This window comes from Caballeronia concitans, assembly GCF_001544615.1.
Classification (GTDB): Bacteria; Pseudomonadota; Gammaproteobacteria; order Burkholderiales; family Burkholderiaceae; genus Caballeronia; species Caballeronia concitans.
This window is the reverse complement of sequence record NZ_FCNV02000002.1, coordinates 172661-287371: the sequence shown is the minus strand read 5'-3', so window position 1 is coordinate 287371 and position 114711 is coordinate 172661. Positions and strand designations below refer to the sequence as shown.

100 protein-coding genes and 3 pseudogenes (2 of these 103 only partly in view) are annotated in these 114711 nt (G+C 62.6%); 58 read left to right on the top strand and 45 right to left on the bottom strand.

Translation table 11 applies throughout. From position 1 onward, the window contains the following. On the bottom strand, nt 1-536 hold the start of the coding sequence (locus AWB72_RS07370) for an extracellular catalytic domain type 2 short-chain-length polyhydroxyalkanoate depolymerase (protein ID WP_244285546.1). 655 nt of this gene lie to the left of the window's left edge; only the first 536 of its 1191 coding nucleotides appear in the window; its start codon is at nt 534-536; its stop codon lies beyond the left edge, outside the window. A 286-nt stretch (nt 537-822) separates the two neighbouring features. On the opposite strand from AWB72_RS07370, the gene AWB72_RS07365 reads away from it, so the two are divergent. From AWB72_RS07365 to AWB72_RS07325, 9 genes are all read left to right on the top strand, one after another. Beyond that, on the top strand, nt 823-2175 hold the full coding sequence (locus AWB72_RS07365) for an MFS transporter (protein ID WP_040049835.1): 1353 nt from the start codon (nt 823-825) through the stop codon (nt 2173-2175). A gap of 153 nt (nt 2176-2328) precedes the next feature. Beyond that, complete coding sequence (locus AWB72_RS07360) at nt 2329-3138, top strand: DeoR/GlpR family DNA-binding transcription regulator (protein ID WP_040049836.1); 810 nt, start codon at nt 2329-2331, stop codon at nt 3136-3138. A 95-nt stretch (nt 3139-3233) separates the two neighbouring features. Beyond that, nucleotides 3234-4220 carry a tagatose kinase gene (locus AWB72_RS07355; protein WP_052449797.1) on the top strand — a complete coding sequence of 329 codons (987 nt, stop codon included), beginning with the start codon at nt 3234-3236 and terminating at the stop codon, nt 4218-4220. Then, entirely contained in the window at nt 4213-5496 is a 1284-nt protein-coding gene (locus tag AWB72_RS07350; protein WP_040049838.1) for a D-tagatose-bisphosphate aldolase, class II, non-catalytic subunit, read from the top strand. Before AWB72_RS07355 ends, AWB72_RS07350 begins: the two co-directional genes overlap by 8 nt. A 191-nt stretch (nt 5497-5687) precedes the next feature. After that, nucleotides 5688-6692: an ABC transporter permease gene (locus tag AWB72_RS07345; RefSeq protein WP_040049839.1), complete on the top strand. Its 1005-nt coding sequence runs from the start codon at nt 5688-5690 to the stop codon at nt 6690-6692. A gap of 33 nt (nt 6693-6725) precedes the next feature. After that, a complete protein-coding gene (locus AWB72_RS07340; RefSeq protein WP_087127982.1) occupies nt 6726-7673 on the top strand; it encodes a sugar-binding protein in 948 nt (315 codons plus the stop codon). A 60-nt stretch (nt 7674-7733) separates the two neighbouring features. Further along, nucleotides 7734-9275: a sugar ABC transporter ATP-binding protein gene (locus tag AWB72_RS07335; RefSeq protein WP_052449800.1), complete on the top strand. Its 1542-nt coding sequence runs from the start codon at nt 7734-7736 to the stop codon at nt 9273-9275. A gap of 138 nt (nt 9276-9413) precedes the next feature. Beyond that, a complete protein-coding gene (locus tag AWB72_RS07330; RefSeq protein WP_040049840.1) occupies nt 9414-10286 on the top strand; it encodes a D-psicose 3-epimerase in 873 nt (290 codons plus the stop codon). A gap of 27 nt (nt 10287-10313) precedes the next feature. After that, nucleotides 10314-10922, top strand: coding sequence for an NUDIX hydrolase (locus AWB72_RS07325; RefSeq protein ID WP_040049841.1), 609 nt, complete (start codon nt 10314-10316; stop codon nt 10920-10922). Nucleotides 10923-11385: 463 nt separating this feature from the next. On the opposite strand, the gene AWB72_RS29325 is transcribed toward AWB72_RS07325, so the two are convergent. After that, nucleotides 11386-11709, bottom strand: a complete 324-nt coding sequence (locus AWB72_RS29325; protein ID WP_244285545.1) for a hypothetical protein — start codon at nt 11707-11709, stop codon at nt 11386-11388. A gap of 84 nt (nt 11710-11793) precedes the next feature. On the opposite strand from AWB72_RS29325, the gene AWB72_RS07320 reads away from it, so the two are divergent. The 4 genes from AWB72_RS07320 to AWB72_RS07305 all read left to right on the top strand — a co-directional run bounded on the left by AWB72_RS07320 (nt 11794) and on the right by AWB72_RS07305 (nt 21023). Then, entirely contained in the window at nt 11794-17367 is a 5574-nt protein-coding gene (locus tag AWB72_RS07320) for a HAMP domain-containing protein (protein WP_244285544.1), read from the top strand. Nucleotides 17368-17375: 8 nt separating this feature from the next. Beyond that, nucleotides 17376-19535: a response regulator gene (locus tag AWB72_RS07315; RefSeq protein WP_040049842.1), complete on the top strand. Its 2160-nt coding sequence runs from the start codon at nt 17376-17378 to the stop codon at nt 19533-19535. Nucleotides 19536-19633: 98 nt separating this feature from the next. Then, nucleotides 19634-20329, top strand: coding sequence for a phosphatase PAP2 family protein (locus AWB72_RS07310; RefSeq protein WP_040049843.1), 696 nt, complete (start codon nt 19634-19636; stop codon nt 20327-20329). 64 nt (nt 20330-20393) lie between these two features. Continuing rightward, entirely contained in the window at nt 20394-21023 is a 630-nt protein-coding gene (locus tag AWB72_RS07305; protein WP_040049844.1) for a hypothetical protein, read from the top strand. A 6-nt stretch (nt 21024-21029) separates the two neighbouring features. On the opposite strand, the gene AWB72_RS07300 is transcribed toward AWB72_RS07305, so the two are convergent. Both AWB72_RS07300 and AWB72_RS07295 read right to left on the bottom strand, forming a co-directional pair. Continuing rightward, nucleotides 21030-21590, bottom strand: coding sequence for a DUF4337 domain-containing protein (locus AWB72_RS07300; protein WP_040049845.1), 561 nt, complete (start codon nt 21588-21590; stop codon nt 21030-21032). A 110-nt stretch (nt 21591-21700) separates the two neighbouring features. Next, nucleotides 21701-22600 (bottom strand): choline sulfate utilization transcriptional regulator, encoded by a 900-nt coding sequence (locus AWB72_RS07295; RefSeq protein ID WP_040049846.1) that lies wholly within the window; start codon nt 22598-22600, stop codon nt 21701-21703. 129 nt (nt 22601-22729) lie between these two features. On the opposite strand from AWB72_RS07295, the gene betC reads away from it, so the two are divergent. The 5 genes from betC to AWB72_RS07270 all read left to right on the top strand — a co-directional run bounded on the left by betC (nt 22730) and on the right by AWB72_RS07270 (nt 28469). Continuing rightward, entirely contained in the window at nt 22730-24274 is a 1545-nt protein-coding gene (gene betC / locus AWB72_RS07290; RefSeq protein ID WP_040049847.1) for a choline-sulfatase, read from the top strand. A gap of 32 nt (nt 24275-24306) precedes the next feature. Then, the gene (locus tag AWB72_RS07285) at nt 24307-25257 is read left to right on the top strand and encodes a choline ABC transporter substrate-binding protein (protein WP_040049848.1); all 951 of its coding nucleotides are present in this window, start codon (nt 24307-24309) and stop codon (nt 25255-25257) included. A 140-nt stretch (nt 25258-25397) separates the two neighbouring features. Further along, complete coding sequence (locus AWB72_RS07280) at nt 25398-26102, top strand: GntR family transcriptional regulator (RefSeq protein ID WP_040049849.1); 705 nt, start codon at nt 25398-25400, stop codon at nt 26100-26102. A gap of 55 nt (nt 26103-26157) precedes the next feature. Continuing rightward, complete coding sequence (locus tag AWB72_RS07275) at nt 26158-27570, top strand: MFS transporter (RefSeq protein WP_040049850.1); 1413 nt, start codon at nt 26158-26160, stop codon at nt 27568-27570. A gap of 20 nt (nt 27571-27590) precedes the next feature. Continuing rightward, nucleotides 27591-28469, top strand: coding sequence for an isocitrate lyase/PEP mutase family protein (locus AWB72_RS07270; protein WP_040049909.1), 879 nt, complete (start codon nt 27591-27593; stop codon nt 28467-28469). Between the two features lie 28 nt (nt 28470-28497). Here the strand turns inward: AWB72_RS07270 and AWB72_RS07265 are convergent, their stop codons facing one another. Both AWB72_RS07265 and AWB72_RS07260 read right to left on the bottom strand, forming a co-directional pair. Further along, the gene (locus tag AWB72_RS07265) at nt 28498-29193 is read right to left on the bottom strand and encodes a GntR family transcriptional regulator (RefSeq protein WP_052449812.1); all 696 of its coding nucleotides are present in this window, start codon (nt 29191-29193) and stop codon (nt 28498-28500) included. Between the two features lie 124 nt (nt 29194-29317). Then, the gene (locus AWB72_RS07260; RefSeq protein WP_040049851.1) at nt 29318-30100 is read right to left on the bottom strand and encodes a glutaredoxin domain-containing protein; all 783 of its coding nucleotides are present in this window, start codon (nt 30098-30100) and stop codon (nt 29318-29320) included. A 151-nt stretch (nt 30101-30251) separates the two neighbouring features. On the opposite strand from AWB72_RS07260, the gene AWB72_RS07255 reads away from it, so the two are divergent. The 9 genes from AWB72_RS07255 (at nt 30252) to AWB72_RS07215 (ending at nt 38482) form a co-directional block, all read left to right on the top strand. Beyond that, nucleotides 30252-31127, top strand: coding sequence for a LysR family transcriptional regulator (locus tag AWB72_RS07255; protein WP_040049852.1), 876 nt, complete (start codon nt 30252-30254; stop codon nt 31125-31127). 49 nt (nt 31128-31176) lie between these two features. Then, on the top strand, nt 31177-31929 hold the full coding sequence (locus tag AWB72_RS07250; RefSeq protein WP_084592794.1) for a GntR family transcriptional regulator: 753 nt from the start codon (nt 31177-31179) through the stop codon (nt 31927-31929). 279 nt (nt 31930-32208) lie between these two features. Beyond that, the gene (locus AWB72_RS07245; RefSeq protein WP_244285543.1) at nt 32209-33159 is read left to right on the top strand and encodes an ABC transporter substrate-binding protein; all 951 of its coding nucleotides are present in this window, start codon (nt 32209-32211) and stop codon (nt 33157-33159) included. 43 nt (nt 33160-33202) lie between these two features. Continuing rightward, nucleotides 33203-34027, top strand: a complete 825-nt coding sequence (locus AWB72_RS07240; protein ID WP_244285542.1) for an ABC transporter ATP-binding protein — start codon at nt 33203-33205, stop codon at nt 34025-34027. Then, on the top strand, nt 34024-34782 hold the full coding sequence (locus tag AWB72_RS07235; protein ID WP_040049854.1) for an ABC transporter permease: 759 nt from the start codon (nt 34024-34026) through the stop codon (nt 34780-34782). Before AWB72_RS07240 ends, AWB72_RS07235 begins: the two co-directional genes overlap by 4 nt. Then, nucleotides 34779-35555, top strand: a complete 777-nt coding sequence (locus tag AWB72_RS07230) for an ABC transporter permease (RefSeq protein WP_040049855.1) — start codon at nt 34779-34781, stop codon at nt 35553-35555. The genes AWB72_RS07235 and AWB72_RS07230 overlap by 4 nt, the downstream gene beginning before the upstream one ends. A gap of 2 nt (nt 35556-35557) precedes the next feature. Next, on the top strand, nt 35558-36964 hold the full coding sequence (gene leuC, locus AWB72_RS07225; RefSeq protein WP_040049856.1) for a 3-isopropylmalate dehydratase large subunit: 1407 nt from the start codon (nt 35558-35560) through the stop codon (nt 36962-36964). Next, on the top strand, nt 36961-37578 hold the full coding sequence (gene leuD, locus AWB72_RS07220; protein ID WP_040049857.1) for a 3-isopropylmalate dehydratase small subunit: 618 nt from the start codon (nt 36961-36963) through the stop codon (nt 37576-37578). Before leuC ends, leuD begins: the two co-directional genes overlap by 4 nt. A gap of 16 nt (nt 37579-37594) precedes the next feature. Then, nucleotides 37595-38482: an isocitrate lyase/PEP mutase family protein gene (locus AWB72_RS07215; RefSeq protein WP_040049912.1), complete on the top strand. Its 888-nt coding sequence runs from the start codon at nt 37595-37597 to the stop codon at nt 38480-38482. Nucleotides 38483-38512: 30 nt separating this feature from the next. On the opposite strand, the gene AWB72_RS07210 is transcribed toward AWB72_RS07215, so the two are convergent. After that, on the bottom strand, nt 38513-39670 hold the full coding sequence (locus tag AWB72_RS07210; protein WP_040049858.1) for a branched-chain amino acid ABC transporter substrate-binding protein: 1158 nt from the start codon (nt 39668-39670) through the stop codon (nt 38513-38515). Nucleotides 39671-40018: 348 nt separating this feature from the next. Here AWB72_RS07210 and AWB72_RS07205 point away from each other — a divergent pair, with 348 nt between their 5' ends. The 6 genes from AWB72_RS07205 to AWB72_RS07180 all read left to right on the top strand — a co-directional run bounded on the left by AWB72_RS07205 (nt 40019) and on the right by AWB72_RS07180 (nt 45606). Further along, complete coding sequence (locus AWB72_RS07205; protein WP_040049913.1) at nt 40019-40978, top strand: 4-hydroxyproline epimerase; 960 nt, start codon at nt 40019-40021, stop codon at nt 40976-40978. Further along, on the top strand, nt 40975-42192 hold the full coding sequence (locus AWB72_RS07200; RefSeq protein ID WP_052449813.1) for an NAD(P)/FAD-dependent oxidoreductase: 1218 nt from the start codon (nt 40975-40977) through the stop codon (nt 42190-42192). Before AWB72_RS07205 ends, AWB72_RS07200 begins: the two co-directional genes overlap by 4 nt. After that, entirely contained in the window at nt 42185-42454 is a 270-nt protein-coding gene (locus AWB72_RS07195) for a 2Fe-2S iron-sulfur cluster-binding protein (protein WP_040049860.1), read from the top strand. Before AWB72_RS07200 ends, AWB72_RS07195 begins: the two co-directional genes overlap by 8 nt. Beyond that, a complete protein-coding gene (locus AWB72_RS07190) occupies nt 42451-43737 on the top strand; it encodes an FAD-dependent oxidoreductase (RefSeq protein WP_040049861.1) in 1287 nt (428 codons plus the stop codon). The genes AWB72_RS07195 and AWB72_RS07190 overlap by 4 nt, the downstream gene beginning before the upstream one ends. Further along, nucleotides 43734-44501 (top strand): AraC family transcriptional regulator, encoded by a 768-nt coding sequence (locus tag AWB72_RS07185; RefSeq protein ID WP_052449802.1) that lies wholly within the window; start codon nt 43734-43736, stop codon nt 44499-44501. Before AWB72_RS07190 ends, AWB72_RS07185 begins: the two co-directional genes overlap by 4 nt. A gap of 160 nt (nt 44502-44661) precedes the next feature. After that, nucleotides 44662-45606, top strand: coding sequence for a dihydrodipicolinate synthase family protein (locus tag AWB72_RS07180; RefSeq protein WP_040049862.1), 945 nt, complete (start codon nt 44662-44664; stop codon nt 45604-45606). A 147-nt stretch (nt 45607-45753) separates the two neighbouring features. Here AWB72_RS07180 and AWB72_RS07175 read toward each other — a convergent pair whose 3' ends face one another. The 5 genes from AWB72_RS07175 to AWB72_RS07155 form a co-directional block, all read right to left on the bottom strand. Continuing rightward, entirely contained in the window at nt 45754-46884 is a 1131-nt protein-coding gene (locus AWB72_RS07175) for an SMP-30/gluconolactonase/LRE family protein (RefSeq protein ID WP_087128027.1), read from the bottom strand. 43 nt (nt 46885-46927) lie between these two features. Continuing rightward, nucleotides 46928-48100 (bottom strand): zinc-dependent alcohol dehydrogenase, encoded by a 1173-nt coding sequence (locus AWB72_RS07170; RefSeq protein WP_040049863.1) that lies wholly within the window; start codon nt 48098-48100, stop codon nt 46928-46930. Nucleotides 48101-48111: 11 nt separating this feature from the next. Beyond that, entirely contained in the window at nt 48112-48873 is a 762-nt protein-coding gene (locus tag AWB72_RS07165) for an SRPBCC family protein (RefSeq protein WP_052449803.1), read from the bottom strand. Nucleotides 48874-49084: 211 nt separating this feature from the next. Next, complete coding sequence (locus tag AWB72_RS07160; protein WP_040049864.1) at nt 49085-50233, bottom strand: glutathione-independent formaldehyde dehydrogenase; 1149 nt, start codon at nt 50231-50233, stop codon at nt 49085-49087. 828 nt (nt 50234-51061) lie between these two features. Continuing rightward, a complete protein-coding gene (locus AWB72_RS07155) occupies nt 51062-51418 on the bottom strand; it encodes a hypothetical protein (RefSeq protein WP_040049865.1) in 357 nt (118 codons plus the stop codon). Nucleotides 51419-51977: 559 nt separating this feature from the next. On the opposite strand from AWB72_RS07155, the gene AWB72_RS07150 reads away from it, so the two are divergent. After that, nucleotides 51978-53213, top strand: a complete 1236-nt coding sequence (locus tag AWB72_RS07150) for an MFS transporter (protein WP_040049866.1) — start codon at nt 51978-51980, stop codon at nt 53211-53213. Nucleotides 53214-53232: 19 nt separating this feature from the next. On the opposite strand, the gene AWB72_RS07145 is transcribed toward AWB72_RS07150, so the two are convergent. Further along, nucleotides 53233-53967, bottom strand: a complete 735-nt coding sequence (locus AWB72_RS07145; RefSeq protein ID WP_052449804.1) for an IclR family transcriptional regulator — start codon at nt 53965-53967, stop codon at nt 53233-53235. A gap of 192 nt (nt 53968-54159) precedes the next feature. Between AWB72_RS07145 and AWB72_RS07140 the strand changes: the two genes are divergently transcribed. Genes AWB72_RS07140 through AWB72_RS07120 form a run of 5 tightly spaced genes read left to right on the top strand, consistent with a single transcriptional unit; the run spans nt 54160 to nt 59171 of the window. After that, nucleotides 54160-55416, top strand: coding sequence for a CaiB/BaiF CoA transferase family protein (locus AWB72_RS07140; RefSeq protein WP_040049867.1), 1257 nt, complete (start codon nt 54160-54162; stop codon nt 55414-55416). A gap of 24 nt (nt 55417-55440) precedes the next feature. Then, on the top strand, nt 55441-56526 hold the full coding sequence (locus AWB72_RS07135; RefSeq protein WP_052449805.1) for a TauD/TfdA family dioxygenase: 1086 nt from the start codon (nt 55441-55443) through the stop codon (nt 56524-56526). 8 nt (nt 56527-56534) lie between these two features. Next, nucleotides 56535-57815 (top strand): 3-isopropylmalate dehydratase large subunit, encoded by a 1281-nt coding sequence (locus AWB72_RS07130; protein ID WP_040049868.1) that lies wholly within the window; start codon nt 56535-56537, stop codon nt 57813-57815. Continuing rightward, nucleotides 57812-58333 (top strand): LeuD/DmdB family oxidoreductase small subunit, encoded by a 522-nt coding sequence (locus AWB72_RS07125; RefSeq protein ID WP_040049869.1) that lies wholly within the window; start codon nt 57812-57814, stop codon nt 58331-58333. Before AWB72_RS07130 ends, AWB72_RS07125 begins: the two co-directional genes overlap by 4 nt. Then, on the top strand, nt 58320-59171 hold the full coding sequence (locus AWB72_RS07120) for an isocitrate lyase/PEP mutase family protein (protein WP_040049870.1): 852 nt from the start codon (nt 58320-58322) through the stop codon (nt 59169-59171). Before AWB72_RS07125 ends, AWB72_RS07120 begins: the two co-directional genes overlap by 14 nt. Nucleotides 59172-59205: 34 nt before the next feature. Here the strand turns inward: AWB72_RS07120 and AWB72_RS07115 are convergent, their stop codons facing one another. Genes AWB72_RS07115 through AWB72_RS07100 form a run of 4 tightly spaced genes read right to left on the bottom strand, consistent with a single transcriptional unit; the run spans nt 59206 to nt 63890 of the window. After that, complete coding sequence (locus AWB72_RS07115) at nt 59206-60192, bottom strand: ABC transporter permease (RefSeq protein ID WP_040049871.1); 987 nt, start codon at nt 60190-60192, stop codon at nt 59206-59208. Further along, nucleotides 60189-61169, bottom strand: a complete 981-nt coding sequence (locus AWB72_RS07110; protein ID WP_040049872.1) for an ABC transporter permease — start codon at nt 61167-61169, stop codon at nt 60189-60191. Before AWB72_RS07110 ends, AWB72_RS07115 begins: the two co-directional genes overlap by 4 nt. Further along, nucleotides 61166-62728 (bottom strand): sugar ABC transporter ATP-binding protein, encoded by a 1563-nt coding sequence (locus AWB72_RS07105; protein ID WP_040049873.1) that lies wholly within the window; start codon nt 62726-62728, stop codon nt 61166-61168. The genes AWB72_RS07110 and AWB72_RS07105 overlap by 4 nt, the downstream gene beginning before the upstream one ends. A gap of 34 nt (nt 62729-62762) precedes the next feature. Next, nucleotides 62763-63890: a sugar ABC transporter substrate-binding protein gene (locus tag AWB72_RS07100; RefSeq protein WP_087127979.1), complete on the bottom strand. Its 1128-nt coding sequence runs from the start codon at nt 63888-63890 to the stop codon at nt 62763-62765. A gap of 267 nt (nt 63891-64157) precedes the next feature. Here AWB72_RS07100 and AWB72_RS07095 point away from each other — a divergent pair, with 267 nt between their 5' ends. Then, complete coding sequence (locus tag AWB72_RS07095; protein WP_040049875.1) at nt 64158-64424, top strand: hypothetical protein; 267 nt, start codon at nt 64158-64160, stop codon at nt 64422-64424. A gap of 17 nt (nt 64425-64441) precedes the next feature. On the opposite strand, the gene AWB72_RS07090 is transcribed toward AWB72_RS07095, so the two are convergent. The 6 genes from AWB72_RS07090 to AWB72_RS07065 form a co-directional block, all read right to left on the bottom strand. Then, nucleotides 64442-64885, bottom strand: coding sequence for a DUF3564 family protein (locus AWB72_RS07090; RefSeq protein ID WP_052449806.1), 444 nt, complete (start codon nt 64883-64885; stop codon nt 64442-64444). Between the two features lie 21 nt (nt 64886-64906). After that, nucleotides 64907-65251, bottom strand: a complete 345-nt coding sequence (locus AWB72_RS07085) for a c-type cytochrome (protein WP_342065421.1) — start codon at nt 65249-65251, stop codon at nt 64907-64909. A gap of 97 nt (nt 65252-65348) precedes the next feature. Further along, complete coding sequence (gene fnr, locus AWB72_RS07080; RefSeq protein WP_040049877.1) at nt 65349-66137, bottom strand: fumarate/nitrate reduction transcriptional regulator Fnr; 789 nt, start codon at nt 66135-66137, stop codon at nt 65349-65351. A gap of 169 nt (nt 66138-66306) precedes the next feature. After that, nucleotides 66307-66960, bottom strand: a complete 654-nt coding sequence (locus AWB72_RS07075) for a response regulator (protein ID WP_040049878.1) — start codon at nt 66958-66960, stop codon at nt 66307-66309. Continuing rightward, the gene (locus AWB72_RS07070; RefSeq protein WP_244285541.1) at nt 66957-68210 is read right to left on the bottom strand and encodes a PAS domain-containing sensor histidine kinase; all 1254 of its coding nucleotides are present in this window, start codon (nt 68208-68210) and stop codon (nt 66957-66959) included. Before AWB72_RS07070 ends, AWB72_RS07075 begins: the two co-directional genes overlap by 4 nt. A 150-nt stretch (nt 68211-68360) precedes the next feature. Next, nucleotides 68361-68858 carry a universal stress protein gene (locus tag AWB72_RS07065; protein WP_040049880.1) on the bottom strand — a complete coding sequence of 166 codons (498 nt, stop codon included), beginning with the start codon at nt 68856-68858 and terminating at the stop codon, nt 68361-68363. A gap of 229 nt (nt 68859-69087) precedes the next feature. Between AWB72_RS07065 and AWB72_RS07060 the strand changes: the two genes are divergently transcribed. Beyond that, entirely contained in the window at nt 69088-69327 is a 240-nt protein-coding gene (locus AWB72_RS07060; RefSeq protein WP_040049881.1) for a hypothetical protein, read from the top strand. A gap of 14 nt (nt 69328-69341) precedes the next feature. On the opposite strand, the gene AWB72_RS07055 is transcribed toward AWB72_RS07060, so the two are convergent. Next, nucleotides 69342-69713, bottom strand: coding sequence for a hypothetical protein (locus AWB72_RS07055; RefSeq protein ID WP_143754590.1), 372 nt, complete (start codon nt 69711-69713; stop codon nt 69342-69344). 102 nt (nt 69714-69815) lie between these two features. Here AWB72_RS07055 and AWB72_RS07050 point away from each other — a divergent pair. After that, nucleotides 69816-69989, top strand: a pseudogene (locus AWB72_RS07050) (Hsp20/alpha crystallin family protein); the annotation flags it as partial. 90 nt (nt 69990-70079) lie between these two features. On the opposite strand, the gene AWB72_RS07045 reads toward AWB72_RS07050, so the two are convergent. The 5 genes from AWB72_RS07045 to AWB72_RS07025 all read right to left on the bottom strand — a co-directional run bounded on the left by AWB72_RS07045 (nt 70080) and on the right by AWB72_RS07025 (nt 75703). Next, nucleotides 70080-70733, bottom strand: coding sequence for a nitroreductase family protein (locus AWB72_RS07045; RefSeq protein WP_084592802.1), 654 nt, complete (start codon nt 70731-70733; stop codon nt 70080-70082). A 183-nt stretch (nt 70734-70916) separates the two neighbouring features. Further along, a complete protein-coding gene (gene adhP / locus AWB72_RS07040) occupies nt 70917-71942 on the bottom strand; it encodes an alcohol dehydrogenase AdhP (RefSeq protein ID WP_040049882.1) in 1026 nt (341 codons plus the stop codon). Nucleotides 71943-72102: 160 nt separating this feature from the next. Next, nucleotides 72103-73065 (bottom strand): aldo/keto reductase, encoded by a 963-nt coding sequence (locus AWB72_RS07035; RefSeq protein ID WP_244285572.1) that lies wholly within the window; start codon nt 73063-73065, stop codon nt 72103-72105. A gap of 89 nt (nt 73066-73154) precedes the next feature. Further along, complete coding sequence (locus tag AWB72_RS07030; RefSeq protein ID WP_052449808.1) at nt 73155-74402, bottom strand: ABC transporter substrate-binding protein; 1248 nt, start codon at nt 74400-74402, stop codon at nt 73155-73157. Between the two features lie 56 nt (nt 74403-74458). Then, nucleotides 74459-75703, bottom strand: coding sequence for a DUF1479 domain-containing protein (locus AWB72_RS07025; RefSeq protein WP_040049924.1), 1245 nt, complete (start codon nt 75701-75703; stop codon nt 74459-74461). A 93-nt stretch (nt 75704-75796) separates the two neighbouring features. Here AWB72_RS07025 and AWB72_RS07020 point away from each other — a divergent pair, with 93 nt between their 5' ends. After that, the gene (locus AWB72_RS07020) at nt 75797-76789 is read left to right on the top strand and encodes a helix-turn-helix domain-containing protein (protein WP_040049884.1); all 993 of its coding nucleotides are present in this window, start codon (nt 75797-75799) and stop codon (nt 76787-76789) included. Nucleotides 76790-76843: 54 nt separating this feature from the next. On the opposite strand, the gene prpF is transcribed toward AWB72_RS07020, so the two are convergent. The 4 genes from prpF to prpB all read right to left on the bottom strand — a co-directional run bounded on the left by prpF (nt 76844) and on the right by prpB (nt 82951). Continuing rightward, nucleotides 76844-78037, bottom strand: a complete 1194-nt coding sequence (gene prpF / locus AWB72_RS07015) for a 2-methylaconitate cis-trans isomerase PrpF (RefSeq protein ID WP_040049885.1) — start codon at nt 78035-78037, stop codon at nt 76844-76846. Between the two features lie 66 nt (nt 78038-78103). Continuing rightward, nucleotides 78104-80701, bottom strand: coding sequence for a Fe/S-dependent 2-methylisocitrate dehydratase AcnD (gene acnD / locus AWB72_RS07010; protein WP_040049886.1), 2598 nt, complete (start codon nt 80699-80701; stop codon nt 78104-78106). Between the two features lie 165 nt (nt 80702-80866). Then, the gene (gene prpC / locus AWB72_RS07005) at nt 80867-82033 is read right to left on the bottom strand and encodes a bifunctional 2-methylcitrate synthase/citrate synthase (protein ID WP_087127978.1); all 1167 of its coding nucleotides are present in this window, start codon (nt 82031-82033) and stop codon (nt 80867-80869) included. A gap of 21 nt (nt 82034-82054) precedes the next feature. Beyond that, nucleotides 82055-82951 carry a methylisocitrate lyase gene (gene prpB, locus AWB72_RS07000; protein WP_040053290.1) on the bottom strand — a complete coding sequence of 299 codons (897 nt, stop codon included), beginning with the start codon at nt 82949-82951 and terminating at the stop codon, nt 82055-82057. Nucleotides 82952-83144: 193 nt separating this feature from the next. Between prpB and prpR the strand changes: the two genes are divergently transcribed. Then, the gene (prpR, locus tag AWB72_RS06995) at nt 83145-85091 is read left to right on the top strand and encodes a propionate catabolism operon regulatory protein PrpR (protein WP_040053291.1); all 1947 of its coding nucleotides are present in this window, start codon (nt 83145-83147) and stop codon (nt 85089-85091) included. Nucleotides 85092-85199: 108 nt separating this feature from the next. On the opposite strand, the gene AWB72_RS06990 is transcribed toward prpR, so the two are convergent. Then, nucleotides 85200-86384, bottom strand: a complete 1185-nt coding sequence (locus AWB72_RS06990; protein WP_040053372.1) for a TIGR03118 family protein — start codon at nt 86382-86384, stop codon at nt 85200-85202. 292 nt (nt 86385-86676) lie between these two features. Here AWB72_RS06990 and AWB72_RS06985 point away from each other — a divergent pair, with 292 nt between their 5' ends. Next, nucleotides 86677-87126: a hypothetical protein gene (locus AWB72_RS06985; RefSeq protein WP_244285540.1), complete on the top strand. Its 450-nt coding sequence runs from the start codon at nt 86677-86679 to the stop codon at nt 87124-87126. 10 nt (nt 87127-87136) lie between these two features. After that, nucleotides 87137-87241 (top strand): annotated as a pseudogene (locus AWB72_RS29320) (integrase); the annotation flags it as partial. Between the two features lie 195 nt (nt 87242-87436). On the opposite strand, the gene AWB72_RS06980 reads toward AWB72_RS29320, so the two are convergent. Next, nucleotides 87437-89134 (bottom strand): hypothetical protein, encoded by a 1698-nt coding sequence (locus tag AWB72_RS06980; RefSeq protein ID WP_040053293.1) that lies wholly within the window; start codon nt 89132-89134, stop codon nt 87437-87439. A gap of 432 nt (nt 89135-89566) precedes the next feature. Between AWB72_RS06980 and AWB72_RS06975 the strand changes: the two genes are divergently transcribed. Then, on the top strand, nt 89567-91105 hold the full coding sequence (locus tag AWB72_RS06975; protein WP_040053294.1) for a methyl-accepting chemotaxis protein: 1539 nt from the start codon (nt 89567-89569) through the stop codon (nt 91103-91105). 162 nt (nt 91106-91267) lie between these two features. On the opposite strand, the gene AWB72_RS06970 is transcribed toward AWB72_RS06975, so the two are convergent. Further along, nucleotides 91268-92614: a glycosyltransferase family 87 protein gene (locus tag AWB72_RS06970; RefSeq protein WP_159459344.1), complete on the bottom strand. Its 1347-nt coding sequence runs from the start codon at nt 92612-92614 to the stop codon at nt 91268-91270. A gap of 622 nt (nt 92615-93236) precedes the next feature. Between AWB72_RS06970 and AWB72_RS06965 the strand changes: the two genes are divergently transcribed. After that, the gene (locus tag AWB72_RS06965; RefSeq protein ID WP_143754589.1) at nt 93237-94319 is read left to right on the top strand and encodes an EpsG family protein; all 1083 of its coding nucleotides are present in this window, start codon (nt 93237-93239) and stop codon (nt 94317-94319) included. Between the two features lie 218 nt (nt 94320-94537). Here the strand turns inward: AWB72_RS06965 and AWB72_RS06960 are convergent, their stop codons facing one another. The 6 genes from AWB72_RS06960 to AWB72_RS06935 are packed head-to-tail and all read right to left on the bottom strand — an operon-like array spanning nt 94538 to nt 100773. Beyond that, nucleotides 94538-96400: a TRAP transporter large permease gene (locus AWB72_RS06960; RefSeq protein WP_052450131.1), complete on the bottom strand. Its 1863-nt coding sequence runs from the start codon at nt 96398-96400 to the stop codon at nt 94538-94540. After that, nucleotides 96400-97407 (bottom strand): TRAP transporter substrate-binding protein, encoded by a 1008-nt coding sequence (locus AWB72_RS06955; protein ID WP_040053297.1) that lies wholly within the window; start codon nt 97405-97407, stop codon nt 96400-96402. The genes AWB72_RS06960 and AWB72_RS06955 overlap by 1 nt, the downstream gene beginning before the upstream one ends. A gap of 35 nt (nt 97408-97442) precedes the next feature. Beyond that, nucleotides 97443-98627, bottom strand: coding sequence for a CaiB/BaiF CoA transferase family protein (locus AWB72_RS06950; protein ID WP_087127976.1), 1185 nt, complete (start codon nt 98625-98627; stop codon nt 97443-97445). 1 nt (nt 98628) lies between these two features. Beyond that, nucleotides 98629-99501: an HpcH/HpaI aldolase/citrate lyase family protein gene (locus AWB72_RS06945; RefSeq protein WP_040053376.1), complete on the bottom strand. Its 873-nt coding sequence runs from the start codon at nt 99499-99501 to the stop codon at nt 98629-98631. A 25-nt stretch (nt 99502-99526) separates the two neighbouring features. Then, nucleotides 99527-100387, bottom strand: a complete 861-nt coding sequence (locus tag AWB72_RS06940; RefSeq protein WP_052450134.1) for an HpcH/HpaI aldolase/citrate lyase family protein — start codon at nt 100385-100387, stop codon at nt 99527-99529. Then, complete coding sequence (locus AWB72_RS06935) at nt 100384-100773, bottom strand: CoA transferase (RefSeq protein ID WP_143754588.1); 390 nt, start codon at nt 100771-100773, stop codon at nt 100384-100386. Before AWB72_RS06935 ends, AWB72_RS06940 begins: the two co-directional genes overlap by 4 nt. A gap of 409 nt (nt 100774-101182) precedes the next feature. Between AWB72_RS06935 and AWB72_RS06930 the strand changes: the two genes are divergently transcribed. The 7 genes from AWB72_RS06930 to rpiB all read left to right on the top strand — a co-directional run bounded on the left by AWB72_RS06930 (nt 101183) and on the right by rpiB (nt 106630). Further along, on the top strand, nt 101183-102097 hold the full coding sequence (locus AWB72_RS06930) for a FadR/GntR family transcriptional regulator (RefSeq protein WP_208863122.1): 915 nt from the start codon (nt 101183-101185) through the stop codon (nt 102095-102097). A gap of 54 nt (nt 102098-102151) precedes the next feature. Beyond that, on the top strand, nt 102152-103054 hold the full coding sequence (locus AWB72_RS06925) for an NAD(P)-dependent oxidoreductase (protein WP_040053300.1): 903 nt from the start codon (nt 102152-102154) through the stop codon (nt 103052-103054). A gap of 34 nt (nt 103055-103088) precedes the next feature. Beyond that, nucleotides 103089-103766 carry an amino acid ABC transporter permease gene (locus tag AWB72_RS06920; protein ID WP_040053301.1) on the top strand — a complete coding sequence of 226 codons (678 nt, stop codon included), beginning with the start codon at nt 103089-103091 and terminating at the stop codon, nt 103764-103766. A gap of 23 nt (nt 103767-103789) precedes the next feature. After that, nucleotides 103790-104470: an amino acid ABC transporter permease gene (locus tag AWB72_RS06915; RefSeq protein ID WP_040053302.1), complete on the top strand. Its 681-nt coding sequence runs from the start codon at nt 103790-103792 to the stop codon at nt 104468-104470. 49 nt (nt 104471-104519) lie between these two features. Then, nucleotides 104520-105257, top strand: coding sequence for an amino acid ABC transporter ATP-binding protein (locus tag AWB72_RS06910; RefSeq protein ID WP_040053378.1), 738 nt, complete (start codon nt 104520-104522; stop codon nt 105255-105257). A 77-nt stretch (nt 105258-105334) separates the two neighbouring features. Continuing rightward, a complete protein-coding gene (locus tag AWB72_RS06905) occupies nt 105335-106105 on the top strand; it encodes a transporter substrate-binding domain-containing protein (protein ID WP_244285539.1) in 771 nt (256 codons plus the stop codon). A 72-nt stretch (nt 106106-106177) separates the two neighbouring features. After that, nucleotides 106178-106630 (top strand): ribose 5-phosphate isomerase B, encoded by a 453-nt coding sequence (gene rpiB / locus AWB72_RS06900; protein ID WP_040053379.1) that lies wholly within the window; start codon nt 106178-106180, stop codon nt 106628-106630. Nucleotides 106631-106988: 358 nt separating this feature from the next. On the opposite strand, the gene AWB72_RS06895 is transcribed toward rpiB, so the two are convergent. Further along, complete coding sequence (locus AWB72_RS06895; RefSeq protein ID WP_087127975.1) at nt 106989-107876, bottom strand: LysR family transcriptional regulator; 888 nt, start codon at nt 107874-107876, stop codon at nt 106989-106991. Between the two features lie 145 nt (nt 107877-108021). Between AWB72_RS06895 and AWB72_RS06890 the strand changes: the two genes are divergently transcribed. Continuing rightward, nucleotides 108022-109401 (top strand): NAD(P)H-dependent oxidoreductase, encoded by a 1380-nt coding sequence (locus tag AWB72_RS06890; RefSeq protein WP_040053305.1) that lies wholly within the window; start codon nt 108022-108024, stop codon nt 109399-109401. A 94-nt stretch (nt 109402-109495) separates the two neighbouring features. Next, nucleotides 109496-110800 carry an MFS transporter gene (locus AWB72_RS06885; protein WP_040053306.1) on the top strand — a complete coding sequence of 435 codons (1305 nt, stop codon included), beginning with the start codon at nt 109496-109498 and terminating at the stop codon, nt 110798-110800. A 1228-nt stretch (nt 110801-112028) separates the two neighbouring features. On the opposite strand, the gene AWB72_RS06875 is transcribed toward AWB72_RS06885, so the two are convergent. Both AWB72_RS06875 and AWB72_RS29310 read right to left on the bottom strand, forming a co-directional pair. Next, entirely contained in the window at nt 112029-113156 is a 1128-nt protein-coding gene (locus AWB72_RS06875; RefSeq protein WP_040053307.1) for a YncE family protein, read from the bottom strand. 493 nt (nt 113157-113649) lie between these two features. Continuing rightward, nucleotides 113650-113933, bottom strand: a pseudogene (locus AWB72_RS29310) (hypothetical protein); the annotation flags it as partial. A 69-nt stretch (nt 113934-114002) separates the two neighbouring features. On the opposite strand from AWB72_RS29310, the gene AWB72_RS06865 reads away from it, so the two are divergent. Further along, nucleotides 114003-114711, top strand: partial view of an MFS transporter gene (locus AWB72_RS06865; RefSeq protein WP_052450139.1) — the 5' portion only. 563 nt of this gene lie beyond the right edge of the window; 709 of the gene's 1272 nt are visible here — the first part of the coding sequence; its start codon is at nt 114003-114005; the stop codon falls past the right edge of the window.

Genomic DNA, 114711 nt, shown 5'->3' with positions numbered 1-114711 from the left:
GACCAGAGATATACAGGCTGCCCACGCAGATTGGCCACCGGGTCGATGGTGCGGAGGGACGATTGCGTATCCAGGTACGCCTCGGATTCCATCAGCATGCTGTTATACGACGCCTGGTTCGTCGAAAGCGTCAAGCCCCCGCAGTTGGCCAGAGCGCTCAACGCACCGCCGACGCCGGCGCACCAGTACACGCCGCCGGCGTACACGGCCGCGCCCTTGAAGGTCGAGGAGTGGGCAACGTGCATTTGCACGGCCGCGAAACCCCCAGACGAAATGCCCGCGACGAAGACTTTAGCCGGGTCGATCTGGTAGCGCTGGAGTTTTCCCACTGTCGAGGGGGCGGATGCTGCTTTCGCGGTGGAGGCCACCGTCATCTCTTGTTTGGATGCAACGGCGCCGGCACCAGGCGAGTCGCCACCGCCGCCGCAGCCCGCAAGGCCGATCGCTAACATCATCGCCGCCGCCAACCGCAGACCCGATGGCTTCGTCATCATTGTCGTCCCCTTGTCGAATCGAAACGAGTTTTCATCGCTCAACGTTGTCTTCAGCGTCGGCGGTATCCGGTCGATACCGCCGCTTCGCAAAAATCGCGCCTGACATGAGGGATGCCGGAGTGCCCTAATAGTGGAGCAGTGGCAACGAGCGTCGAGCTTAGTCAGCTTGCAGCGCGAACCGACATCGTGTTACCTTTGTTACCGGTAACAAAATGCGCGCTGCGGCCGAAAATGCGAATTACTGGTGTTACCGGTAACTGAAAAGGGCGCAGCTTGCGGGCAGATGCGGCGATGCAACGCGAAAAAACACAAAAGGAGACAAGACAAAGTGCCAACAATAGTGCAGCCGGCCGCCTCTGCAGCCGCCGCAGGCAACGAAGCCGAAGACCAGCTTTACCGAAAAGTATTGAAGCGGATCTTGCCGCTGCTCCTTCTTTGCTACGTGGTTGCGTATCTGGATCGAGTCAACGTCGGCTTCGCGAAATTGCAGATGCTCGACGCATTAGGCCTGAGCGACAGCGTCTACGCCGTGGGTGCGAGCATCTTTTTCTGGGGCTATTTTCTGTTCGAGATGCCGAGCAACCTCCTGCTTCACAAGTACGGAGCGCGCTTCTGGATAGCCCGCATCATGGTGACCTGGGGCATCGTCTCCTCGGCGCTCGCTTTCATATCCCCGCTCGCCGGCTTCTTCCACGTCCAAACCGGAACGATGTTCTACATACTCCGCTTTCTGTTGGGCGTATGTGAGGCCGGCTTCTTCCCGGGCATCATCCTGTACATGAACTATTGGTTTCCCGCACGACGCCAGAGCGTCGCAATGTCCGGGTTTCTAATCGCTATCCCCGTCAGTCTGACGCTCGGGGGAGTCGTGTCGGGCTGGTTGATGGAAAACACACATGGCCTTTTCGGCATGGGCGGCTGGCAATGGATGCTGTTGCTCGAAGGTATTCCCTCGATTCTCGTCGCGTTCGTGGTGTTGTTCCGCATGGGCGACGGCATTCAGTCCGCGAAATGGCTGACGGCAGCGGAAAAGTCTCTGCTGCAAAAGAATCTCGAGCAGGAAGGCGCCAAGAAGACGCATAGCGTCGCCGCCGCGCTCAAGAGCCCGCGTGTCTGGCTGCTGACGTTTATTCTCCTGACGTTCAATACGGGCTTCTATGGTTTGGCGTTCTGGCTGCCGTCCATCATCAAGGCGTCGGGAGTGAAGAACGCGTTGAACATTGGGTTGCTGACAGCCATTCCTTACATGAGTGCCGTTGTCGCGATGATCTGGAACGGGGCACACTCACGCAAGACCGGCGAGCGACGCTTGCATGCAGCGATTCCCGCTTTCATCGGTGGCATCGGCCTGATTCTCAGCGCTCACTTTGCCAACAATGTGCCGCTATCTATTTTTCTGCTGACGGTTGCTACCTGCGCGATTCTCGGCCTCATGCCGATCTACTGGACTTTTCCCGGGCAGATTTTGTCGGGAACGGCCGCAGCGGCGGGCATCGCGCTCATCAACTCGGTCGGCAATCTGTCCGGCTTTACGGGTTCGATGATTACGAGTGTCGCCAAAGACCTGACCGGTAACATCAACAACGGGACCTATGCGCTCGGAGCTTGTTTGCTCGTGAGTTGCGTTCTTATCTTGTCGATTCCAAAGAACATGCTCAACGCTGATCGAGGCGAACGTTGAGTTCGGCTGGAGCCGCGTGATGTTGAGCCAATGCCCACTGTACGTGGGCATCGTGCTTCTTTCCCGGGAAAACCATGACGAGATTCGCTTTGATCTTCTTTCGCTTCGAAACTAGACTCTTCCGTAACGAAAGTTTCTGCGGAAGCGGACAGGATGCTCAACAACAAGAGTTCACTGAAGCGACGCCTGCAGATCGTCGAGCTTGTCCGGAAGCGGGGTGAGGTCTCGGTCGATGAGTTAAGCCAGGCGTTCGATGTTTCCAGTGTGACCATCCGCAGTGACCTCAATTACCTGGAGCAGCAGCGCTATCTTCTGCGCTCGTTGGGCAAGGCCCGTTATCTGACACAGAAGGCCGGAGAAAACATCTTTGTTTCGACGTCGGACGCCGCTACGCGCAAGACATCCGAGATGGTGGTCGCTCGACTGGCAGCAGAGCGCGTTGGAGACAGCGAAGCGGTGATGTTAGGCGCGGGAGAGATAGTCCATAAGATGGTGCCCTTCCTCGCAGACCGCGCAAACCTTTCATTGTTGGTTCAGGACGTTTCCGTTGCACAGACGGTTCAGCGGTTTTTGCATTGCGAGGTGCTGCTCACGGGCGGTCAACTGGAACACGGCTCGACGGCGATGACCGGGCCTGACGCGGAAGCTACTGTCGGCCGACGCTCAATTGACTTGTGCGTCCTGCAAGCATCCGGTTTAGACCGCGACGGTAACCTTCTAACCGCCGATTCAGCTTTGGCGCGTGTAGCGCGGGCGGCGCACCGAGCGGCCAAACGAACGATGGTCGTTGCGTTCCAGCCGGCACTGGATGAACGTAGAGGTGAAGTGTTCGCGAGCGCGAATGAGATCGACACGCTTCTTATCGATGATGGCATCGACCCACCGACGATAGAAACAGTCGAGCGACAAGGTCTTCAGCTTCAAAGGCGAGACACGGGAATTCTGGAGTTCGGCGTTTCGTAGAAGTAGATTGTCCAGCAAGGGGCCTTGTCGAGGACCGGTATTGAAAGCCCCTCCAGTATGGCGCGACGTATATCGTTATCCTAATGAATACTGCCATGACTAAAACTGTAGCGGAATCGGTCAGTCCTCCCGTCTCCATCCTCACGATGGGCGAGATTCTCGTTGAGATTCTCGCAACAGAGATCGGGCAATCGTTTCGACGACCAGGCATGTTGATGGGGCCGTACGCTAGCGGTGCTCCGGCAATTTTCATCGATCAAGCGGCGAAATGCGGGAGCGCCAGCGCGATTATCGGCTGTGTCGGGGACGACGACTTCGGCGTTCTCAATGTCGAGCGTCTGCGGCAGGATGGCGTCGACGTATCGGGCATATCGGTCATCAAGGCTGCGACGACGGGCAGCGCTTTCGTCACGTATCGAGAAGACGGCGATAGAGATTTCATCTACAACATTGCCAACAGCGCGTCGGGCCATCTCTCTGTCAACGAGATTCCAGAACGGCTTCTGAAGAACTGCGGACATTTCCATGTCATGGGGTCGTCGCTTTTCTCGTTCCGCATCATCGAGGCGATGAAGAAAATCATCGAAACGGTGAAAGCGAACGACGGAACGGTGAGTTTCGACCCGAATATCCGAAAGGAGATGCTGCGCATTCCAGAGATGCGCGATGCGCTCGATTTCATTCTCGACTACACGGACGTGTTTCTACCGAGCGGTCACGAAGTGATGTTACTGGCGAGCGCCAGCTCGGAGAGCGGCGCCATTGCGGAACTGCTGGGCCGGGGCGTGAGTGAAATCGTGGTCAAGCGCGGGAAAGAAGGTTGCAGTTACTACGATGGAAAGACCGAGCGGCATATACCCGCCCTGGCGGTGACCGAGGTTGACCCGACCGGCGCCGGCGACTGCTTCGGCGGAACGTACATCGCTTGCCGCTCGCAAGGATATCCGGTCGAGAGCGCGCTGAAGTACGCATGCGCCGCGGGCGCGCTGGCTGTCACTCGCCGCGGGCCGATGGAAGGTACGGCAACGCTAGCAGAACTCGATGCGTTCATCCACGAAAAGCCCGAGGTGAGTCATGGCTGAAATCGTGACACGGCTCGTCGGCGATTCGCGGCTGGGAGCGCGGCTGGACGGTATTTATTCAGTTTGCTCGGCGCACCCGTGGGTCATCGAAGCGAGCATGAGGCAGGCGCTCGATGACGGCGCACCTTTATTGGTGGAATCGACTTCCAATCAAGTCGATCAATATGGCGGTTATACCGGCATGAAGCCGGTAGATTTCGTCCAATTCGTCCACGGAATTGCTCAGAAGGTCGGCTTCGCTCGGGAGAGCCTGGTGCTGGGCGGGGATCACCTGGGCCCGAACGCGTGGAGAAATTTCCCGGCGGAAGAAGCCATGAAGCGCGCGGACGCGCTGATCGAAGCGTATGCCGCCGCAGGTTTCAAAAAGATCCATCTCGACACGAGCATGAGCTGTGCGGATGACGCTCCGCGTCTGTCCGACGAAGTCGTCGCTGAACGTGCGGCCCGATTGTGCGCCGTTGCGGAGTCTGCAAGCGAGCGTGCTGGACTGCAGGAGCGCCCGGTCTACGTGGTCGGCACGGAAGTCCCGGTGCCCGGCGGAGCTTCCGAAGACCTTGCCACGGTCGAGGTGACGAGCCCGCAAGCTGCGCTCGAGACCGTCGCGGTGCACGCTGCGGCGTGGCAAAACCGTGGCCTGAATGCGGCCTGGGAGCGTGTCGTCGGACTCGTGGTTCAGCCGGGCGTGGAGTTCGACCATGCGAAGGTGGTGGACTATGACCCGTCATCCGCCAGCGAACTTTCGCGGGTGCTCGATGACTTGCCCGGCATGGTCTTCGAGGCCCACTCCACGGACTATCAAAAGCCCGAGGCGCTCGCGGCCCTGGTACGCGACGGTTTCGCCATCCTGAAGGTAGGACCGGGCGCGACGTTCGCGTTGCGCGAAGCGCTTTACGCACTGGCAGACATTGAAGACCAACTGTTTGCACCGGATGCCCGTTCGAATCTGCGGGCGGTGGTCGAGCGCGTCATGTTGGCCAAACCCAATAATTGGGAGAAGTATTACCACGGAAGTGAGCAGGAGAAGCGGCTCTTGCGCATTTTCAGCTATAGCGACCGGATTCGTTATTACTGGGCTGATGCGGAGGTCGCGAAAGCAACGAAGAAGCTGGTCGCCAATCTCGAACGGGTCGAAATACGAGAAAACCTCATTAGTCAGTTTCTCCCGAACCAGTACTGGCAGCTCCGATGCGGGTTAATCGACGCTTCGCCGATGAGCCTGATATTCAGCAAGATCCGCGACGTGATCGGAGCCTACGCAGCGGCTTGCAGAACGTAATTCGAGGTTCCGGGGACGGGATCGCCGGCTCATGACGTCCATGTTTCGTTCAAATCGGTTGTTGGTTCAGATAGGGCAATGGTTTTCGAGGGAAAACCCGCTTTGATGGGGTTTCGGCTCGAAACTAGACTCTTACGGCACAAGAAGCTTGCCCTCGCGTGGCGAAAATAGAGGCTTACTGGAGGCGCGATATGGAAAAGGTGACGTTGGCCAAAAACGAGCAGCCGAAGCCTCGGAAGGGGTTCGCCACTCAAATAATGCATTCCCGTGAGACCGGGATTATCGGTGCGCTGGTCATCATGGTCGTTCTGCTATCGATATTCGCGCCGGACTTCGCCAGTCGGGGCAACTTGCTCAACGACGCGCGCAACCTCTCGTTCATCGGCATCGTCGTTCTTGGTCAAGCCGCCGTGATGATTACCGGCGGGATCGATCTTTCCGTAGGGAGCGTCTGGGGACTCGCTGCGGTGGCGTCTGCGGCGATGATGCAGGCGGGCATGGGTGTCATTCCGGCGTGCGCGCTCACACTCCTCATTTGCGCAGCCGTTGGCTTCTTCAATGGTTTCTGTGTGACGAAGTTGCGCATGCTGCCTTTCGTTCCCACGCTGGCCACGATGAGCATTGCGCGTGCGCTCGCGCTCATCATCACACGGGGAAAAGCAATCGACGGTTTTCGGCCCGACGGTGACGCGTTTTTCTCGCTCGGCGGCGGCGACTTCCTCGACTTGCCGGTTCCGTTCATCATCTTTGTCGTGCTGGCGATCATCGCTGCAATCGTGCTCAAGAGAACGGTCTACGGTCGCCAACTGTACGCGGTCGGCGGCAATGAACGGGCGGCGATGCTCACCGGCCTGAACGTGGACCGCCTGAAGATGAGCGTCTACATCATGTCCGCTGTTCTAGCGGGCGTCGCGGGCATCATCGAAGTGAGCTACCTGTCGTCCGCGATTTCCAATCAGGGCTTGGGCAAAGAGTTGAGTGTCATTGCGGCCGCGGTTATCGGCGGCACGGCTCTCTCTGGCGGCGAAGGCACGGTGATTGGTGTGTTCGTCGGGACAGTCATCCTCGAAGTATTGCGCAATGGTCTCGTCTTGCTGGGAACGGACGCTTATTGGCAAGGGGTGTTCGTTGGTTCTGTCATCGTGCTTGCCGTCTTTATCGACCAGCTTAGAAAAGGCGTCTGGCGACGTCGTTGAGCGCTTTAGCCATAACAACTCTTGGAGAAGACCATGACACGCACCATGATCAGTGCTGTAGCAGCCACCATCGTGTTCGGGCTCGGCATCACGCAAGCGCACGCAGCCGACAAGAAAGTTTTCGCCGTCGTGCCGAAGGCACTCGGCGTCGCGTTTTATGCCGACGCAGAGAAGGGTTGCAAGGAAGAAGCCGCGAAGCTCGGTGCCGAGTGCCTGTTCACGGGGCCCGCGCAACTCGATGACGCCGAGCAAGGCCGGATCGTACGGGACCTGATCACCAAGAAGGTCGCCGGTATCGCAATTGCGCCGAACAATGCCGACTCCATCGGCAATGTCATTAGCGCGGCAGTCGCGAAGAACATCCCGATCGTCACGTTCGATTCGGACGCGCCGAAGTCCAAGCGGGCGGCATTCATCGGCACGAACAATGAGGCAGGCGGGGAAGCCGCCGGAGAAGCATTCGCGAAGGCGTTGCCGAAGGGCGGCACTTACGCAGTCCTGACCGGCGGCTTGTCGGCCGCGAACCTGAACGACCGGATCAAGGGCTTCAAGTCCAAGCTCAACGGCAGCTTCAAGGAAGTGTCAGGCTCGCCTTTCGCATGCAACGACGACTCCAGCACGGCAGTACAACTCATTCAGGACATTCTCGCGAAGAATCCAAATCTCGACGGCATCTTCTTCGCGGGCGGCTGGCCGATGTTCGCACCGGAGGCCTACATCCGCGCGGTCAAGAACAAGGCAGCCGACATCAAGTCCGGCAAGTTCGTGGTGGTCTCGTTCGACACGTTGCCCTCGCAAGTCAAGTTGCTCAAGGAGGGTTACGCGACCACGCTGATTGGCCAACGACCGCTCGCGATGGGCATCGAATCAGTGAAGCAACTCGATGAATTGTCGAAGGGCGGGAAGATTCCGCCGCTCACGGATACTGGTGTCGATATCGTCAATTCGAGCAACGTGGACAAGTTCGTCGGCGGCAAGTGAACCATCCGTTCGGGACCGGGATGTTCCCGGTCCCGTGCTTTCCTCGCGAAGAGTACCGCCATGACCGTTCTATTGAGCGTTGAGCAGATCACCAAGACCTTTCCGGGTGTCAAGGCGCTGCAAGAGGTCTCCTTCAGCGTGGAGGCGGGGACCGTCCATGCAATCATGGGTGAGAACGGTGCCGGCAAGTCGACGTTGATGCAGGTCATCGCCGGGGCACACCCGCCGACGTCCGGCCGGCTCATCTTCGATGGTCAGCAAGTCGAGTTCTCCGGCACGCGCGACGCGGCCAAGAAGGGCATTTCCATCGTGTTTCAGGAGCTCATGCTGGCCCCGAACATGACGATTGCCGAGAACATATTCCTCGGCGCGGAGCCGCGCATGGCCGGGGTTTTGGTCGACCGCAGCACGCTGTTGAACAAGGCGACGGCCGCCATGCAGCGTCTGGGGATCTCGCTGGACCCTGACACGCGTCTCGGCGATCTGACCATCGCTCAGCAACAGCTCATTGAAATCTGCAAGGCGCTGATTCATGAGCCGCGTTTGCTCATCCTGGACGAGCCGACTTCAAGTTTGTCCGAAGCCGACTCTCTCACGCTCTTCAAGGTCGTCCACGAGTTGCGAGACCGGGGCGTGACGATTCTGTATATCTCGCATCGGATGCGCGAGGTATTCGACAACTGCGACGTCGTCACCGTCTTGCGGGACGGAAAGCATGTGCGAACCGCGAGGCTTACCGATACTTCGCCTGACGAGGTCGTGCGCCTCATGGTTGGTCGGGACCTCGCCGAGGTCAAACGTGTCCGGCCGGAGCACTCGGGCAAGCCTGTCGTGCTCTCGGTTCAGGGCTTGGGTGATGACCACCGCTATCGCGATGTCTCGTTCTCTCTACGCCAAGGTGAAATAGTCGGACTCGCGGGCCTGATAGGAGCGGGCCGCTCGGAAGTCGCGATGGGAATATTCGGGGCGCCGCCTCCGAAACACGGGACAGTCTCTGTCGAGGGCAAGCCGGTCAAGATTTCGAGACCACGCGATGCAATGAAGCTTGGCATTGCGCTCGCCCCCGAAGACCGGAAGGATCAGGGACTGGTCTTGGGTATGTCGGTCGGCAGTAATTTGTCTCTCGCCGCGCTCGGACTGGGGCGACTGTCAAAGGGGAGCATGGTGCGGCCGCTGCAAGAGGCGCGGATGATCGACAGCTACGTGGGACGATTCAAGATCAAGACGCCGACCGTCGAACAACTGGTGCGGCTGCTGAGCGGTGGCAACCAGCAAAAGGTCGTGCTTGCGAAGTGGCTGGCCTCGAAGCCCCGAGTGCTTATCGTCGATGAACCCACTCGCGGAGTCGACGTCACCACGAAAGCGGAAATCTATGCGCTGATGCGCGAACTCGCACACGATGGACTAGCGATTCTCGTCATTTCGAGCGACTTGCCTGAAATCCTGACCATCTCCGACCGGATTCTGGTCATGCGTGCCGGCCAGCTAGTTGGCGAGGTTGGATTCGACGAGGCGTCGGAGGAGCGAATCATGTCTCTGGCTGCGCTTGAACATGCCGACCCTGCTCACCCCGAGGTCAAGCCCACGGGATTCGTGTCGTGAGTTATCAGGGCCGCATACGTTCATAGCTTGAACCATGAAGCAAGAATTGAGATCGAGCTAATCTGGACGCCTAAGTAAAAGTTGGCGCGCGCAATTCACTTTCGTACCCTTGTGATAGCCCGGTAAAGGAGTTACACCGTGAACAAAGTTGGCATGTTCTACACCTACTGGTCGACTGAGTGGATGGTCGACTTTCCGGCGACGGCGAAGCGCATCGCCGGACTCGGCTTTGACATGATGGAAATTTCGCTCGGCGAGTTTCACAATCTTCCGGACGCGAAGAAGCGTGAGCTGAAGTCGGTCGCCGACGATCTGGGCCTCACGGTGATGTGCTGTATCGGACTGAAGTCCGAATACGACTTTGCTTCGCCGGACAAGAGCGTTAGAGATGCCGGCACGGAATACGTGAAGCGCCTGCTCGACGATTGCCATCTGCTCGGCGCACCGGTTTTTGCCGGCCTCACATTCTGCGCGTGGCCGCAATCCCCACCGCTCGACATGAAGGACAAGCGCCCCTACGTCGACCGCGCAATCGACAGCGTTCGCCGTGTCATCAAGGTCGCTGAAGACTACGGCATCATTTATGCACTGGAGGTGGTGAATCGCTTCGAGCAGTGGCTGTGCAATGACGCGAAGGAAGCGCTTGCCTTCGCCGACGCGGTCGACAGTCCGGCGTGCAAGGTTCAGCTCGACACGTTCCACATGAATATCGAAGAGAGTTCCTTCCGCGATGCAATCCTCGCCTGCAAGGGCAAGATGGGCCATTTTCATCTGGGCGAAGCGAATCGCCTGCCGCCGGGTGAGGGTCGCCTGCCGTGGGATGAGATCTTCGGGGCGCTGAAGGAAATCGAATACGACGGCACTATCGTCATGGAACCGTTCATGCGCAAGGGCGGTTCGGTCAGCCGCGCGGTGGGCGTGTGGCGGGACATGTCGAACGGTGCGACGGACGAACAGATGGACGAGCGCGCTCGTCGCTCGCTGCAGTTTGTTCGTGAGAAACTGGCGTGAAGATGGCGTTCAGACAGGGATATCGCTATGGAATCGCTCCGGCGCGCGAAGCGCCTTCTCGCCCTCGCGCAGACAGGACTTCACTACGCGACGAGTCCGTTCGACAAAGAGCGTTATGAAGAGATCGAAGCCATTGCACATGCGCAGCTTGCGGAACTTGCTTCGATGGACATCGGCCGGGTCACGGAGCTTTTCGCGCAGGAATCGGGATACGCGAATCCCAAACTGGACGTCCGATGTGCCGTATTCGATGACGCCGGCGACATCCTGCTCGTGAAGGAGACGGCGGACGGTCGTTGGTCGCTGCCTGGCGGCTGGGCCGATGTCGGCCTTTCGCCCGCCGAAAATGCAGCGAAGGAGGTCCGCGAGGAAAGTGGCTATTCCGTCGACATCGTTCGCTTATTGGCGGTCTGGGACATGGCGAAACACGCTCACCCGCCCTCGATATTCCATATCTGGAAGCTCGTCTTTCTCGGCCAGGTCACCGGAAAAGATTGCGCGCTGGGCCAAGAGACGAGCGCGGCTCAGTTCTTCGACCTTGAAAATCTACCGGCGCTCTCGCTGGGACGCGTTTTGCCTCAACAACTCGCGCGACTGCGCCACCTCAAAGAACACCGGCAAGCAGATTTCGACTGACTTCTCCCCTGATGGATGTAGGCTATCGGCAGTCTCGCGGTCGAGGAACCGGGGGATCTGCCGCTTAGCTCCAGCCATGTGATAAGAACCGCATGCCGCAAGCGGTACGCTCCGACCGTCGTGACACCCGAGCCGCCACAAAACAACTGAACGGTAAAAGCCGGTTTCGGCCCGCCGGTCTGCGTGGCCGGGAATCGTCCCGTGTTGCCGCATCCTCGTATCAACCGATTGTGCTTGCCTCGAATCCCGCGTACCTAAGCATGGCGTAAGGATCGGCGGTCTAGAATCGCGCGCGATCCGGCGGCGGCAGTCAAACAAGCGCAGGCGCGCGAGGACTGCCGGACATGACACGATCGAGTCAAAATCTGCTTATTGCGGTTAAAAACCGACCAACGCCTTCGAGGAACATTCAATGGACGCCGTGGTGACTGGCAAAGACGCGCTGAACGAGAGCGAGCTGCGCTTACTGATCGGAGCCGTGGCCGCCGTGCGCCGCGGCGAGCCCATCGGCGAACTCCCGTCCGAGTGGGACGGAATGAAGGGCAGGCTCGTCGCCGAACTGGCGGCGTTGTCGGATCAATGCGAGCGCCAAAGCCGATCCCACGAAGAAATCGGGGTCGCATACGGCGAACATCCAGGCAGCGGAAAGCGTCTCAGCGAGGCAGGGCTGAGCGGCTTCTGGCTGCGTCAGGTACGCGAGTCGAATGGGCTTCTGGAGGCCATCGACCACGCTCACGATCGCAATCGAGCGGTCCACACCGCCCTGACTGCGGTCCTGAAGGGCCAAGGCGCTTGCCTTCCGTCTGACTGGACCGGTCTTGCGGGCAAGATCGCTGACGCATTCAACGCGGTCGTCGACCAGAACCTTCGAATGTCGGATGAACTCGCACGGTTGAGCCAGGCCGTCGGCAAGGAAGGCCGAATCAACGAGCGCGCGGCGATTCCCGATGCGCGCGGCTTCTGGCGCAGTTCGATGGACTCCGTGAACTCATTGATCGCCGACCTCGTGCATCCGACGAGCGAAGTCGCGCGGGTGATCGGCGCAGTCGCGCAGGGCGATCTGAGCAAGAGCATGGCGCTCGAAGCCGACGGACGCGCGTTGCAAGGCGAATTCTTGCGCACCGCGAAGATCATCAACAGGATGGTGGAGCAGTTGGGCACGTTCTCGGCCGAAGTCACTCGCGTGGCGCGGGAGGTCGGCACGGAAGGCAAGCTCGGTGGACAGGCGGATGTGCAAGGTGTGGCCGGCACCTGGAAGGACCTGACCGATTCCGTGAACTTCATGGCCGGCAATCTGACGAGCCAGGTGCGCAATATCGCGGAAGTGACGAAGGCCGTCGCTGCCGGGGACCTTTCGAAGAAGATCACCGTCGACGTGAAGGGTGAGATTCTGGAGCTGAAGAACACGATCAACACCATGGTCGACCAGTTGCGCTCATTCGCGGCGGAGGTCACGCGCGTGGCGCGGGAGGTCGGCACCGAGGGCAAGCTCGGCGGGCAGGCGGAGGTCAAGGGCGTCGCCGGTACCTGGAAGGACTTGACCGACAACGTGAACTTCATGGCGGGCAACCTGACGAGCCAGGTGCGCAATATCGCGGAGGTCACGACCGCGGTCGCCGCGGGCGATCTGTCCAAGAAGATCACGGTGGACGTGAAGGGCGAGATTCTGGAGCTGAAGAACACCATCAACACGATGGTCGATCAGCTGCGCTCGTTTGCATCGGAGGTAACCCGGGTCGCGCGCGAAGTGGGCACGGAAGGGAAGCTCGGCGGTCAGGCCGACGTGAAAGGCGTCGCCGGAACCTGGAAGGACCTGACCGATTCGGTGAATTCAATGGGGAGCAACCTGACGGCACAGGTTCGCAACATCGCGGACGTCACCACTGCAGTGGCCGCGGGCGATCTTTCCAAGAAAATCACGGTGGACGTGAAGGGCGAAATTCTTGAACTGAAGAACACCATCAACACGATGGTGGACCAGCTCAGTTCATTCGCGTCCGAGGTCACGCGCGTGGCGCGCGAGGTCGGGACGGAAGGCAAGCTCGGCGGACAGGCGGACGTTCAGGGCGTGGCGGGCACGTGGAAAGATCTGACCGACTCCGTCAATTCCATGGGCAGTAACTTGACGGCGCAGGTTCGCAACATCGCGGATGTGACGACCGCGGTTGCCGCGGGCGATCTCTCGAAGAAGATCACGGTGGACGTCAAGGGCGAGATCCTCGAGCTCAAGAACACGATCAACACCATGGTCGACCAGTTACGGTCCTTCGCATCCGAAGTCACGCGTGTGGCGCGCGAGGTCGGCACGGAAGGCAAGCTCGGCGGTCAGGCCGATGTGCAGGGCGTTGCCGGCACGTGGAAGGACTTGACCGATTCAGTGAACTCGATGGGCAGTAATTTGACGGCGCAGGTGCGTAACATCGCCGAGGTGACGACGGCCGTGGCTGCGGGCGACCTGTCCAAGAAGATCACGGTGGACGTGAAGGGCGAAATCCTCGAGTTGAAGAACACGATCAACACGATGGTGGATCAGCTGCGCTCGTTCGCGTCGGAAGTCACGCGTGTTGCACGGGAAGTCGGCACCGAAGGCAAGCTCGGCGGTCAGGCGGACGTGCAAGGTGTTGCCGGCACGTGGAAGGACCTCACCGACAACGTCAACTTCATGGCCGGCAACCTGACCAGCCAGGTTCGCAACATCGCGGACGTGACCAAGGCAGTCGCGGCGGGCGATCTTTCGAAGAAGATCACCGTGGACGTGAAAGGCGAGATTCTCGAACTCAAGAACACGATCAACACGATGGTCGATCAATTGAGTTCGTTCGCCTCCGAAGTCACTCGGGTCGCGCGCGAAGTCGGCACGCTCGGCAAGCTCGGCGGACAGGCCGATGTGCAGGGCGTGGCGGGCACATGGAAGGACCTGACGGATTCCGTCAACTTCATGGCGGGCAATCTGACGAGCCAGGTGCGCAACATCGCGGACGTGACGAAAGCGGTGGCGGCGGGTGACCTCTCGAAGAAAATCACCGTCGACGTGAAGGGCGAGATTCTCGAGCTGAAGAACACCATCAACACGATGGTCGATCAGCTGCGCTCGTTCGCGTCGGAAGTCACACGTGTCGCACGCGAAGTCGGCACCGAAGGAAAGCTGGGCGGTCAGGCCGACGTGCAGGGCGTGGCGGGAACATGGAAGGACCTGACCGACAACGTGAACTTCATGGCGGGCAACCTGACGAGCCAGGTTCGCGGCATCGCGCGCGTGGTGACGGCAGTGGCGAACGGCGACCTGGCGCGCAAGCTGACGGTGGAAGCGAAGGGCGAAATCGCGGCCCTTGCCGACACGATCAACAGCATGACGGACACACTCGCCACGTTCGCGGATCAGGTCACCACCGTTGCGCGGGAAGTCGGCGTCGAGGGCAAGCTGGGCGGCCAGGCGAAAGTGCCGGGCGCAGCGGGCACCTGGAAGGGTCTCACCGAAAACGTCAATCAATTGGCGGCCAACCTGACGACGCAGGTGCGGGCGATCGCCGAGGTTGCGACTGCCGTGACGCAGGGCGACTTGACTCGTTCGATCACGGTCGAGGCGTTGGGCGAGGTCGCGGCGTTGAAAGATACGATCAACGAGATGATCCGCAACCTGAAGGACACCACGGCCCTCAACACCGAGCAGGACTGGCTCAAGACGAACCTGGCGAAGTTCAGCCGCATGCTCCAGGGGCAGAAGGATCTCGTCGCTGTCGGCCATCTCATTCTGTCCGAGCTGGCGCCGGTCGTCGGTGTTCAACAAGCCGAGTTCTTCGTGCTCGATGCAAGTCCGCAGGGCACCTCGCTCAAGCTCGTCGGAAGCTACGCATCGGACGGCTATCGCTCGCACGGAAAACGCGTGGCGCTGGGAGAAGGCCTGGTCGGGCAATGTGCTGTCGAGAAGCGCAAGATCCTGCTTGCGCCGTCGTCGTCGAGCGACTATCGCATCGTCTCGGGACTTCTCACCGTACTGCCGCAAAACGTCCTCGTACTGCCGGTCGTCTTCGAGGGACACGTCAAGGGCGTGATCGAACTGGCGTCGGTCGAGCGCTTCAATCCGACTCATCAGGCGTTCCTCGATCAACTGACCGAAAGTATCGGCATCGTGATCAATACGATCGAAGCGAACATGCGAACCGAGGATCTCCTCAAGCAATCGCAATCGCTTGCTCACGAACTGCAGAGCCGGCAGGAAGAGTTGCAGCAGACCAATCAGGAATTGCAGGAGAAGGCTCGTCTGCTCGCTCACCAGAACCAGGAAGTCGAGCGAAAGAGTTCCGAAGTCGAGCAGGCTCGGCAAGCACTCGAAGACAAGGCAAAGCAACTGGCGCTGACGTCCAAGTACAAGTCTGAGTTCCTGGCGAACATGTCGCACGAACTGCGCACGCCGCTCAACAGCTTGTTGATTCTCTCGGACCAGCTATGCAAGAACCCGGAAGGCAATCTTTCGCCAAGGCAAGTCGAGTTCGCGAAGACGATTCATTCTTCCGGCAACGATCTGCTCATGCTGATCAACGACATTCTCGATCTCGCGAAGATCGAATCCGGAACGGTGGTCGTGGACCTGGCGGAGCATCGTCTTGCCGACCTGACGCTCTATGTCGAGCGGACTTTCCGACACGTCGCCGAGGCACGTAACGTCGACTTCTTCATCCAGCTCGGCGCCGACGTGCCGTCTTCGATCGTCACCGATTTGAAGCGCCTCCAGCAGATCCTCAAGAACCTGCTGTCCAATGCGTTCAAATTCACGCACAGGGGGCATGTGACGCTGACCATCGACGAAGCGTTCGCCGGATGGGGCGACGACAGCGAAACGCTCGGTCACGGCGGCCCGGTGCTCGCGTTCTCCGTGCAGGACACCGGCATCGGTATTTCGCCCGACAAGCAGCAGATCGTGTTCGAAGCGTTCCAGCAGGCGGACGGCAGCACGAGCCGCAAGTACGGCGGCACTGGGCTCGGGCTTGCGATCAGCCGCGAACTGTCCAAGCTGCTCGGCGGTGAAATTCGTCTGACGAGCACGCCCAACAAGGGAAGCACGTTCACGCTGTATCTGCCGAGCAAGAACGACAACGCGCGTTCGGGGCGCAGGTCGCTTCCGTTCTTCGACGGCGCGTCGTCGGCAGCCGCGAACGGTGCGGCGCGTGTCACCGAGGCACAGGAACTATCGCGGGCGCGGTCGTACCGGCGGGACGAGGTCACGGATGCGACGCTCGTCGCGCCGTTCCCCGATGACCGCGACCATATCGTGCAAGGCGACCGGGTCGTGCTCATTGTCGAGAACGATGCCGCGTTCGCGCGGGTCGTGGCGGACGCCGCGCGAGAAGGCGGGATGAAGGCCGTTGTCACGGCTTTCGGGGCCGATGCGTTGACTCTCGCCGCGCGATACAAACCCGATTTCATGACGCTCGACGTGTTCCTGGCCGACATGGAGGGGTGGCGGATCCTCAGCCGGCTCAAGCAAGACATGGCTACCCGGCATATTCCCGTATGCGTGGTTTCCTCGGACGAGTTTCGCGAGCGCGCGCTGCGCTCGGGCGCGTTCGCATTCATCCCTAAGCCCATCGAATCGAAGGAGACGCTCGACCTCGCGCTTTCGGCTTTGGCGCAATATGTCGGTCCGAGGCAGCGCACGGTGCTTGCGACTCTGCCGGAAGGGGCCGAGCGTGACTTGCTCGTGCATGGCCTCGACGGGTCGCAAGCAGCATTCACGATCGCCGATTCGCGAGAGACTCTGCTCCGGCATTTATCGTCGAGTTGCTTCGACGTCCTGGTGCTGGCCGATGGCACCGTCGCCGTCGAGCCGGAAGACATTGAGCAGGCATTGTCGGGGTCGCGTGTCCTCGCGCCGTTACCGGTCATTCTTCGCGCGGACGACATCACCGAAAACCCGCGATGGCAGCAGCAATGCGAAACGTTCGTCGCTCATCCCGCAGCGAGCCCTGAAATGCTGTTCGACCTCTGCATCGCGGCGCTTCACGTCGACGCGAATGCGCTCCCTCCGGAAGCCAACGCCGTTCTGAGCGCACTGCGGATTCCGCAAGGCAAGCTCCACGGCAAGAAGGCACTGATCGTCGACGACGACATGCGCAACATATTCGCCCTTGCCACGGTGATGGAAGACCTGGGCATGCGGCATTCCTGGGCCGATAACGGACGCGACGCCGTCAACCAGGTCGAGGCAGATCCGGAAATTGACATCGTTCTGATGGACGTGATGATGCCTGAAATGGACGGCCTCACCACCATCCGCGAAATTCGCAAGCGGCCGGTGGGCCGAGCGCTGCCCATCATCGCCGTGACGGCCAAGGCAATGAAGGGCGATCGCGAGAAGTGCATCGAGGCGGGAGCGTGGGATTACCTGTCCAAACCCGTGAACCTCGACGACTTGCTCGCCGTGTTGCACGCCTGGCTGCATCGATAGGAACGGCCATGTCAGATGTGGACGTTACCGCGCACCCAAGTGTGCGCATTCTGGTCGTGGACGACCTGGTCAGTCAGCATGTGGTTCTGCGCACGGTGCTCGAGGAGCCGGGGCAGGACGTCGTCTGCGTGTCGTCCGGGCGAGAAGCATTGAAGGAAGTGCTGGCGCAGGATTTCGCCGTCATTCTGCTGGACGTCAATATGCCGGACATGGACGGCTTCGAAACGGCCAGCCTGCTGCGGTCGTATCGACGAACCGCGACGACGCCAATCATCTTCGTGACCGCTCACGTAGACGATGCCGAGATGGCGCGCGGTTACTCTCTGGGCGCTGTCGACTACATATCGTCGCCGGTTGTGCCTGAGATACTCCGCGCGAAGGTGCGGGTGTTCGTGCAGCTTTACAGAATGAACCTCGAACTGATCTCGCGCGCCGCGGAGCGCGAGGAACTCGCCCGTGCCGAGGCTTTGCGTGCCTCGGCAGACCAGGCTCGACAGCGTGCGGACTTTCTTTCTCAGGTCAGCCATCTGCTGACCCGGTCACTGGATGTCGATACGACCTCGGCGCGTATCGTCGACAGCGCCGTGCCGACACTCGCCGACGTCGCGTGTGTCCTGCTCATGCTCGAAAACGAGTCAGTGCCGCGCACGCTCTTTTCTACGCGGCCCGGGGCGTGGCACGGAGTGGATGCAGAGCGCGAGCCTCCATATGCGCCGCCCGTGCCGCTCAAGCAATTCTTCGATCATGCGCAGCAGTCGCTGGACCGGGGCGAGGCCGTCGCGGTCGTGGGCAGTACGGCAGAAATGTTCGGCAGTGCATCCGCCGAGCCGCAGCGCACAGCCTCGGTCAGCCGGAAAGGCAGAGTGGCCTTCTATCCGCTCCTCAACACCGTGCAGCACAAGGCGGTGCTTGCGCTTGGCTACGAGGGTGAGGAGAGCCGCACTGACTTGACTGCGGTGACGACCGAATTCGTGAGCCGGGCATCGATCGGGCTGGAGAATGCATTGTTGTTCTCCGCGCTGCGCGAGGAAGACCGGCGCAAGGACGAATTCCTGGCCATGCTCGCGCATGAACTGCGCAATCCGCTTGCGCCGATCTCCAACGCGGTCAGTGTCATGAAGGCCGCTGATCCGGGCGACGGTCAGCTCCTGAAGTGGTCTTACGATGTCATCGGTACGCAGATCGATCACATGGTGCACATCGTGGACGACTTGCTGGACGTCTCGCGCATCGCGCGGGGCACGGTGTCCCTGCGGCGTGAACCCGTGCCCTTGAGCCTCGTCGTCGAGCGCGCGATAGAGACCAGCGTGCCGCATTTCGGACGGCGTTCGCAAACATTCGTGTTGAACGCACAGACTGATGACGTGATCGTCGACGGCGATGTCGTCCGGCTCACGCAGGTCGTTTCGAACCTGCTGAACAACGCGTCGAAGTTCACGCCAGTGGGCGGCAACATCGCGCTGTCCACAGACTTCAGCGATGACCACGCGGTTATCACCATCACCGATGACGGCGAGGGTATCGACGCGAAGTGGCTGGGCCGCGTATTCGAATTGTTCGCGCAGGGCGATAGCTCGCTGGATCGCGCTCAGGGCGGACTCGGCATTGGATTGACGCTGGCCCGCCATCTTGTCGAATCGCACGGCGGCACCATTACCTGCAGCAGCGAGGGGCGAGGCAAGGGCGCAAAATTCACCGTGCGCCTTCCCGCCAGGACCGAGCCAAAGCCCTTTCCGCGTGCGCAGGACGCTGCTCCTCTTGGTGGCGTCCGCGGACTGCGCGTGCTCGTCGTCGACGATTCGACGGCCTCGGCGGAAAGCGTAGCCTTGTTCCTCGAAATCCACGGTTGCGAAGTATCCTGCGCGCACGACGGGCCGACTGCCCTGATACTGGCGCGCAGCTTCAGACCGCACGTAGCCATTCTGGACATCGGCTTGCCCGGAATGACAGGGTACGAAGTCGCGAAGCGAATGCGCGAGGACACGGACATGCGAAGCTGCCTGCTCATCGCGTTGAGTGGTTACGGACAAGATGTGGACCGGCAGAATTCAAAGGCTGCCGGCATGGACTATCACTTGATCAAGCCGACAGACCTCGATGCCCTGACGCAACTGATCGCAAAGAATGCAGCGGAGCGAGGTCTCGATTTGGAGAATGCGCGCGAATGACCGCTTCGGCCCATGTTAAGCATTTAATAAGCTCGGCCGCCGGAGTATGAGCGGCCGGGACACAGAAGCATCGACTTAAAAAAAAGGACAATCGCCGCGTGAACGCATTCGACACGACCATTCAAACCTATCTTATCCATATCGCTCCGGCCTCGGGCTTCTTTGCTCAGGCGGTTAGCGTCCTCGCTGACTTCTATCTGTTCAAAGGGGTGCTTCCGCTTGCGATCCTGTACGCCATCTGGTTCAAGCAGGGCAATTCGCTCGAATACCGCCGGGAAATGGTGGTTGCGACCTTGTTGTCCGCGATGGTCGCTTTCGTCGTCGGGCGGCTTCTCGCGCTCTTCTTGCCGTTTCGTCTGAGGCCCATTTACGACGCCGGCCTCGGCTTGAACTTTCCCGGCGCAAGCCACGCCAGCAACCACCTCCGTTTATGGAGTTCGTTGCCGAGCGACCATGCCGCACTGTGGATGGCGGTGGCGGTGGGAATCTTCCTCGTGTGGCGGTGGATCGGCGTGCTGGCGGTCTTACAGTGCGTGCTGTTCATTTGCTTGCCCCGGGTGTACCTCGGGCTGCACTATCCGACGGACGTTCTTGCGGGTGCGTTGATCGGCGCCGCGGTCGTTGCCGTCCTCACGCGAACTCGTTTGAGAGAGTCATTCGCGCCGTACGTCGTGCGGTTCATGGAGCGTCGTCCGGCCGTGGGCTACATGCTGGCTTTCTTGCTCTTCTTTGAATTCGCCACGATGTTCGACGAGCCTCGACTACTCGCCTTATCGCTGTTCAAAAGGTTGTAGCCGCTTCCGGGAGGGGGGAGCAGGGCTTGTTAGAATCTGCCAGCTCCCTTTATCGGCTCTTCAAATGAACGCTCGACACGTTGCATCCGCGCTTGCGCGGATGGGTCTCGTCGGTGCGGCGTGCGCTCCATTGTGCGCATTCGCCGACGGCGACATCGCGCAAACCATCGTCATGGTCCGGCATGGCGAAAAGCCCGACCAGGGGCTCGGACAACTCTCTTGCCAGGGATTGAATCGGGCGCTGGCGTTGCCGCGAGTCATCGAAACGAAATTCGGCCGGCCGGACGCCATCTTCGCTCCCGATCCCGCGAAGCAAAAGAACGACCGCGGGACGAAGTACGACTATGTGCGTCCCCTCGCGACCATCGAGCCGACGGCGATCTACTTCGGTCTGCCGGTCAACGCATCCCTCGGCTTCAAGGATATCGACAAGCTCGCGGATTCCTTGCTCTCGCCGAACTACCGCAGCAGTGTCGTGGTCGTTGCCTGGGAACATGCGCTTGTCGAGGAGACGGCGCGGCGCATCGTCAAACGTTTGGGCGGAGACGCTTCGAGCGTGCCTAAGTGGGCAAGCGCCGACTTCGACAGCATCTATGTAGTGCGCGTCACTCGTCGCGCGGGAACGTCCGTCGCGTCATTCGCCGTCGAACGGGAAGGGTTGAACGGTCAATCCACCGCCTGTCCCGTGCGGTGATCTCGCTCAAAGCTGCATGAAGGCGAAGACCGAAACACCGAGTCCGGCTGCGCCCATGAGTCCCGCAAGCCAGAAAAGCTTGCGGCTTCCCGTAAGCGACGTGATCGCCGCCAGCGAGATTGCGACGCTCAGCCAGGCCAGCGCCTGACCGAACAAATGCTGCGGATGCTCTTTCGCCTCGGAGCGTCGATTGGCTTCTTCCACTTCTTTTTCCAGCTCCCGCGCCTTGGCCGAGATTTCCTTCTTCCGGTCCTCGTACTTCGCGATCTGATCCCGATAGAACGCTTGCCGCTGCACAGGCGCCAGTTCGGCTGCCAGCTCCATCAAGTGGCCTTTGCTCGATTGCGCCTGATAGTAGCCCCATTGATCGCTCGCCTTGCTTTGGGAGAGCACGGCATCGTTCTTGAAGATCAGCGCCTGCGTCTGCAACACGCCTTCCTCATAGTGAAGCAGCCCCGACAACGCAGCAAGAATTGCCGTGAAGACTGCAACCCAACGCGATAGCGGATCGCCGGCATGAGCGGCATGTTCGACGAGATGGTCATGCGGTGCGTGTTCGTGGGACATGAGTAATTTTCGACGTTGCGGCGAAAAGCGACGCCCTTGATAGAAGTGTTTGCGATCTTATCGCAACGGGTCGCGCGACGCGTTCACACGAAGGCGAGTGAATCGACCCGTCAGACGATTGCGTCGCACTCGTCGAGCAACCAATCCTGGAACGCGCGCACGGCCGTCGATTGCTCGCGGCGCGTGAGCAGCACGTATCCGCGATCGGTGACGAGCGGCGTATCGCAAAGCGCGACGAGCTGGCCGGTCGCAACGAGTTCGTCGATGAGCGGCGACCAGCCGAGCGCGACGCCCTGACCCATCACGGCGGCATGCGCCACGAGCGCGTAGCTGTTGAACGTGAATGCGCCGTGCGTGGGCGGGGCGACCTGTCCGTGCGCATCGAACCAGGCGTTCCATGACAGCCATCGCTCGGGCTGCGTGCGCTCGACATGCAGGAGCGGCAGCTTCGAAAGATCCGACGTGTCGTGCGTGGCCGCGAAGCCAGGGCTGCACACGGGCGTGACACGCTCGGGGAACAGCTTCACGGCGCGGCGCGATCCCCAGTCGCCGTCCATGTCGCCGAACACGACGACGACATCCGCAAGCTCGCCCGAAGCACTCGGCATCTGCTGCGACGTGACGATCCGGACATCGACATCCGGCATCAGCGCCTTGAATTGCGGCAGGCGCGGCATGAGCCAGTAGGTGGCGAAGCCGAAGTCCGTCGACAACGTGAGCGTGCGCTGCGTGTGGCGCGAGCGAATCTCGCCCGTGGCCTGCCGGACCAGATCGAGGCTTTGGCGCACCGCATCGAAAAGAAGCGCGCCGTCTTCCGTCAACGATACCCCGCGATGCCCGCGTTTGAAGAGCGCCGTCCCGAGCGATTCCTCCAGTTGCACGACGCGCTGACTGACCGCGGGCTGCGTCGAGCCGAGTTCGCGCGCGGCCGCCGTGAAGCTCGCGAGCCGCGCGGCGGATTCGAACATCAGCAGCGCCTGCATGGGCGGCAGGCGATCTTGTCGCGGCATAACGGCTCCTTATAGGCGCATAACGAAATGGCGTCTTCCCAGGCGATATTGGAACGGCAATAGTGGCGTTGAACCGACCACCACGGCGCGCGCGGTGCGCCGCTTCCGATTCTATTCGAGGCTTGCTCAATGCCTGAACTGAAACAAAATATCCTTGTTTTGATGGCCGATCAATTGACGCCCTTCGCGCTCGCCGCATACGGCAATCGGGTCACGAAGACGCCGCATATCGATGCGCTCGCGCGCGACGGCGTGGTCTTCGAATCGGCTTACTGTGCGAGTCCACTGTGCGCGCCGTCGCGCTTTTCCCTTCTCGCGGGGAAGTTGCCGTCGAACATCGGCGCGTATGACAACGCCGCCGAGTTTCCGTCCGAGACGCTGACCTTCGCGCATTATCTGCGTGCGGAGGGCTATCGCACTATCTTGTCCGGAAAGATGCATTTCTGCGGCGCGGATCAGTTGCACGGCTTCGAGGAACGTCTCACCACGGATATCTATCCGGCGGATTTCGGCTGGACACCCGACTGGGGGAACTTCGAAGCGCGCCCGTCGTGGTATCACAACATGAGTTCCGTCATCGATGCAGGTCCGTGCGTGCGCACCAACCAGCTCGACTTCGACGACGAAGTGACCTTCACGGTCCGCCAGAAGCTTTTCGACATCGTGCGCGAGCGTCAGGCGGGCAAGGATGCGCGGCCTTTCATGATGGTCGCGTCGCTGACGCATCCGCACGACCCTTATGCGATACCGCGAAAATACTGGGACATGTATCGCGACGAAGACGTGGACATGCCTGCTCATCGCGACTCGTTCGAAGCCAGCGATCCGCATTCCAAGCGTCTGCGCCAAGTGTACGAAGCCGATCGCACGCCGCCCACGGACCAGCAGATTCGCAACGCGCGCCGGGCTTACTACGGAGCGGTGTCCTATGTGGACGACCAGTTCGGCATGATCCTGGAAGCGCTGGAGGAGGCCGGACTCGCGGACGATACGACGATCATCGTCACCTCCGACCACGGCGAGATGCTCGGCGAGCGCAACCTCTGGTACAAGATGACGTTCTTCGAAGGCGGCTGCCGCGTGCCGCTGATCGTGCACCGGCCGGGGCGGTTCGCGGCGCATCGCGTGGAAGAGTCGGTCTCTCATCTCGATGTCTTGCCGACGCTCGTCGAGATCGCGCGTGGAAACTTGCCGCAGGATTGGCCCGACGCCATCGACGGGCGCAGTCTCATGCCGCACCTCGCGCAGACGGGCGGCCATGACGAAGCCATCGGCGAATATCTCGCGGAGGGCGCGATCGCACCCATCGTCATGATCCGGCGCGGCGCCTACAAGTTCATCCACACGAAAGCCGATCCCGACCAGCTCTACAACCTCGACGCCGATCCGTTCGAGCGCAAGAATCTCGCGAACGACGAACGGCATCGCGCGTTGGTCGCGCAGTTTCGCGAGGACGTCGCGCGTCGCTGGAATCTGGACGCGCTGCATCGCGATGTGCTCAAGAGCCAGCGCCGCCGCCATTTCCACTTCGCTACGACCACGCTCGGCACGATCCAGTCATGGGACTGGCAGCCTCACGTCGATGCGAGCCAGCGCTACATGCGCAATCACATCGATCTCGACGATCTTGAAGCGATGGCCCGCTTTCCCGCCATCGGCCAGGGAAGCCGCTGAACATGAACCCGCACACATCGAGAGGAAACCAGATGAAAAAAGCCCTATTGCGTGCGTTTTTCCGCGTCGCGCTTGCTTGCACGGCATCGCACGCGCTCGCCGCCGCCGATCCGCAGTCGTGCACGCAGGTCCACATGGCCGGTCCGGGGTGGACCGATATCGACGCGACGAATGCGATGAGCGGCGTCGTGCTGAAGGCGCTCGGCTACAGGCAGGAGGTCGCCAACCTGTCGGTGCCGATCACGTATCAGGGTTTGAAGAAAGGGCAGATCGATGTCTTTCTCGGCAACTGGATGCCTGCACAGGCGCCGCTCGTGAAACCGTTCGTCGAAGAGAAATCGATCGACGTGGTGCGGCCTAACTTGTCCCAGGCGAAGTTCACGCTCGCGGTGCCGGACTATGCGGCGGCAGCGGGCGTGCATTCGTTCGCGGATCTGCAGAAGAACGCGGACAAGTTCGACCACCGCATCTACGGCATCGAACCCGGCGCGCCCGCCAATCAGAACATCAAGAAGATGGTGGAGGAGAAGGCGTTCGGTCTCGGCGACTGGAAGCTCGTCGAATCGAGCGAAACGGCAATGTTGACGCAAGTGGAGCGCGCGATACGCGACAAGAAGTTCATCGTGTTTCTCGCGTGGGAGCCGCATCTGATGAACACGAAATTCAAGCTCGTTTATCTCGATGGCGGGGACAAATACTTCGGTCCCCACTACGGCGGCGCGACGGTGAATACGGTGGCGCGCAGCGGCTACGAGCAGCAATGTCCGAACGTCGGGCGTCTCTTCAAGCAGATGGCGTTCAACGTCGATCTGGAAAACGGCGTCATCTCCGACGTGCTCGACAAGAAGCAGAAGATCGACACGGCTGCCACCGACGCGCTCAAGCGTCACCCCGAGCTGTTGAAGACATGGCTCGATGGGGTGACTACCGCGAACGGCGGCAACGGACTCGAAGCCGTCGAAAGCGCGCTCAGCGTGAAGTAGAAAAGGCGACGGGGCGCGAACGGATCGCGCCCCGACTCCATGCCGAGCCGCAAAGTAAGCGCTCACTCGGGAAATCCCCACGTTCCATTGGCCGCGCTTTGCATACAATGTTCCCGTCAGTCGTCACAAACGGGGCCGCAATGGCGCGATCACAACAGGCTTTGCATACAATCCCCGCCGAATCCGCGCGTTCGGCCGACGACGTCTATCTCTCGATCAAGGACGCGCTCGCGAGCGGCCAGTACGGCGCGGGTCAATACCTGCGCGAGGAACAGCTCGCGAAAAGTCTCGGCGTGAGCCGCACGCCCGTGCGCGAAGCGCTGCGGCGGCTCGATGCCGAGGGCTGGGTCGAAACGCGCCCGAACTACGGCGTGCGCGTGAAGGCGTGGACCTTGCAGGACGCGCGCGAGATCTTCGAAGCGCGGCTGCTCGTCGAGCCGTATCTCGCGGGGCGCGCGGCGCTGTCCATCGGCGCCGGGGATATCGCGCGCCTGAAAGCGCTCGCCGATGCGATGCTCGCGATCACCCGCCATCCATCGACGCCCGAAGCCTGCGAAGCGTGGTTCACCGCGAACGGTGAATTCCACGCGATCATCACCGCCGCCGCGAACAATGCGCGCCTCGACCGCTCGCTGCGGTCGATGAAGGAAACGCCGCTCATCAAGTGGACCTTCGACACGTACAGCGACGAAGATCGCGAACGCAGCGCGCGCCAGCATTTCGAAATGGTTCTCGCGCTCGAACAGCGCAACGCCGCATGGGCGGAAGCCGTCACGCGCTGCCATATTCTCGCCGCCGAAAAGGCGGTGCTCGACCGCTACGACAGAGAGCATTCCGCGTCGTAGGCAGTCCGCGGTTCGAGTTGCAACAGCATCACGAAATGTCGACAGGAGACACGACATGCTGAGCACCGATAGCACGACGATTAGCACCGTAAGCGCAGGGCCCAGGCTCGACCGGTTACCCATCTCGGGCTTTCACAAGCGCGTGCTGTGGCTGATCGGCGCGGGCATGTTTCTCGATTCCTTCGATATCTATCTCGCGGGCGGCGTGCTCGGCGCGCTCGCGAAGACCGGCTGGTCGACGATGCAGCTGAACGCGGCTTTTCTCTCGTCGACGTTCATCGGCATGTTGATCGGCGCGTTCACGGCGGGCGTGCTCGGCGACGCGAAGGGCCGCAAGTTCACGTATCAGTTCAATCTCGCCGTGTTCGGTCTCGCGTCGATTGCGGGCGCGTTCGCGCCTGACATGACGTGGCTCATCGTCTGCCGCTTCTTCATGGGACTCGGACTGGGCGCGGAGATCGTCGTCGGTTACGGCTCGGTCGGCGAGTTCATGCCGCCCGCCGTGCGCGGCAAATGGTCGGCGTATCTGTCGCTCATCACCAATTCCGCACTGTTTTTCTCGACGTTCATCGGCTATCTGATCATTCCGTCGATTGGCTGGCGCGCGATGTTCGCGATCGTCGGCGTCGGCGCGATGGTCGTGTGGTTCATCCGCAAGAAGATGCCGGAGTCGCCGCGCTGGCTCGAATCGAAAGGCCGTTACGCCGAAGCCGATGCGATCCTGCGCGATGCCGAAGCGGAATCGGCGAAGACCGCGCCGCTGCCGCCCATCGACGATGCGCCGCGCACCGTCACGAAAAAGACCACGCTGCTCGAACTCTTCTCGCCTTCGCAGATTCGCCGCACGTTCGTCGCGATCATCGTGCAGATCGCGATCAACATGGTGATCTACGGCTTCATCGTGTGGGTGCCGACGTTCCTGATGAAGCAGGGCATCGGCATGGCGTCCTCGCTCGGCTATACGACGCTGATGTCGCTCGGCGGACCGGCGGGCGCGCTCGTCGGCGTGCTCATCGCGGACAAAGTGGGGCGCAAGAACGGATTGATCGCGGTCTCGATTCTGGCTGCGGTGATCGGCTGGCTGTACGGGCATTCCACCGGCGTCGCGATGGCCACGCTGCTCGGCTTCCTGCTCTTCACGCTCACGTATCTGATGGTCGCGCTCGGCGTCGCCACGTATGTGCCGGAGCTGTTCGCCACCGAGAACCGGATGCGCGGCAACGGCATCGCGGGTTGCGCGGGGCGCATCACCGGCATCTTCGCGCCGCAGCTCGTCGTCGTGATGTACGCGGCGGGCGGCGTGAAGGACGTGCTCTCGATGATCATCGGCACGCTCGTCGTGATGGCCGTCGTGCTGGCCGTGTTCGGCATCGAGACGAACAAGCGCTCGCTGGAAGAGATCGCGCCTTCGCTCGATGGCGACGACGCGCGCGCGGTATCGGGAATGGCGCGGGAATCGCATCGTTGAAACTTTTAGGGGACATGGACATGAGCGTTTCGCATCAGGACAAGCGTCAGGCGTTGAAAGCGCGGTTCGCGCGCAAGGAGATCGTCACCGCGCCCGGCATCTTCGACATGATTTCCGCGAAGATGGCCGACTCGATGGGCTTCGATTGCCTCTACATGACGGGCTTCGGCACGGTCGCGTCGCATCTCGGCTTGCCCGATGCGGGCATCGCGACCTATAGCGACATGGTGAATCGCGTCGCGGCGTTTTGCGGCGGCACGAAGACGCCGATGATCTGCGACGGCGATACCGGCTACGGCGGCCTGCTGAACGTCGCGCATACGGTGCGCGGCTACGAGCAGGCCGGCGCGGCGGGCATTCAGCTCGAAGATCAGGAGTTCCCGAAGAAATGCGGCCATACGCCGGGGCGTCGCGTGATTCCGGCCGAAGACATGGTGCGCAAGATCAAGGTCGCGGCGGAAAGCCGAAGCGACGCGAATTTCCAGATCATCGCGAGAACGGATGCGCGGACGTCGCTCGGGCTCGACGAAGCGCTGCGTCGCGGCGAAGCCTATGCGAAGGCGGGCGCGGATGTGCTGTTCATCGAGTCGCCGGAGAGCGTCGAGGAACTGGAGAAGATCGGGCGCGCGTTCGACATGCCGCTGCTCGTGAATGTCGTCGAAGGCGGAAGAACGCCGCAGTTGCCGCCGGCTGAATTGCAGCGCCTCGGGTTCGCGCTGGCGATTTATCCGGCTTCGGGGTTCCTGGCGGTCGCGAAGGCGCTCAAGGATGTGTATGGCGAAATACTCGCGCAGAAGGGCACGGAAGGCGCTTCAGGCGCGATGTATTCGTTCTCGGGCATGTGCGAGCTGATGGGTTTTCCGGACGTCTGGGCGTTCGACCGCGCGCATGCGGATTGAGCCGTGCCATCGCCGGATGCGCGCGAAGTCACACGTCGAGAATGCGGAAACGCTGAAGCGCCGCGATTTGCGCATGCAGCGTGCGCGCGCGATCCTCGCGGCAGAGCGCTTGCGCGGCAGACGCATCGCCTTTGCGCAGTGCATCGGCGATCGCGCGCAAGGCTTGCGTCTGCGCCGGATCGAGATCGATCAGTCGCAGGGTCAGTTCGCGCACGCGTCGAACCTGATCGGAGCATTCACCGACGATCTGCACGAGACGCGGGTTATCGCTCAACTCGACGAGGCGCGCATAGAACGCCTCATGCTGGACATACCATGTCTCGCGGTCCTGTTTCGCGAACGCGCGCTCCATCTCCGCGCATGCCTTTTCAAGCGCTTTCAAGTCTCTTGCGCCCGGCTTGCGCGCGGCTGCGGCTGCGGCGGCGGTGGCTTCGAGACTCGTCTGCACATGAAAGACTTCCTCGATGTCCGCCATCGAGACATTGCGCACGCGCATGCCATGACGCGGGATGATCTGCACGAGGTGCTCGTTCTGCAGCCGTATGAGCGCTTCGCGCACCGGCGTGCGGCTTACGCCGAACAACTGCACGAGTTCCTGTTCCAGTATTTGCGTGCCGGGCCGCAGCTCGTTGCTGAGTATCCGCTCGCGCAATGTCTGATAGACCGTGTCGGTCGATTTTTCGCGCGGCTTTGCCAAGGCTTCGGCGGGTCGGGCTGGAGCCATGTCGGGCATTCCCCAAACGGTGCCGTCGATGCACGGACGATATGTCTGATCGCAGACGGAATGCCTTCATTATAGGAAAACAAAAGCGGCGTATCGTTCAATGTATGCGTTAGCGTACGGGTCTTCACCTATCCCAGACTTCATCGGGGAGCGGCAAGCCTTCGAGATCGCCGGCTGTCAACGGACGATCCACCGTCGCGCCGTCGCTTTCGAGCATCAGCATCACTTGCCGCGTGTGTTGCGCGCTATGCCATGCGGTGCGTTCGAGCACTTCGTGCATCGAGCGGCGGCCATAGTAAGTCGGCACGTCGTATGAAAGCGAGCGATCGCTTTCGTGTTCCCACCAGTCGAGCAGTTTCGCGCGGACGCTTTCGCCCCAGCGCGCGATGTCCTCGGCTTGCCATTCGGGCGGCGGCGCTTCGTCGAAGCCTTCGAAGCGCAATTCGATCTGATGCGCCGCCTGCACGCCCATCTCCGCCACGCGGAATACATGGAAGCTGAGGCCCGCAGGCGTGCGATTGCGATTGCGAAACGGCTCACGGAAAAAGTCGGCGGAGAACTGCCGCGTATAGCGCGCATTGGCTTCGAGCACGAACGCGAGCCGGCGAACGAGTGCTTCGGGCGGCAGCGGCGGCGTGGGCTTCGTCTTGAGATCGAGGAAGCGGATCACGTCGTTGATCGACTGGCAGAACGTGTACTTAGATCCGAGCGCGACCACGGGCACGCTGCGCGCACCGAGTGCCGCGAGCGCGGCACGGCCTTCAGGATCGTTGTGAACGTCGATCGATTCGAATTCGATGCCTTGGCGCGTGAGGAACTCTTTCGTGCGCAGGCAGGACGAGCATCCGGGCTGCCAGAATACGCGGATGCGTGCGGAAGTCGGGGCTTGGGTCGCGGCTTCGTTCATGTCGATTCCTTCGAAAAGGCCTTGATTCAGGGCATTTTCAGCGAACCGATGGCTGCGGAAAAGAAACGCTTCGTCATGCCGTCATCGCCGTATGCGATGACGAGCGTTCTTTCAGTACACTGCGGCCTATCTTCCGATTGAATCAGTCACCATGCCGCCGATCGATCCGCTTTCGCTCAGACTGTTTCTCGCTGTCGTCGATGCCGGCACGATCGCCGCCGCCGCGCAGCGCGAACATATCGCGGCTGCGGCGGTCAGCCGGCGGATGAGCGAGGTCGAAGCGATGTTCGGTGTTGCGCTGTTGCGGCGCACGAATAAAGGCGTCGAACCGACAGAAGCCGGCGAACGGCTTGCCGCATTGGCGCATCGTGCGTTGCATCAATTCGACGATATCGCCGTGCAGATGCGCGACTTCGCCAGCGGCACGAGCGGCATCGTGCGGATCGCGGCGAACGTATCGTCGATCGTGCAGTTTCTGCCGCGCGATATCCAGTCGTTTGCCGCGCGCCATCCCAACGTGCGCATTCAGCTCGATGAAAAGCCGAGCGCGCAAGTGGTGCGCGCGGTCGCGGACAACGCGGCCGATATCGGCGTGTTCACCGCCGTGCCTCACGGCTATGCGATCCACACGATGCCCTACCGCACCGACGATCTCGTGCTCGCGACGCCGCCGGGTCATGCGCTCGCGCATGCGCAATCGATCGCTTTCGCCGATGCGCTCGACGAAGAGTTCGTCGCCTTGCCCTCCGATACCGCGATCAGCCAGTCGCTCACGCGTGCGGCGAACGCGTTCGGGCGTTCGGTGCGCGTGCGCATTCAGGTGTCGAGCTACGACGCGCAATGCCTGATGATCGAAGCGGGACTCGGTCTCGGCGTCATGCCCGAAGCGGTCGCGAGACAACATGGGCTGGCCGTCGTCGCGTTGACGGACGCGTGGGCCGCGCGTGAACTGCTCATCGGCGTGCGCTCGCTCGCTGCGTTGCCCGAAGCATGCAGAAGGCTCGTGGAGCATCTCACGGGGGCATGATGCGGTGCTACCATCGGCGCACAGTGATGATTCGATCGGGAGTGCGAGCATGGCCGCGTCACGCAATAACGTCACGCCAGAGACATCGAAACGCCGCGTCGAGGTGATATCGAACGATCATCCTGTCGATAGCGCGCGCCCCGCGCGACGCAATACGACCGAGCTTGCCTATCGCGAGCTGCGCCGCCGGATCATCGAAAGCGAACTGACGCCAGGCTCCTATCTGCTCGAACAGGAGCTGGGACTCATGCTCGGTTTCAGCCGCACGCCCATTCGCGAAGCTGCGCTGCGTCTGCAAGGCGAAGGCCTCGTGCAGATCGTGCCGCGTCATGGCATTCGCATCGTGCCCACTTCCATCTCCGATATCCGGCACATCTATCAAGTGCTGCTCAGCCTCGAATCGACGGCGGCGGGACTCGTTGCGTCGAAGGCCGACGTGGATCTTTCGCCGCTCGTTCACGCATGCGAAACCATGTCCGATGCGTTCGAACGCGGCGACATGCTCGCCTGGGCCGCCGCCGACGAAGTCTTTCACGAGACGCTCGTTGCATTGAGCGGCAATGCGCGGCTGCGCGGCATCGTCATGAACTGCCGCGATCAGGTGCAGCGCGTGCGGCGCTTCACGCAGATGGTCAAGGCGCATCCGCAGCCGTTGAAGTCGATACAGGAGCACTACGCGATCATCGACGCACTGCGTGACGGCGATGCGGCAAAAGCGGCTGATCTGTATCGCGCGCACCGCGAACGCGGATGGCGGGACCAGACTGCGGTGCTGCAGCAATACGGCATAGAGCGCGCCTGAAACAAGAGTCGGGCCAGGTTTGGGAAGGGTAAGTACGCCCTCCATGAAGATGGACTTTCGCCGATTTAATGCATACATTAACTCGCACGGTTAAACGATACAGCCGTGCGAGCGATGCCGTCATGCGCAACGCTCACGCAGAAGAGCAACGTCCAGAGCAGGTTCGAAAACCACAGTGCGGCCGCATTGCGACAGCGTGCAAGACCGCCGATCATGGATGGAGACGCCTACATGTTTGCGCTTGGAAAGATCGTTCGTGCCGCTCGCAGTGTCTGTTTGTTGTCCTTCACTGCTGCGTCCCTATGCAGCACCGCCGCGCTCGCCGCGCCGCTCACCGTCACGCACTGGGGCGACGGCATGTATGGCGTGCCGTTCGCCGTCGCGATGGAGAAGGGCTTCTTCAAGGAAGAGGGCGTCGACGTGACGGGCTTCATCACGTCGGAAGGCGGCGGCACGACCGTGCGAAACGCGATGGCGTCCGAGATTCCTTATGGCGAAGTGGCCTTGCCTGCGGCGATCTCTGCGGTGAAGCAGGGCGTCGATCTGACCATCGTGCATGGCGGCGTGCAAAGCCTGGCCGATGTCTACTGGGTAGAACTGAAGAAAGGCACGATCAACAGCATCCAGCAGATGAAAGGCAAGACAATGGGCTATAGCAGCCCGAAGTCGACGACCGATACCATCTCCACCATCGGCCTCGACCGTGCGGGATTGACGGGACAAGTGCAGCGCAAACCGGTCGGCAGTTCGAGCGGCATGCTGACTTCGTTGCAGCAGGGCGCGGTCGATGTGGCCTACATGACCGAGCCTTCGTACAGCGCGAAGAAGGATCAGTTGCGCATTGCGTTCCGCTCGATGGATATCGTGCCCAATGAAACGCAAACGGTCGGCATCGTGCGCACCGATTATCTGAAGGCTCATCCCGATGTCATCAAGGGCATTATCAAGGCGCGCCGCAAGGCCGTGCAGTACATGGCCGCGCATCGCGACGAGTCCGCGCAGATCCTCGCGAAGCAGTACAAGATGGATCCGGCCGTGGCCACATCGGCGCTGAACAACGTGCTCGATTCCGATCCGAAGTACTGGAGCGAAGGCAGCTTCGACCGCAAGAGCATGGACGAAGTGCTGAAGGGATTGATACTTGTGAAGGCGATTCCCGATGGTCCGTTCGACTGGTCGAAGATCGTCGACGAATCGCTTCTGCCCGCCGATCTGCAAACGAAGAAGTGAGGGCGCAATGAGCGTGCTGCCACGTCGCACCAAGATATCGGTCGTGTCTCGCGATACCACGGCGGACGACGCCGAACGCGTCCAGGCGCGCCTGACCGATGTCACGCGCATCTACCCGGGCACATCGACCAAGCCTCCGTTTCACGCGCTCGGACCCGTGAGTCTCGAGCTGCGCGCGGGCGAATTCTTTTCGGTCGTCGGCCCGTCCGGATGCGGCAAATCCACCTTGCTAGACGTGCTCGCGGGCCTCAATCCCGCGAGCGGCGGCACGGTCGAGTTCGAAGGGAAACTCGTGGGACGCGAGGTGCCGGACGGCGTGGCGGTGGTGTTTCAGGAAGACGCGAGCTTTCCGTGGCTCAATGTGTTCGACAACGCCGCGTTCGCGGCACGGCGCGCGGGCGTGCCTGAAAACGAAGTGCGGGAGCGCGTGGATCATGCGTTGTCGTTCATGGGTTTGAAGTCTTTCTCGCGTGCTTATCCCGCGCAGCTTTCCGGCGGCATGCGTCAGCGTGTTTGCATCGCACGCGCGATGGTCGTGCGTCCGCGTCTCATGCTGCTCGACGAACCGTTCGGCGCACTCGATCAGCAAACGCGTCTCCTAATGGGCGACGAGACGCTCAAGCTCTGGCGTGATACGGGCGCGACCGTGCTGCTCATCACGCATTCGATCGATGAAGCGGTGCTGCTGTCGGATCGCATCGGTGTGATGTCGGCGTGTCCGGGCCGCTTCATCGCGACGATCGACACCGGCTGGTCGCGACTGCGCGACAGCAAGATCGCGCTCGATCCGCGCTTCGGCGAACTGACCGCGCAAGTGTGGGGCCTGTTGCGCGAGGAAGCGATGAAAGCGCTCGGGAGCAGGCCGTGAACCGCGCCGCGTGGTGGCGCATCGGGCTCGTCGTCGCGGCGGTCGCGCTGCTGGAAATAGCGGCGCGGCTCGCGTGGATCAACCCTGTATCGTTCATACCGCCTTCGCGCATGGCGGTGAGCGCGTGGGACATTCTCACGTCGGGGCAATACACGGTCGATATCGTGCAGACGCTCAGCAGCGCCCTGCTTGCGGTGGCGCTGGCCGTGGTGGTCGGCTTTATCGGCGGCGTGCTGCTCTTCAGGCTGCCGCGACTGCGCCGCGTGCTCGATCCGCTGCTGCTGTCGTATTACGCGGTGCCGGTGTTCGTGCTGTATCCGATTCTCATCGTGATCTTCGGGCTGAATCGCTGGCCGCTCGTCGGCATCGGCTTTCTGTTCGCGGTCGTCGCGATGGCGGTGAACACGCTCAACGGCCTCGAACGCGTGCCGCGCGTGCTGTTGCGCACCGCGCGCGTGTGCCGTCTCAGCACGTTCGATGAAATACGGCTCATCACGCTGCCCGCGAGCCTGCCGTTCGTCTTCACGGGCATCAAGCTCACCGTGGTGTATGCGTTCATCGCGGTCGTCGCGGGCGAGTTCGTGTTGTCCGGCTCGGGCTTCGGCTATCAGATCGCGTTCGCCTACAACGCATTCGACAATCCGACGATGTACGGCCTCATGGTCCTGATGCTCGTCTTCGTCACCACGATCAACGGCGTGCTGCGGCAGGCGGAACGGCGCCTGTACCGGCGCATCAGAAGGGAGGCGGCATGAGCACCGTCGTCGTCACGCATGCGACGAAGCCGCGACATGCGCGGCGATGGATGGACTCGCTCGTTCTCGTCGTCGTGCTCGTTGCGCTATGGCAGGGCGCGAGCGAACTGCTCGGCCCCGATGTGCTGACCACGCCCGCGCATACCGTGCAGCGCGCGATACACATCGTGAGCGATGCGGACTTTCCCGCGAGCCTCTACGTGACCTCGCTGGCATTCGTATCGGCATTCGCGATATCGGCGGTGGCGGGCGTATGCCTCGGCCTTCTGCTCGGCGCGCGGCGCATGGCGGGCGACGTCATGGAGCCGTTGATGATGGGCTTCTATTCGATCCCGAAGGTCACGCTCTATCCCGTCGTGCTGCTCGCCTGCGGGCTGGGTTTGTGGGCGAAGATCGTGTTCGGCGTGATGCACGGCATCGTGCCGATCACGCTCTTCACGATGAACGCGGTCCGCAACATGCCGCCTATCTATGCACGCGCGGCGCGGACGTATCGCATGAATCCGACGGAGTTCGCGCGTCACGTACTGTTGCCCGCGTGCGTGCCGGAAGTGGTCGCGGGCCTGCGCATCGGCTTTTCGCTGACGCTGCTCGGCACGCTGATCGGCGAGATGTTCGCGTCGCAAAGCGGCATCGGACGATTGCTGATGATGGCGATGAACCGCAACGAAACCAGCACCATCATGGCGCTCGCGCTGATGCTGTTCGTCTTCGCGACGCTCGTCAATCTGCTGTTCCTCGCATGGCAGCGTCGTCTCACGCATACCGACTGAACATGAAAACGCTCTTCGACAAGCTGTGGGACAGTCACACGATCGCGCACCTCGCGGGCGGCATCGACCTGTTGCAGGTGGACCGCCATCTGATGCACGAACTCACGGGCGTGGAAGCGATGCGCGTGCTGGAGCGGCGCGGCCTGAACGTGGACAGTCCGTCGCTCACGTTCGCCACGCTCGATCATGTCATCTCGACGATGCCGGGCCGTCGCGCAGGCGACGCAGCGTGGAGCACCGAGATGGTCGAAGCCATGCGCGCGCAGATGACGCATCACGCCATTCCGATCTTCGATATCGGCAATGAAGGACGGCAAGGCATCGTGCATGTGATCGGGCCGGAGCTTGGTCTCTCGCTGCCGGGCACGTCGATCGTCTGCGCGGATAGCCATACCTGCACGCACGGCGCGATGGGCGCACTGGCGTTCGGCATCGGCTCGACGGAAGTGGTGCATGTGCTCGCGACGCAGACCATCCGGCAGAAGCGGCCGAAGACGATGCGCGTGCTGTTCGATGGCCGGGTGCGCGAAGGCGTCAGCGCGAAGGACATGATCCTCTATGTGATCGGCAAGATCGGCGCGGCGGGCGGGACGGGGTACGCGGTGGAATATGCGGGCGAAGCGGTCGAAGCCTTGTCGATGGAAGCGCGCCTGACGCTGTGCAACCTGAGCATCGAACTCGGCGCGAAGTTCGGGCTCGTCGCGCCGGACGAGACCACGTTCGCTTATCTGCGTGGCAAGCAGTACGCACCGCAAGGCGCCGCATTCGATGCCGCGCTCGACGGCTGGCAAGCGCTCGCCACGGACGACGGCGCGCACTTCGATCGCGAAGTCGTGATCGATGCTTCCGAGATCCGCGTGCAGGTCACCTGGGGCACGAGCCCGGAACACGTCATCGCACTCGACGAGACGATCCCCGACCCCGCCGCGCTCGCGGACGAATCGCGTCGCGAGGCCGCGCAGAACGCGATCGACTACATGGGCGTGCGCGCGGGACAACGCCTCGATGAGCTTGCCGTGGATCGCGTGTTCATCGGCTCGTGCACGAATAGCCGGATCGAGGACTTGCGCGTGGCGGCGAGCATCGTCGATGGCAGGCATGTCGCGCGCAACGTGAAGGCGTGGGTCGTGCCCGGCTCGCTCACGGTCGCGCGTCAGGCGCAGGCAGAAGGGCTCGACGCGATCTTTCGCGCGGCGGGCTTCGAGTGGCGCGAGCCGGGCTGCTCGATGTGCGTCGGCGCGAACGGCGATATCGTCGGGCGCGGCGAGCGTTGCGTATCGACGTCGAATCGCAATTTCATCGGCAGACAAGGGCCGGGCGCGCGCACGCATCTCGCGAGTCCCGCGGTCGCGGCGGCAAGCGCGCTCGCCGGGCATATCGCCGCGCCGCAAGCGGGGGCATCGCAATGAAAGCCGTCACGACGATAACGGGACCGGCCGCGCCGCTGCTGCGCGATAACATCGATACCGATCTGATCATCCGCATCGAACGCATTTCGCAACTCGTGCGCGGGCAGCTCGGGCCTTATCTGCTGGAGACGCTGCGTTATCGCGGCGATGGTCCGTCGAGCGGCGAGCGTGAAGACTTCGTGTTGAACCGGCCAGCGTTTCGTCATGCGTGCATCGTTCTCGGCGGCAAGAACTTCGGCTGCGGCAGTTCGCGCGAAATGGCCGTTTGGGCGCTGGAGGAAGCGGGCATACGCTGCGTGATCGCGCCGTCGTTCGGCGATATCTTCTACAACAACTGTCTGCAGAACGGCTTGCTGCCCGTGCGGCTGGATGCATCGGCTATTCAGCGAATCGCGGACATATCGCGCGATGGCGCGAGCATCGAAGTCGATCTGCGCGCGCTCGAAATCCGCGTGCCGGGACTCGATGCGATTCCCTTCGACTTCGACGAAGCGCCGCGCGAGGCGCTGCTCGAAGGACTCGACGAGATCGACCAGACACGCAGGCTCAGCGAGCGCATCGCGCAGTTTCGCGCGAGCGATCGAAAGGCGCGCGGCTGGGCTTACCTTGACTGATATCCGGAGACTCATCTTGACCCGTTCCGCACGCTTTCGCGAGTTGTTCAACGAAGGGCCGTTCGTCTGCATGGGTGCGCATGACGCCATCACCGCGATGCTCGCCGAGCAGGCCGGCGCGAAGGCCATCTATGTGTCGGGCTTCGTCGCATCGGGCGTCGTCGCGGGACAGCCGGACGTCGGCGTGCTCTCGCAGACGGAGATGTTCGAGCATATCCGCCGCATCTGCCGCGTGACGTCGGTGCCGGTTTTCGCCGACGCCGATACGGGCTACGGCGGCATCCTCGATGTGCAGCGCACGATGCGTCTTTGGGAAGAGGCGGGCGCATCCGTGCTGCATCTCGAGGATCAGGCGTTGCCGAAGAAGTGCGGCCATTACGCGGGTAAACAGCTCGTCTCGAAGGAAGAGATGGTGTTGAAGCTGCGCGCGATGATCGATGCGCGCCGCGATCCGGATTTCTTTATCGTCGCGCGCACCGATGCGATTGCGGTGACGGGCATCGACGATGCCATCGCGCGGCTCGAAGCGTATGCGGAGGCGGGCGCGGACGGTCTCTATGCCGATGCGCCCGAAAGCATCGAGCGTATGCGCGAACTGACGCGGCGTCTGAAGCCGCTCGGCAAGCCGATTCTCTTCAATCAGGCGCGCACCGGAAAAAGCCCGTACGTGTCGATGAAAGAGGCCTATGAAATGGGCTTTGCGTACACGTTGAGTCCCATCGAGCCGATGCTTGCGATGCACAAGGCCGTGAAGGACATGATGACCGTGTTCATGCGCGAAGGCTCGACCGATGCCATCGCCGACAGGCTGACGCCTTTCGAGGAATACAACCGCTTCGTCGGGCTGGATCAAGCGGTCGATGTCGAGAAGCGATTTGCCGGCGTTCAGGCGAAGCAGGGGTAGCTGCCAAAGCGCGCGGCCACCCCGTGCCGCTTACTTCGTGCCCACGGTCTGCAACGGCACCCACTTCCCGTTCGCGACCTTGTACACCGTCACCCCGCCGTATTTCAGGTCGCCGTAATTGTCGTACGACAGCTCGCTCGTGGTCACGCCCTTCATGTTCGTGCTCTTGAGCGCCGTGAGGAACACGCGCGGATCGGTGGAATCCGCTTTCTTCATCGCGTTGAACACGGCCATGGTGCCGTCGTATGCATAAGGCGCGTACAGTTCCACTGGCTTGCTGAAGTGCGCCTTGTAGTGCTCGGCGAACGCGCTGCCGCCCGGCATCTGCGCAAGCGGACTTCCCTCCGATGCCGCCAGCGTGCCTTCAGCCGCTCCGCCCGCGATCTTGATCAGATTCTCGGACTGCAGCATGTCCGGGCCGATCAGCACCGCCTTGATCGCCAGCGAGCGCATTTGCTTGAGCATCGGGGCGGCTTGCGTATCGGCGCCGCCGTAGAAGACCGCATCCACATCGGCGGACTTGATCTTCGTGAGAATCGCGCGGAAATCGACCGCCTTGTCCGTCGTGTATTCCTGATCGACGATGGTCGCGCCCGCCGCCTTCGCCGCCTTCGCGAACTCTTCGGCGACGCCTTGTCCGTACGCGGTGCGGTCATCGACGATGGCGAGCCGCTTGAACTTGAGACCCTTCGCGACATACTCGCCGAGCACGCTGCCCAATTGCGTGTCCGATGTCAGCAGGCGGAACGTCGTCGGCAAACCGAGGCGCGTGTAGGAAGGCGCGGTTGCCATCGCGACTTCGGGGATGCCCGCCTTCGCGTAGATCGGCGCGGCCGGAATGCTGGTGCCCGAGTTGTAATGGCCGATGACCGCGACCACGCCGTCGTCCACGAGCTTTTGCGCGACCGTGGTGCCCGTGCGCGGATCGGCCTGATCGTCCTGTGCGTTGAGCACGAACTGCACGGGCTGACCGCCGATAACCGGCTTCGTCGCATTCATGTCTGCAATCGCGAGCTCGACGCCGCTTCGAAAATCCGCGCCATAGTGCGCCTGGCCGCCGGTGAGCGGCGCCGCGAAACCGATCTGAACGTTTTGCGGCGATGCCGATGCAGCGAGCGCGTACGATGCACTGGCAAAGGTCGAGCACGCAACCAGCGCGGCCGATACGTACGAAGTGGCGACTTTCATTTCTCAGGCATCCTCTTTGGTTTGATCGTGTGTCGTAGTGGTGAAACTCGAACCGGTGTAGACGTTTCCCGGTTTTATCGGCACGTCTTCGGGCACGTGGCGCACAAATATACGAAGCCGGACATCGCCGCGTCTTGCGGGAAATAAACAGCGGCGATGCAGAAATCCGCATAGTCGCGCGGCATTCAAGGCCGGCGACGGTATGCGTCTTTGACTAGTCGGGTTTTTACCGGTGACCTTATGCGTCGCGCACTAGCGCGCTTTCTCAGACGACGCTATGCCGATTTCATCATTCGCGCAGGTGCGTTCGGCCAAGACGCTGGCGATGCGGCCGCTTACCATTGCCCCATGAACACACTCACACACATCGAAGTCGTCGACTCGCATACCGGCGGTGAGCCGACTCGACTCGTCATCGCGGGCGGCCCCGATCTCGGTCGCGGACCGCTCTCCGAACGCCTCGAAATCTTTCGCCGCGACTACGATCGCTTGCGTGCGGGCATCGTCAACGAGCCGCGCGGCTCGGACGTGATGGTCGGCGCGCTCTTGTGCGAACCGCACGATCCATCGTGCTCGGCGGGCGTGATCTTCTTCAATAACGTGGGCTTTCTCGGCATGTGCGGTCACGGCACGATCGGGCTCGTCGTTTCGCTCGCGCATCTCGGGCGCATGCAGCCCGGCGTGCACCGGATAGAAACGCCCGTCGGTATCGTGGAAGCCGAACTGCACAGCGATCTCAGCGTGACCGTGCACAACGTTCCCGCGTATCGTTACCGTACGCAAGTGCCGCTCGACGTGCCGAATCTCGGGCGCGTGCACGGCGATATCGCGTGGGGCGGCAACTGGTTCTTTCTCGTGTCCGATCACGGTCAGGCGCTGGACTTCGCGCGCGTCGAATTGCTGACCGCGACCGCCTGGGCGATCCGCGAAGCGCTCGAAGCGAACGGCATAACGGGCGAGGGCGGCGCGCTCATCGACCATATCGAACTATTCGCCGATTCGACCACGCCCAATGTCGATAGCCGCAACTTCGTGCTGTGCCCCGGCAAGGCGTACGACCGCTCGCCGTGCGGAACGGGCACGAGCGCGAAAGTCGCCTGCCTCGCCGCCGATGGCCTGCTCGCGCCGGGCGCGCTCTGGCGGCAGGAAAGCATCGTCGGCAGCGTGTTCGAGGCGCGTTATGAAAGCATCGGCGATCACGCGGCGGGACGCGTGCGGCCGAGCATTCGCGGAACCGCGCACGTGAATGCCGAAGCGAAGCTCGTCTTCTCGAGCGACGACCCGTTCGCGTGGGGCATCCGCACGTGAAAGCGAGTGCCGCCCCGGGACGCGCTTGCCCCGATGTGATCGTGATCGGCGCGGGCATCGTCGGCGCGGCGTGCGCGCGTGAGCTCGCGCGCAACGGGCTGGATGTGCTCGTGCTCGATCGCGCGGGAATCGGGGGGGGCGTGACGGCGGCGGGCATGGGCCACGTCGTCGTGATGGACGATACGCCCGCTGAATTCGCGCTGTCGTCGTGGTCGCGTCAGTTGTGGCTCGATCTCGCGCCGCGTCTCGACAAGCGTCAGGACTTCGTGCGTTGCGGCACGCTTTGGGTCGCCGCCGACGACGAAGAGTTCGACCTCGCGCGTGAGCGTCGCGATTCACTCGCGCGCCAGGGCATCGCGTGCGACATGCTCGATGCGCAGCAGTTGCGCGAAGCCGAGTCCGAACTTCGCGATGGCTTTCGGGGCGGCATGATCGTGCCCGACGACGCCGTCGTCTACGCGCCGTCCGCCGCCGCGTGGCTGATCGCGGACGCGTCGGCTGCGGAGCCGGGCGAAGGCCGCGTGACGTGCCGGCTCGGCGCATCGGTGGCGCAATTGACGCGCGAAGGCGTCGTGCTCGACAACGGCGAAGCCATCGCGGCGGGCGCGGTGCTCATCGCGAACGGCTTGCAAGCCATCGACTTGATGCCCGCATTGCCGATGCAGGCGAAGAAGGGGCATCTGCTCATCACGGATCGCTATCCGGGCACCATCCGGCATCAGATCCTCGAACTGGGCTATATCAAGAGCGCGCATAACGCGAGCGGCACGTCGGTTGCGTTCAACGTGCAGCCGCGTCCGACGGGGCAATTGTTGATCGGCTCGTCTCGCCAGTTCGACAACGTCGATTCCTCCATCGAACCCGAGATCATGGCGCGCATGCTTCGGCGCGCGAGCGAGTATCTTCCCAGGCTTCCCCGCCTCAACGCGATCCGCGCGTGGACGGGCTTTCGGCCCGCGACGGTGGATGGCCTGCCGCTCATCGGCCCGGCGGCGCATTTTGTCGACGACGATGCGGCCCGCGTTCCGGCATGGATCGCGACGGGGCACGAAGGCCTCGGCGTGACGACGGCGCTCGCGACCGCGAAGCTCATCGCGGCGCAAATGACGGGCGCGTCGTCTCAGTTGCCGATCGACGCGACGCCGTATCTGCCGTCGCGATTCCAGACGAGCCGCGTGGTCGATGGCGTGAGCAAAGGAACCGCGCATGTCTGAGCAATCGTTGACGGTTCACATCGATGGACGCGCCTTGAGCGTGGCAAGCGGCAGTTCGGTGCTGGCGGCAGTGGCGCTTGCCGCGGGCGGCGCGGATGTCGTCACGCGGCGCTCGGTCAGCGGTGCAGCCCGCGGCCCGTTATGCGGCATGGGAATATGCCAGGAATGCAGAGTCACGATCGATGGCGTGCAGCATCGGCTCGCGTGTCAGACGCTGTGCGCGCAGGGCATGTCGGTCGAGACGGGAAGAGCGATCAAATGAAGTTCGACATCCTGATTATCGGAGCGGGGCCGGCGGGTCTGCATGCGGCACGCGTCGCGGCGGATGCGGGCGTGAAGGTCGGCGTGATCGACGATAACGCGCTGCCCGGCGGTCAAATCTGGCGGCAAGGTCCGCAACATGCGCCGAAAGGCGAGGCGCGCGCGGCCATCGACGCGCTCTCTCGACACGCCAACATCACACGTCTTTGCGGCACCCGCGTGGTGCACTCCCTGGGCGATAAAAAGCTACTCGTTGAAGGCGCCGCGCGCGGCTATCAGGTCGGCTACGACAAGCTGATCGTGGCCACAGGCGCGCGCGAGCGCTTCTTGCCGTATCCCGGATGGACATTGCCGGGCGTGACGGGCGCGGGCGGCTTGCAGGCGCTCATCAAGGGCGGCATGCCGGTTGCGGGGCAGCGTATCGTGATTGCGGGCACCGGGCCGCTGCTTTGGGCCGCGGCGATCACGGCGCGCAAACAGGGCGCGCATGTCGCGGCTATCGTCGAGCAGGCATCCGCGAGCAATGTCCGGCACTTCGCTTTCGGTCTCCTGAAGACGCCCGCGAAGCTCGTTCAGGCAGCGGGCATGCGCTTCGATCTGCGCGCGACGCCGTACTATCGCGGGGCTTACGTCGCGGAAGCGTACGGCGATACGCAGCTTACGCATGTGCGCGTGCGTCATGGCGAAAGCGAGATGCGTATCGACTGCGATCGCCTCGCTTGCGCGTACGGGCTCGTGCCGAACGCGCAAATCGGCATCGCGCTTGGCTGCCAGATTGTCGAGACGCCGTCCGGAATCGCCTTGCGTGTGGATGAATGGCAGGCCACTTCCGTGCCGGACGTCTACGCTGCGGGCGAATGCACGGGCGTGGGCGGCATGGAGCTTTCCGCGCTCGAAGGCCGCATCGCCGCGCACGCGGCGACGGGTGATCGCGAGCACGCGCGGGCGCTTTTTGCGTCGCGCGAGACTTATCGGCAATTCGCGCGACGCATGCACGAAGCGTTCGCTCTGAATGCGACACTTCGCACGCTCGCCACGCCCGACACCATCTTGTGCCGATGCGAAGACGTCGCTTTCGGCGATGCGTCGAAGTATCGCTCGTGGCGCGACGCGAAGCTGCATACGCGCTGCGGCATGGGACCCTGCCAGGGAAAGGTTTGCGGCGAAGCGGCTGCGTTCTGTTTCGACTGGAAGACGGGCGCGCAACGTCCGCCGTTCGCGCCGGCGCGCATCGCAACGCTGCTCGAGGTTGAGCCGTCGCCACTCGCCGATCACGCGCAATGATCGACATCGTCTTGCCTGCTGCCACGGCAACGCAATCCATGCAGCACATGGTGGCGCATTTCTCGTTGCTCGAGCCGCTTTTCGATGCGATGCCCGACGTAGTTTTCTTCGTCAAGGACGATAACGCGCGATATGTGATCGTGAATACCACGCTTGCGAAGCGCTGCGGCATGAAAGAGAAGGCGACGCTGCTCGGAAAGACCGCCGAGGAAGTCTTTCCGGCGCGCTTCGGGCAGGCTTATACGGCTCAGGACAGGAGCATCGTGCATTCGCGCACGCGCTTCACCGATCAGCTCGAGCTTCATCTGTATCCGGGGCGGGAACCCGGATGGTGCCTCACGTCGAAATTGCCGTTGCAGGACGCAGAAGGACGCGTGCTCGGCGTCGCGGGCGTTTCGCGTGATTTGCGTGCGGCCGAGGGCACTCATCCTGCGTATCATCGCCTGGCGGTGGCGGCCAGGAATATCCACGACAACTACGCGCAGCCGATCAGGCTTGCGGATATCGCATCGCTCATCGACATGTCGGTCGCGCAAATGGAGCGCTATTTCGACAAGATCTTTCATCTCACGCCGCGTCAAATGCTGCTGAAGACTCGGCTCGATGCAGCATCCCGATTGCTCGCGAGCGATCTCAGCATTACCGACATCGCCGCGCGATGCGGATACAACGACCACAGCGCATTCACTCGGCAATTCAAGGCGACGGTCGGCTTGACGCCCAGTGAATATCGCACGCTTGTGCGCGCCGACAAAGCGCGATAGTGCAACGGGGCACGTCGCGCCGTTATGCCGATTTCGTCACGCGACACCGCGAATCGACGCAAGCCGTAACGCTTTTGGCTTGTGATACTTCAGGGCATCGCCAGAATGATTGGCGAGTTCAATTCACAGATCGAAGTCACCGAACGTCGAGGGCAACAACATGGGCAACAACATCTTCACGGGCACCATTCCGGCGCTAATGACGCCGTGCACGGCCGAACGCGCGCCGGACTACGACGCGCTCGTCGCCAAGGGGCGCGAGCTGGTCGGCCTCGGCATGAACGCAGTGGTGTACTGCGGGTCGATGGGTGACTGGCCGCTTCTGAGCGCAGCGCAGCGTCAGGAAGGCGTGGCGCGTCTGGTCGATGCCGGCGTTCCGACTATCGTCGGTACGGGCGCGGTGAATTCGAAGGAAGCCGTATCGCATGCGGCGCACGCGGCGAAGGTCGGTGCCAGCGGCCTGATGGTGATTCCGCGCGTGCTGTCGCGCGGTGCTTCGCCTGCCGCGCAAAAGGCCCATTTCTCCGCGATTCTCGAAGCGGCGCCCGCACTGCCCGCAGTCATCTATAACAGTCCTTACTACGGCTTTGCCACGCGTGCAGACCTGTTCTTCGAGCTGCGTGCGAAGTACCCGAACCTGATCGGCTTCAAGGAGTTCGGCGGTGCGGCGGATATGCGCTATGCAGCCGAGCACATCACGAGTCAGGACGAGAACGTCACGTTGATGGCGGGCGTCGACACTCAGGTCTTCCACGGCTTCGTGAACTGCGGAGCGCGAGGCGCGATCACCGGTATCGGCAATGCGTTGCCGCGCGAAGTCTTGCATCTGGTCGATCTTTGCCGCAAGGCCAGCGATGGAGACGTGACCGCGCGTCGTCAGGCGCGTGAACTCGAAGCGGCGCTCGCGGTGCTTTCATCGTTCGACGAAGGCACGGATCTCGTGCTGTATTACAAGTATCTGATGGTGCTCAACGGCGACAAGGAATACACGCTTCACTTCAATGAAACGGATGCGCTCAGCGAAGCGCAGCGTCGCTATGCGGAAACGCAATTCAATCTGTTCCGAAAGTGGTATGCGGGATGGTCGAAGGAAGTCAGTGCGTGAGGCGTTGCTCGATGAAGCGCGGTGGCGGGGCATTCCAGGAAAACGCCGCCTCGCGCTTGATGATTTTTGGCCGCCGTTGTCATCTAAATGTATCTCGGCTTGAAGGGTCCGGCGCTGTTAAGGGAAAGAAAAATCCCGTCCTGCGCGTCATTGTTGGGCTCCGGGCTGTTCAATGCGCCACAACTGCGTCTTGAGACGCGGGCCGGTCTCAGGCTTGAACCAGCTCATGTCCTGGATGTGGGAACTGGTGACATAGACGGTCCCATCGGGTCCCTCCGAGAACGTATCGGGCCAGAGAAGCCGCTTGTCGTGTACGAGGGTCGTGATGCGATTCCCGTCACGGACCTTCACTGCGTCCTGCTCGATAGCACTCAAATAAAGCCGCCCACGCTTGTCGATCCAAAGGCCGTCCGTCGGCTCTGTTTCGGTGACACGCTCCACACGAGCTTCGAGGTCCTTTTCTGAAAGACGCGGGTTCTGCAAGGCGTTCGTCGCGATGCGATAGAGCGTGCGGCCGGTGAGGGCTTTCCAATAGAGCGTTCGTCCATCGGTGGAGAGCGCGAGGCTGTCGGCGGCGAATTCGACTCCACGGCCGTCAGGTCGGCGCAACGCCTGTCCATCGGTCGTGACCACCACGTCCTTTTCCGGCTGCGTGCTCGGGTGGCCGTCGAGCACGCGCCTGGCCTTGCCGGTCTGCAGATTCACAACGAGGAGCGCACCCTTGGCCCCGGCATCGGTCAGATAGGCATACTGCCCATCTGGCGAAAACCGCACGTCATTCAAATAGCTTCCCTGAGGTGCTGCTGTTTCGTCGAAGTGGATTACGCGCGCCACCTTGTTCGCCTTGAGGTCGATTCTCACCAGCTTCGGGCCGCCCGCCACAATCGATGCTGTGGCCGGCGCGGCCGGATCAACGACCCAAAGACCGCCGTGCGCATCGGTCACGACGCTTTGCACGCACACGAAATGATCTCCGGCGGACATCTGGTTCTTCTTGTCGTTGCGCCATGAATTCCACTCGTCGTCCGGGTAAGGTTTGATCTGGCCGTCGCGGGTCACCTCCGCAACAGAGATCGGTGCATCTTCGGTCCACCGGGGGAAGTTGACAAAGATGCGCCCATCCGTCGAAACGGTTACTCCTGTGACCTGGTGCTCGAAGCTGGCGACTTGCTGCAGCCGCGCCGTATCAGGCGAAGCACTCGGTTGCTCCTGGGCGAAGGATGCGTTGGCTAGAATTGTGAACGCCACTACTGCGGATGCGGGCGTGAATCGGGTCATGATGATTTCCTCGGCATGAAGCACTCGCGATGGACGGCGACTCTCACGGCGCGAACACAGCACGCACGCAGCCGTCGGTCTTATGCTTGAACATGTCGTATCCGCGTGGCGCTTCCTCCAGCGAGAAGCGGTGCGTGGCGAGGTAAGCAGGATTCAGCTCGCCCTTCTGTGCGTGCGAAAGCAGACGATCCATATAGGCTTGCCCGTGCTGTTGGGCACTGCGCACCGTCATGCCCTTGTTCATGATGGCGCCCATCGGGAACTTGTCGATCAGCCCGTAGACGCCGAGTACGGACAGCGTGCCACCCTTGCGGCAGGCCATTACAGCCTCACGCAGCGCCTGGCCGCGGTCTGTCTCGAGACGCAAGGCCTGCTTGACCCGATCATAGGCATACTGCGGGCCGGTGCCATGCGCCTCCATCCCTACGGCGTCGATGCAAGAGTCAGGGCCGCGCCCGCCCGTCATCTCCATGAGCGTATCCAATACGCTGTCGACCTCGGTGTAGTCGATCGTTTCAGAGCCGGCGTGCTCGCGCGCCATTCGCAGCCGCTCGGGAAAACGGTCGATGGCGATCACCCGCTCCGCACCCATCAGACGCGCGCTTTGCTGCGCCATCAGCCCGACGCCGCCGCAGCCCCAGACCGCGACCGTGTCACCCGGCTGGATGTTGCAGAAATCGGCGCCCATGTAGCCGGTCGGCGCCGCATCCGAAAGGAACAGCGCCGTCTCGTCCGCGACTCCGTCAGGGACCTTGAAGCAGTCGTTGTCGGCAAACGGTATCCGCACGTATTGCGCGTGGGCGCCCGCATAGCCGCCGAAGGCGTGGGTGTAGCCGTAGATGCCGGCCGTCGTGTGTCCGCCTAGAAGCGGCGCCTGTAGTTCGGGCTTGGGGTGCGTGTTGTCGCACAGCGAGTAAAGAGAATGCTGGCAATACCAGCATTGCCCGCACACGATGAATGAAGGTACCACGACGCGGTCGCCCTTCGCGAGGCGCTTCACCTCAGGCCCGATATCCTCGATCACGCCCATGAACTCGTGGCCGATCACATCGCCGGACTTCATTGTCGGGATGTAGCCATCGATGAAATGCAGATCGGAGCCGCACGTCGTTGACAGACTCACGCGCAGGATAGCGTCGTGAGGGTTGATGATCTCCGGGTCTTTTACAGTCCCGACGCGCAGGTCATTTACGCCGTTCCAGTACAGTGCTCGCATGCTCACTCTCCTTAGCGCTCGTTTTGGCGGGCAGCGGGCTGCCGATCAGTGGTCGGGATCTCACCTGTTTCGGCGAGACTTTTGAAGCGCCGCAGCGCTCGGTCGGCCACGAGGTTCAGCGGCGTGTTCCCTAAGAGTTCGAGCAACTCACCCCCGACGGTGCCGCCCGGCGGGTCAAACCTGACGTGCAGCGTGGCCACGGTGCCGCGGTCGTTAGGAGCAGGGTCGAAACGCACGGACCCCTCGTTCGGAATGGCGGCGTCAGGAAGCGAGCGCCAGCCGATGCGACTGCCGGGCCTGTCGATGATCTCGGACTCCCATTCGTACGCGCGACCAAGCGGCGCCCGTACCTCCCAGCGCATGCGTCCGTCGCCGGTCGCGTGCAACGTCGCGAAGCCTGCCATGACTTGCTGGAGCGTCCGGGGGGCGAGCCAAAGTTGACGAAGCTCGTCCGCGGTCTTGCCGATCGTGATCGAGCGCTCCACCTCTGGCTTGGCGCCAGTGATCCCGTTCTTCCGCTTGCTGTTCCCCATGCCCCGATGAAGCGGCCCGCCGCACCCCGCACTCGCCACGGCTATCCCGGCGCAAGCAGTGAGAGCGAGAGCCATTGCACCCGTCTTCCGGCCGGCGAGCGCCGACACAATGAAGGCCGCGCTGAGCGCGACGGGGACCCAGTTCAAACCTTGCATGGCTTCACCGGCCGAGGTGCCCGACGAGAGGCGGCCGCGCCGCAATTGTCCGCCCGTTTGCATATCGAGGATGCTGCTTGCCATGATGAATGCTTCCGTAGTGACGATCCGCTCCGCGGGAGGGTCCGTGCAGCGAGATCGTTGAGAAAGGTTCGTGACACGTTCGCCCGTTTCCCGCGTCCCCATGAGTCGCGGAACTGCACCGCCCGGGGCCGGTTGGTCGGTTCGCGTTCCCACGGGGATTTCGATGAATGATTCGCAAGAGCCCTGTTGCGGCTACGATCGTGTCGCTTCGCTAGCCTCCGGGGTGCAAGACCACCTTGGTCCAGCCGTGTTCGCGCACGTCGAAGTGTTGATAGGCGTCGGGCGCATCGGCGAGTTTCAACTCATGCGAAACGATGAACGACGGTTTCGCGCGGCCGGCATCGATCAGATCGCGCAATTGCCGGTTGTATGCCTTGACGTTGCACTGGCCGGTGGCGATGTGCTGGCCTTTGAACCAGCACTTGCCCCAATCGAACGCAATCTTCCCTTGCTTCGCCAGTTCGTCCTGCGCGCCCGGGTCCTCCGGAACGAACACGCCGACCACGCCGATCCCGCCGGTGAACTTGACCGATGCCACCAGATTGTTCATCGTCAGATTGGGGTTCTCGTGGCGATGCGGAGCCGGATCGTGGCACTGGTAGCCGACACATTCACAACCCACGTCCGCGCCCATCCCGCGTGTCAGATCCATGACGCGCTGCACCGGGTCTTCCTTCGAATAATCGATCGCGATCGCGCCGATCGACTCTGCAAGCTTGAGCCGGTCGGGATGGCAGTCGACCACCATGACGCTGCGGGCTCCCTTGATCATGGCCGAGTGCGCGGCCATCAGGCCCACCGGTCCCGAACCATAAATCACCACCGCGTCGCCGGGCCGCATGCCGGCCAGTTCGGTGGCGTGCCAACCGGTCGGAAAGATGTCGGCGCACATCACGTAGTCAGTCTGCTTCTCCTGTGCGTCCGGAGGCAGCTTCAACGACATGAAGTCCGCCCAAGGCACTCGGAGATATTCGGCCTGTCCGCCCGCCCACGGGCCCATGTCCGCAAAGCCGAAGGCACCGCCCGCGATTCCCGGCTGGTTCGCGCTCAGGCAAAACGCGGTGAGTCCGCGCTCGCAGTTTGCGCAGTGGCCGCAGCTTACGTTGAATGGAAGGCACACCCAGTCACCGGGCTTGATCCGCTCTACCGCTGGTCCTACTTCCTGAACCACGCCCAGATTTTCGTGACCGAAGATGCGCCCTTGCTCGAAGTCGGTTCGGCCTTCGTACATGTGCAGGTCGGACCCGCAAATGTTGGTGCTGGTGATTTTGACGATGGCGTCGGTTGGGCGCTCGATCTTGGGGTCCGGGACATCTTCTATGGCGACCTGGCGAGGACCACGATATACAACCGCTTTCATTTCTTTCTCCTGGGAAGGCGACTGCAAAAAGCCGCTACCGCATAAGCCGCTCGGCGGCTGACGGCGTCGGCAAACCCACAGACGTACCTGTGGGACGGCTGGTCTCCCGATTGTTGAGCACTTCCTTTCCGACGCTAACGTCTCGTCTTGTTGGGTTTGCACCTTTCACTTCCGGGTCGGCAAATCGAAGAGCGGCCGAGCACCAACGGGCAGTCATCGGCAGATATATCGTATTCCTAAGTTAATGGCGAGAATCTGTTCGCTTATTGATTACCGGTGCATGCACGATGAATCTTCAGCCATCCACGTGCCCGCTGCCTGTTTAAATTGTTGGCTAAAGATGTTTGTGCATTGTTGACTGCACGTTCGCTTCGTGTGTGGGGATAACGCGGTAATCGACGTACCTGGAAGCGAAGACTGGCGGGTAGAAATACTGATTTGAGTGTCTGCAGGCTGCGCGTTCGGCGTCTTGTGCTCGCTCGATATCGTCTTGCCGCGCTCTCGCTCATGTACTAATCGGTGAGCGATTTATCGCGAGTATCGAATTCGCCGGGGAATAACTTCCAGCGGCTGAAGATTTTGCAAAACTCTCGAGAGGCGGCATGCTTGAATCACCCCTCGCCGCGGACAAGGCATGGCACAAGCAACGCTCCGGAGGATGCACCGCTAAACAGGGACGTTCGTGCGTTGCGTGTCCGGCGCCAATGTTCGGCGAAGACACTTGACGTGGCGATCGTCAATTCCTCGTCGACGGTGAGCTACTTCCACGGCACAACAATCTGGGTCGGGCTGCAAGAGTGCACGAGGATACTCTGCCGCGCGGGAGCTTCAGCGTGCCCGAAATTGCGCACGTAAGTTCTGTTGCTTCTGCAGGGCTTGCCTTGATCGCTCTAATGCAATCAGGCTGGAGTGATAAAAAAACAGCAGTTTTCGGGAGTGAGTCGGGTCGATTCCGGCCTTTGTTTGTCGCATGAGCCGATCGGTTTGCAATTCGATCTGCTCCTCGCATTTCTCGATCGCTTTTTCGATAGCGCTGAGCCCAGTGACTTTGAGACGCCGTACAGTCGGTCGATGCGATTCGTCGCCTTCAGTGGGCTCTTCGAGAATCGTGGACGTCGCAAACAATTCGTCTCGCGCGCGCGTGACGTCCGGTTCCGATGCCGCTCGACCGTTGTAGATGATCATCGCAATCTCTCAGGTAGGCACGGACTGGCGCTCATAGTCACCGGTCTCGATGGTTTCGGACGACCTCCGCCGCCCACACGCACGCCCGCGAAGCAGCAAGCCGATCCGGTGAAGTTTTTAATGGTCAGCCGCTTTTCGCTCGCATGGTCTGATGTTAGTGGCCGAGATTTTGTCTAGATAGAGCTTTAACATTTTTTACAAATATTCAGCGTTCGCTTAAACGGACAGATCCAGTGCTGCGCCTCAACGGTGGAAGAACGGCCGCGTGACGCTATCCATACCCACGGTGAACGACGTGCCGACGGTCTCTAACGAGGCTTACAGCCACCTCTAAGCGATGATCCGCTCGAAGCCGCGCGGACCCGACGCCCCGCATCGAACACGCTGCCCGCAGCGCCGATGCATATAGCTTTCACTTCCGTTCGGTTCACCTCGCTACGGGAAATCCCCGATCTTCCTTTTCTTGTGCAGGCCGCGCCGGTCCGTTACGTTATCGAAAATAGACATAGTTTCTATTATTCGAGCCGCAGGACATTCGCGCAAGGCGAAGGAGACAGGAATGAGTTTGAGATACCAGTTGCTGGTGCTGACGTGGCTTCTACAATTCGTCAACTATCTGGATCGGGTGAGTATTTCCGTCGCCGGTCCGACGATGATGAAAGCCCTGCACCTAGATGCCGCGCAGTTCGGCTTCCTGCTCGCCGCGTTCGCCCTCGGCTATGCGTTGATGCAGTTGCCCGGCGGCTTCTTCGCGGACCGGTTCGGCACCAAGGCGCTGCTGGTCGTGGCGCCGGTTTTGTTTTCGATTTTCACCGGCATGACGGGACTCGCGACCTCGATGGCCGTGCTCATCGCGGCGCGCTTCTGCTTCGGCCTGGCCGAAGGGTCGTGCAACGCGGCCGTCTACAAGGCCGTCGCCGACAACTTCAGCCACAAGGACGCGGCGAAGGCGCATGCCGTCTGGCTCTCCGCGCTCGCGATCGGTCCGGCGGTCGTCGCGCCCGTCGTCACGAGCCTGCTGATGCACGGCGACTGGCGCAACGTGTTCTATGTCTTCGCGATTCCGGGCGTGATCGTCGCGCTGCTGATCTTCTTCATCATTCCGGGCAAGGCGATCGAAGCGAAGGAACGCGCCACGCACGACCAGGCAAGCCGCGCGGAGCAATGGCGTCTGTTCGCGGGGCGCAAGAGCACTTGGCTGCTGTTCTTCGGCTATATGACGTTCAGCGTCGGCTACTGGGGCTTTCTCGGCTGGATTCCGTCCTATCTCGCCAATCAGCGCCATATCGATCTGAAAGCGCTGGGCGTCGCGGCGTCGGTGCCTTATCTGTTCGGCTTTCTCGGCATCGTCGTGTTCGGCTGGCTCGGCAGCGGAATGCTGCATCGCAGACGGCCGACGCTGGTCGCGGTGGGCTATGTCTGCACCGGCCTCGCGCTCTATCTCGCGTACACCGCCGAGAACATCGTCGCATGCGTGATCGGCCTGTCGGCGGCGGCGTTTCTGCTGTACGGCTGCCTCTCGCCGTATGCGGGCCTTGTCGCCCAACTGGCGCCGCAGGGCGCGCGCGGCGTGTTCGCGGGCGTCATCAATACGGGCGGGCAGATCGGCGGGCTGCTCGCGCCGCTCGGCGTGGGTTATCTCGTCAAGGCGAGCGGCTCGTACAACAACGGCTTCCTGTTCATGATTTCGGCGCTCGTGATCGGCGCGGGCTGCTTCGCGGCGCTGCAATCGCGCGTGAACGGCACCGAGCAGGAAGCGGACGGCGCGCGTCCCGCGATTCAGCAGAACGTCTGACGCGCGTCCGGGGACCCGCTCAAACGCCGCTGAAATGCGCGTAGGGCGGCTGGAAAATCGACACGTCGCCGCCCAGTGCCTGCGTGAGCGCCGCGCCCGCTTCCATCACCTTCGGCAGATAGATGTCGAAGGACTTGCGATCGAAGCGGTAGCGCGGCACGCCGAGGGAAATGGCGCAGACGAGTTCCTGTCCCGTGCGGAACACCGGCACGGCGATCGCGGCGCTTTCCGGTTCGCGCTCGCCGAGCGACACGCAATAGCCGTTTTCGCGCACCTTTTTCAGATGCCCCTTGACCGCGCCCTCGGAAAACGCGCGCAGCACGTGACCCGCCGCGCCGGCTTCGAGCGTCAGACGTTCGCCTTCGCGCACATGCATGCGCACCGAGCGCTGCCATTCCACGCGATAGAGACAGAGACGCTCGTCGCCCTCGCGCACGTAGACCGCGGCGGTCTCGCCCGTTTCCTTGACGAGGGTGCGCAGCACCGGCAACGCGTAGTCGCGCAGACGGAACGAGCTTTGATAAATCATGCCGAGATGAAACAGCATCGGCCCGAGCATGTAGCGGCCGTCTTCCAGACGCTTGAGATAACCGAAGTGCTCGAGCGATTCGCACAGACGCAGGATCGTGCTGTGGTAGAGGCCTGTTGCGTTGGTGAGGTCGGTGAGCGTCATGCCGTCGATGCTGTCCTCGAACGCCTTGAGGATCGAGAGCGCGCGGTTGACTGCCGCGACGCCGGGTTCTTCGGTTGCCATTGCTGTTTCCGGTTGATTGCGCCGTTGTCCGAGCGTTGCCGCGTATCTTGCCGCGTAAGGCATGCGGCCCGCAAGAGCGGCAGCCTTCTCATCGCGAAGGGAAAGAATAGACATGATGTCTATTTTCAAAGATAATGAAATCACGCCGACGTTTTCGGCAAGCAACGACCGCGCAGCCGGGAGGATCTGAACATGCATCGCAAAGCCTTCGACGCATCACACATCGGGCCGCTACGCGGCGTGAAGGTAGTGGACCTGTCGCGTCTCGTCGCGGGCAACATGCTGACCTTGCAGCTCGCGGATTTCGGCGCGGATGTCGTCAAGGTCGAACCCTTGAAAGGCGACACGTTGCGCGCCTTTCGCACGCGGGGCGCGGAGGTGTTCTGGAAAGCGTATGCGCGCAACAAGCGCAGCGTGTGCATCGACTTTCATCACGAGGCGGGCGCGAAGCTGATCGCGAGCCTCGCGCGGGATGCCGACCTGCTCGTCGAAAGCTTCAGGCCCGGCACGCTCGAAAAGATGGGGCTTTCACCGCAGGCGCTGCACGCGGCCAATCCGAAGCTCGTCATCGTGCGCGTGTCGGGCTGGGGGCAGACGGGGCCTTATCGCGAGCGTCCGGGTTTCGGCACGCTGGTCGAGGGCTATTCGGGCTTCGCCGCGATGAACGGATTCGGCGATCGCGAGCCCGTCTTGCCGCCGATGTTTCTCGGCGACATGACCGCGGGCCTCTACGGCGCGCATGCCGCGATGGTCGCGCTCTGGGAAACGCGCGTGAACGGCGGCAACGGGCAGGTGATCGACCTGTCGCTGTTCGATCCGATGATCTCGATTCTCGGCCCGCAGGTCGCGAACTTCCAGCTCACGGGCGACGTGAAGCCGCGCACCGGCAGCCGCTCGAGCACCACGTGTCCGCGCAACACGTATGAAACCGCGGACCGCAAGTGGCTTTGCATTTCGACGTCGACGCAGAGCATGGCGCAGCGCCTTCTCGCCGCGATCGGCCGCGACGACATGAACACCGATCCGCGCTACGCGACCAACAGCGCGCGTCTCAAGCATGTGGAGGAAGTCGATCAGGTGGTCGGCGGCTTCATTCGTGCGCGCACGCTCGCGGAGAACCTTGCTTTCTTCGAACGCGCCGACATCACGGCGGGTCCCGTGCTCGACGCGAGCGATCTTGCCGACGATGCCTACGTCACGGGCCGCGAAGCGCTCGTCGAAATCGAAGACGACGAGCTCGGCCATCTTGCCGTGCATAACGTGGTCGCGCGTCTTTCCGCGACGCCGGGCGGCTTCACGCGTCCCGCGCCGAAAAAGGGCGAGCATTCGCGCGAGGTCCTCGCGCCGCTCATCGGCGAATGCGCGCTCGACGAACTCATCGGCTGCGGCGCCGTGGTCGTCCCCGTTCACGATGCCGCGCATGAAGCCGCACATGCCGCGCGCGCATGAACCATTTCCATCAAGGAGCATGAGATGAATCGCGTAGGACAACCGATTGAATCCCCCGCCGCCTGGAAAGGCCCCGAACTCGACTGGACGCGCGAAGGCCTGCACGTCCTGAGCGAAGCCGAGATCGCCGAGATCGACGCCGCGCTCGCGCATCTGCATTCGCTCGGCGACATCGACTTTCCGGACATCAGCCCGGAGACATTTCCGCTCGACACGATGGGCCGCTTCATGCGCGCGCTGCCCGCGTTCCTGCGCAACGGACGCGGCTTCCTGATGTTGCGCGGCCTGCCGCGCGAGCGCTACTCCGACGACGACATGACGCGCATCTACTTCGGCCTGGGCTCGTACATCAGCAAGCCGGTGACGCAGTCGTATCTCGGCGACGTGCTCGGCCACGTGGTCAACGTGAGCGACTACGAGCCGAAATCGCGCGGCTATCGCAAAGGCGGCGGTCAACTGATGCACACGGATTCGTGCGACATCATCGGCCTGATGTGCCTGCGCACCGCGATCTCCGGCGGCGAAAGCCGCATCTCCAGCGCGCTCGCCGTGCATAACGAATTGCTGCGCACGCGCCCGGATCTGCTCGAAGCGCTGCGCGAAGGCCTCTGGTGCAAGCGCACCGACGAAGACGGCCGCCGCGCGACGCGCACGTTCAGCGAGCACAAGGTGCCGTTCTTCACCGACAGCGCGGGCGAAGTGATCTGCTACCTGCCGACGGGCTACGCGCGTCTGGCCGAGAAGAGCGGGCAGGTCCCGTTCAGCGAGCTCGAATCCGAGGCGCTCTATACGGTGCGCAAGATCGCGGCATCGCCCGAGTTTTATCTCGACATGGGCTTTCGCGACGGCGACATCCAGTTCCTGAACAATCGCGTGCTCGTGCACGGCCGCACCGATTACGTCGATGCCGAGCCGCTCCACGAGCGCCGTCATCTGCTGCGCCTTTGGCTCACGGTGTCCGACTGGCCCGCTATGCCGGACGCGCAGGTGTTCCATAAGCCCGAGGACTTGCGCATGTGGGCGCAATACCGCCGCCCGTTCGCGGAGCTGCCGTCCACGCACGACCGCCTGCTGCTCGAAGCAGGGCAGGTCGCGCAGATGGTCGATTGAGCGCGATCATGGACACGTCCGTGCCCAAGCCTCAGACGCTCGCGCAAAAGCTCATCGCGAAGGCGTGCGGGCGTGCCGAGGTCGCGGTGGGCGAGATCGTCACCTGCGATGTCGATCTCGCGATGTTCCACGATTCGAGCGGCCCGCGCCGCCTGAAGCCGATGCTCGAAGCGCTCGGTGCGCCGCTTTGGGACGCGTCGAAGATCGTGCTCGTGATCGATCACTACGTGCCCGAAGCCGATGACGAATCGCGCCGCATCGTGCGCATCGCGCGCGACTGGGCGGCGGCGCAGCGCTTGCCCAACGTGTACGACAGCGTCGGCATCTGCCATGTCGTGCTGCCCGAGCACGGACACGTGCGGCCGGGCATGTTCTGCGTCGGCGGCGATTCGCATTCGCCGACGGGCGGCGCGTTCGGCGCATACATGTTCGGCATCGGCAGCACGGAGATGCTGGGCGTCGCGGTATCGGGGCAGATCTGGGTGAAGGTGCCCGAGACGCTGCGCATGCGGTGGCGCGGGCGGCTCGCGCGCGGCGTCACGGCAAAGGACATGATGCTGCACATGATCGGCCGCTTCGGCATGAACGGCGGGCGCTATCAGGCGGTCGAGTTCTGCGGTGAAGCCGTCGCGGCATTGTCGATGCAGGAGCGCATGACGCTCTCGAACATGAGCGCGGAGATGGGCGCGCAGACGGGGCTGATCGCGCCGGATGCGGTGACGCTCGACTATCTGCGCGCAGCAGGCGTGACCGACGAATTCGACATCGCGCACTGGCGAAGCGATGCCGATGCGCCAGCCGAAACCGAGGACTTCGATGCCGCCGCCCTCGCGCCGCAAGTGGCCGCGCCGCACAGTCCCGCGAACACGCGCGCGGCCGATACCTTCGGCGACGTCGCCGTGCAGGTGGCGTACATCGGCGCATGCACGGGCGCGAAGCTCGACGATCTGCGCGCGGCGGCCAGCGTGCTTAAGCATCGGCGCGTGGCGCAAGGCGTGCAGCTGGTCGTCGCGCCCGCGAGCGTGCGCGACCGCGAAGTCGCACGCCGCGAAGGCGTCATGTCGATTTTCGAAGACGCCGGCGCGCAAGTGCTCGCCACGTCGTGCGGTGCGTGCTCCGGCTACGGCGGACAGATTCCGGAAGGCAGCACCGTGATTTCCAGCACCGCGCGCAACTTCCAGGGCCGCATGGGCGCGGAAACGGCGCAGGTCTATCTCGGCTCGCCGTTCACGGTGGCCGCGTCCGCATTGCGCGGGCGCATCACCGATCCGCGCGAGGTGATCGCATGAACGCGAGCACGGAAACGCATCGCGTGTGGCGCGTCGGCGCGGATATCGATACGGATGCGCTGGCGCCCGGCGCGTACATGAAATTCGGCATCGACGAAATCGCGCGGCATTGCCTGCAACGGCAGCGCCCGGACTTCGCCGCGAACGTGAATCCCGGCGATGTCATCGTTGCCGGGCCGAACTTCGGTATCGGCTCTTCGCGCGAGCAGGCGCCCGCCGCGCTCGTGCAACTCGGCGTGCGCGCGGTGATCGCGCCCGCGTTCAGCGGCCTGTTTTTCCGCAACGCGTTCAACGTGGGGCTCGTGCTGCTCACGTGTGCACAGGCCGAAACGATGGAAGAGGGCGAGCGCATCGCCATCGATCCGCTGCGCGGGCGGATCACGCGCGCGAGCGGCGTCACGCTCGTCTGCGATCCTTTGCCTGCATTCCTGCTCGACATGGCCGAAGCAGGCGGGCTTTTCAAGCTGCTGCAGCAGCGCTACAGCGTCAAGGAGCCGTCCTCTCATGACACTCGCTGAACAACTCGCGCGCAAGACCGTGCTCGCGCCCGGCGTCTACGATGCGCTTTCCGCGCTCATCGCCGAGCAGGCCGGGTTCGACGCGCTGTATCTGTCGGGCGCTTCGATCGCCTATACGAAGCTGGGCCGCTCCGATGTCGGCCTGACCACGTTCACCGAAGTCGCGGATACGCTCGCGCGCATCACGGAGCGCGTGACGCTGCCGGTCATCGTCGATGCCGATACGGGCTTCGGCAATGCGCTGAACGTCAAACGCACCGTGCGCGGCTTCGAACGCGCGGGCGCGGCGATGATCCAGCTGGAAGACCAGACCTTCCCGAAGCGCTGCGGTCATCTGGACGGCAAGAGCGTGATCCCGGTCGCGGAGATGTGCGGCAAGCTGCGCGCCGCGCTCGATGCGCGTGAGCGCCGCGAGACGCTCATTCTGGCCCGTACGGATGCGCTCGCGGTGGAAGGTCTCGACGCCGCGCTCGATCGCGCCGAACGTTATCTGGAAACGGGCGTCGATGCGCTGTTCATCGAAGCGCTGCGCTCCGCCGAGCAGATGGATGTCGCGTGCGCGCGTTTCGCCTCGCGCGTGCCGTTGCTCGCCAATATGGTCGAAGGCGGCAAGACGCCGGTTCAGAGCGCCGAGGCGCTGTCGGCGCGGGGCTTTCGCATCGTGATCTTCCCGGGCGGCGCGGCGCGCGCGGTTGCGCATACGCTGCAAGGCTTCTACAACAGCTTGCGCGAGCACGGCACGACCGCACCCTGGAAAGCGCGCATGGCCGATTTCGACGAGATCAACGCGATCATCGGCACGCCGCAACTGATGGACGAAGCGCGACGCTACGAGTGATGTCAGCGCAGCGGCGAGCGATTGACTCCGCTTCCTACGCCTGCCGCTTGCTGCGCCCGTACAGCAACAGCATCGCCGCGATCACCACGCCGTAGATGATCTGGCGTCCCGCCTCCGGCATTTGCGCGACCGACAGGATCGACTGCAAAAGCGTGATGAGGATCGCGCCGGCCACGGTGCCGAGGTACGATCCCCGGCCACCCAGAATCGACGTGCCGCCGAGCACGACCGCCGCGATGGCCGGCAACAGGTAGGCGTCGCCCATCGACTGCGCGGCCTTCGATGCGTAACCCGCCAGCAGCACGCCGCCGAAGGCCGCGAACGCGCTGCACACGGCGAATGCGGCCACCGTCACCAGCCTCGTGTTGATGCCGGACAGATAGGCCGCGCGTTCCGTGTTGCCGATGGCGTACAGCGTCCGGCCGAAGGTCGTGCGCGACAGCAGGAACATCGTGGCGGCGCCGATGACGATCCATAGCGCGACCGCGTTCGGCACGCCCGGCACGAGCCATCCGGCCGCGAGCCATCGCATCACGTCCGGCGCGGAATCCTGCGGCGACGATCCCCCCGTGTACACGATCATGATGCCCTGCGCGACTGCATTGGTCGCGAGCGTTGCGATCATCGACGGAATGCGCAGCAGCGCCACGAGCACGCCGTTGAAGATGCCGATCAGCACGCCGCAGCCGATTCCGGCCGGAATCGCGAGCACGCGTCCGAGTTCGCCGTGCCCCGCGACGGCGCACGCCATCATCGCGCCGACCGTGATCGTCCACGGGAGCGACAAGTCGATATGGCCGAGCAGGATCACCATCATCAGGCCGGTCGCGATGATGCCGAGGAACGCGCCGACCTTCAGCTGCAGCAGGATGTACTCCGGCGACGTGAAGTTGCGCGAGAACATGCCGCCGACAAGCAGCAGCGCGACGATGCAGCCGAACGCGATCAGGATCGGCTTGTCGATTCTGCGCGCGAGCCGGGACACGAACGTCGTCCGGCCGTTTGCGGACACGTCGCTCATTGAAACCACTCCAGCCGGTTGCGCACCCTGAACAGCCCGCACGCGCCGATCGAAACCGCAAGCAGAAGGATGATGCCCTGAAACAGCGGCTGCCACAGCGCATCGACGTTGAAGACGAACAGCAGGTCGCCGATAGAGCGGAACGCGAATGCGCCGAAGACCGCGCCGATCGCGCTGCCCCGGCCGCCCAGCAGCGACACGCCGCCGATCACCACGGCGGCGATCGAAAACAAGGTGTACGAATTGGCGCTGCCGAGGCTGGCTTCGCCGGTGTCCGTGAAGAAGGTCAGAAAGAGGCCGCCGATCGCGGCGAGCAGTCCGGCGAGCGTGTAGCTCACCAGTTTCGCACGGCGGATGGGCATGCCGGACAGAAAGGCCGCAGGCTCGGAGGAGCCGGTCGCGTAAGCCGCGCGCCCGACCGCCGAACGCTTGAACGGAACCCAGACGATCACCACGGCCGCGAGCAGAATCAGCAGGCTCGCAGGCACGATGCCCGCGACTTTGCCGGTCAGTGCGTCGGCGAGATCCTCGTTGATCGATCCGCCGGGGACCGGGCGCAGCAGCAGCGCGAGGCCGTAGTAGACGGCGCCCGTGGCGATCGTCGTCACGATCGGCTGCAGACGGCCGAAGATGATGATGACGCCGTTGAGCGCGCCGCACAGCGCGCCCGCCGCGAGCACGCCGGCGATGCCGAGCGCGCTGTGCAGCGCGTCGCCCGTGACGATCCAAGATGCAATGCAGTTCGTGAGCACGAGCATCATGCCGATCGAGAGGTCGATTCCCGAGGTCAGCACGACGAGCGTCTGGCCCATCGACACCAGCGCGAGCAACACGGCCTTGTTCGCCGCCGTCTGAAAGACGTTCGCCGACAGGTTCGAGGGATAGTTGATGAGGTAGATCGCGAACATCAGCACGAACAGGCCGAAGGCAAACGCCGACCCGCGATTCTCCGCATACCAGTAACGCAAGCCGCTCATGACACGACTCCTCGTGAAGCCGAACTTTGACCGACCGGCAGGTCCAGCGCACTGGCAATGAGGCTTTGCTCGGTGATGGCAGGTCCCGCGAGTTCCTTCTTGATCCTGCCTTCATAGAGCACGAGCACGCGGTCGCAGCAGCCGATCAGCTCATCGTAGTCGGTCGAATAGAAGACGATCGCGGCGCCTTCGTCGGCGAGGCGCCTGAGCAACTGATAGATCTCCTGCTTGGTGCCGACGTCGATGCCGCGCGTCGGGTCGCAGAGAAGCAGGATTCTCGGCTGCCGGATCAGCCATTTCGCGATGACCACCTTCTGCTGGTTGCCGCCCGATAGCGAGTCCACGGCCGCATCGAGGCTGAACGACTTGATCGCGAGCAGGCTCATCATCCGGTCGACGAACGACTGCTGGCGGCCGCGGTCGATCACGCCCGCCGTGGACATGCGATCGAGCGCGGCAAACGACAGGTTCTCGCGCAGCGACATCGGCAGCATCAGCCCTTCGGTCTTGCGATCCTCCGGAATCAGCGCCATGCCGATCCGGTCGGCGCGCGCCGCCCTGGGACTCGCGACGGACACCGCCTTGCCATCGATCTCGATCTGACCCGCGCAACCGCGCAGCACGCCGAACAACGCGAGCAGCAGTTCGCGCTGGCCTTGTCCGTCGAGGCCGCCCAGCCCCAGGATTTCGCCGCGCCTCAACGAAAAGCTGACGCCCCGAAGCGTGTCGTTCCACGCGAGATCGCGGCAGGCGAGCACGGGTTTCGAGGCGGCGCTGCTCTCGATTTTGCCTTCCGGTTTGTCGGGGAAAACGTGCTGATACTTCCGCCCTATCATCATCTCGACGACCTCGTTGTCGGAGCGCGTGCCCGCCTCGAAGCTCATCACATGACGGCCGTTACGGTAGACGGTGCATTCGTCCGCGAGCGCTTTTACCTCGTGCATCCGGTGCGAGATGAAGAGCAGCGCGAGCCCTTCGTCGCGCAGGCGCTTGAGCACTTCGATCACGCGCGCCACGTCGGCGGCGGTCAGCGCCGACGTGGCTTCATCGAGAATGAGGATGCGCGGCTCGTGCGCGAGCCCCTTCGCCAGCTCGACCATTTGCTGGCGCGACAGCGGCAGGTCGCGGACTTTCGCGAGCGGATCGATGTCGGGTGCGCCCGCGCGGGCAAGGGCGGCTTCGGCCTGCCGGCGCTGCGCCCGGCGGTCGATCATGACGAAGCGGCGCGGCGGATTCGACGCGAAGATGTTGTCCGCCACGCTCAAGTCGGGGATCAGCGACAACTCCTGATACACGCAGACGATGCCGGCCGCGTTGGCCACGGCGGGCGACGCGAACGAGACTTCGCGGCCATCGAGATGCATCGTGCCCTGGTCCGGCTGCACGACGCCGGACATCACCTTCAGGAGCGTGGACTTGCCCGCGCCGTTCTCGCCGAGGACCGCGTGGATGCGTCCCCTGCGCACCGCGAGTTCCGCGTGATCCAGCGCGACGGCGCCGCCATAGCTTTTCGATATCCCGGACATCTGAAAGAACGGCCGCTCTGCGTCCCGCCGCATGCTTCGTCTCCCGTCTTCACCCGCCATGATCCGGTTACTGGTTGCCCTGGCTCTGCTTCATGATTTCCTGCGCCGAGAAGTTGATGCCGCAAGTCGGAAACGAGTTGCCGACGAAGAAGTTGTCGGACTCGTTCGGGAAGTAGTTGACGCCGGCTTTCAGCTTCGAATCGTCCGTGATGTCGAGCGGCAGCTTGATCGCGACTGGAATGGTCTGGCCGTCCAGCGCGGCGAGCGCTGTCTTGATCGCGACGGCCACCTGCGCGGGACCGCTTCCCGCCGACGTGCACTTCAGGCCCTGGCTTCCATACTGCGCGCAGAATTTGCGGAAGCCGTTTTCCGTCTCGCCGCCGAACGGCACGAAGGGATGCTTCGCGTCGAGCATCGCGCGCACGACACCCGTGTCGCCGCCCTGCGCCGAGATGCCGTCGAAATGGCCCTGCACCGCGATGGCGTCGGCGGCGGCTTTCTGCGCGACGCCGTCGTCCCACTTGCCGTAGACCTGGACGATGTTCCACTTTTTACCGGTATCGTCGAGCGTTTTCGTGAAGCCGTTGTGCCGGTCCGTGTCGACCGACGTGCCCGCCACGCCGCGAACCTCGAGCACCTTGCCGCCGTTCGGCACGTGCTCCGCGAGCCACTTGGCCCACAGCACGCCGAGCCCGTACTGGTCGACATCGACGTTGATCGCGTCTTCGCTGTCGAGCGTATTGTCGAACGCGATCAGCACGACGCCGGCTTTCTTCGCGCGGCGGATCGCCGGGCCGAACGAGGAAGGGTTCTGCGCATCCACGATGATCGCGTCATAGCCCGCATCGATAAAGTTGTTGACGGCCGAGATCTGCGCCGGCACGTCCTCGCCCGTCGAGACGACCTTGAATTCCTTCAGCTTGGCGGCGACTGCCGGTTGCGCGGTATACGCCTTGGCGGTCTTGATCATCTGGATGCGCCAGGTGTTCGCGATATAGCCGTTCACGAGCGCGATCCGGTAGGGCGCGTTTTTCTTCGGATACTTGATGAACTTGGTGTCGTTCTTCCACGGGACCATGCATGTGGGGTCGCTGGCCGGGCCCGAAACGATCGACGCCTGTGCGAAGGCCGCACTTGCGCCTAGCGCCAGCGCCGCAGTCACCGCCACTCGAAGCACCTGGATTCCTGCAAGCATGGCGTCTCCTTTTTGTTGGATCGAACTCACCGGCTGCTGGCGCACATGGCACGTCGTGAACGGGCGGCACGATGTGCGAGAAGCACGAAATCTTGCGGACTTGCTAAAAGCGGGACTGGATCGGACTAGCGGAAGAACCTGTTCAAAAGTGCCCGCGCGAGGCGCGAGGAAGGGTACGCGCGTGCGCGTTCGCGTCTGACAGTACTGGCATACCCAACCACGCGCGATAGTGGTTTACCAGCGTGCCCGATGCTTGCCGCGTGAGGGATGAAACCTCGGTTAGTTCAGATCGATCTGCGCGGGACGGATGCTGCATCGCACAGGAATCGATCCGCCAACAGCCATCTGACTGTCGAAGCGTATCGTGACCCGTCGGGCGCGCGGCGCTACGATGCGCGGCTCGATCTCATCACGCGAGCGTTCGATCTGATACCGGTGGAGCGCGGTTCGGACCCGGACGTGTGCGTCGCGATTCATCGTGCGTTCGACAACGCCATGCGCCTGCTCAAGCAGCGGCACGTTCCTTCCGCATGACCTTCGATGTGCCCACGTTACGTTTCGGCATCGCGACCGGGTTCCTCGTGTTCATGAGGCGCGTCCGGTTCATCCGAGAATATCTCGTGTTCGGCGATGGTCGCCTCGCGATCGACACATTGGACGTGCCAATGCCCGGAGTCCTTCGTGAGCGCCGCGCCATCCGGACCGATGCTGAAGTGCTCGACGCGGCCATGTTCTGCCTTCTTTGAATCGATCACGTTGCGTGAGTCTTCCGCCGCATCGAGCCCCATACCGCGAAACAGAAAGAGGGGCGCGTGCGTGGCGGGATCGACAAGCAGCGTGCCGTCCGTCGCGGACTGCCACGTTCCCCATGCAGGAAGCTCGATGCGATCATGTCCTTCGCGTGACCATCGGCCACAAGAAGTGTCGAGCCATATCACCGCGTAAGCCGCATCGGACACGCGATCGAAAGCGTCGAGCTTGATGGTGATGCGCATGATGGATTCCGCTCGCTATGACTAATGACGCAACACCCATTCGACGAGCACATGCGCATCTTCCGGCGAAAGCGCGCCGCCGCGTTCGGCGGGCATCGGCATGGCCATGTCGCCCCAGTGTGCGCGGCCGCCCGCGCGCAGCTTGTGCTCCAGCATGGCTTGCGCTTGCGGATCGTCGCGATAGCGGCTGGCGATCTGCTGGAACGACGGCGCGAGTAACGGGGCGTCGTTGGTATGGCAGAACATGCAGTGTTGCTGGTCGATCAGCGCGCTCGGCTCGGACTGCGCCACCGCGTGCGATGCGCACAGCATGAGACCGGCGAGGAGCGCCGTGCGTGCAAGACGACGAGAATGAGCGAGAGACATGGCGCGCAATGAATGAAGGCACGCACCGATGATGCGATCCGCAGCCGCGATGCCCGTTGATCTGCATCAACGGGGCATATCAGCGCGCAAGCGCGCTTCAAACGCTTTCGAGGCTCGCCTGATTCAGTATCCGCACTTCCTTGCCGCGCGCATCGACCACGCCCGCCTTTTGCAGCTTCGAGAACATGCGGCTCACGGTTTCGAGCTTGAGGCCGAGATAGCTGCCGATCTCTTCGCGCGTCATGCGCAGCACGAACTGCGCGGGCGAATAGCCGCGCGCCTTCATGCGCGCCGAGATATTGAGCAGGAACGCGGCGACGCGCTGTTCCGCCGACATCGTGCCGAGCAGCATCATGAGATTGGATTCACGCACGATCTCGCTGCTCATCAGGCGATGAACGTGATGCTGGATCGCCTTGACTTCGCGGCAAAGCAGTTCGAGCAGATCGAACGGAATGATGCAGACGACGCTGTCTTCGAGCGCGATCGCATCGCACGTGTGGCTGTCGGAACTCACGCCGTCGAGTCCGAGCGCATCGCCCGCGAGATGAAAGCCCGTGACCTGCTCGTCGCCGTCGCGATGCACGACGACGGTCTTGAAACAGCCGCTGCGCACGGCATAGACGCTCTGAAATGCATCGCCGGAGCGATAGAGCGTCTCGCCGCGCCGGACGATACGCGTCGCGCAGATGATCGCGTCGAGCCGTTCGCATTCGTCGGGGGAGAGGGCGCTCGGCATGCACACACGCTGCATCGAGCAGGTCGAGCAGCGCATGCCCTGGCGCGTTGCGCTCTTCGATGACTTGTCCGCGATCTGAAACGCGCGTCGCGGGGCGGGCACCTCGTTCTTGCGGGCGATGGGTCTGGCTTCGCTTACGGGAAACATGCTGCGCCTCCTGTCGAACGTTGGTTCGCGCGCACCGTGATACTTCCGGCGCGGCCGATGAATCCATGCGTTCGATTATCGGCTGAGCAAATCCCGAAATGAATCGGCGATGGCGGAAACTTCCGTAGGCGTTTCGGCAGGCGTGTAGGGAAATCCTGACGGACGACATTCAGACGTCGTCGTTCTCGTCGTCGAAAAGATGATGCTTGACGGCGTAGCGCACGAGCGCCGCTTCATGCGGCATCTGCATCTTTTCGAGAATGCGCGCCTTGTAAGTGCTGATGGTCTTCGCGCTCACGCACAGCGCCTCGCCGATCTGGTTGATCGACTCCCCCGCGCACAGCCGGCGAAACACCTCATGCTCGCGATCCGACAGGCGCTGATGCGGCAACGCGTCCGCCGGTTCCGTCAGGCTTTGCGCGAAGCGTTCGGCCATTGCGAGGCTCACGTATGCGCCGCCCGCCGCGACCTTCGTGACGGCGGAGACCAGTTCCGCACTGGCGCTTTCCTTCGTGAGATAGCCCGATGCGCCCGCCTTGAACGCGCGCGCGGCGTATTGCTGTTCCGCATGCATGGTCAGCACGAGGATGCGAAGCGCGGGAATCTCGTCCTTGATCTGCTTGAGCAGTTCGAGGCCGCTGCGGCCCGGCATCGAGAGATCGAGCACGAGGACGTGAGCCGGCGTCGAGCGCACGAGGGCGAGCGTGCTCGGACCATCGCTCGCTTCGCCCGCCACCTCGAAGCTGCTTGCGTTGGCGAGAATGTGGCGCAGTCCGTCGCGTACGAGCGTGTGGTCGTCCGCGATCAGCACTTTCGTCGTCATGGTTGCGATTCCTTTTCGTGCACCGCTTCGCGGGGCAGGACCACGGTCAGGACGAAGCCGTTGCCGGGCATCGAATCGACGCACACGCGGCCGCCCAGTGCATTCGCACGCTCGCGCACGTCGATCAGGCCGAAGCATTTTCCGTTCGGCGCAGGCAGCGTACGCGTGCCGACGCCATCGTCGCTCACGCGCAGCACGCAATCGCGTTCCTTGGCTTCGAGCATCAACTCGACGCGGCTGGCGTGCGCATGGCGGGCGACATTCATGAGCGCTTCCTCGATGATACGGAAAACCGTCGTGGCTGCGTGCGCGTTGAACACGATGTCGCCGGTATCGAGCGTGTGCGTCACCTCGATGCCATAGCGTTGCACGAAGTCGTCCACGAGCCAGTCGATGGCGGCGTTCAGTCCGAGATCGTCGAGCATGACGGGCCGCTGATGCGCCGCGATGCGCCGCAGCGATGCGATATTGCGGTCGATGAGGCCGAGCATGCGCTTCAGGCGATCGGCGATATGCGCATCATGAGCCTTACGCGCGGCGAGTTCCGCTTCGAGCGCGAAGACATCCATCTTGAGCGCGGTCAGCGTCTGGCCGAGATCGTCGTGCAGTTCGCGTGCAATGCGGCTTTTCTCGTTCTCACGCAGTTGCTGAAGATTGACCGACAACGCGCGCAGTTCTTCACGCGACTGTTCGAGCTGCGCTGCCGCTTTCACGCGATCGGTGACATCGCGCAGGACGACGGTGAAGAGCTTGCCGTCGTCGTCTTCGGTCTGCGAGATGGATGCTTCGATGGGAAACTCTTCGCCGTCGGCGCGCAGGCCGAACAGCACGCGCTGCGCGCCCATCTGCCGGTCCGATACGCCGGTCGTGCCGAACTGCCGGACCTGATGCTCATGCGCCGCGCGATAGCGCTCGGGAATGAAGCGCGCGAGCGGCGCGCCGATCGCATCGCTCGCGGGGCAACGGAAGACCTGCTCCGCCATCGGATTGAAGAGGACGATGCGCTGGGCCGAATCGATCGTGATGATGGCTTCCGTCGTCGAACGGATGATGCCGTCGAGGCGCGCATGCGTCAGCGCTCCGCTTCCGGCGATGGCGTGAGTCGCGCGTTGCCGCACGACGAGAAACACGAGCGATCCGAAGAGCAGCGTGCATGCGACGGCGGCCGTCCAGAGCCAGACCTCGTCGAACGTCCCGACAACGCAAACCGAAAGAAGGCGCTGGATGCCCAGCCACCAGGCCGCAAACACGACGGCTGCGGCGAGTGCGGCTTTTGCGGACGCATGGCGCTTCAACCGGGCGTACGGTTCATTGACGCTTCGATCTTGCTCATATGGCCCTTGCATCGCCGCCCTGCAGAGTAGGGAAACGCGATCAAATTCTCGGACGCAGGTTGTCGTTCATTCCGCGACGTGCGCTGCTTCCTCCGCTTGCTTTGCCTGCGCTTCGGCTTCGCGGCCCGGCACCAGCATGACGGGACAGCGCGCGAGCCGGATGAATCGCTCGGCGACGCTGCCCAGCAGGACGCGCTGAAAGCCGCGCCGTCCGTGCGTTCCCATCACGACCAGATCCGCGCCGAAATCATCTGCGCAATGAAGAATGCGCTCTCCGATGTCGTCGTCCGTCAATTCCACTTCGGCGATGCGCGGCTCGCCTTTCACGCCTTCGCGCGCCATGCGCCCGGCGGCTTCCTTCGTCAGGCGCCGGCCTTCTTCGAGCAATGCATCGCGCATGTCGGGATAGAAGGTCGCGGCTGCGGTGTAGGTCACGGGCTGAAGATCCACGATGAAAAGCGGCTGAAGCATGGCGTCGCTGTCTCGCGCGATCTTGAGCGCCTCTTCGAAGGCGTGCGTGGAAGTGATGCTGCCGTCGATCGGCGCGAGGATGCGTTTGTACATGGCGGACTCATTAGAAGAAGAGGGGTGGGATCGGGGCGGGACGCATCGTTGTATGCGGAAGAGTGTACGGATTGGCTCATGAAACGCGCTTGACTCAGGTCAAACGATCACGAGGCAGCGGCAACGAACCATGCCTTGATTTGGCTCAAGACGGTGCGCGCGGGAATTCATAAGGTTGAATTAGCCGATGGTCGCGGCACGGCGTACGACGATGAACAGGAGCAGAGCAATGTCGATCAAGGGACAAGTGAATTGCGCGGACTGGACCGTGACATGCAACGCCGAACGAACTTCGGAAGGCATCGTATGCGCGGTCGCCGTCGAGCATCCGAATGTGGAAGGCGGGCGATTCGTGCATCGCTTCAAGCATGCGGGTGAGTTCGAAAGCGAGCGCGAAGCGGTGCTCGAGGGCCTGCGTGAAGGCATGGCGTGGATCAATCTCAAGTCCGACAAGGTCATCAGCGTGTAGAGGCGAGGCTCGCGTCAATGAGAGACATGAGGCGGTGCACTCGTGCGCTCCAGTTCGCTCGCCTTAAGCGCCTTGTTCGCGGCGTCACGATCCGCCTTGCGATTGACGCGCGCGTTGCCGACCTCTTCCTTGTACTGCGCGTCCGCTTCCTTGACGCTCGCGCGCCGCTCGCTCTTCGAGACCTTCTTCGCAGCGCGATACTCGGCGTTCGCCTGAGCGTTCGCATTGCGTCTCGCCACGAAAGGATCAGTGCTCGCGGGCGCGACGATACGATGCTCCTCCGGTGTTCGACTCTGCGCGGCGCATAAGGGCGTGCAGGTCGTGAGCACGACCGCTGCGGCTGCCACCAGGCATTGCGATGAAAGCGTTGCGCTATGTACCGTCATGCTGCGTCTCCGGGATAGGCTGATATCGGGCCCCACTGTGCGCCCGCCGTTTGTCTCCTCGCTTGATGCAGGTCAATCGTGCCAGACGCGAACGTCTTACCCGAGCGCAACAAGGAAGAGCAAGACGGCGAGCGCGTGATTCGCCGCGAACGCTATACGGGAGAAGTGAGCCGCTCGTTCTCGTTCGGCAGCCAAATCGACGACGGCGCCGCCAGCGCACAGTATCAGGGCGGCATCCTGACGCTCACGCTGCCGAAAAAGGCGCCCGCCGATTAGAAGCGTTTGCCGATCATAGATTCGGTGTTCTTATACAAGCAAACCGATGAGTTCATGAATATCACTAGATAATAGGGATATCTAACCATATCAGGAGTGCCGAGCGAAATACCCGATGGTCTGCGCGAGCATGGCGCTCGATCCCACCGGCAGCTTCAGGTTGACGGCCAGCGCGGTGCGGTTCATCCAGCCGCACGCGGCGGCGGCGAGCCCTGCGGATGCGCAGAACAGATAGACGTTCTGCAGAATCGCACCGGCGCTCGCGCACGCGAAGTTCTCGCGCTGGCGAGGCGGCACGTCCTGCATGCGGTTCAGATCGGCGACATAGACGAGGTCTACCGGCGCATGCGCGAGAAAGTCCTGGTAGCCCGTCGTCGCTCGCAAGTCGAACGGCGCAACGAGTACGAGCCGGTGAGCGGTCGGATCGTAGCGATACGAGCCCGTAGCCAGCAGCACATAGATGTCGATCTCATATCCGCCGAGCGCCGATGGCGCCGTGCGCCCGCCGTCCACATCGCGATTGATGCCGTCAGCGGCCCATAGCAGGTCGCCGAGCAGGCCGGTGTCGATCGCATCGGACGAGAAGCTGCGGGTGGTTTGCCGCGCGGCGAGGGCGTCGAGAAGCGGCATGCCGCCGCTGCGTCGCGGCGCGGGAAACGCGATGACGGCGGGCGGCTCCGCTTCCACGGCACGCGGTGTCGGCGCGTTCAGCACCGCGCCGATTCGAAACAATGGCTTGATCATGGCCGTATTTCCGCGTTCGCTCACGCGCCGGATAAGCGGGTAACGAATCGATTCTTCCACCGTGCACAGGCTGGCGATTGATCTGGATCAGTCGTCGCGGATCGAACGCAAGGCACGTCGATAATCGCGCCGCCATGCCGGATGCCACCGTCGAGCTTCGCGGACATGCGCGGCTGCCGTTGCTCAGTCGAGCGTCAGCACGACGCGGCCATCGACCTTGCCGCTTTTCAGATCGGCGATAACGGAATTGATGTTCTCGAGCCGCTCGCGATGAATGTGCGCGCGAACTTTGCCTTCCGCCGCGAAATCGAGCGCTTCCTGAAGGTCGCGCCGCGTGCCGACGATGGAACCGCGCACCGTGATGCCGTTCAGGACCGTCGAAAAGATGGGCAGCGGAAAGTCGCCGGGCGGCAGGCCGTTGAGCGAGACCGTGCCGCCTCGCCGCACCATGCCGAGCGCCTGCGCGAACGCGCCGCGCGACACGGCGGTGACGAGCACGCCATGCACGCCGCCGATCTCCTTCTGGATGACTGCGGCGGGATCGTCGACGGATGCGTCGATGGCGAGCTTCGCGCCGAGATCGCGAGCGAGGGCGAGCTTGCGGGGATCGATATCGACGGCGACGACATGAAGGCCCATCGCGATGGCATATTGCACGGCCACATGCCCGAGTCCGCCGATGCCCGAGATGGCGAGCCATTGGCCCGGCCGCGTGTCGGTCACGCGGATGCCTTTGTAGACGGTCACGCCGGCGCAGAGAATCGGCGCGATTTCATCGAACGCGACCTGCTTCGGCAGATGCCCGACATAGCCGGGATCGGCGAGGACGTATTCCGCGTAGCCGCCGTTCACCGAATAGCCCGTGTTCTTCTGCGAATGGCAGAGCGTCTCCCATCCGGAAAGACAGTGCTCGCAGTGTCCGCAGGCCGTATAGAGCCACGGCACGCCGACGCGATCGCCTTCCTTCACTTGCGTCACGTCCGCGCCGGCGGCGGCGACGTAGCCCACGCCTTCGTGGCCGGGGATGAACGGAAGCGCAGGCTTGACGGGCCAGTCGCCGTCGGCAGCGTGGACATCGGTATGGCACACGCCGGATGCGGCGATCTTCACCAGGATTTCATTGCGGCCCGGCGCCGGCATCGGCACCTCCTCGATGCGCAACGGTTCGCCGAACGCGTGAACGACAGCAGCTTTCATCGATGTGGTCATCGAACGCTCCCTCGAAAGTGGGCGGCATCCCGTGTCTGCAATCAGCCGCCGGATGAGCGTTCAGTATGCGCAAGCGAATTGAGCGGGTCTTGACTCATATCAAGCGGAACGGCGGGCGCTTGTCTTGTCCGTTGTGCCGCGTCAGCCATCCGCAGCGTCTCTATCGAGGCGTCGGCGCGTCCTCGCGAATCAGCTCGCGACGCTTCAGTTCAGCCCAGAAGTCGGGCGGTATCTCCGTCCGGAAGGTCTCGAGGTTGTCGTCGAGCTGTGCAACCGTGCGCACACCCGGAATGTTCGTCGGGATGGCAGGATGGCCGAGGACGAATTGCAGCGCCGCGGCTTTGAGCGGGACCGAATACTCCCGGCATACGTCCTCCATCTTGCGCACGCGCGCCAGAATGGCGTCCGGCGCGGGCGCATAGTTGTATTTCGCGCCGGGCACGGCTCCTGTCGCGAGAATGCCGCTGTTGTAGCCGCCGCCGAGTATGACCGACACTTGCTTCTCTTCGCACAATGGCAAGAAGCCGTCCAGTGCGTCCTGTTCGAGCAGCGTGTAGCGGCCTGCCAGCAGCAGGCAATCGAAGTCCTGCCGGCGAATGGCTTCGTGCGCCACCTGCCATTCGTTCACGCCGATGCCGACCGCCTTCACGATGCCTTCGTCGCGGAGCCTGAGCAGCGCTTTCGACGCGCCCGCCATCGCGGCTTCGAACATCTCGGGCTGACGCTCGCCGTGGGTGAAGACATCGATATCGTGAATCAACGCGATATCGACATGCTCCAGCGCCAGACGCTGCAGGCTATCCTCGATCGAGCGCATCGTCCCGTCGTAGCTGTAGTCGAAGACCGTCTCGAACGGCAGCCCGTCCACCCAGGGCGCGAAGTTTATCTCGGCGCGCTTGCGCGGTCTGAGAAGCCGCCCGACCTTGGTCGACAGCACGAACTGATCGCGCGGATACCATCGCAGACCCTGTCCGCAGCGCGCTTCGCTCAAGCCATGACCGTACATCGGAGCGGTATCGAAATAACGCACGCCTGCGTCCCACGCGGCCTTGATGAGGGCAGCCGAATCCGCTTCACTGATCGGTCTGAAGATATTGCCGATCGGTGCGGCGCCGAAACCCATCACGGTTGTTTCGAGCCCGGAACGCGGCCATTTCCGTTTGGCGACTGGATCCAAGTGTGTCTCCTGTTGTGAGTGAGATCGCGGCTCGCTTACTTGACCTTCGCGGCGGCAGCGAGCTTGCGCACGCCTTCTTTCGCGTCCTCGTTCGAGTTCATGAAAGTGGTCACCACGTCGGTGATCGCACCGGCCGTCACTGCGGACTGAAGCTCACCGAATGCCAAGGAAGGAAGAAAGCCGCCCGACTTGATCGTCGCCTGCTCGTCCGCGCGCGATTTCTTCGCGCAGCTGTCGAACTTGTCCATCGGCACATCCAGCCTCACCGGAATCGAACCCTTGTTGAGACTGAACTGCTCCTGAAAGTCGGGGGACATGATCGTTCTGGCCATCGCAAGCTGCCCCGGCGTCGCGTCCTTCTTGCCGTTTTGCTGGAAGAACACGAAGGCATCCGCCGTGTACGTGTAGGCGTTCGACGTGCCGGGCGCGGGCGCGCAGACGAAGTCGGCATCCGCCTTCTTGTTCGCGTTGACGAACTCGCCTTTTGCCCAGTCGCCCATGAACTGCATGCCGCCCGAGCCGGAAATCACCATCGCGGTGGCGAGATTCCAGTCGCGGCCGTGATAGGCCTTGTCGAAGTAAGTCCGAATCTTCTGCACGGTCTCGAAGACCTGCACCATCTGCGGCGACGTAAGCGTCTTCTGATCGAGATCGATGAGCGCCTTGCGGTAGAAGTCCGCGCCCTGCGACAACACGACCGTTTCCCAGATTGTCATGTCTTGCCAGGGCTGCCCGCCGTGCGCGACCGGCGTGATGCCCGCTGCGCGAAACTTGTCGGCGAGCGCGAAGAACTCCGGCCACGTCGTGGGCGGCGCACCGCCCACCTTGTCGAGGTCCGCCTTGTTGATCCACAGCCAGTTGATCCGGTGCACCGAGAAAGGCGCCGCCACATAATGGCCGTCCGCCTTCATCGCATTGTCGATCTGCGCGGGCATATGGCTTTTCCAGTCGGCCGCCGCCTGGTCGATGGTCACGAGCACGCCCTGGTCCGCCCAGTCGCGAATCAGCGGTCCCTTGATCTGCGCGGCAGACGGCGCGTTGCCCGAGATCACCTGGGTCTTGAGCGCCGTCATGGCCGCGGTGCCCGATCCGCCCGCGACAGCGAAGTCCTTCCATTCATAGCCCTGCTTGCTCATATCGTCCTTCAGCACCCTGATGGCTTTGGATTCGCCGCCGGAAGTCCACCAGTGCAGGACCGACATCTGTTCGGCGGCGAGTACGGCATGCGTACCGGCGATGAACAGCGCGACGGCCGCTGCGGCCGACGTCAGGGTATGTTTCATTGCAGTCTCCGATTTTTATTTATGGACGAAGCGACGCGTTCGCGCGCCCCGGTCAGTTACAGGTCGAACCCGAGCTGGGCCCGGCCGAGCGGTGTCAGATCGTCGACCGTTGCGCGGCCGGTGAAATCGACTTCGAAATGGTCCGTCGGGAAGTCCGGCGGGCTTTCGCCTTTGAGGAAACTCGGCAACTGGCGCTTGAGATAAGCGTCATTCTTCGCGCATGCGGGCGCGGAGGCGATGTACATCACGTTGCTGTAACCCGCTCCCTTGTGCTCGTCTTCGACCGCATGGATGACGTCGCTGTGCCAGAACACCGTGTCGCCGGCTTCCATCTTCGGGATGGACGACAACGCTTCGAACAGCGGCGCGTGATATTCCGGCTTGATCGAGAGCGCGCGTCCGGGCATGGCGCCGCACAGGTCGTCGTCGGCGACGTCGTCCTGAAGGGCGCGCAGCAGGATGTACACCATCGAATGGGCCATGGGCACGAGTTGCAGCGTGCCGTCGCCCGGGCCTTGCGGCGTCAACGCGGTCCAGCCCTGAAACGTGCGGAACATCGAGCAGACGGCAGGCGATGCAATCTCTTGCACATCGGGCCGGAAAGCAGCGTCGAATGCATCGTAATCGCGCCAGTTGCCCGCGAACACATGCCGATACACCTTGCGGAAATTGCTTTCGATCCAGCGTTCGACCGAGCCGCCATCGCAATGCGCCGACAGGCCGAGCGACGCCGATCCCGGCGGCCGGCGACGCAGACGGTCGGCATAGACCGGGACGTGTTCCGGATCGAAGTGAATACGTCCTTCGCTTTCGTTGCGCCAGAGCTTGTTGAGAAAGACGCGTGCGGCGGTCAGCGACTCCGACTGACGGGCGAGCACCTGCGGCTTCGACCAGTACACGCCGTAAATCTGCGGCTTGCTCGATGCCAGTTGTCCGAAGTATTTGTCTTCAGCACGATTTTCGAGACGCTTGTCGAGATGATTGCGCTCGACGTATTGCGCGATGTCGTCGTCCCACTTCTGCACCTGTTCGCGAGGGAACACGTTCCGAATCACGCACGCACCGCGCGCCTTGACGAGCGCTATCTCTTCGGCGCGCACGCATTGTCCGGCGATGTCGGCAAACTGGATCTCCGGAATGACGTTCTCTCCCCGGGCGCGCTGAGCGGCGATTCGCTTCGCTTCTTCGCGGATCGACTGTTCGACCTCCGCGAAGACCTCCCGGTAATTCGGCAGCGCGGCGCGCAATTCCTTTTTCGCCTGGCGGATCGCGCCCGGCAAGTCATCGATCTTCAGCGCCATGATCGTCTCCATGTAAATTTCTGTGCGAGAAGCATATGACGCTCATGCGGCCGCCGGTGATACTATTCCGGCAATTCATTTGCGTTTTCGGCCATGAAACCAGCTTACGAGCATGTCGAATTCGGCGAGGACTGTTCGGTCCGGGTTTACCATCGGCGGCTCGCGCGTATTCCGTTCGAATGGCATCACCATCCGGAGTACGAGTTGACGTTGACGATGAACAGCCACGGCAAGCGCTATATCGGGGACTCGGTCAACGAGTACCGCGCCGAGGATCTCGTCCTCGTGCCGCCGGACTTGCCGCATACGTGGTCATCGAACCGGTCGATCGATCCCGCCTTGCCGCAGGTCGCCATCGTCATTTGGTTCGAGGGCGAGTGGGCGAGACGCATGGCGGATTGCTGCCGCGAATACGAGCCGCTTCGCAAGCTCTTGCGTCGCGCCGCGTGCGGACTGGCTTTCGAACCGCCTGCCGGCGAATGGATGCGCGGCCGTCTGGAGCCGTTGCTCTCGAACGCGCCACGCGAACGCCTGAGCGCGGCGCTCGACATTCTCTGCACGCTCGGCGACGCGCCCGGCCATCCGCTCGCCTCGCCGAGCGCCTTCAACCAGACGAGCACCGGCCCCTCCGGCCACGAGCCCGAGCGCATCAACCGTGTGCTTGCGATGATCGATGCCCGGTTTGCCGAACCGCTGCGACTTGCGGAACTCTGTGCAGCAGCCAGTCTGTCGGAACGGACGCTGACGCGTTACTTCGTGCAGCACATTGGCGAGAGCGTCGGACGGTATATCGCGCGCGTGCGCATCGGGCACGCGTGCCGGTTGCTGGGCGACACGTCGCTGCCCATTTCGGTGATTGCTGCCCGCTCCGGGTTTGCGAACGTCGCCAATTTCAATCGGCAGTTCAAGACCGCGAAGCAAACGACGCCGGCCGAGTATCGGCGCCAGTTCCGGGTGGAGGGTGCCGCCGACAAGGACACGGCGACGAGCCTGACCGAACGGCCTCCGTCGCTCCAGCAGAAGAAGAGAGCCGCGCGGATCAGACCGGATCATCGCGGCGACGCCGGCCTTGCCGGCGTTCGTTGAGCGGCTCGACGTCCTGACGATCGATGTACCGCCGGCTGCGCGAGCGCGGTTACCTCACGCTTCGGAACCCACCGGCACCCGCACCTTCCCCTCCATCAGCACGCGCGCACTGCGGCTCATGATGGCTTTCGTGACCTTCCATTCGCCGTCCGCTTCGACCGCTTCCGCACCCACGCGAAGCGTGCCCGACGGATGCCCGAATCGCACTTCGCGGAGCTTGCCGCCGCCCGCCGCGAGATTGACGAGCGTGCCCGGAATCGCCGCTGCCGTGCCGATCGCGACGGCGGCGGTGCCCATCATCGCGTGATGCAGCTTGCCCATCGACATCGCGCGCACCAGCACGTCGACGTCTTCCGCACCGATACGCTTTCCGCTCGACGCGACATACGCGGCCGGCGGTGCGACGAAGGCGACTTTCGGCGTGTGCTGGCGCTTCGCGATGTCATCGAGGCTCGCGATCAGCCCCATGCGCAGCGCGCCGTACGCGCGAATGGTCTCGAAGCGCCGCAGCGCCGCGTCGTCGCCGTTGATCGCGTCCTGAAGCTCGGTGCCGGTGTAGCCGATCGCATCGGCGTTGACGAAGATCGTCGGAATGCCCGCGTTGATCATGGTCGCCTTCAGCGTGCCGATGCCGGGCACCTCCAGATCGTCGACGAGCTGGCCGGTCGGGAACATCGCGCCGCCCGCGCCTTCTTCATCGGCGGCCGGATCGAGGAATTCGAGCTGCACTTCGGCGGCGGGAAACGTCACGCCGTCCAGTTCGAAGTCGCCGGTTTCCTGCACCGCGCCGCGCGTCATCGGCACATGCGCGATGATGGTCTTGCCGATATTCGCCTGCCAGACGCGCACGACCGCGATGCCGTCGTCCGGCACGCGCTCGGGATCGATGAGGCCGTTCGCGATCGCGAACGGACCGACCGCCGCCGACAGATTGCCGCAGTTGCCGCTCCAGTCGACGAACGGCTTGTCGATCGACACCTGTCCGAACAGATAATCGACATCGTGACCGGGACGCGTGCTGCGCGAAACGATCACCGTCTTGCTCGTGCTCGACGTTGCGCCGCCCATGCCGTCGATCTGCTTGCCGTACGGGTCCGGGCTGCCGATCACGCGCAGGAACAGCGCGTCGCGCGCGGCGCCCGGCACGCGCGCGGCTTCGGGCAGGTCGTCGAGCCGGAAGAAAACGCCCTTGCTGGTGCCGCCGCGCATGTAGGTCGCGGCGATTCGGATCTGGGGTGCGTAGGCCATGCTTGAGTCCTGTTTCGAAAGAGAGAGGATGCGGCGTGCGGCGCCGCATCCGCGAAGGCCGTAGTCTTACGCGGCGGTCTTCGACGATTCCAGAAAGTCCTGTGCGAAGCGCTGCAGCACGCCGCCCGCTTCGTAGATCGACACTTCCTCGGCCGTATCGAGACGGCAGGTGACCGGCACTTCGACGCACTCGCCGTTCTTGCGCCGGATCACGAGCGTCAGGTCCGCGCGCGGCTTGCGTTCGCCGGTCACGTCGAAGGTTTCGGTGCCGTCGATGCCGAGCGTCAGGCGATTCACGCCCGCCTTGAATTCGAGCGGCAGGACGCCCATGCCGATCAGGTTCGTCCGATGGATGCGCTCGAAGCCTTCGGCGACGATCGCCTCGACGCCCGCCAGCCGCACGCCTTTCGCGGCCCAGTCGCGCGACGAACCTTGTCCGTAGTCCGCGCCCGCCACGATGATGAGCGGCTGCTTGCGTTCCATGTAGGTTTCGATGGCTTCCCACATGCGCGTGACCTTGCCTTCCGGTTCGATGCGCGCGAGCGAGCCTTTCTTCACCGTGCCGTCGACCACAGCCATTTCGTTGACGAGCGTCGGATTCGCGAAGGTCGCGCGCTGCGCCGTCAAATGATCGCCGCGATGCGTCGCGTAGGAATTGAAGTCTTCTTCCGGCAAGCCCATCTTCGTCAGATATTCGCCGGCCGCGCTGTCCGCGAGAATGGCGTTCGACGGCGACAGGTGATCGGTCGTGATGTTGTCGCCGAGCACGGCCAGCGCGCGCATGCCCGAAAGCGTGCGCTTGCCCGCGAGCGCGCCTTCCCAGTACGGCGGACGGCGAATGTAGGTGCTTTCGCCGCGCCAGTCGTAGACCGGGCTGATGGCTTCGTCGCGCGCCTCGGTGACGGCGAACATCGGCTCGTACACGCGGCGGAAGTGTTCGGGCTTCACGCTTTGCGCGACGATGGCGTCGATCTCCGCATCGTCGGGCCAGATGTCCTTGAGATAAACGGGCTGGCCGTTCGCGTCCGTGCCGAGCGAGTCCTGCTCGATGTCGAAGTGAATGGTGCCCGCGATCGCATACGCGACGACGAGCGGCGGCGACGCCAAAAACGCCTGCTTCGCGTACGGATGAATGCGGCCGTCGAAGTTGCGGTTGCCGGAGAGCACGGCGGTCGTATAAAGCTCGCGCTCGACGATCTCCTGCTGAATGACCGGGTCCAGCGCGCCCGACATGCCGTTGCAGGTCGTGCACGCGAACGCGACGATGCCGAAGCCAAGCCGTTCGAGTTCGCCGAGCAGACCGGCTTCTTCGAGGTACAACTCGACTGCCTTCGATCCCGGCGCGAGCGACGACTTGACCCACGGCTTGCGCGCAAGCCCGCGCGCGTTCGCATTGCGGGCGAGCAGCGCGGCCGCGATCACGTTGCGCGGATTGCTGGTGTTGGTGCAACTGGTGATTGCCGCAATGATGACCGCGCCCTCGGGCATCTTGCCCGGCGTCTCGACCCATTCATGCGCGATGCCGCGTTCCGCGAGCTTCGACGTCGGCAGCCGCTTGTGCGGATTCGACGGCCCTGCCATGTTGCGCTCGACGCTCGACAGATCGAAGCGCAGCACGCGCTCGTACTGCGCGTTAGCGAGCGAATCGGCCCACAGGCCGGCGGTTTTCGCATAGGTTTCGACGAGGCGGATCTGCGCATCGTCGCGGCCGGTGAGCCGCAGGTACGCAATCGTCTGTTCGTCGATGTAGAACATCGCGGCCGTCGCGCCGTATTCCGGCGCCATGTTCGAGATCGTCGCGCGGTCGCCGAGGGTGAGGCTCGATGCGCCTTCGCCATAGAACTCGAGATAGGCGCCGACCACTTTTTCCTTGCGCAGGAATTCGGTCAGGGCGAGCACGATGTCGGTGGCCGTGATGCCCGGCTGGCGCTTGCCCGTCAGCTCGACGCCGACGATATCGGGCAGACGCATCCACGATGCGCGGCCGAGCATCACGTTCTCCGCCTCTAGGCCGCCGACGCCGATCGCGATCACGCCGAGGGCATCGACGTGCGGCGTGTGGCTGTCGGTGCCGACGAGGGTATCGGGAAAGGCGACGCCGTCGATCGCATGGATGACCGGCGACATCCGCTCCAGATTGATCTGATGCATGATGCCGTTGCCCGGCGGAATCACGTCGACGTTCTTGAACGCCTTCTTCGTCCAGTTGATGAAATCGAAACGGTCTTCGTTGCGCCGGTCCTCGATCGCGCGATTCTTCGCAAAGGCATCCGGGTCGAAGCCGCCGCATTCGACGGCGAGCGAGTGATCGACGATCAGTTGAACCGGCACCACCGGATTCACCTTGGCCGGATCGCCGCCCTGGCTCGCGATGGCGTCGCGCAGGCCCGCGAGGTCCACGAGCGCCGTCTGGCCGAGGATGTCGTGACACACGACGCGCGTCGGATACCACGGGAAATCGCGCTCGGTCTTGCGCTCGATCAGTTGCAGCAGCGATGCTTCGAGCAGCGCCGGATCGCAGCGGCGAACCAGATTCTCCGCGAGCACGCGCGAGGTGTAGGGCAGGGCGTCGTAAGCGCCGGGGCGGATGGCATCGACGGCCGCGCGGGCGTCGAAGAAGTCGCAGTGCGTGCCGGGAAGAGGTTTGCGGTTGGCAGTATTCATGGCCGTATCTCGCTCATCGCATGGTCTGTGCGCGAAGGCGCCATGCTCAAAGGTATCGTGGGGCGAAACGCCTTGCTTCATCGAACGGCCCCGCCGCCTGATGCGGCGGCGAGGAGGGACTTCGCGCGCGTCCGGCTTCTCGCGCGAAGGTGCAACATGCGCCTGTTACGTGCGCTCGGCAAGCGGAACGAAGGAGAGATTCTCCGGGCCGGTGTAGTTCGCGCTCGGCCGAATGATCTTGTTGTCGATGCGCTGCTCGATGATATGCGCACTCCAGCCCGAGGTGCGCGAGATCACGAACAGCGGCGTGAACATCGCCGTGGGCACGCCCATCATGTGATACGACACGGCGCTGAACCAGTCCAGATTCGGGAACATCTTCTTCGCGTCCCACATCACCGATTCGAGCCGCTCGGCGATGTCGAAGAGCTTCGTGTCGCCGGCTTCCTTCGAGAGCGTCTTCGCGACTTCCTTGATGACCTTGTTGCGCGGGTCCGAGATCGTATAGACCGGATGGCCGAAGCCGATCACCACTTCCTTGTTTTCGACGCGGCGCTTGATGTCGGCTTCCGCTTCGTCGGCGTTCTGATAGCGCGACTGAATCTCGAACGCGACTTCGTTGGCGCCGCCGTGCTTCGGGCCGCGCAGCGCGCCGATCGCGCCGGTGATCGACGAGTACATGTCCGAACCCGTGCCCGCGATCACGCGCGCCGTGAAGGTCGATGCGTTGAACTCGTGCTCCGCGTAGAGGTTGAGCGAGACGTGCATTGCATCGACCCACGATTTCGGCGGCTCGACGCCGTGCAGGAGATGCAGGAAGTGCCCGCCGATGGAATCGTCGTCGGTTTCGACTTCGATGCGGCGGCCGTTATGCGAGTAGTGATACCAGTAGAGCAGCATCGAGCCGAGCGAGGCCATCAGCTTGTCGGCGATGTCCTTCGCGCCGGGCACGTTGTGATCGTCCTTCTCGGGCAGGATGGTGCCCAGCACGGAGACGCCGGTGCGCATCACGTCCATCGGATGCGCGGAAGCGGGAATCCATTCCAGCGCGGCCTTCAGGTTCGCGGGCAGGCCGCGCAGCGCCTTCAGCTTGGTCTTGTAGGCCGCGAGTTCGGCGGCGCTCGGCAGCTTGCCGTGCACGAGCAGATACGCGATTTCCTCGAATTCGCTCGTGGTGGCGAGATCGAGAATGTCGTAGCCGCGATAGTGCAGGTCGTTGCCGGTGCGGCCGACCGTGCACAAGGCCGTGTTGCCGGCGGTCACACCGGAAAGCGCGACCGACTTCTTCGGCTTGAAGCCGCTCGTTGGGGTGCTGTTGTCTGCTTCGCTCATCGTTCGTCTCCTGAATGCGGGTTATTTCTGTGCCGAGAACAACTGATCCAGCTTGTCTTCGTATGCGTGATAGCCGAGATACTTGTACAGATCCGCGCGCGTCTGCATGGTTTCGACGGCGGCTTTCTGCGTGCCGTCGCGCCGCACGGTCTCGTAGAAATTCAGCGCCGCCGCGTTCATCGCGCGATACGCGCCGCAGCAGTACAGCGCGATATCGACATTGGCGTCCTTCAGTTCGTCGACCGTGAAGAAGGGCGTCGAACCGAACTCGGTCAGGTTCGCGAGAATCGGCACGCCGACCGCCGCCTTGAAGCGCCGATAGTCGTCGAGCGTTTTCATCGCTTCGGGGAAGATCATATCCGCGCCGGCTTCGACGTACGCGACGGCCCGCTCGATCGCGGCATCGATGCCTTCCGCGGCGGCCGCGTCGGTGCGCGCCATGATAACGAACGACTCGTCGGTGCGCGCATCGACAGCCGCTTTCACGCGATCGACCATCTCGCCCGTCGACACGACTTCCTTGCCCGGACGATGCCCGCAGCGCTTCTGGCCCACCTGGTCTTCGATATGCACGGCCGCCACGCCCGCCTTGATGAACGAGCGGATGGTGCGCGCGATGTTGAACGCGCCGCCCCAGCCGGTATCGATATCGACCATCAGCGGCAATGACGACGCGTCCGTGATGCGGCGCGCGTCGATCAGCACGTCTTCCATCGTGCTGATGCCGAGGTCCGGCATGCCGAGCGAGTTGGCGGCCACGCCGCCGCCCGACAGATAGAGCGCCTTGAAGCCGACCGCTTCGGCCATCTTCGCCGCATACGCCGTGATGGCGCCCACGACCTGCAAGGGGGATTCGTCGCGGACGGCCGCGCGGAAACGCGCGCCGGCGCTTTGTACGGGTGAGGTAGGTGTGTTCACGTTGGATGTCTCCGCAAGAAGGCGCCATTTACTGCAATTTCTTTGCCAACTGCGATGCACCGCTTAAGTGATTGATTTAGAAGGAGATGCCGGAGTGCGCCAGGCGTTTGCCGATTTCACATATGAAATAGCGGTTTCGAACGGGGAATTGCCGCGTTAAGCTGCGAGTTCCTCGGCGCATCGTTTTGAAAACATGAAAGCAGACACCGCAGCGCGTCCGCGCATCTGGGCGGTCGGCATCAGCCGGCTGCGCGACTTGTTCATGGATGTCGGCGCCGAGTACGCCGATCGCGCCGATCTCGACGTGATCGCGCTCGGCTACGAGGATGCCGTGGCGCGCATCGAATCCGAAACCGGCGAGCGGCCCGACGTGGTCGTGGGCGGCGGATCGAACGGCGCTTATCTGAAGTCGCGCGTGTCGGTGCCGGTCGTGATCATCAGCCCGACCGGTTTCGACGTGATGCAGGCGCTCGCGAAGGCGCGGCGCGCCGATGCGCGCATGGCGCTGGTCACGCACGGCGACACGCCGCCGGAGATTCGCCGCTTTCTCGCCGCGTACGCCATCGACGTCGCTTGCGAATCGTATCGATCGGCGCAGGACGCCGAAAACCTCGTGCTCGATCTGCGCGACCGCGGCATCGATACGGTCGTGGGGCCGGGTCTCGTGACCGATCTGGCCGCCCGCGCCGGCATGCGGTCGGTGTTCCTCTACTCGCGCACGTCCGTTGCATCGGCGTTCGAGACCGCGCTGGAAGTCGCGCACGCGATGCGCCGCGAAGTCGGGCGGCGCACGCGGCTCGACAACCTCCTCCAGCATTTGCGCGACGGCGTGGTGGCGGTCGATGCGGAAGGGCGCATCGAAGCCATCAATCGACGCTTGCTGACGGCGCTCGGTCTGGCCGATGCGGCGCGCGTCGTCGGCCACCCGCTGCTCGATGTCGCGCCCGCGCTCGATGGCCTCTTGCCCGCCGAAGGCGAGGACGTCGTGGGGCGCGTGCACGGCGTCAGCTACGCGATCCATCGCGGTCCGCTGGGTGGCGACGGCACATCCGGCGGCACCATCTTCACGTTTCAGGAATCGCGCGCCGTCGAGCGGCTGGACCGGACGCTGCGCTCGCGGCAGGGCGCGCAGGAATTCGTCGCGCGCTACCAGCTCGAATCGATCGTCGGCGATTCGGAGGCCATGCGTCGCGTGAAGGCGCAGGTGCGCAAATACGCGACGTCCGATGCCACGGTCCTGATTCTCGGCGAGAGCGGCACCGGCAAGGAAATGGTCGCCCAGAGCATGCATCAGATGAGCCGCCGCAAGGACTTTCCGTTCGTCGCGATCAACTGCGGCGCGTTTTCGGAGGCCTTGCTGGAAAGCGAACTGTTCGGCTATGAGGAGGGCGCGTTCACTGGCGCGCGCAGGGGCGGCAAGGCGGGGCTGATCGAGGCGTCGCATCGCGGCACGCTGTTTCTCGATGAAATCGGCGAGATGCCGTCGTCGCTGCAAAGCCGGCTGCTGCGCGTGTTGCAGGAGCGGGAAGTGGTGCGGCTCGGATCGACGGAGCCGACGCGCGTGGATATCCGCGTGATCGCGGCGACGCATCGCACGCTCGCGGAGGGCGTGGAGGACGGCTCGTTTCGGGCCGACCTGTTCTACCGGATCAACATTCTCAGCATCGCGCTGCCGCCTTTGCGCGCGCGTGCTGGCGATATCCTGCCGCTGGCGGCCGAGCTGCTCGCGCAGGCCGCGAGCCGCGATGGAGCGCTTGCGCAGCGGCTTGCGAATCGCGATGCGGTGCGCAAGGTGCTGGCGCCGCTCGAAGATGCGCTGAGTGCGTATCGCTGGCCGGGGAATGTGCGCGAACTGCAGAACGTTATCGAGCGAGTTGCGGTCGAGATCGCGCATATGCCGGGCAAAAACGGGCGTGAATGGAAGCTGACGCTGGCGGACTTCGAGGCGATCGCGCCGGAACTCTTCGGCGCGGCGCACGATGCACGCGGGAACCCGAGTCTGCGTCAGTTGAGTCGTTCGGCGGAAGCGGATCAGGTCCGCGCGACGCTGAATGAATTTGGAGGGGACCGCGATGCGGCCTGCAAGGCGCTGGGGATCAGCAAGACTACGCTTTGGCGGAAGTTGAACGGGAAGCGGTGATGGGCGCCTACGCGGGGGTTATCGGACATACCGGCATTGGAGGAGTCGAGCGATCGGGCGTCCCGCTCTTGAGCAGGAGTACGCCATCCATTCGATGCGCGGTCAGCATTACATGCCCATGCTCGTCCCTGCGCCCGCGCCCGCGCCCGCGCCCGTGCCCGTACCTGAACCCGTGTTCGTCCCCGAGTTCGGTGTGGTATTCAAATCGATTCTTCCGTACACGCCATTGGCTTCGTCGTTCGGTCCCGCGGCGAAGAAAAGCGTGTTGGAGGGTTGATCGCTGAGATCGTTGCCGAACGCGATGCCCCACGCACCGTGTTCGACGATCGGACTGCCATTCGGTCCGTTGAGCCGTCCCATCGGCTGACCGGTCGAGGCATTGAACGCGTTGATCGTCCCATCACCGAAATTGCCGATCAGTATCGCGCCGCTCAAAGAGCCGAAATTCGCGGGCGCTGGCGCAATGCCCCAAGGCGCGTTCAGCGGGCCGCCTGTTGCGAAGCGTTGCTTCAGGTTGCCCGCAGTATCGTAGACATCGACCATGCCGAGACCCGCGCCGGCGACATCGTCGTGCTTGGCTGCGTCTTGCATTGCGTACGTGACGAACAGATTCGAGCCGATCGCCTGAATGCCGAACGGCGCGAAGCCGGCTGGAATCGCCGGGTCCTTGAAAGCACCAGGCATGACGACTTTCTTGAAGGACGTATTGAATACGTCGATCTTGTTGTTATGGAAGTCAGTGGCATAGAGAAAGCTGTTGTTGTTCGAGGCGGCAAGCGCGAGCCCTTTGTAGACGGCGCCGCCCGCCCCATCGTCATACATGATGAACGCGTTGGTCGGCCCGACTGCGGGCGCCCACGCAGTGATGGTGCCGCCTTCGCCAGCGAAGATGAACGCAGCGACTCCGGCCATGCCTTTCTCATTGACGATGAAGCTTTGTGTGCCGTTGAAGACAATGCCTGTGGGCGATGCCGAACCGTTCATGCCTGCCGGTATCGCGACGACCAGCGGTTGCGGCGCGCCGTTGCCGTCGTAAAGTGTCGCGACATTGGTGCCGTTATCCGCGACCCAGACGAAACCCTTTGGATTGAATGCGACGCCCCAGGGATTTTTCAGATTCGGGTCAGTGTGTGCGGCCTGTACCGCGCCGTCAGACACGAGGGCCGTCACAGTGAACGACGACTGGGCAGGCGTGTTGTTACTGTTCGAACCGGATCCGCCACCACATGACATCAGCGTTGCGATGGCCGCGCCGCATGCCACGACGCCGAATACAGCGAGCAGAGACCTCATGACCATACTCCTTGACCGGTCCAAAGGACCTAACGGTCAAAGAACGCAGAGGCGGCGGGGTTTATTCCGGCGAAGCGATTCGTGTCTTTGCCACGCCGAATCAAACGTCAAATAAGCCCTTCGATAGATCTGCTTGTTTGCGCCTGTCGGCGGCGCGTGTAGTCCAGTGGTCAGTCGCTCCCTGTGCGTCATGTGGAATATTCGGAAGTCTTCCTTCGTTCTATCTGCGAGATAGACGCTGCCGAGCACGGCACTGGGTCGGCTGACGCAGCATCACAGTCGATCCCGTCTGTTGAAGAACATTCCGCTTTCGGAGAAGAGAAAAATGAAGGCTGGCAGAAAAGATGCGAGGTACGTGCTGGCGATAGTCGCGCTCATGCTGCCGCTCAGCGGTCGTGCGAGCGAGACGATCCATGTGAGGCTCACGGACAACGCAATCCAACTCGATACGGATACAACCGAGGCGGGAAATGTTACGTTCGAGGTGAGTAACGAAGCGAAAAGCAATACCGAACATGAATTCGTTGTATTGAGAACCGACACTGACGAAGCGCGGTTGCCGGTTCGTAACGGCCAGGTAACGGAAAGCCGATTCAGGAAGATGGGTGAGGTGGAAGATCTGGATCAGCATTCCACCAAGCGCCTGTCATTGAAGCTCGTGCCAGGGCGCTATGTGCTGATTTGCAATCGCCCGGGGCACTATGAGATGGGCATGCATAAGTCGTTCGTCGTTGAGCGGTGACACCGCCGGCGCGGTTCGGTTGCTCTTGGGCCATGCCAAGCTCGAGAGCACGGTTCGATACCTCGGTATCGAGGTGAATGACGCGCTCGAGATGGCCGAACAAACCGAAGTCTGATGTTGGCCCTTGAGCGGGCGCTTGCCGGCCAATAAGCGACCTTCGCTATGTACTGTTACGGACGTTCAGCGCATGCTTGCGCCGCAGAAGCGCCATCGAAGTCGCCAGCGCCAACGGAAGTTGCCATCAAAACAAGACTGACGCACACACGATCAATGGTAGACGTCTCATTCGAGCGGGGCCGCGTCAGCCGCATCACTTTTGTTTTTCCAGAACACTCCGCAGAAGGGCGACGGCTTGCAAAACCTGTGCGGTAGACAGCGGTATGTTCCGCTTTTTTGCCGCGGCCTCTATATATTGACGAGCCTGTTGATCGCTCAACGGAAGCGCGGTGTCGCCTGCATCGCTCATCGCCTGGACGGCAACGGCACTGACATTGTCATGGCGGCGCAGCAAGCCGGCAAGCAATCGGCTCAGCCTCTCCGCGCAAGCATGAACTGTTGATGGCGATATCTCGATCTCGTCTGTCGACGCTCTTTTGGAAAGTGCATCGCGCAGCGCCTTTCGGCTGACTTTCTCGTCGTGCGGCAGCGTGGCATCAAGAAGAGCGGCTTCGTCAGCTTCGATTTCAAGCGTAGATTCGAGCATGGGCATGACTTGAAAAACGAGTTCGCGATATTGGCGCTCTGCGTTCTCGGCGGGCTTGCCTCCCGGCGGGAGAACGCTAAGGAGCTTGCCGTTCTCATCCACATCCGTGTTGCGAGCGCGCGCTTCGATGACTTTTTGTGCTGCTCCGCGCAGCTCGACCAGGCGTTTATCGAGATCTTCCGTCGCGGGCGGACGTACGAGGATGCCACCGACAAACACGACTTGCGACAAGCCGAGAACCCCGAGCATGGCCTCGGGGATGGAGAAGGTTGCAAGATTGGAGGCGCCATCGACAAGCAGCGCCGCTGCCACTGATAAGCTGAAAATTATCGTCTGCAGCTTGTAGACATCGAACTCCCGGTTGGTCAGGACCAGGTCTTTCCACTCTGGCCCGCGCACCTTGTCGTCGGCCAGAACGTGGTTCGTTTGTAGCCAGGCCCAGTTGTCGAAAGACAGCCGTGTTTTAGTGGTGTAGGTAATCTGAGACACGGTAGCGCCGAAACCGGATATGCCAAGGAGGGCAACGACGGTCGCCGACATATTTGCGAGCGTGCCGGTTCTCAAAACAAGTGAAAGGACCAACGACCCGATGACAAACGAAAACATCAGGACTTGCATCTTCTGCACGCTGCCTTGATTGAAAGCGTTGGCGGCAAGCTGAATCGGGTTGAAGAAGTCGCGAAACTCGAAGGGCTTCATCGCGAAAACAGATGGGTATTTTTCCGCCAGGCCTTCCTTGTCTCTTTTGGCGGCTTCAAGAAACTTCTTTCGCGATTGGTAGACCGCGGTTATTGCCAGCGCGTAGATGAGCAACGCAGTGGGAATCCACAGTAGTCCAACGAGGGGTGAACTGACGTAGGCCACGACAGGCGCCCACGAGACCGGCGCATCTCCCCGGCATTCAACGACAATGAAAGATCGCTGATGCCAAAGGGGAAAGCCGTCGCCTTCCTTGTCAATGTCAAGGTGGATGACGACGCTTTTGTCAGCGGGATAGTCCGGCAGCACCTTTTCCGTGGTTTGCTCGACGGAGGTTGCGCGCGCCCGATCATAATGGTTTCGCTCGTAAGCGATAAAACGCTGTGGCGTATCGGGTTGTTTCTGTGCCCTGTAAGCGATGCGCGCGTCGCCTGCCGCTGGAAGAACGCGGGTCACAGGCGCGGCTGACGCCACTCTCAACAATGGATCGGTCTCGACGGAGGTGACCGTATCATCCATGCAGCTGGACGGCGCTCCCGCCGCATGCGACGCTGAAAACGGCAGCATCCACAGCCACATCACTATCGCCACGCGAAGCCCAGCCATTCCGGTCTCCGTAATCAGGTCAACGCGTCCGTCGAAACCTGCCGGACGGATGCAATACGCGCATACGTGCAAAGCGTAGTAGACGCCTCGATGCGAAACACATAGGGTTTTTCCGGGGCAAATGGTCTCAGCGCAACGCCATTGACCACGTCGCGATGCGACGGTGCACCCAGGCAGGCAAGACAGTTGTTTGACTGCGCACGCATGCGCGAAGTGGTTGTGCCCGTCCCCCGTCGGTCGATCAAAGAAATTCTTCCTTTTGCCGATAACCATGTCTGGAGACGGCCGACCACGGGTCAGCCTTTCGCACGGAGACGCGTGACTGCCAAGGGGCGCTCACGCAGGCGTGGGTCCTGTCTGCTGTCACAAGCAGCAGCGGCCGTTTGGTGGCTGATGAGGCCAAGAAAGAGTGAAGGCATTGGGGCAGGGTTAATGAGACGACTGACGTTTAAGGCAAAATTGTTGTGCGCGGTAGCATTTACCGTCGCGGGTCTGGTGGCAGTGGCGATTGTCGGGGCGGTTCAGGAGCGGTCGATTCTGGTGGAGCAAAGGCGCATCGCGATGGAGGAACAGATCGACGCCGCGCTCAGCGTGATCAATAACTACGCCAAGGAGAGTGATAGCGGCCACACGTCAGTCGAGAGCGCTCAAGCCGCTGCACTCGCGCACCTCCGAATGATCCGATTCGGAAAAAGTGGCTACTTCTCCATTGTCGATTCCGAACCGAAGCTGGTGCTGATGCCCGTTAACCCGAGCCTCGAAGGCAAGCACGCGGATTTCGTCGATCCGAACGGGAAACATCTCGTGCTGGATATTCTGCAGCACGCGCGCGACGGAACGTACATCACCTACTACATGTGGCCGCGCCCAGGTTCGGACACGCGCCCCGTACCTAAAATGACGTTCGGCAAGCAGACTGCGTGGGGATGGACGATCTACACGGGCGATTACATCGACGATATTGACGTCCAGTTCCGGGCGATCCTGGTGCGGTCCCTGGCAATCGTTGCTGCGATCGCAGCGGCGCTCGTCGTGGGAATGAGCCTGCTGATGCGTAGCGTGCTTCGCACGATCGGCGGGGATCCGGCATACGTGGCGCAGGTCTGCGAACGCATTGCTGAAGGCGATATCAGTGAACGTGTTGTGCTGTCAGGGAACGACTCGTCGAGCCTGCTGTATTCGATGCGTACCATGCAGACGCGACTGGCAGAAGCGATCCGGCAAATTCATAGCAGTGCCGACGCGATCACGTCCGCCTCGCGCGAGATCGCAGACGGCAATATGGACCTGTCGTCACGCACCGAAGAGCAGGCGGCATCGCTTGCTGAAACTGCGTCGAGCATGGAAGAGTTGACGTCGACCGTGCGCCAAAACGCCGACAATGCGCAAAAAGCCAGCCAGTTGATGGCAAAGGCGTCGCTGACCGTGCAGGAGGGCGGCAAGGTTGTGTCGGGCGTCATCGGGACGATGAGCGACATTGCCGCGAGTTCGGCACGGACGAAGGACATCATCGGGGTTATCGAAGGTATTGCGTTCCAGACGAATATCCTGGCGCTGAACGCGGCAGTCGAGGCCGCGCGCGCGGGCGATCATGGGCGAGGCTTTGCAGTTGTTGCCTCCGAGGTGCGCAACCTTGCACAACGATCCGCGGCGGCGGCCAAGGACGTAAAGACGTTGATCGACAGTTCGGGCGAACGGGTGACCGTCGGCGAGACATACGCGCGTCAGGCCGGCGAAACCATGGACGCGATGTTGCGCGAAGTGTCCCAAGTGACATCGATCATGGAGGAAATCTCGGCCGCGTCGTCCGAACAGAGCCGCGGCATCGAGCATGCCGGAGTCGCCGTGTCCCAGATGGACGCCGTAACACAGCAAAACGCCGCGTTGGTTGAACAGTCAACCGCTGCCACGCGAGCGCTTGCTGACCAGGCGGCCGGATTGCGGCAGACGGTGAGCGCCTTCACGGTTTAATGGCGTGCGCCCCGGCGTCGTGCGCGAAACTTGACCTTCAGCCGATCCAAGTCATGCGGCGCGTAACCGGGCCAATATCCTCTTCATGTCGACCGACGGAAGAGGGCCGCATCGGGAACCCTGAATGCTTGGAGTCCCGTACGCGACGCCGTGCAGCTCCAGCTACATGCTACCGTGACCCGTTACCGGCAAACGCGTCTCGAGATTGGCCCAATACAACAACCAGAGTGTCGCGATCACGCCGCCCAGCATCCACGAGCCGCCTAGCCAGTGATCTGTAATCAGGTAGGACGCGGCGAGTGTCGCGGCTGCGGGCCAGCTCCATCTCGAAGTGGATCGCGTCAGCAGCCAGAATGCCAACGCAATATACACGGCCGGCATGACGCCGTAGTGATGTTCCCAGGCAATCGGCGATGCAACTGTGAAAGTCAACGCGGCAAGCAGGAAATCGAAGACGTCGCGATGCGAGCCCCCCTTCAGAGGAACGAATAGCGCGGCCCCGACCAGTCCGACCGATGTCAGCAGTGTCCCGTAATACACCAGCGCGTGATACGGCGGAAACTCGTGCGCTTGCCAGTCGGAAGCAACGTCACTCGGAACATAAAGCCGATTCAGGAAGCCATTTATCGACTGATTCTTGATGTACATCTCACCTGTTCTGGATAACGCGTGCATTACCGAGCCATAGTCGAGATGATTTCGAAGGCCGAATACGGCGAGAGAGACCGCCGTTCCCAAACCGAAAGCAGCGAGCCAGCCCGAGCAAAAACGCCAATGCCGGCGTAGCACACCCCACAGGACAAAGAGCGCAAGTTGCGGTTTTAGCAGGCAGATCAGCCCGATAAGCAGTCCGGCGAGGAGTTGCTTTTCGACAACCCACGCCAACACCGACATCATGAAAAGCGCGTTGATCCAGACTTGTAGTTGGCCGAGCGAGAATGCTTTCAGCAGTGGGGAGTACGACAGGGTCGCCACGGCTGCCAATATCGCGCACGCGTAGCGCAAGTCGAAGAGCACACTCGAACGCTTGGCCAATAAAAGCGCGAATGCGCCCGACGCAATGACATTGGCTGCTACGACGAAAGAGCCGATGCGATTCAACGTCACATCTGTCGGCGACGTGCCGAATGAATCCAGAAAATACAACGGCAGCAGGCTGCTGGGGGGATACTGAAACTTGACATGATCGGCAAAGAAGAGCTTCGCGTATACATCTCCGTATGGGTGCTCTTTCAGCCAGGCCAACGCGAGCCGCATGGGTTGCCACGAATCGTTTTCATCGGTAGCGCCAAACAAAAGAGAACGCAGCCACGATCGCACATAACCCAGCGCGGGCGTGTAGTCGTGTCCTAGCCACACATGCACGATGAGCCATATCGCCATATCGACGACTGGTGAGACGACACATACGAAAATCGCGATGCGAAACAGGCGTGCCCGCGTTCTCTCCACGGACGGAGGCGCTTTCACCCCGCTGCTTTGATGGCTCAATGCTCCTCGATAATCCATAGCGTCCTCAGGAAGATTGCACAGATTAAAGGAGATGCAAGGAGATGCAAGCGCCGTCTGATGCATCGTCCGGAAGCGGATAGTTCGATCCGCTCCGAGGGTGCCGCCAGTCGGCGAGCTATGGTCGCATTGTGGCAAGAGCTTAATCGCAGCGCCGAACCACCGCGTCTTGACAGCTGCGCCGATGCGGCTACGGTAGGGTCCGCGCGCGCAGTTCGAAGTGCCCTGGCGCACGGAGCATCTTAAGCATGCCTGGTCATTCTATATCGCAAACAATTCGCATGGCTCGCGTCCGAATCGACAGACGAATCACTGAAACGGACGTTATCGCCAGGCAAGCGTTCCGCTCTGCGTCGATCTCGATGGCACCCTCGGAGCCGTCGGGTCTCGATACGAAGAGCTTCATCGTCAAAGGGCGCCGCGAAAGCCGGTCGCCGACCGGGTTGATCCGCGCCTGCGTCGGTGGAAAGCGTCGACTATGACAAACGGGGTCCGGCGATTGTGGTGACGGACTTGCGGCTGGCGAGGGAAGCGAGCGCTGCACGCTGTGTGACAGCGCACAGACTCGGCAACCGCGGCGTCGCAGGCTTTCGGATGCGACATTCACCCGAGGAGTGTTTCGATGAGAGGTAGAGCGATGCAGATTCGCACCGCGTCGGCTTCGCGCGGCATGTATCGCCCGAAGAATTACCTGACGACTCCTGGCGGCGTGGCGTACGTCGTGTTGGCGGTTGCCATCCTTCTCGTCATCGCAATGGAACCGCGCCACGTCTCGACGATGGTCGATCAAGACAATTACATCGAGTATTTCCGTACGACGACGTGGGACTGGTTCGTCAGCTCATTCAAGAGTCGCACTTCGACGCTTGCGTTTGTCATCAGCACAGTGACGGAGGAATTCGGCTGGCGCGCGTGGGTGATTGCGGTCAATGCGCTGGGATTCGCGCCGGAGACGGGCGTGCGCCTAACGGTCGTGCTACTCAATGCCGCGGTGTTCGTTGCCCTGCTCGAAACCAGGCGGCCGCTCTTCGGCCTGTTGCTATGGGCGATTATCCCGATGGCGCTGGCCACCGTCGGCACGTTCCAGATTCGCCAGGGCCTCGCATTCGGCATTGCAATGCTTTTCACGCTGCGATATCAGCGTCCACTGACCGGATGGGTGCTCGCGTGTTTCGTTCATACGACCTTCGCCATTCCCGCGATACTGCTTTTCACGATTCGCTTTTGCGGCGACCGCAGGCGGCTCGCCTTCATCAGCGCGAGCGTGATGTCCTTCGTACTGGTTTCATCCGCGGGCTTTCTTTTCAGGAATTTCGGCGGCAGACGGGTCGACGAATATTCGGGTTACCACAACGATTTCACGATCAAGCTCGTGATTCTGCTTCTCATCTACGTGACCGCTTCGGTCATTTATCTCTATTCGGAGTGGAAGAACAGGCCTGAGGCGAAGGCGACCGTATGGACCGAGCTTTGCACGATGCATATCGTGCTCACAGTCTACTTGGTGCTTGCCTTCCTGCTGTTCCCGTTCGGCAAAGGCCGCGTGTGGTATTGCATTCCGTTATTGCTGCCTTTCATCGTCCCGCATATCCGCTTCCGAAATGCGTTCTCCATTTGGTACGTGACGGGGATCATGCTCGTTCTGTGTGCCGAAGTGGTCAAGAGCTATTATGAAGGCGGCTACGTCTTTTTGATCGGCAATTGAAAAGACAGCGGCGCAGCTCCTGGGGCGCGCGCGTCGTCACAGGGCGCTGCATAACGCACAGACGCTGCATGCCACCGCGCCTGACGAATCATTTTCGAATGCGCTTTCGTCCGTCCCTCGCAATGCGACGACGCGCGGCGTCCTGATTCGCGACGACTCGGACCGGGCGGCGACGAGACCGAAGCCGCCGATCCTGTTGTGCCGCCCCTGGCCTCCTGTCAGGCGACGAAACCGGTCGAGATCCACGGCACCGCGGCGACGATGATCAGAGCGACGACCAGCACGGCGAGATAAGGCCAGATCCGGCCGAATGCTTCATCGCTCGACACCTTCCCGATCAGGCACGTCTGATAGAAGCCGACCCCGAAGGGCGGCGCAAACAACCCGATGCCCATGGCGAGAATGGCGACGATGCCGTACTGCACGAGATGGATGCCGAGTTGCTGGGCCGCTGGAAACAGGAGCGGTCCGAAGAGCACCATGGCCGGAAGTCCTTCCAGCACGCTGCCCAGCACGACGAACAGCGCCACCGATACAGCGAGGAATCCGGCGCGCCCGCCCGGCAGGCTGGTCATCATTTCGGTCAGCGTCTGTGCGAAGCCGGCCTGCGTCAGCGACCACGCCATCGCGCTCGCCGAACCGATGATGAGCAGGATGGAGCCCGACAGCGCCGCTGTCTCGACGAGGATGGGGAACAGCCGCCGCCATTCGAAGCAGCGATACACGAACAGGCCGATGAGAACCGCGTACACGACGCCGACCGTCGCCACCTCTGTCGCCGTCGTGACGCCTGCCAGCACGGCATAGCGGATGATGAACGGAAGGATGAGCGCGGGCAGGGCTACCATGAGCAGGCGGCCGATTTCGCGCGCATTGGCCTTCGCTCCCTCCGGCCGGTCCGTGCGCGTGCGGAAGAGCACGAGTATAGCCAGCCCGGCGGCGGCGAGGCCCGCCGGCAGCAGCCCGCCCGTGAACAGCGCGGAGATCGACACGCCCGTGACGGCGCCGACGATGATGAGCACGAGGCTCGGCGGGATCGTTTCCGACATCGCCGCCGATGCCGCCAGGAGCGCCGCGAGTTCGCCCGGCGGCACACCGCGCCGTCGCATCTCCGGCAGCAGCACGGGTGCGACCGCTGCCTGATCGGCGGCCTTGGAACCCGAAATGCCGGAGATCAGGTACATGGCCGCGATCAGCACGTAGTGCAAGCCACCGCGCCGATGGCCGACCAGCGCGGCGAGAAAATTCACCATCGCGCGGGCGATGCCGGTCATCTCCAGCAACAGGCCGAGGACGATGAACATCGGCACGGCCAGCAGCTCGATGGACGACATGCCCTGATCCATCTGGCTGATGACGACGGAAAGCGGAATCGTGCCGGTGAAATGGATGTAGGCGAAGGTCGCGGTCGCGAAACTGAAGGCGATGGGCACGCCGAGGAAAATGCAGACGCCGACCACACCGACAAAGTAGATCGGCAGGTCGGCGTTCCCGAGATCCAACGCATTTTCGATTCGGTCGAGCGCAAACCAGACGACGGCGCTGAAGATCAGCACGCATGCAATCTCGATCCAGTTCGCGCCGCTGAGCAACTGGCGCAGCGCCACGTAGAGCAGCAGAACGAGGGCGGCGAGTTGTCCGTAGACTTCCCAGGACGCGGGCATCTGCAGCACCGGCGTCAGGACCGCCGCCTGCTGCCGGGCATAGCTCAAGCCGGGGACGATCAGACACAGTGCCACGAGCACGACGAGAATGGCCGCGAGGCAGCCCGCGAGACGCCGGGCGCGCGGACCGAGTCGGCCGAGCACGACGGTCATGCGCATGTGCTCCGTGCGGCGAAGCGCGATGACCGCCCCGACGCTCACCAGCCAGAGGAACAGGATCCCCGCGACTTCATCCGTCCAGACGAGCGGATGATCGAACATGTAGCGTCCGACCACCCCCGCGAACAGAAGGATGACTTCGACGGCGACGAGGCAGCCGCCCACACCCTGGCTGACCCAATCGACGACCCGGTCGAGGCCGTGCAAAAGACCGTTCACGGGTTGCCCGCTGGAGAGGGTTCTCTGGCCGGCGCGCATCAGGCGAGGGGACCGGTGACGCCTTCAAGCGCCGTCCACAGCGGCGCGCCGAACTTCTCCTTCCAGGTCTTGTAGAAACCGGACTGGGTCAGCGCCTTCTGGAATGCCGTGGTATCCGGCTTGGCGAACACGATGCCCTGCTTTTTCAACGTTTCTTCGAGCGAGTCGTCGAGCGCCTGATTCGCCTTGCGCTGTTCCAGCGCCTGCGCGTCGAGCGTGTCGGCGATCACCTTCTTGTGGTCATCGGGCAGGCTCGCCCAGAACGTTCCGTTCACCAGCAGCCAATAACCGACCCACATGTGGTTCGTCAGCGAGCAGTATTTCTGCACCTGATTGAGCTTCATCGTCTCGATGTTGCCGAGCGGGTTTTCCTGCCCGTCGACCACATGCGTTTGCAGCGACGTGTACAACTCGGCGGCATTGATCGTGGTCGCGGCCGCGCCCAGCGACTGGAACAGCGACAACGAGATAGGGCTCGGCGGGACGCGGATCTTGAAGCCGTGAAGATCCTCGGGCGTGTTGATCTGCTTGGTGCTGGACGTGACCTGACGGAAGCCCTCATCCCAGATGCGGTGCATCGGATGCAGCCCCGCCTTCTCGATATCGGCGCGCACCACGTCGCCCACGCCGCCGTCGAGCGCCTTCCACGCCGTTTCCGGCGTCTTGAACGCGAAGCCGATATTGTCGATGGCGGCGCTCGGCACCAGCGTCCCGAGGATGTTGTCGCCGATCGCCATCATCTGCATGGCGCCGGAGCGCAGGTTCGACAGCATGTGCGTGTCGTTGCCGAGCTGGCTGCTCGGGAACACCTGCAGCAGGACTTCGCCCTTGGTCGCATCCTTGATCTTGGCGGCAGCGGTGTTGAGGTTCGCGACCGTCGGGTGACCGGGCTCGAGATCGAGGCCGATCTTGACCACGGTCTTGCGCGCGGCGACGGCCGGCCGGATCGCGGCGGCGGCGGCGAGTGCCGTGGCGCCCTTCAGAACCTGTCTACGTGAAATGCTCATGGTCGTGTCTCCGTGTGATTATCGTCAGTGTGGTTTCAGCGCGTCTTGAGCGAGGCCAGGATGTCTTTCTCGTCCTGGCCCAGTGCAGGGGCCGGCCGGCGCAGTGCGCCGGGTGTTCCGGAGAGGCGGGGGATGACGGCATGCATTGGAATGCTGCCCAGCTCCGCATCCTCCATCTCGACCAGGACGCCGCGGCCTTGCACGTGCGGATCGGTTTCGAAGCCCGAGGCGTCGTAGACCGGGCCGACCGTCACTTCGGCGGCCTCGAAAAACGCGAGGTTCTCCGCAAGCGATCGCGCGCCGATGAAAGCCCCGACGATGGCATCCACCTCGTCGACATGGGCGAGCCGGTCGGCATTCGTGCGAAAGCGCGGATCGTCGAGCATGTCCGCCCGGCCGATCGCGCGGAACAGACGCTCCGTCATTGCCTGGGTCGACGCGGAGAGCGCCACCCAGCCGTCATCGGCGGTCGGATAAATGTTGCGCGGCGCGGTAATCGACGCGCGATTGCCCGAGCGCGGCGGGATCGTGCCCGTGATGCGCCACGCGGCGGCTTCCGGGCCGAGCGTCGAATACAGCGGTTCGAGCAGCGACAGGTCGATCACCTGTCCCTTGCCGCCGGGACGTTCGGCTTCGCGCACCGCGACCATGGTGGCGAATGCGCCCTGAATGCCGGACACCATGTCGGCCAGCGCGAAATTCGGCAGCGCGGGCGGTTTGTCGACGAAGCCGTTCTTGGCCGCGAAGCCGCTCATCGCCTCGACCAGCGATCCGAAGCCCGGCCGCTGCGCGTAAGGGCCCGTCTGGCCGAAGCCGGAGATGCGCACGAAAACGAGCTTGGGATTGAGGCGCGCGACGTCCTCGGGGCCGAAGCCGGCCGCTTCCATGCTGCCGGGACGGAAGCTTTCGACGAGCACATGAGCGGTCGGGATCAGCCGGGCGAGCAGTTCCTTGCCGTCGGCGCTGCGCAGATCGAGCCGGACGCTCTTCTTGTTGCGGCCGTAGACCTTCCAGTAGGCCGCAACGCCGTCTTCGCGCCACGCACGCAGCGGATCACCCGAAGCGGGCTCGAGCTTGATCACCTCCGCGCCGAAATCGGCGAGTTGCAGCGTCAGCATGTTGCCCGCGACGAGGCGCGAGAAATCGAGCACGCGCAGCCCGTCGAGCGGGCACGAGCGGTCGGGCTGGAACGGCTGGGCGGCCGGAATCGTCGCGGTCATGTCAGTGACTCCTCGCGGTAGCCAGGATGCGTCGCGCTTTCTCGACGACCGGGTAGTCGACCATCACGCCGCTCACCGATACGGCCGCGGCGCCCGCTGCCTCAGCTGCGTCGAAAGCGGCCACGATCTCGCGCGCCCGCGTCAGTTCGGTCTCGTTCGGCGAGAACACTTCGTTGATCGTCGCGATCTGCGCCGGGTGGATGCACGCCTTGCCGCCGAAGCCCATCGCGCGCGCCCGCGTCGATGCGGCGCGCAGGCCGTCGAGGTCGCGGATGCCGGTGAACACGGAATCGACCGGCGCGGCGAGACCGGCCTGACGGGAAGCGAGCGCGACTGCGAAGCGGGCATGCGCGATGGCCCCGGTTTCGTCAGCGAGATCGACATCGAGGTCGAGCGCGAAATCGACCGCGCCGAACATCAGTTGCCGAACGCGTTGCGACGCCTGCGCGACCTCGGTCGCCGCCGCAATGCCGCGCGCCGTCTCGAGGATCGGCAGAACGGCGATGCTGCCAACGGGCTTGCCGAGCTTCGCCTCCCATTGCGCCAGCACCCAATCGACGGTGGCGAGCTCGCTCGCCGTCTCGGCTTTGGGCAGGATGATGCCGTCGAGCGTCGCCGACGCGGCGGCTTGCAGATCGTCGAAGCAGAAAGGCGTCGTCAGCGCGTTGACGCGCAGATAGACCTGCGTCGCACGTCGGTCCTTGAGCAGAATGACGGCGCTCTCGCGGGCGCGCGCCTTTTCCGCGACTGCCACCGCGTCTTCCAGATCGACGATCACGCCGTCGGCGGCGCTGGCCAGCGCCTTTTCGACTTTGTCCGGACTGGTTGCCGGGACGAACAGCAGGGAACGCGGGGGACGAACGATATTGGGCATGAGCGGATTTTCGGTCTTGGCTTGATTAGTCGAGTTCGCCGGGGCGAGAGCCGGCGCGCGCAATGAGGCGTCGGGCGCGTGCGACGATCGGCAGGTCGACCATATCCCCGTCGAACGTGAACGCGCCCCGGCCTTCGGACGCCGCTTCATCGAACGCGGCGACCATGCGATGTGCCCGCTCGACTGCGGCGGGCGATGGCGAAAAGGCGTCGTTGAGGATCGGCACCACCGCCGGATGGATGCAAGACGCGCCGTCGAACCCGAGCGAGCGGGCCTCGCGCGCGCTCGCGACGATCGCCTCGGTATCGGTGTAATTGGCCACGGAACGCAGCATGCCGAACGACCGGATGCCGGCCGCCTTCGCCGCCAGATGCACGAGCAGTTTCGGCAGGCGCAGCATGTCGGCGGTGGGCTCGGCATCCATTTCGGTTGCGAGGTCCTCGCCGCCGGTCGCGATCGCGAAGACGCGCGGGCCTGCGGCGATCGCGCGGGCATCGAGCACGGCGCCAGGGTCTTCGACGAGCGGCATGAAGCGAAGCGGTTCGCGTCCCAGTGAACGCTCGACCGGCCCGAGGATATCCGCCAGTGCAGCGAGCGTCGCAGGCGTGGTGACCTTTGGCACGAGCAGCGCGGCGGCGCCCGCGCGGCAGGCGGCCACCGCATCGAGATCGCGCAGTTCGGGCTCGCTGTTGATGCGCACCAGCACGGCCGCACCGCCCCGGCCGACTCGGGGCACGGCATGGACCAGAGCGGCGCGCGCAGTTTGCTTGCCATCGGGCGGAATGGCGTCTTCCAGGTCAAGGATGATGGCGTCGGCGCCGCGTTGATGCGCCTTGGCGACGAAACGTTCGGCACTGGCCGGAACGAAGAGCAGGGAGCGGATCATGCGCAAGCTCCTTTGACGCACAGCCCGGCGATAGACGTTGCCTTGAAGCCGGCTGGGCAGAGAACCTGATCGGCATGCTGGCCGCGCGGCCCGACACTTGGTGTAACCGGCAGGCGCGACACTATGCTGTGCATCGGCATCGGCCCGAACTCTGGGTCTTCGACCTCGCCGAGAACCTGGCTGTCGCGGAAGGGCGAGCCGGTCACGGCGTCGGCGATGTGATAGACCGGCTCTGCGGGGACGCATGGTACGCACATCTCGGCGAGCGCCTCTTCGCGGGCGCCGCTAGCGAACCAACTGTCGACCATCCGGTCGGCGCGAATGCCGTTGAGCGGCCCGGCGGCGCCGCTGTGGAAGGGCATCGAGATACCTTGCGGAGACGTCATGGGCGCAGCGTGGCGGCGCTGTTCCGCGGTACGGGCTACCGGGAGTGTGCGGAGTCGCGGCAGACTCGCGGCACGATGAGGCCCGGCAAGCGATACGACTGTGCTATTCGGCAACGGTCTCCTCCTGCGGTTCTGGCAGCGTCGAGATAGTCGGCGCGACGGACCGTCATGATTCTCTCGGGTTTTAAACGAAGGCTACATTCCCGGTGTCGGCGCAATATAGTATTCGTCCGGCTCGTAAGTCAATCCGGAGTGACCAAGAGTCGGTCTATGGCCGCGAAGGGTCACGCTACGGACTCGACGACCATCTTTCGGTCGAGTACGCGTGACATATGCGAAGGCGGTCTCGATTGAGCCGCGACACGCGGCCCGCCCAGCGAACCCTCCAGTCGACTTCAACGATTTGCGCGTGTCCCATGTCGACGCGCAGCAGGCTGAGCGACTTAATCGGTGGGCAGAGAAAGTGCTCGACGATATGGATCGACTCGTCGCCCGTGATGGTCAATACCGCATGGCTTCCCCGGGAAAGCCCGCATGGGCAGAACGGAGGACATCCTCTACCTTCTGGTCTTACCACGGTTTGACCGCGAAAATTTCCATGCAGATTGTTCGGACTGAAGAAGACAGTAAGGGCTTCGAGAAAGTCTTCTCCTTTCTCTGGGACCTACTTCTGGAGGGGCGCATTCAGCCGGGCGACAAGCTCATTCCGGAGCGTGAGCTTGCGCTCGAGCTTGGCGTGAGTCGGCCGGTGGTACGCGAAGCGCTTCGCGCTCTGTCGATGATCGGGGCCGTCGAGATTCGGGAGCGAGTCGGAACCATCGTACGCCGACCCGATGTGTCAACCCTCGGTGAGTTCTTCGCCTTCGCACTCGCGCAGGAGAAGGATGTAGTCGAAGACGTCATGGAGGCACGTGTAGCCATCGAATGCCAGTCGATCCGGCTCGCCTGTCGACGCGCAACGCTGGCCGATCTCGAACGCTTGAGGGCCGCGATCGATCGTATCGAGTCCACTGTGGATCAGGTCGAACTCGGCAGTCAGGCCGACTTCGAATTCCATGCAGCGCTCGTTCAGGCGGGCGGCTCAAAAACGCTAATCAACCTGCATGGCACCGTCGCCGCACTGCTGATCCACTCGCACCGAAATCGACGTGAAACCGTGCAGATGCATCCGGATATCAAGGCGCGCGTGATCGCGGACCACCGGCGGATCTTTCAGGCCGTGGTGGATCGCGACGAAGAGGCCGCGGATCGCGTTCTTCGCGAGCACTTCAGCATCGGCGACGAGTACCGGCACAAGGCCGCGACCGAATGGCGTTCATCCTGAGCGCAGGCGTCGCCAGCGTTCCCAATACTCGATAAAAGACCAGAAGAGGATTCGATGACACAAAGCACGGCGTTGCGCACGGTGGGCTTCATTGGCCTCGGGACCATGGGGCATTCCATGGCCCAGAACCTGATGAAAGCAGGTTTTGCGGTGCGCGTGTTCGATGTGCGCCGCGAAGCTGTCGACGAGCTCGCGGCGCTGGGCGCACACGCGTCCAGCAGCGTGGCGGATGCGGCGCAAGGCGCGGACGCGGCCGTCACGATGCTGCCGAACACGCCTGACGTAGAGGCAGTCGTGCTGGGCGAGGGCGGTTTGCTCGCGAATCCGCCGGCGGGAAAGCTGATCGTCGATATGAGTACCATCGCGCCAGTCGCCGAGCGGCGCATGCATGCCGCGTGCGCCGCGCAAGGCATCGAATATGTCGATGCGCCGGTATCCGGCGGTCCCATCGGAGCCAAGAACGCCACGCTGACCATCATGGCGGGCGGCACGGCACAGGGCTTCGAAATGGCGTTGCCGTTCTTCAAGGGCATGGGCACGACCACCACGCACGTCGGCACGAGCGGCGCGGGGCAGACGGTCAAGCTGTGCAATCAGCTCATTTGCGGCATCAATATTCAGGCAATCTGCGAGGCGATCGCGCTGGGCCGCGCTTCGGGCGTCGATCTCAGCCAGTTGCGCGACGTGCTGATGGGCGGCTCGGCCGCATCGTGGATGCTCGACAAGCTCGGACGCGCGATGATCGAAGGCGACGTCGCAGCGGGCTTCCGCATCGATCTGATGCTCAAGGATCTGCGTCTGGTGCAGGAGCAGTCGCATGCGCTCAACGTGCCGCTGCCCGCCTCTGCGATGGTGACCAACCAGTATCTCGATGCGGTCGCCCACGGCGAAGGACGCAACGGCAATCAGGCGCTCTTCACCGTGTACGACCGCATGACCGCGCAGACCTCGCGCTAGTCCAACGCTCAAGCGCCGCGCGCGCCTTCGTTCCATGAACCTCGATTTTTCCGTCGTGCTTTCGCACTGGCCCGAACTCGTCGATGGCGCGGTGCTGTCGCTGGTACTCGCGGTCGCTGCAACGCTGCTCGGCTTTTTCATCGGCACCGGATGCGCGATCGGCAGGCGCAGTTCGCATCCATGGATCGCGGGCATATGCGGCGCGTATGTCGAAGCGATCCGCAACACGCCGCTGCTGGTGCAGATCTTCCTCGTGTACTTCGGTTTGTCCAGCGTTGGCCTGAAGCTCTCCGCGATCACGGTGGCGATTCTCGCGCTGGTCATCAACGTGGGCGCGTATGCGGCGGAGATCATGCGGGCCGGATTCGATTCGATCCAGCGCGGCCAGGTCGAAGCAGCCGATTGCCTCGGGCTCTCGCGATTTCAGGTTTATCTGCATGTGATCCTGCTGCCAGGTCTTGAACGTGTCTACCCGGCGCTGACCAGCCAGTTCGTGCTGATGATGCTGGCCTCGTCGGTGTGCTCGCAGATCTCCACCGAAGAACTGACTGCCGTGGCTAACTTCGTGCAGTCCGAGACGTACCGGCCGCTGGAGACGTATCTAGTGGTGGCGGTGGCTTATGTGCTGCTGTCTCTGCTCATGCGGATCGGCTTTTGGGCGCTGGGCATGGCGCTGTTTCCGCGCCGCCGGAAACTCGGCACGCCGCTTTGAGCACGGAACATTCGGAGCCACTCATGTCCCTTCATCTGAACGCCAACCATCTTCAGTTCCTGCTCGACGGCGCGCTGTGGACCGTGGTGTTGTCGCTCGTAGCGCTCGTCGGCGGCGGTCTTCTCGGCTTCGCAGTCGCGCTGGCGCGTATCTCGCCGCGACGCGCTGTGCGGGTTATATCGACGGGCTATGTGCAACTGATCCAGGGCACGCCGCTGCTGGTCATTATGTTCGTCACGTATTTCGGTTTGCCCACGATCGGCATTTCCATCTCGCCGCTACTGGCGGCGGGCGCGTCGCTGACCATCAACGTCGGTGCCTATCTTGGCGAAATCTGGCGCGGCGCGATCGAATCCGTGCCGAAGCCGCAATGGGAAGCGGCCGAGTGCCTGGCGCTCACGCGCACCCAGCGCATGTTCCGGGTGATCTTGCCGCAGGCGGTGAAGATCGCCACACCGCCGACAGTCGGCTTCTCGGTGCAGATCATCAAAAACACGTCGCTCGCATCGGTAGTGGGTTTCGTCGAGTTGGCGCGCTCGGGGCAAATCATCAACAACTCACTGTTTCAGCCGTTCATCGTCTATCTGATCATTGCCGCCGCGTACTTCGCTATGTGCTACCCGATTTCGCGTCTTAGCCGCTCGCTCGAACGCCGCGCTGGTTTCGCGCGCACCCTGAAACTGGAGGCCTTCGCGCATGACTGAATTCGCACAATCCGTCGAAGAAAAGACGCCCAAGGCCGCTGACGCCGTCATGCAGGCGACCGATGCCGTGGTGGTCCTGAAGGACGTGCACAAAAGCTTTGGCGCCAACAAGGTGCTGAACGGGGTGAGCTTCGAAGTGGAACGCGGCACGGTGACCGTCATCATCGGATCCAGCGGCTCCGGCAAGAGCACGGCACTGCGCTGTATCAACCGGCTCGAAGTGATCGACCGCGGCGAGATCAGCGTATGCGGGCATCACGTGAATGATCCGTCGGTGTCACTCAAGGCGCTGCGACTGGACGTCGGCATCGTGTTCCAGCAGTACAACCTGTTTCCGCATTTGACGGTCGAGCAGAACATCACGCTCGCGCCGCGCCTCGCCAAGTCGGTCTCGAAAGCGGCCGCGCGTGAATTGGCTCGCGAATCCATCGCGCGCGTGGGACTGGCTGAGAAGGCCCATCACTATCCCGAGCAGTTGTCGGGCGGCCAGCAGCAACGCGCGGCAATCGCGCGATCGCTCGCGATGCAGCCGAAGGTGATGCTGTTCGACGAAGTCACGTCCGCGCTCGATCCCCAACTCACCGGCGAAGTGCTGCGCGTAATCGAGAGTCTCGCCGCCGGCGGCATGACCATGATCATGGTCACGCATGAGATGGGCTTTGCACGCAATGTCGCGGACCAGATTCTTTTCATGCATCAGGGGCGTGTGTGGGAACGAGGCGATGCGCAAATCATGCGCGCGCCGCAATCGGCCGAACTGCAGCGCTTCCTGGAAAGCGACATGTAAGGCCGCACGGCAGCATCACGATGAGAAACACATTCAAAACAGGAGACCGCAGCATCATGAGACAAACCCCGCTCGTATTGACCGCGCTGACCGTCTGCTTCCTTAGCGCCGGAGTCGGCACCGCGCATGCCGACGCACTCGACGACGTCACCAAGAGCAAGACCCTGCGTATTGCGACTGATCTTGCGATTCCGCCCTCGGGCATGATGGACGCAAGCATGAAACCGGTCGGCTCGGATGTCGAGACCGCGCAGCTTCTCGCCAAGGATTGGGGCATGAAGCTGGATTTTGTGCAGACCACCGGCGCGACCCGCATTCCCAACTTGCAGACAGGCAAGGCGGATGTCGCGATCTCGACGCTTTCGGTGACGCCGGAACGCGCGCAGGTGATCGATTTCTCCAGGCCGTATGCCGTGCTGGAATCCGTCATCGCCGGACGCAAAGACGTGGCGGTGAAAAGCATCGACGAGCTGAAAGGGCACACGGTGTGCGTGACGCGCGGCACCACACAGGACCTGGAACTGACGAAGATGTCACGCGACAAGGGCTTCCAGATTGCCCGCTACGACGATGACGCGACCGACGTCACCGCTGCCGTCAGCGGACAGTGCGAGTTGATTGCCACCTCGCTGACGCTGGTTAATCAGGTTACGTTGAAGGCGCCCGACCATCCGTTCGAAAAGAAGGTCACGCTGCATGTGTTCGATCTCGCCATCGGCGTAAAGAAGGGCGAATCGCGTCTCCTCGCCAAGCTCAACGAGTGGATCGACACGAACATCAAGAACGGCAAGCTCAACGCCATCTACAAGAAATACCATCACAGCGAACTGCCGCCGCAGATGCGCTGAACGAACCCGCACGACTCACGGTGCGTGCATCGCGCGCGCCATCACATGACGATTCAGAAGAGGGAGTTTCGGATGCGTATCGTAATCGGCTCGGACCATGCCGGGTGGTCGTTGAAGGCCGCGGTGGTCGACCATATCAAGTTGCGCGGTCATGACGTGATCGATGTCGGCGGCTTCAGCGACACGCCGGTGGACTTTCCGGACATCGCGCAGATGGTGACGGGCGAAGTGCTGACGGGTAATGCGCAGCGCGGCATCATGGTGTGCGGCACGGGCGTGGGCGCATCGATCGCGGCGAACAAGATTCGCGGCATTCGCGCGGCGGTGTGTCACGACGTGCATTCGGCGCATCAATCGGTCGAGCATGACGACGTCAACGTGATGTGTTTGGGTGCACAGATCGTCGGTGCGTGGCTCGCGACCGATTTGATCGATGCGTTCCTGTCTGCGGAATTTTCCACCGATGCCGATTTCCGCAGACGCGTCGAGAAACTCAATGCACTCGAAAAAGGCGCCAATGGTTGAAGGCGCTCCCGCATGAGACCGGGTGACGTCGTGGCGCTCGGCAGCGTCAATACCGATTCGGTGCTGCGCTGAGCCGCCTTGCCCGTGCCCAGACAGCCGATGCGTGGCCCGGCGTCTGGCGACTGCATGGTGGAGAGGGCGCTAATCAGACGGTTGCGACGTCGCGCATGGGTGCGACGGTGCGTTTTATTGGCGCTGTGCCGCCGTTGGGCTGAGCGCAAGCCCGCACAGTCCCTCCGGCCGCCGCGAATAGTTACTCGCGACAAATCCCGCCGGACGAATGCTCCCGCGAGTGCGCCACACGAGGCAATACGGACATCGAGCGCGAGTCCCGTGCATTCGTCAGTTTAAAAAAATCTTATAGAAACCAATTTCCCGCACATTCATTGCGGATGAAATCCGCGAGCCACCTGACCCGCGCGACATCGCGCGTTTCCGCAAGCGTCACGAGCCAATATGCCCGCGACAACGCAATCTCATCGCAAAAGAGACGCACGAGATTCGGATCGGTGCGCGCGATGAAACAGGGCAACACGCCGAGTCCCGCTCCGCCCGAAACGGCCGCCGCCTGACTGATGACGTTCGAAATGCGGATCGTCGGCACGAGAGAACTCGAAATCTGCGGCAGATGGTTCAATTCCGCGGACCACATCTGATCCTCGACGTATCCGACCCACGGATGCTTCAGCAAGTCGAGCCGCGACGCGATCTTCGAATGCCGCTCCAGATAATCGCGCGACGCATAGACGCCCAGCGCGTAATCGGTCAGCTTGTGCGCATACACGCGCCCTTGCGCAGGCCGCGTCATGCTGACCGCGAGATCGGCCTCCCGCTTCGAAAGACTGAACATGCGAGGATTCGCGATCAGTTCGATTTCCAGTTGCGGATGCACTGCGGCAATCTGCGGGATGCGCGGCGCCAGAAAATAGGTTCCGAATCCCTCTGGCGTGCCGATGCGCACGCTGCCTGTCAGACCGAACGACGCATCTTCCAGACGATGACGCATGCGCATGGCAAGGCTTTCCATGCCTTCAGCGTCGCTCAGGGCGCGCTCGCCCTCGGGCGTGAGCACGAAGCCGAGTGAGCTGCGGTCGAAAAGCCTCGCGCCGAGGGCCTTTTCGAGCGCGGCCACGCGCCGGCTCAAGGTCGAATGATCGACGCCCATTTGTTGCGCCGCGACCGTCAGCCGGCCTGCGCGCGAGATGGCGAGGAATGCCTGAATGTCGTCCCAGTCGAAGCCTCGCATGTGGATTTGTGCACAGAGCAGTTGCCGATTTGCGCATTCTATTGCAAAAAACATGCTGCTATCTTGCTCCTGAACTCTGCGAACACAGAGAACGCGGCGCCTCTCGACAGACGCGGAGGCGCTGACAATTCAGGAGACACACGACATGTCGCTCATTGCGAAACTCAAGGCCCGCGGGCAGGAAGGCAAGCCGGTGAAGGTCGGTCTGATCGGCGCGGGGAAATTCGGCTCCATGTATCTGTCGCAGGCGCCGCGCACGCCGGGCATTCATCTGGTCGGCGTGGCCGATTTGTCGCCCGACCGCGCCCGCGCGTCGCTAAAGCGCGTGGGCTGGGAAGAAGCGCGCTATTCCGCACGTTCATGGGCCGAAGCAAGAGCGAACGGTTCGACGTTTATCACCGACGACGCCGACGCCATGATCGCCAGCGATCACGTCGATATCGTCATCGACGCGACGGGCAGCCCCGCAGCCGGCATTCATCACGCGCTTCTGTGCTGCAAGCATCGCAAGCACGTCGTGATGGTCAACGTCGAAGCAGACGTGCTCGCCGGTCCGCTGCTCGCGCGCCGCGCCGAGGAAGCGGGCATCATCTACTCGATGGCCTCGGGCGATCAGCCCGCGCTCATCGCGGAGATCGTCGACTGGGCGCGCACCATCGGCATGGAGGTGATCTGCGCGGGGAAGGGCACGAAGTATCTGCCCATCTACCATCAATCGACGCCCGACACGGTCTGGGGCCACTACGGCTTCACGGAAGAACAGGTCGGCTCCGGCGACTTCAACGCGCAGATGTTCAACTCGTTCCTCGACGGCACGAAGTCCGCGCTCGAAATGGCGGCTGTGTCCAATGCATGCGATCTGCGTCCGCCCGCCGACGGTCTCGCGTTCCCCGCGTGCGGCGTCGATGATCTGCCGAGCCTGCTGCGCCCGGCATCGGAAGGGGGCATCCTGCCGCATCGCGGCAGCGTGGAAGTGGTGTCGTCGCTCGAACGCGATGGCCGCCCTGTGTTCCGCGATCTGCGCTGGGGCGTGTACGCGGTCTTCGAAGCGCCGACTGATTATGTGCGCGACTGCTTCGCCCAGTACGGCCTCAAGACCGACAGCACCGGCCGCTTCGCCGCGATGTACAAGCCGTATCACCTGATCGGCCTCGAACTCGGGCAGTCGATCGCGAGCATCGCCGTGCGCGGCGAGGCGACCGGTGCGACCGCGGGTTTTCATGGCGATGTCGCAGCTACGGCGAAGCGCGATCTGCGTGCGGGCGAGCGTCTCGACGGCGAGGGCGGCCATACCGTCTACGGCAAGCTGATGCCCGCCGCCGATTCGCTGATTCAGGGCGCGTTGCCCATCGGGCTCGCGCATAACGTGGTGCTGCAACGTCCGGTCGCGGCGGGACAGCCCGTGCGATGGAGCGATGTCGCATTCGACGCAAGCAAGGAATCGGTGCGCGTGCGGCGGGAGATGGAAGACATCTTCCGCGCCGAGATGAAGCTGGAGGTGCCCGCGCAAAAACTCGCGAGCTGAAAGCATGAAACCTGTTTGATCCCGTGCGCCCGGTCCATTCGATGGCCCGGGCGCTTCGCACTCTCAACGCCCGGTAAAGGGCGACGGAGGAGACATGAGCCAAATCAGCGAAACGCTAGGCGTTGCACAATCGGGTACGACTGACGTGTACCGCAAGATCACGTGGCGCATCATGCCGTTCATCGTGCTGTGCTATCTCTGCAATTATCTGGATCGCGTGAACGTAGGCTTCGCGAAGCTGCAGATGCTGTCGGATCTCGGTTTCTCCGATGCCGTCTATGGCCTCGGCGCGGGCATCTTCTTCATCGGCTACTTCATCTTCGAGGTGCCCAGCAATCTGATCCTGCATCGCGTGGGTGCGCGGCGCTGGATCGCGCGCATCATGATCACGTGGGCGATCATCTCGGCGCTCACGCTTCTCGTGAAGACGCCGTTCCAGTTTTATCTGGTGCGCTTTCTATTGGGCGTCGCCGAAGCGGGATTTTCGCCGGGCATCATGCTGTATCTCACGTACTGGTTCCCCGCGAAAAAGCGCGGCTTCGCGTACGGCGTGTATTACATCGCGATTCCGCTTGCGGGGATCGTCGGCGGGCCGCTGTCGGGATGGATCCTCTCGGCGTTCAGACACTCGGGCGTCATGGCCGCGTGGCAATGGCTTTTCCTCATCGAAGCGATTCCGGCGCTGATCGTCGGCATCATGGTGCTGTGGCTCATGGTCGACAAGCCGAGTCAGGCCAAGTGGCTGACCGACGATGAAAAGCGCCTCGTCACGCACGCGGTGGAACGTGAGGAAGCGGACAAGACCGCGCATCACGACGCGCGCGCGTTCCTTTCCGACGTCAACATCTGGAAGCTGTGCGGCGTGTACTTCTGCCAGATCATCGGCCTCTATGGCATCAGTTTCTGGCTGCCGTCGATCATCAAGGACAGCGGACTCACGAACGTCGAGCTGATCGGCTGGCTCTCGGCGATTCCTTATATCGTCGCGATTCCGGCGATCATTCTAACGGGCGTGAGCGCCGACAAGTTCCGCTCGCGGCGCATGCACTTTTCGGTGGCGCTCGTGATCGGCGCGATCGGCTTCGCGGCGAGTGGTTACGTGGGGCATCAACCCGCGCTCGCGGTGATCGCGCTAAGCGTCGCGGCAGCGGGCATCCTGTCGGCGCTATCGTTGTTCTGGGGCATCCCGGCCGCGTTCCTCGCCGGCACGTCCGCGGCGGCGGGCATCGCGGGCATCAATTGCGTCGGCAATCTGGCGGGTTTCGTGTCGCCTTACATGGTCGGCTGGCTAAATGTGACCACGCACAACAACAGCATCGGACTCTATGCAGTCGCGGTCTTCATGGTCATCGGGGCATTCGCGGTGCGGTCCATTTCAGGCAAGCTCGCCGATCGTTGATCCGAGATCTGGTGACGAGCGCTCGCCCGGCGCGGGCGCTCCTGGCGTAATATCGTCGCGCTTTCGGGGCCGATCGTGTGTTTTGGATCAATCGATCCAATATGAGGCGACAGTAACGATGGCACGGAGACGACCCGCATGATTACATCAACACACGCGTGTCGCAGTGTTTAATGAAACGTGCGAGAAAACTGCTATTAAAGCCGTCCGTGAGAATGCGGGTTATCAGTATCAAGGCGGTTTGCGCGGGCCCGCACGGCGCGACAGCGCGCAAAGGGCGGGGAAGGGCCGGTGTGATTGCGGCCGCCGCCGAGAAAGACGGGAATGCGCTTCTTTCCAGCGGGACTCAGCACCCTAGCCATTCAGCCAATCACACGACGCAAGTCGCATGAGGCTGATCAGCAGGCGATAGGCGCATGAAGGCACGAAGCGGAGGACGGGTGCCGGCGGCGGAGTGCGCGCCGGCGAATCTCGTACGCCGGAGTCACGGACGCCGAGCCCGTTAGCGGCGGCATGACGGTCAGCAGCGGTGCAACATCCTGTTTCAATTAAAGAGAGCCGCACGTCATCGACGAACGAGCGTCGACCGTTTACCGCCGTGAAGTGTGTGCGCCGTGTGAATGCATCTTACTGCGTCACATGCCTTTGATTCCCAATTATTGATGTACGGAAAACGAGAATGAAATCGAAAGCATTGGTGTGTGTGGTCGCCGTTCTCGCTGCGACGACGGTTGGGCAAGTGCAAGCCGCAGGATGTCTGAAGGGGGCGGCTGTTGGTGCTGTTGGTGGACACTTCGTAGGAAAGGGCCATGCGGTGCTTGGTGCCGCAGGCGGGTGTCTGGTAGGCCGTCACATGGCTAATAAGAAGGCGAAGGAGAACGAAGCCGTTCGGGCGCAGGCGCAGCCGGCTGTGCAGGGCCAACCGGTCGCACAGGCCGCGAATTCGCCCCGATAGCCGTCAGCGACTTGCAAAGTTACCGCCAGCGGAGACGTTGGTGGACTGACTTGCAAGAGCGTCGATGAGGTCATCAAGTCGGCCGTCCGGCGCATGGGGCCTGCCGTCGATAGCTGCGCGCGCCTCGTCGATCCGTTTGCACGAGGAACCGAGTTGGTGGACGCACTCGCGCGCTTTTTCTGTCGCCTGCATCCCGTCTAAACGGCTGTTCTGACGCGCCGGAGTTCAGTTCGACTCCGGCGCTTTCGCCTTTGCAGTGTGTATCCGCAGTGCTTACTTCGTCGTGAAGACCGAGATGCCGCCGTTCGGGAACTGGCTCGAAGTGCTCGGCTGGAAAGGCACATAGACCTGGCCGAGCGTGCTGTCCACCGCGACGGAGTGCGCGCCCGCTCCGATCGCCACCTTGTAGAGCAACTGTCGCGTCGTGCCGTCGATCACGCCCATCTGCGGACTGAATCCCGACGCCGCCGCCGTGCCGCTCGACACATAGTGTCGCGCGGGCAGGAAGTATCGGTTCGATGCGGAGTCGTACGTCACCTGATCGACGCCGCCGAACGGCAACGACGCCAGTTGCGCGCCCGTATTGCGGTCGAGAATCAGCGTGATGAGCGGATCGCCCGCCGAAGGATCGCAGCCCACGAGAATGTCGCTGTTCGGTCCGAGCGCAATGCCGGTGGGCGCGCACTTGCCGAGCGGGAACGCCTTGCTGATCTTGAGCGTACCGGAACTCACCGTGTTCGCCGGAATGACGTCGAGTTCGCCGTCGGGGTTGGTGGCGGTGCCATCGTTGTTGATATAAAAGTTCTTCGTGCTCGAATCATAGGTGCATGCCTCGAGTCCCGTCGATCCGTTGAAGACCAGCTTCGACACGATGGACTGCGTCGTGGTCGAGAGGATAGTGACATAGGGCGGCGTCTCGCCGGGGCTTGCGTACATCACGAGATGATCGTCCGGGTCGTAGCAGCCTTCGTCGACGCGCGAGCCCGAATTGCTGATCGGGATCGTCTTGATGGTCTTCTGTGCGTTGGTATCGACGATCTTGACCGAATCGACATCGCCTACATAAAGCGTGTTCGTCCCGGTAATTCCCACGATGCCGTCGGGACCGGATACGTCGGTCGTCTTGCCGACGCCCGCGAACGGTCCCGGAATCTGCGCGATCAGCGCGTTCGATTTCGTATCGACGACGTCGACCGCCTTGTTGTTGCGATCGGTCAGATAGTAGCGGCCTGCTTCCGCGTAGCCGATATCGAAACTGAACGGCGGGCTCGATGCATTGGGAACGGCAATATTGGTAATCAGATTCGGACTCGACGAGGCTGGATGTGAATCGTCATTTCCGCCGCATCCGGCGACGACCGCAGTGGCAGCAAGCAGTAACGCGAGCACAGGTAATTTCATGGAATGACTCCTCCTTGGTGGACCGGAACTAACGGCGTAAGCATGCGCAAGCATCTTGAACAATGCACAACAAATAAATTGATAGTTCCTATATGGAACGGTTGATGAACGTACGCATACTGAAAGTTGTGCGTCGGTGGCGCGGTGCTCTTTTAGTAATCTTGGAAGCGCTTCGAACGCTTCATGTGGCGGCCCCAAACGATGCGAGGTGGCGACAGGCTTGCGTCTTCATTCCGGCTGTCGTGAAGAGCGAGTGCATTGCGTTGTAAATCGATGGTCGGAGATTCGAAAGTCACTTTCTTCAGAAAGCGCGAGCGCTCCGGCGTCCGCAAAAAGCGGTGTCGGTAGAAACACCGACGCGCTCATGAATGCGCCGAACCATCGACTTGATCGGCTTTTTAAGCCCTTTTTCTTCTTAAGCTAGCGCTAAGGTTAGACGCAGTAAGATTCCTTCACGGATAGTTATAAAAGGCGAATGAATCGGTTGTACTAATTAAAAAAATGTCGCTGTATTGCAGAGGGCTACCGCCGCGTCATCATGTCGGCACTCTCTGGTTAGAACACCGCGTGGCACTTGCCTCCGATCAAAAGTCGAAACTGTTTTGTCGTCGGCGAGCCATCGCTCGAAGGCTTGCCTGATGCCCGGCCAATCCTGATCGAGGTTTCGCGATTGCGGCACTTGTAGACCATCGCCTGCCGGAAGATGCCTTCGAACTCGAAACCGAGCCGTTGCGCGGTCTCGCGCGAAGGCGCGTTGAGGCTGTCGCTCTTCCATTCGTCTCAGGTACGGATAATGCGGTCAGGGCATACCAGCTACAGATGCCAGGCCGTAGATCGGCAAACGACATGGAAGAACGGATAAGCAAGCCGACCACCCCTTTACTCGCAGTCAGTTTCTTCGCAGCGGATGTTCAAGCAGGCGCCGGCCCATTTCTCGGCATATACCTGCAGGAGCACGGATGGAGTCCTCACCTGATCGGCATCGTGCTGACGTTGGGCGCTATCGTGGGCGTGCTCGTGACCGCTCCAGCCGGCGCGTTGGTCGACGCGACCTATCGTCGGCGATCGCTGGTTGTCGGTGCGAGCGCTCTGACGATCGCCGCTGCCTGCTTCTTCTGGCTTTCGCGCGGCTTTTGGCCGATCGCGTTGTCACAGATCGCGACGGCCGTTGCGGGCTCGCTGATGGGCATCGCGCTGACCGGATTGACGCTCGGAGTCGGCGGTCGGGAAAACTTCGATCGCCTGTATGGCAGAACCCAGGTCGCGAACCACGCCGGAAACATAGCAGCGGCCGCACTGTCCGGCGCGCTCGGCTGGTGGCTGGGCACGGCTTGGGTGTTCGCGCTTTGTGCAGGGTTTGCAATGGCGTGCATTGCATCCGTGCTGCTGATTCCTGCCCGCGCGGTTCATCGTTACTATGCGCGGGGCCTCGCGCATCGAGACGACGAGGATCGGTCGCAAGCGCGGGCAGAGAGCATCCGCGTGTTGCTGCACTCCCGTCCGCTCCTGTTGCTGGCCATCGTGCTGGCGACCTTCGGTCTCGGTAACTCTGCCA

What these genes read in the sequence shown, in the direction of transcription:
- AWB72_RS07055 (WP_143754590.1), bottom strand. Translation starts at nt 69,713, where the DNA reads ATGACGGTACATAGCGCAACGCTTTCATCGCAATGCCTGGTGGCAGCC.
- AWB72_RS06945 (WP_040053376.1), bottom strand. Translation starts at nt 99,501, where the DNA reads ATGCCCAATATCGTTCGTCCCCCGCGTTCCCTGCTGTTCGTCCCGGCA.
- AWB72_RS07165 (WP_052449803.1), bottom strand. Translation starts at nt 48,873, where the DNA reads ATGGCAAGCAGCATCCTCGATATGCAAACGGGCGGACAATTGCGGCGC.
- fnr (WP_040049877.1), bottom strand. Translation starts at nt 66,137, where the DNA reads ATGTTTCCCGTAAGCGAAGCCAGACCCATCGCCCGCAAGAACGAGGTG.
- AWB72_RS07045 (WP_084592802.1), bottom strand. Translation starts at nt 70,733, where the DNA reads ATGATCAAGCCATTGTTTCGAATCGGCGCGGTGCTGAACGCGCCGACA.
- AWB72_RS07120 (WP_040049870.1), top strand. Translation starts at nt 58,320, where the DNA reads ATGACACTCGCTGAACAACTCGCGCGCAAGACCGTGCTCGCGCCCGGC.
- AWB72_RS07205 (WP_040049913.1), top strand. Translation starts at nt 40,019, where the DNA reads ATGAACACACTCACACACATCGAAGTCGTCGACTCGCATACCGGCGGT.
- AWB72_RS07105 (WP_040049873.1), bottom strand. Translation starts at nt 62,728, where the DNA reads ATGCGGCGGGACGCAGAGCGGCCGTTCTTTCAGATGTCCGGGATATCG.
- AWB72_RS07175 (WP_087128027.1), bottom strand. Translation starts at nt 46,884, where the DNA reads ATGACCCGATTCACGCCCGCATCCGCAGTAGTGGCGTTCACAATTCTA.
- betC (WP_040049847.1), top strand. Translation starts at nt 22,730, where the DNA reads ATGCCTGAACTGAAACAAAATATCCTTGTTTTGATGGCCGATCAATTG.
- AWB72_RS07135 (WP_052449805.1), top strand. Translation starts at nt 55,441, where the DNA reads ATGAATCGCGTAGGACAACCGATTGAATCCCCCGCCGCCTGGAAAGGC.
- AWB72_RS07360 (WP_040049836.1), top strand. Translation starts at nt 2,329, where the DNA reads ATGCTCAACAACAAGAGTTCACTGAAGCGACGCCTGCAGATCGTCGAG.
- AWB72_RS06935 (WP_143754588.1), bottom strand. Translation starts at nt 100,773, where the DNA reads ATGACGTCTCCGCAAGGTATCTCGATGCCCTTCCACAGCGGCGCCGCC.
- leuC (WP_040049856.1), top strand. Translation starts at nt 35,558, where the DNA reads ATGAAAACGCTCTTCGACAAGCTGTGGGACAGTCACACGATCGCGCAC.
- AWB72_RS06895 (WP_087127975.1), bottom strand. Translation starts at nt 107,876, where the DNA reads ATGCGAGGCTTCGACTGGGACGACATTCAGGCATTCCTCGCCATCTCG.
- AWB72_RS07260 (WP_040049851.1), bottom strand. Translation starts at nt 30,100, where the DNA reads ATGAACGAAGCCGCGACCCAAGCCCCGACTTCCGCACGCATCCGCGTA.
- AWB72_RS07285 (WP_040049848.1), top strand. Translation starts at nt 24,307, where the DNA reads ATGAAAAAAGCCCTATTGCGTGCGTTTTTCCGCGTCGCGCTTGCTTGC.
- AWB72_RS06915 (WP_040053302.1), top strand. Translation starts at nt 103,790, where the DNA reads ATGTCCCTTCATCTGAACGCCAACCATCTTCAGTTCCTGCTCGACGGC.
- AWB72_RS07125 (WP_040049869.1), top strand. Translation starts at nt 57,812, where the DNA reads ATGAACGCGAGCACGGAAACGCATCGCGTGTGGCGCGTCGGCGCGGAT.
- AWB72_RS07280 (WP_040049849.1), top strand. Translation starts at nt 25,398, where the DNA reads ATGGCGCGATCACAACAGGCTTTGCATACAATCCCCGCCGAATCCGCG.
- AWB72_RS06980 (WP_040053293.1), bottom strand. Translation starts at nt 89,134, where the DNA reads ATGGCTGGGCTTCGCGTGGCGATAGTGATGTGGCTGTGGATGCTGCCG.
- AWB72_RS07320 (WP_244285544.1), top strand. Translation starts at nt 11,794, where the DNA reads ATGTCGGATGAACTCGCACGGTTGAGCCAGGCCGTCGGCAAGGAAGGC.
- AWB72_RS07255 (WP_040049852.1), top strand. Translation starts at nt 30,252, where the DNA reads ATGCCGCCGATCGATCCGCTTTCGCTCAGACTGTTTCTCGCTGTCGTC.
- AWB72_RS06920 (WP_040053301.1), top strand. Translation starts at nt 103,089, where the DNA reads ATGAACCTCGATTTTTCCGTCGTGCTTTCGCACTGGCCCGAACTCGTC.
- rpiB (WP_040053379.1), top strand. Translation starts at nt 106,178, where the DNA reads ATGCGTATCGTAATCGGCTCGGACCATGCCGGGTGGTCGTTGAAGGCC.
- AWB72_RS07295 (WP_040049846.1), bottom strand. Translation starts at nt 22,600, where the DNA reads ATGCCGCGACAAGATCGCCTGCCGCCCATGCAGGCGCTGCTGATGTTC.
- AWB72_RS07150 (WP_040049866.1), top strand. Translation starts at nt 51,978, where the DNA reads ATGAGTTTGAGATACCAGTTGCTGGTGCTGACGTGGCTTCTACAATTC.
- AWB72_RS06925 (WP_040053300.1), top strand. Translation starts at nt 102,152, where the DNA reads ATGACACAAAGCACGGCGTTGCGCACGGTGGGCTTCATTGGCCTCGGG.
- AWB72_RS06885 (WP_040053306.1), top strand. Translation starts at nt 109,496, where the DNA reads ATGAGCCAAATCAGCGAAACGCTAGGCGTTGCACAATCGGGTACGACT.
- AWB72_RS07030 (WP_052449808.1), bottom strand. Translation starts at nt 74,402, where the DNA reads ATGAAACATACCCTGACGTCGGCCGCAGCGGCCGTCGCGCTGTTCATC.
- AWB72_RS06875 (WP_040053307.1), bottom strand. Translation starts at nt 113,156, where the DNA reads ATGAAATTACCTGTGCTCGCGTTACTGCTTGCTGCCACTGCGGTCGTC.
- AWB72_RS07060 (WP_040049881.1), top strand. Translation starts at nt 69,088, where the DNA reads ATGTCGATCAAGGGACAAGTGAATTGCGCGGACTGGACCGTGACATGC.
- AWB72_RS07145 (WP_052449804.1), bottom strand. Translation starts at nt 53,967, where the DNA reads ATGGCAACCGAAGAACCCGGCGTCGCGGCAGTCAACCGCGCGCTCTCG.
- AWB72_RS07305 (WP_040049844.1), top strand. Translation starts at nt 20,394, where the DNA reads ATGAACGCTCGACACGTTGCATCCGCGCTTGCGCGGATGGGTCTCGTC.
- leuD (WP_040049857.1), top strand. Translation starts at nt 36,961, where the DNA reads ATGAAAGCCGTCACGACGATAACGGGACCGGCCGCGCCGCTGCTGCGC.
- AWB72_RS06970 (WP_159459344.1), bottom strand. Translation starts at nt 92,614, where the DNA reads ATGGATTATCGAGGAGCATTGAGCCATCAAAGCAGCGGGGTGAAAGCG.
- AWB72_RS07340 (WP_087127982.1), top strand. Translation starts at nt 6,726, where the DNA reads ATGACACGCACCATGATCAGTGCTGTAGCAGCCACCATCGTGTTCGGG.
- AWB72_RS06890 (WP_040053305.1), top strand. Translation starts at nt 108,022, where the DNA reads ATGTCGCTCATTGCGAAACTCAAGGCCCGCGGGCAGGAAGGCAAGCCG.
- acnD (WP_040049886.1), bottom strand. Translation starts at nt 80,701, where the DNA reads ATGAATACTGCCAACCGCAAACCTCTTCCCGGCACGCACTGCGACTTC.
- AWB72_RS07100 (WP_087127979.1), bottom strand. Translation starts at nt 63,890, where the DNA reads ATGCTTGCAGGAATCCAGGTGCTTCGAGTGGCGGTGACTGCGGCGCTG.
- AWB72_RS06950 (WP_087127976.1), bottom strand. Translation starts at nt 98,627, where the DNA reads ATGACCGCGACGATTCCGGCCGCCCAGCCGTTCCAGCCCGACCGCTCG.
- AWB72_RS07275 (WP_040049850.1), top strand. Translation starts at nt 26,158, where the DNA reads ATGCTGAGCACCGATAGCACGACGATTAGCACCGTAAGCGCAGGGCCC.
- AWB72_RS07075 (WP_040049878.1), bottom strand. Translation starts at nt 66,960, where the DNA reads ATGACGACGAAAGTGCTGATCGCGGACGACCACACGCTCGTACGCGAC.
- AWB72_RS07345 (WP_040049839.1), top strand. Translation starts at nt 5,688, where the DNA reads ATGGAAAAGGTGACGTTGGCCAAAAACGAGCAGCCGAAGCCTCGGAAG.
- AWB72_RS07325 (WP_040049841.1), top strand. Translation starts at nt 10,314, where the DNA reads ATGGAATCGCTCCGGCGCGCGAAGCGCCTTCTCGCCCTCGCGCAGACA.
- AWB72_RS06990 (WP_040053372.1), bottom strand. Translation starts at nt 86,384, where the DNA reads ATGAGGTCTCTGCTCGCTGTATTCGGCGTCGTGGCATGCGGCGCGGCC.
- AWB72_RS07155 (WP_040049865.1), bottom strand. Translation starts at nt 51,418, where the DNA reads ATGATCATCTACAACGGTCGAGCGGCATCGGAACCGGACGTCACGCGC.
- AWB72_RS07110 (WP_040049872.1), bottom strand. Translation starts at nt 61,169, where the DNA reads ATGAGCGGCTTGCGTTACTGGTATGCGGAGAATCGCGGGTCGGCGTTT.
- AWB72_RS07085 (WP_342065421.1), bottom strand. Translation starts at nt 65,251, where the DNA reads ATGTCTCTCGCTCATTCTCGTCGTCTTGCACGCACGGCGCTCCTCGCC.
- AWB72_RS07300 (WP_040049845.1), bottom strand. Translation starts at nt 21,590, where the DNA reads ATGTCCCACGAACACGCACCGCATGACCATCTCGTCGAACATGCCGCT.
- AWB72_RS07210 (WP_040049858.1), bottom strand. Translation starts at nt 39,670, where the DNA reads ATGAAAGTCGCCACTTCGTACGTATCGGCCGCGCTGGTTGCGTGCTCG.
- prpF (WP_040049885.1), bottom strand. Translation starts at nt 78,037, where the DNA reads ATGGCCTACGCACCCCAGATCCGAATCGCCGCGACCTACATGCGCGGC.
- adhP (WP_040049882.1), bottom strand. Translation starts at nt 71,942, where the DNA reads ATGACCACATCGATGAAAGCTGCTGTCGTTCACGCGTTCGGCGAACCG.
- AWB72_RS07350 (WP_040049838.1), top strand. Translation starts at nt 4,213, where the DNA reads ATGGCTGAAATCGTGACACGGCTCGTCGGCGATTCGCGGCTGGGAGCG.
- AWB72_RS07035 (WP_244285572.1), bottom strand. Translation starts at nt 73,065, where the DNA reads ATGGGTTTCGGCGCCGCACCGATCGGCAATATCTTCAGACCGATCAGT.
- AWB72_RS07190 (WP_040049861.1), top strand. Translation starts at nt 42,451, where the DNA reads ATGAAGTTCGACATCCTGATTATCGGAGCGGGGCCGGCGGGTCTGCAT.
- AWB72_RS07315 (WP_040049842.1), top strand. Translation starts at nt 17,376, where the DNA reads ATGTCAGATGTGGACGTTACCGCGCACCCAAGTGTGCGCATTCTGGTC.
- prpR (WP_040053291.1), top strand. Translation starts at nt 83,145, where the DNA reads ATGAAAGCAGACACCGCAGCGCGTCCGCGCATCTGGGCGGTCGGCATC.
- AWB72_RS06965 (WP_143754589.1), top strand. Translation starts at nt 93,237, where the DNA reads ATGAGAGGTAGAGCGATGCAGATTCGCACCGCGTCGGCTTCGCGCGGC.
- AWB72_RS07130 (WP_040049868.1), top strand. Translation starts at nt 56,535, where the DNA reads ATGGACACGTCCGTGCCCAAGCCTCAGACGCTCGCGCAAAAGCTCATC.
- AWB72_RS07250 (WP_084592794.1), top strand. Translation starts at nt 31,177, where the DNA reads ATGGCCGCGTCACGCAATAACGTCACGCCAGAGACATCGAAACGCCGC.
- AWB72_RS07180 (WP_040049862.1), top strand. Translation starts at nt 44,662, where the DNA reads ATGGGCAACAACATCTTCACGGGCACCATTCCGGCGCTAATGACGCCG.
- AWB72_RS07095 (WP_040049875.1), top strand. Translation starts at nt 64,158, where the DNA reads ATGAAACCTCGGTTAGTTCAGATCGATCTGCGCGGGACGGATGCTGCA.
- AWB72_RS06975 (WP_040053294.1), top strand. Translation starts at nt 89,567, where the DNA reads ATGAGACGACTGACGTTTAAGGCAAAATTGTTGTGCGCGGTAGCATTT.
- AWB72_RS06955 (WP_040053297.1), bottom strand. Translation starts at nt 97,407, where the DNA reads ATGAGCATTTCACGTAGACAGGTTCTGAAGGGCGCCACGGCACTCGCC.
- AWB72_RS07170 (WP_040049863.1), bottom strand. Translation starts at nt 48,100, where the DNA reads ATGCGAGCACTGTACTGGAACGGCGTAAATGACCTGCGCGTCGGGACT.
- AWB72_RS07025 (WP_040049924.1), bottom strand. Translation starts at nt 75,703, where the DNA reads ATGGCGCTGAAGATCGATGACTTGCCGGGCGCGATCCGCCAGGCGAAA.
- AWB72_RS07020 (WP_040049884.1), top strand. Translation starts at nt 75,797, where the DNA reads ATGAAACCAGCTTACGAGCATGTCGAATTCGGCGAGGACTGTTCGGTC.
- AWB72_RS07140 (WP_040049867.1), top strand. Translation starts at nt 54,160, where the DNA reads ATGCATCGCAAAGCCTTCGACGCATCACACATCGGGCCGCTACGCGGC.
- AWB72_RS07090 (WP_052449806.1), bottom strand. Translation starts at nt 64,885, where the DNA reads ATGCGCATCACCATCAAGCTCGACGCTTTCGATCGCGTGTCCGATGCG.
- AWB72_RS07230 (WP_040049855.1), top strand. Translation starts at nt 34,779, where the DNA reads ATGAGCACCGTCGTCGTCACGCATGCGACGAAGCCGCGACATGCGCGG.
- AWB72_RS07065 (WP_040049880.1), bottom strand. Translation starts at nt 68,858, where the DNA reads ATGTACAAACGCATCCTCGCGCCGATCGACGGCAGCATCACTTCCACG.
- AWB72_RS07185 (WP_052449802.1), top strand. Translation starts at nt 43,734, where the DNA reads ATGATCGACATCGTCTTGCCTGCTGCCACGGCAACGCAATCCATGCAG.
- AWB72_RS06940 (WP_052450134.1), bottom strand. Translation starts at nt 100,387, where the DNA reads ATGATCCGCTCCCTGCTCTTCGTTCCGGCCAGTGCCGAACGTTTCGTC.
- AWB72_RS07265 (WP_052449812.1), bottom strand. Translation starts at nt 29,193, where the DNA reads ATGGCTCCAGCCCGACCCGCCGAAGCCTTGGCAAAGCCGCGCGAAAAA.
- AWB72_RS07195 (WP_040049860.1), top strand. Translation starts at nt 42,185, where the DNA reads ATGTCTGAGCAATCGTTGACGGTTCACATCGATGGACGCGCCTTGAGC.
- AWB72_RS07115 (WP_040049871.1), bottom strand. Translation starts at nt 60,192, where the DNA reads ATGAGCGACGTGTCCGCAAACGGCCGGACGACGTTCGTGTCCCGGCTC.
- AWB72_RS06910 (WP_040053378.1), top strand. Translation starts at nt 104,520, where the DNA reads ATGCAGGCGACCGATGCCGTGGTGGTCCTGAAGGACGTGCACAAAAGC.
- prpC (WP_087127978.1), bottom strand. Translation starts at nt 82,033, where the DNA reads ATGAGCGAAGCAGACAACAGCACCCCAACGAGCGGCTTCAAGCCGAAG.
- AWB72_RS07160 (WP_040049864.1), bottom strand. Translation starts at nt 50,233, where the DNA reads ATGAAAGCGGTTGTATATCGTGGTCCTCGCCAGGTCGCCATAGAAGAT.
- AWB72_RS06960 (WP_052450131.1), bottom strand. Translation starts at nt 96,400, where the DNA reads ATGCGCGCCGGCCAGAGAACCCTCTCCAGCGGGCAACCCGTGAACGGT.
- AWB72_RS07335 (WP_052449800.1), top strand. Translation starts at nt 7,734, where the DNA reads ATGACCGTTCTATTGAGCGTTGAGCAGATCACCAAGACCTTTCCGGGT.
- AWB72_RS07270 (WP_040049909.1), top strand. Translation starts at nt 27,591, where the DNA reads ATGAGCGTTTCGCATCAGGACAAGCGTCAGGCGTTGAAAGCGCGGTTC.
- AWB72_RS07355 (WP_052449797.1), top strand. Translation starts at nt 3,234, where the DNA reads ATGACTAAAACTGTAGCGGAATCGGTCAGTCCTCCCGTCTCCATCCTC.